General features: G+C 52.4%; 73 protein-coding genes, 3 pseudogenes and 1 other annotated feature (2 of these 77 running past the window's edge). Of the genes and pseudogenes, 32 read left to right on the top strand and 44 right to left on the bottom strand.

Annotated elements, in window-relative coordinates; translation table 11 throughout:
- The 8 genes from VP504_RS17515 to cls form a co-directional block, all read right to left on the bottom strand.
- Positions 1-33,692: the 5' portion of a hypothetical protein gene (locus VP504_RS17515; RefSeq protein WP_325892292.1), read on the bottom strand. It extends 17,026 nt beyond the left edge of the window; 33,692 of the gene's 50,718 nt are visible here — the first part of the coding sequence; its start codon is at positions 33,690-33,692; the stop codon falls past the left edge of the window.
- 1,605 nt (positions 33,693-35,297) lie between these two features.
- Positions 35,298-36,218, bottom strand: coding sequence for a manganese-dependent inorganic pyrophosphatase (locus VP504_RS17520; RefSeq protein ID WP_325892293.1), 921 nt, complete (start codon positions 36,216-36,218; stop codon positions 35,298-35,300).
- 152 nt (positions 36,219-36,370) lie between these two features.
- Positions 36,371-36,859, bottom strand: a complete 489-nt coding sequence (locus tag VP504_RS17525) for a hypothetical protein (protein WP_325892294.1) — start codon at positions 36,857-36,859, stop codon at positions 36,371-36,373.
- 27 nt (positions 36,860-36,886) lie between these two features.
- On the bottom strand, positions 36,887-37,441 hold the full coding sequence (locus tag VP504_RS17530; RefSeq protein ID WP_325892295.1) for a porin family protein: 555 nt from the start codon (positions 37,439-37,441) through the stop codon (positions 36,887-36,889).
- Positions 37,442-37,568: 127 nt separating this feature from the next.
- The gene (locus VP504_RS17535; RefSeq protein WP_325892296.1) at positions 37,569-38,495 is read right to left on the bottom strand and encodes a LysR family transcriptional regulator; all 927 of its coding nucleotides are present in this window, start codon (positions 38,493-38,495) and stop codon (positions 37,569-37,571) included.
- Between the two features lie 170 nt (positions 38,496-38,665).
- Positions 38,666-38,968, bottom strand: coding sequence for a hypothetical protein (locus tag VP504_RS17540; protein ID WP_062715308.1), 303 nt, complete (start codon positions 38,966-38,968; stop codon positions 38,666-38,668).
- Between the two features lie 222 nt (positions 38,969-39,190).
- Positions 39,191-39,529, bottom strand: a complete 339-nt coding sequence (locus VP504_RS17545; RefSeq protein ID WP_325892297.1) for a MarR family transcriptional regulator — start codon at positions 39,527-39,529, stop codon at positions 39,191-39,193.
- Positions 39,530-40,052: 523 nt separating this feature from the next.
- Positions 40,053-41,513, bottom strand: a complete 1,461-nt coding sequence (gene cls, locus VP504_RS17550) for a cardiolipin synthase (RefSeq protein WP_325892298.1) — start codon at positions 41,511-41,513, stop codon at positions 40,053-40,055.
- 434 nt (positions 41,514-41,947) lie between these two features.
- Between cls and VP504_RS17555 the strand changes: the two genes are divergently transcribed.
- The 5 genes from VP504_RS17555 to VP504_RS17575 all read left to right on the top strand — a co-directional run bounded on the left by VP504_RS17555 (position 41,948) and on the right by VP504_RS17575 (position 45,560).
- Positions 41,948-43,294, top strand: a complete 1,347-nt coding sequence (locus tag VP504_RS17555; RefSeq protein WP_325892299.1) for a sodium-dependent transporter — start codon at positions 41,948-41,950, stop codon at positions 43,292-43,294.
- A gap of 128 nt (positions 43,295-43,422) precedes the next feature.
- Complete coding sequence (locus VP504_RS17560; protein WP_325892300.1) at positions 43,423-44,094, top strand: TIGR01621 family pseudouridine synthase; 672 nt, start codon at positions 43,423-43,425, stop codon at positions 44,092-44,094.
- A 41-nt stretch (positions 44,095-44,135) separates the two neighbouring features.
- Positions 44,136-44,345, top strand: coding sequence for a hypothetical protein (locus tag VP504_RS17565; RefSeq protein ID WP_325892301.1), 210 nt, complete (start codon positions 44,136-44,138; stop codon positions 44,343-44,345).
- Entirely contained in the window at positions 44,345-45,289 is a 945-nt protein-coding gene (locus VP504_RS17570) for a class I SAM-dependent methyltransferase (RefSeq protein ID WP_325894086.1), read from the top strand. The genes VP504_RS17565 and VP504_RS17570 overlap by 1 nt, the downstream gene beginning before the upstream one ends.
- A gap of 16 nt (positions 45,290-45,305) precedes the next feature.
- Positions 45,306-45,560, top strand: coding sequence for a hypothetical protein (locus VP504_RS17575; RefSeq protein WP_325892302.1), 255 nt, complete (start codon positions 45,306-45,308; stop codon positions 45,558-45,560).
- A 26-nt stretch (positions 45,561-45,586) separates the two neighbouring features.
- On the opposite strand, the gene gspS2 is transcribed toward VP504_RS17575, so the two are convergent.
- The 11 genes from gspS2 to aroF form a co-directional block, all read right to left on the bottom strand.
- Complete coding sequence (gspS2, locus tag VP504_RS17580) at positions 45,587-45,988, bottom strand: type II secretion system pilot lipoprotein GspS-beta (RefSeq protein ID WP_251878579.1); 402 nt, start codon at positions 45,986-45,988, stop codon at positions 45,587-45,589.
- Between the two features lie 34 nt (positions 45,989-46,022).
- Entirely contained in the window at positions 46,023-46,325 is a 303-nt protein-coding gene (locus VP504_RS17585) for a YciI family protein (protein WP_325892303.1), read from the bottom strand.
- Between the two features lie 86 nt (positions 46,326-46,411).
- The gene (gene yciA / locus VP504_RS17590) at positions 46,412-46,810 is read right to left on the bottom strand and encodes an acyl-CoA thioester hydrolase YciA (RefSeq protein ID WP_046306492.1); all 399 of its coding nucleotides are present in this window, start codon (positions 46,808-46,810) and stop codon (positions 46,412-46,414) included.
- Positions 46,811-46,868: 58 nt separating this feature from the next.
- The gene (locus tag VP504_RS17595; RefSeq protein WP_062714562.1) at positions 46,869-47,414 is read right to left on the bottom strand and encodes a septation protein A; all 546 of its coding nucleotides are present in this window, start codon (positions 47,412-47,414) and stop codon (positions 46,869-46,871) included.
- Between the two features lie 154 nt (positions 47,415-47,568).
- On the bottom strand, positions 47,569-48,390 hold the full coding sequence (trpA, locus tag VP504_RS17600) for a tryptophan synthase subunit alpha (RefSeq protein WP_325892304.1): 822 nt from the start codon (positions 48,388-48,390) through the stop codon (positions 47,569-47,571).
- Complete coding sequence (gene trpB, locus VP504_RS17605; RefSeq protein WP_325892305.1) at positions 48,390-49,580, bottom strand: tryptophan synthase subunit beta; 1,191 nt, start codon at positions 49,578-49,580, stop codon at positions 48,390-48,392. The genes trpA and trpB overlap by 1 nt, the downstream gene beginning before the upstream one ends.
- 8 nt (positions 49,581-49,588) lie before the next feature.
- On the bottom strand, positions 49,589-50,956 hold the full coding sequence (gene trpCF / locus VP504_RS17610; RefSeq protein ID WP_325892306.1) for a bifunctional indole-3-glycerol-phosphate synthase TrpC/phosphoribosylanthranilate isomerase TrpF: 1,368 nt from the start codon (positions 50,954-50,956) through the stop codon (positions 49,589-49,591).
- Positions 50,956-51,957 carry an anthranilate phosphoribosyltransferase gene (gene trpD, locus VP504_RS17615; protein ID WP_325892307.1) on the bottom strand — a complete coding sequence of 334 codons (1,002 nt, stop codon included), beginning with the start codon at positions 51,955-51,957 and terminating at the stop codon, positions 50,956-50,958. The genes trpCF and trpD overlap by 1 nt, the downstream gene beginning before the upstream one ends.
- 17 nt (positions 51,958-51,974) lie before the next feature.
- Entirely contained in the window at positions 51,975-52,574 is a 600-nt protein-coding gene (locus VP504_RS17620; RefSeq protein WP_062714572.1) for an aminodeoxychorismate/anthranilate synthase component II, read from the bottom strand.
- 2 nt (positions 52,575-52,576) lie between these two features.
- Positions 52,577-54,154, bottom strand: coding sequence for an anthranilate synthase component 1 (locus tag VP504_RS17625; RefSeq protein ID WP_325892308.1), 1,578 nt, complete (start codon positions 54,152-54,154; stop codon positions 52,577-52,579).
- Positions 54,151-55,164: a 3-deoxy-7-phosphoheptulonate synthase gene (aroF, locus tag VP504_RS17630; RefSeq protein WP_046306511.1), complete on the bottom strand. Its 1,014-nt coding sequence runs from the start codon at positions 55,162-55,164 to the stop codon at positions 54,151-54,153. Before aroF ends, VP504_RS17625 begins: the two co-directional genes overlap by 4 nt.
- A 53-nt stretch (positions 55,165-55,217) precedes the next feature.
- Positions 55,218-55,312 (bottom strand) — a sequence feature (Trp leader region).
- Between the two features lie 122 nt (positions 55,313-55,434).
- Between aroF and rnm the strand changes: the two genes are divergently transcribed.
- The 3 genes from rnm to rluB all read left to right on the top strand — a co-directional run bounded on the left by rnm (position 55,435) and on the right by rluB (position 58,147).
- On the top strand, positions 55,435-56,310 hold the full coding sequence (gene rnm, locus VP504_RS17635; protein ID WP_325892309.1) for an RNase RNM: 876 nt from the start codon (positions 55,435-55,437) through the stop codon (positions 56,308-56,310).
- Positions 56,307-56,927, top strand: a complete 621-nt coding sequence (locus VP504_RS17640; RefSeq protein ID WP_002540191.1) for an L-threonylcarbamoyladenylate synthase — start codon at positions 56,307-56,309, stop codon at positions 56,925-56,927. The genes rnm and VP504_RS17640 overlap by 4 nt, the downstream gene beginning before the upstream one ends.
- Before the next feature lie 224 nt (positions 56,928-57,151).
- Positions 57,152-58,147, top strand: a complete 996-nt coding sequence (gene rluB / locus VP504_RS17645) for a 23S rRNA pseudouridine(2605) synthase RluB (protein WP_062662319.1) — start codon at positions 57,152-57,154, stop codon at positions 58,145-58,147.
- A 73-nt stretch (positions 58,148-58,220) separates the two neighbouring features.
- On the opposite strand, the gene VP504_RS17650 is transcribed toward rluB, so the two are convergent.
- Positions 58,221-58,961, bottom strand: a complete 741-nt coding sequence (locus tag VP504_RS17650; RefSeq protein ID WP_046306515.1) for a YciK family oxidoreductase — start codon at positions 58,959-58,961, stop codon at positions 58,221-58,223.
- A 245-nt stretch (positions 58,962-59,206) separates the two neighbouring features.
- Here VP504_RS17650 and sohB point away from each other — a divergent pair, with 245 nt between their 5' ends.
- Together sohB and VP504_RS17660 are read left to right on the top strand one after the other, a co-directional pair.
- Positions 59,207-60,265: a protease SohB gene (gene sohB / locus VP504_RS17655; protein WP_165012078.1), complete on the top strand. Its 1,059-nt coding sequence runs from the start codon at positions 59,207-59,209 to the stop codon at positions 60,263-60,265.
- An 8-nt stretch (positions 60,266-60,273) separates the two neighbouring features.
- Positions 60,274-60,690 (top strand): DUF805 domain-containing protein, encoded by a 417-nt coding sequence (locus tag VP504_RS17660; protein ID WP_325892310.1) that lies wholly within the window; start codon positions 60,274-60,276, stop codon positions 60,688-60,690.
- A 74-nt stretch (positions 60,691-60,764) separates the two neighbouring features.
- Here the strand turns inward: VP504_RS17660 and VP504_RS17665 are convergent, their stop codons facing one another.
- Positions 60,765-61,010, bottom strand: a complete 246-nt coding sequence (locus tag VP504_RS17665; protein ID WP_325892311.1) for a YciN family protein — start codon at positions 61,008-61,010, stop codon at positions 60,765-60,767.
- 516 nt (positions 61,011-61,526) lie between these two features.
- Here VP504_RS17665 and topA point away from each other — a divergent pair.
- Complete coding sequence (gene topA / locus VP504_RS17670) at positions 61,527-64,148, top strand: type I DNA topoisomerase (RefSeq protein ID WP_325894087.1); 2,622 nt, start codon at positions 61,527-61,529, stop codon at positions 64,146-64,148.
- A 125-nt stretch (positions 64,149-64,273) separates the two neighbouring features.
- Positions 64,274-64,708, top strand: a pseudogene (locus VP504_RS17675) (VOC family protein).
- 6 nt (positions 64,709-64,714) lie between these two features.
- Here the strand turns inward: VP504_RS17675 and VP504_RS17680 are convergent.
- The gene (locus tag VP504_RS17680) at positions 64,715-67,426 is read right to left on the bottom strand and encodes a nitrate reductase (RefSeq protein ID WP_325892312.1); all 2,712 of its coding nucleotides are present in this window, start codon (positions 67,424-67,426) and stop codon (positions 64,715-64,717) included.
- Between the two features lie 401 nt (positions 67,427-67,827).
- Between VP504_RS17680 and cobA the strand changes: the two genes are divergently transcribed.
- The 5 genes from cobA (at position 67,828) to VP504_RS17705 (ending at position 75,169) form a co-directional block, all read left to right on the top strand.
- A complete protein-coding gene (gene cobA / locus VP504_RS17685) occupies positions 67,828-68,625 on the top strand; it encodes a uroporphyrinogen-III C-methyltransferase (RefSeq protein WP_325892314.1) in 798 nt (265 codons plus the stop codon).
- Between the two features lie 9 nt (positions 68,626-68,634).
- On the top strand, positions 68,635-71,175 hold the full coding sequence (gene nirB, locus VP504_RS17690; protein WP_325892315.1) for a nitrite reductase large subunit NirB: 2,541 nt from the start codon (positions 68,635-68,637) through the stop codon (positions 71,173-71,175).
- A 10-nt stretch (positions 71,176-71,185) separates the two neighbouring features.
- Positions 71,186-71,515, top strand: coding sequence for a nitrite reductase small subunit NirD (gene nirD / locus VP504_RS17695; protein WP_325892316.1), 330 nt, complete (start codon positions 71,186-71,188; stop codon positions 71,513-71,515).
- 376 nt (positions 71,516-71,891) lie between these two features.
- A complete protein-coding gene (locus tag VP504_RS17700; RefSeq protein ID WP_325892317.1) occupies positions 71,892-73,367 on the top strand; it encodes a NarK family nitrate/nitrite MFS transporter in 1,476 nt (491 codons plus the stop codon).
- A 2-nt stretch (positions 73,368-73,369) separates the two neighbouring features.
- The gene (locus VP504_RS17705) at positions 73,370-75,169 is read left to right on the top strand and encodes a bifunctional protein-serine/threonine kinase/phosphatase (protein ID WP_325892318.1); all 1,800 of its coding nucleotides are present in this window, start codon (positions 73,370-73,372) and stop codon (positions 75,167-75,169) included.
- Here VP504_RS17705 and VP504_RS17710 read toward each other — a convergent pair.
- The 8 genes from VP504_RS17710 to iolD form a co-directional block, all read right to left on the bottom strand.
- Positions 75,166-75,507 carry a thioredoxin family protein gene (locus VP504_RS17710; RefSeq protein ID WP_325892319.1) on the bottom strand — a complete coding sequence of 114 codons (342 nt, stop codon included), beginning with the start codon at positions 75,505-75,507 and terminating at the stop codon, positions 75,166-75,168. The genes VP504_RS17705 and VP504_RS17710 overlap by 4 nt on opposite strands.
- 52 nt (positions 75,508-75,559) lie before the next feature.
- On the bottom strand, positions 75,560-75,931 hold the full coding sequence (locus VP504_RS17715) for a hypothetical protein (protein ID WP_325892320.1): 372 nt from the start codon (positions 75,929-75,931) through the stop codon (positions 75,560-75,562).
- Positions 75,932-76,070: 139 nt separating this feature from the next.
- Complete coding sequence (locus VP504_RS17720) at positions 76,071-77,240, bottom strand: Gfo/Idh/MocA family protein (RefSeq protein WP_325892321.1); 1,170 nt, start codon at positions 77,238-77,240, stop codon at positions 76,071-76,073.
- Between the two features lie 2 nt (positions 77,241-77,242).
- On the bottom strand, positions 77,243-78,082 hold the full coding sequence (locus VP504_RS17725) for a class II fructose-bisphosphate aldolase (RefSeq protein ID WP_062709202.1): 840 nt from the start codon (positions 78,080-78,082) through the stop codon (positions 77,243-77,245).
- Positions 78,083-78,122: 40 nt separating this feature from the next.
- Positions 78,123-78,980, bottom strand: coding sequence for a 5-deoxy-glucuronate isomerase (locus VP504_RS17730; RefSeq protein WP_325892322.1), 858 nt, complete (start codon positions 78,978-78,980; stop codon positions 78,123-78,125).
- 32 nt (positions 78,981-79,012) lie between these two features.
- Entirely contained in the window at positions 79,013-80,041 is a 1,029-nt protein-coding gene (gene iolC, locus VP504_RS17735) for a 5-dehydro-2-deoxygluconokinase (RefSeq protein WP_325892323.1), read from the bottom strand.
- On the bottom strand, positions 80,034-81,209 hold the full coding sequence (locus tag VP504_RS17740; RefSeq protein ID WP_325892324.1) for a Gfo/Idh/MocA family protein: 1,176 nt from the start codon (positions 81,207-81,209) through the stop codon (positions 80,034-80,036). Before VP504_RS17740 ends, iolC begins: the two co-directional genes overlap by 8 nt.
- A gap of 20 nt (positions 81,210-81,229) precedes the next feature.
- Complete coding sequence (iolD, locus tag VP504_RS17745; RefSeq protein ID WP_325892325.1) at positions 81,230-83,083, bottom strand: 3D-(3,5/4)-trihydroxycyclohexane-1,2-dione acylhydrolase (decyclizing); 1,854 nt, start codon at positions 83,081-83,083, stop codon at positions 81,230-81,232.
- A 306-nt stretch (positions 83,084-83,389) separates the two neighbouring features.
- Between iolD and VP504_RS17750 the strand changes: the two genes are divergently transcribed.
- The 8 genes and pseudogenes from VP504_RS17750 to VP504_RS17785 form a co-directional block, all read left to right on the top strand.
- Positions 83,390-84,289 (top strand): TIM barrel protein, encoded by a 900-nt coding sequence (locus VP504_RS17750; protein ID WP_062709260.1) that lies wholly within the window; start codon positions 83,390-83,392, stop codon positions 84,287-84,289.
- A gap of 80 nt (positions 84,290-84,369) precedes the next feature.
- Complete coding sequence (locus tag VP504_RS17755; protein WP_062709257.1) at positions 84,370-85,503, top strand: ABC transporter permease; 1,134 nt, start codon at positions 84,370-84,372, stop codon at positions 85,501-85,503.
- A 35-nt stretch (positions 85,504-85,538) separates the two neighbouring features.
- Positions 85,539-86,351, top strand: coding sequence for an ATP-binding cassette domain-containing protein (locus tag VP504_RS17760; RefSeq protein ID WP_062709190.1), 813 nt, complete (start codon positions 85,539-85,541; stop codon positions 86,349-86,351).
- A 114-nt stretch (positions 86,352-86,465) separates the two neighbouring features.
- Positions 86,466-87,434: a sugar ABC transporter substrate-binding protein gene (locus VP504_RS17765; protein ID WP_325892326.1), complete on the top strand. Its 969-nt coding sequence runs from the start codon at positions 86,466-86,468 to the stop codon at positions 87,432-87,434.
- Between the two features lie 197 nt (positions 87,435-87,631).
- Positions 87,632-88,684, top strand: coding sequence for a LacI family DNA-binding transcriptional regulator (locus VP504_RS17770; protein WP_325892327.1), 1,053 nt, complete (start codon positions 87,632-87,634; stop codon positions 88,682-88,684).
- 50 nt (positions 88,685-88,734) lie between these two features.
- The gene (locus VP504_RS17775; protein ID WP_325892328.1) at positions 88,735-89,238 is read left to right on the top strand and encodes a M48 metallopeptidase family protein; all 504 of its coding nucleotides are present in this window, start codon (positions 88,735-88,737) and stop codon (positions 89,236-89,238) included.
- Positions 89,239-89,535: 297 nt separating this feature from the next.
- Positions 89,536-90,011, top strand: a pseudogene (locus tag VP504_RS17780) (MATE family efflux transporter); the annotation flags it as partial.
- 335 nt (positions 90,012-90,346) lie between these two features.
- Positions 90,347-91,054 (top strand): annotated as a pseudogene (locus VP504_RS17785) (calcium-binding protein); the annotation flags it as partial.
- Between the two features lie 51 nt (positions 91,055-91,105).
- On the opposite strand, the gene VP504_RS17790 reads toward VP504_RS17785, so the two are convergent.
- Positions 91,106-92,281 carry a phytanoyl-CoA dioxygenase family protein gene (locus tag VP504_RS17790; RefSeq protein WP_325892329.1) on the bottom strand — a complete coding sequence of 392 codons (1,176 nt, stop codon included), beginning with the start codon at positions 92,279-92,281 and terminating at the stop codon, positions 91,106-91,108.
- Between the two features lie 162 nt (positions 92,282-92,443).
- On the opposite strand from VP504_RS17790, the gene iolB reads away from it, so the two are divergent.
- The 3 genes from iolB (at position 92,444) to VP504_RS17805 (ending at position 94,980) form a co-directional block, all read left to right on the top strand.
- The gene (gene iolB / locus VP504_RS17795; protein WP_062709170.1) at positions 92,444-93,280 is read left to right on the top strand and encodes a 5-deoxy-glucuronate isomerase; all 837 of its coding nucleotides are present in this window, start codon (positions 92,444-92,446) and stop codon (positions 93,278-93,280) included.
- A 20-nt stretch (positions 93,281-93,300) separates the two neighbouring features.
- The gene (gene iolG, locus VP504_RS17800) at positions 93,301-94,290 is read left to right on the top strand and encodes an inositol 2-dehydrogenase (protein WP_062709167.1); all 990 of its coding nucleotides are present in this window, start codon (positions 93,301-93,303) and stop codon (positions 94,288-94,290) included.
- A 123-nt stretch (positions 94,291-94,413) separates the two neighbouring features.
- Positions 94,414-94,980 carry a DNA-3-methyladenine glycosylase I gene (locus VP504_RS17805; protein WP_325892330.1) on the top strand — a complete coding sequence of 189 codons (567 nt, stop codon included), beginning with the start codon at positions 94,414-94,416 and terminating at the stop codon, positions 94,978-94,980.
- A 50-nt stretch (positions 94,981-95,030) separates the two neighbouring features.
- On the opposite strand, the gene VP504_RS17810 is transcribed toward VP504_RS17805, so the two are convergent.
- Entirely contained in the window at positions 95,031-95,942 is a 912-nt protein-coding gene (locus tag VP504_RS17810) for a DMT family transporter (protein ID WP_325892331.1), read from the bottom strand.
- 511 nt (positions 95,943-96,453) lie between these two features.
- On the opposite strand from VP504_RS17810, the gene VP504_RS17815 reads away from it, so the two are divergent.
- Positions 96,454-99,198, top strand: a complete 2,745-nt coding sequence (locus VP504_RS17815) for a hypothetical protein (RefSeq protein ID WP_325892332.1) — start codon at positions 96,454-96,456, stop codon at positions 99,196-99,198.
- 107 nt (positions 99,199-99,305) lie between these two features.
- Here the strand turns inward: VP504_RS17815 and VP504_RS17820 are convergent, their stop codons facing one another.
- The 3 genes from VP504_RS17820 to VP504_RS17830 form a co-directional block, all read right to left on the bottom strand.
- Positions 99,306-100,205, bottom strand: coding sequence for a patatin-like phospholipase family protein (locus VP504_RS17820; protein ID WP_325892333.1), 900 nt, complete (start codon positions 100,203-100,205; stop codon positions 99,306-99,308).
- 189 nt (positions 100,206-100,394) lie between these two features.
- Positions 100,395-100,865 (bottom strand): DM13 domain-containing protein, encoded by a 471-nt coding sequence (locus tag VP504_RS17825; RefSeq protein ID WP_062709253.1) that lies wholly within the window; start codon positions 100,863-100,865, stop codon positions 100,395-100,397.
- A gap of 162 nt (positions 100,866-101,027) precedes the next feature.
- Positions 101,028-101,210, bottom strand: a complete 183-nt coding sequence (locus VP504_RS17830; protein WP_325892334.1) for a hypothetical protein — start codon at positions 101,208-101,210, stop codon at positions 101,028-101,030.
- A 260-nt stretch (positions 101,211-101,470) separates the two neighbouring features.
- Here VP504_RS17830 and VP504_RS17835 point away from each other — a divergent pair, with 260 nt between their 5' ends.
- The 3 genes from VP504_RS17835 to VP504_RS17845 are packed head-to-tail and all read left to right on the top strand — an operon-like array spanning position 101,471 to position 105,849.
- Positions 101,471-103,414, top strand: a complete 1,944-nt coding sequence (locus tag VP504_RS17835; protein WP_325892335.1) for a bifunctional 5-dehydro-2-deoxygluconokinase/5-dehydro-2-deoxyphosphogluconate aldolase — start codon at positions 101,471-101,473, stop codon at positions 103,412-103,414.
- Between the two features lie 10 nt (positions 103,415-103,424).
- Positions 103,425-104,315 carry a myo-inosose-2 dehydratase gene (gene iolE / locus VP504_RS17840; protein ID WP_325892336.1) on the top strand — a complete coding sequence of 297 codons (891 nt, stop codon included), beginning with the start codon at positions 103,425-103,427 and terminating at the stop codon, positions 104,313-104,315.
- Positions 104,316-104,337: 22 nt separating this feature from the next.
- Positions 104,338-105,849 carry a CoA-acylating methylmalonate-semialdehyde dehydrogenase gene (locus VP504_RS17845; protein WP_325892337.1) on the top strand — a complete coding sequence of 504 codons (1,512 nt, stop codon included), beginning with the start codon at positions 104,338-104,340 and terminating at the stop codon, positions 105,847-105,849.
- Positions 105,850-105,915: 66 nt separating this feature from the next.
- On the opposite strand, the gene VP504_RS17850 is transcribed toward VP504_RS17845, so the two are convergent.
- From VP504_RS17850 to miaE, 9 genes are all read right to left on the bottom strand, one after another.
- Positions 105,916-107,595, bottom strand: a complete 1,680-nt coding sequence (locus tag VP504_RS17850) for an acyl-CoA synthetase (protein ID WP_442788886.1) — start codon at positions 107,593-107,595, stop codon at positions 105,916-105,918.
- On the bottom strand, positions 107,552-108,346 hold the full coding sequence (locus tag VP504_RS17855) for an enoyl-CoA hydratase (protein WP_325892338.1): 795 nt from the start codon (positions 108,344-108,346) through the stop codon (positions 107,552-107,554). Before VP504_RS17855 ends, VP504_RS17850 begins: the two co-directional genes overlap by 44 nt.
- Before the next feature lie 186 nt (positions 108,347-108,532).
- Positions 108,533-109,171 (bottom strand): response regulator transcription factor, encoded by a 639-nt coding sequence (locus VP504_RS17860; protein ID WP_325892339.1) that lies wholly within the window; start codon positions 109,169-109,171, stop codon positions 108,533-108,535.
- The gene (locus VP504_RS17865; protein WP_325892340.1) at positions 109,164-110,540 is read right to left on the bottom strand and encodes a cache domain-containing protein; all 1,377 of its coding nucleotides are present in this window, start codon (positions 110,538-110,540) and stop codon (positions 109,164-109,166) included. Before VP504_RS17865 ends, VP504_RS17860 begins: the two co-directional genes overlap by 8 nt.
- Before the next feature lie 61 nt (positions 110,541-110,601).
- Positions 110,602-111,894, bottom strand: coding sequence for a TRAP transporter large permease (locus VP504_RS17870; protein WP_325892341.1), 1,293 nt, complete (start codon positions 111,892-111,894; stop codon positions 110,602-110,604).
- Positions 111,895-111,898: 4 nt separating this feature from the next.
- Positions 111,899-112,420: a TRAP transporter small permease subunit gene (locus tag VP504_RS17875; RefSeq protein WP_325892342.1), complete on the bottom strand. Its 522-nt coding sequence runs from the start codon at positions 112,418-112,420 to the stop codon at positions 111,899-111,901.
- Between the two features lie 63 nt (positions 112,421-112,483).
- The gene (locus VP504_RS17880; RefSeq protein WP_325892343.1) at positions 112,484-113,566 is read right to left on the bottom strand and encodes a TRAP transporter substrate-binding protein; all 1,083 of its coding nucleotides are present in this window, start codon (positions 113,564-113,566) and stop codon (positions 112,484-112,486) included.
- A 343-nt stretch (positions 113,567-113,909) separates the two neighbouring features.
- Positions 113,910-114,650, bottom strand: coding sequence for a sporulation protein (locus VP504_RS17885; RefSeq protein WP_325892344.1), 741 nt, complete (start codon positions 114,648-114,650; stop codon positions 113,910-113,912).
- A 112-nt stretch (positions 114,651-114,762) separates the two neighbouring features.
- On the bottom strand, positions 114,763-115,343 hold the 3' portion of the coding sequence (miaE, locus tag VP504_RS17890) for a tRNA isopentenyl-2-thiomethyl-A-37 hydroxylase MiaE (RefSeq protein ID WP_325892345.1). It continues 199 nt past the right edge of the window; only the last 581 of its 780 coding nucleotides appear in the window; its start codon lies off the right edge, out of view — the gene reads right to left on this strand; the stop codon is at positions 114,763-114,765.

The raw sequence follows: 115,343 nt of genomic DNA on the forward strand, positions 1-115,343 counted from the left end.
TCGCCATCCAGCTCGTCGTCATTGATGTAGCCGTCGTTGTTGGCATCTTCATCAATGGTCAGGGTCGGTGCCCCCAGATTTGGGTTGCCGCCACTGGTATCCAGTATCGCACTGTCACTGCCACTCGCGGTGTTGCCCGCCGCATCGGTGACAGTAGCGGTGACCACCAGGTTGGTGCCACTGGCCGGTGCATCAATCGCCAAATCAAGGCCATTGTCCAGCATGTCCTGGGTCACCGGACCGGAGAAGATGACGGTGCCATCCTGGTCGGTCACCACAAGCGTGTCACCCACCGCCGTGCCGCCGGTCAGGGCCACGGTGATGTTCACCTGGCCCACCAGCTCAGCATCATTGATGGTGCCGTCGTTGTTGGCATCTTCGGTAATGGTCACGGTTGGCGTACCCGGGGCGGTGCTGCCGTAATCCAGTATCGCGCTGTCTGAGCCATTGGCGGTGTTGCCCGCCGGGTCGGTCACGTTAGCATTCACCGTGAGGGTCGTGCCCGCTGCCGGTGCATCCAGCGTCAGGCTCAGGCCATTGTCCAGCATGTCCTGAGTCACCGGACCGGAGAACAGCACAGTGCCATCCTGGTCGGTGACCACAAGGGTATCGCCCACGGCGGTCCCCGCGCCCAGGGTGACGCTAATGTCTATCTGGCCATTGAGCTCGCCATCATTGATGTAGCCATCGTTATTGGCATCTTCGGTAATCTCCACGGTGGGCGAGGCCGGTGCGCCCGTGCCCACGCCGTAATCCATGACCGCCTGGTCGCTGCCTTCGGCGCTGTTGCCGGCAGGGTCGGTCACGGTGGCCGTAATCGCCAGTGTCTCGCCGGTCGCCGGCGCATCCACGGCCAACTGCAGGCCGTTATCCAGCATGTCCTGGGTCACGGTGCCGGAGAAGATGACGTTGCCATCCTGGTCGGTCACTTCAATGGTGTCGCCCACGGCAGTGCCTGCCCCCAGGGTCACGGTGATGTCCACCTGACCACTGAGCTCGGCATCATTGATGTAGCCGTCGTTGTCGGTATCTTCGGTAATGGTCACGGTCGGGGAGGCCGGTGCCGTGCTGCCGTAATCCAGTACTGCGCTGTCGCTGCCCTGGGCGCTGTTGCCCGCCGGATCAGTCACGGTGGCGGTAACCGCCAGCGTCTCGCCGGTCGCCGGCGCATCCACGGCCAGTGACAGGCCGTTATCCAGCATGGCCTGGGTGACCGGGCCGCTGAACAGGGTGTTGCCATCCTGGTCGGTCACCACAAGGGTGTCGCCCACGGCGGTACCCGCGCCCAGGGTGACGGTAATGTCTATCTGCCCATTGAGCTCGGCATCATTAATGTAGCCATCGTTGTTGGCATCTTCGGTAATCACCACTGTCGGCGCACTTGGTGCGCCGCTGCCTGAGCCGTAATCCAGCGTGGCATTGTCTGAGCCCTCGGCAGTGTTGCCCGATGGCGTGGTGACGGTGGCCGTGACCACCAGATTGGTGCCGGTGGCAGGCGGATCGATGCTCAGATCCAGACCATTATCCAGCATGGCCTGCGTCACGGTGCCGGAGAAGATGACGTTGCCATCCTGATCGGTCACTTCAAGGGTGTCGCCCACGTCGGTGCCGCTGCCCAGGGTCACGGTAATGTCGATTTGACCGGACAGCTCGCCATCATTGATGTAGCCATCATTGTTGGCATCTTCGGTGATCACCACGGTTGGCGCTGATGGCGACGGTGGGTTACCGCTGTAATCCAGCAGGGCCGAGTCGCTGCCCTGGGCACTGTTGCCGGCCGGGTCGGTGACGGTGGCCGTCACGTCCAGCGTGGTGCCGGACGCCGGCGCATCAATGGCCAGGTCCAGACCGTTATCCAGCATGTCCTGGGTGACCGGGCCGGAGAACAGGGGGTTGCCATCCTGGTCGGTGACCACAAGGGTGTCGCCCACAGCCGTACCTGCGCCCAGTGCCACCGTGATGTTCACCTGACCATTGAGCTCAGCATCATTGATGGTGCCGTCGTTATCGGTGTCTTCGGTGATGGTGACGGTCGGTGCCGCAGGGGCACCGGTGCCGACGCCGTAATCCAGTACGGCGCTGTCACTGCCATTGGCGCTGTTACCGGCCGGGTCAGTGACCGTGGCGGTGACGCTGATGGCGGTACCGGTGGCTGGCGCGGTCATGGTGACCGGCACGCCGTTATCCAGCATGGCCTGGGTCACGGTGCCGTTAAAGAGTTCATTGCCATCCTGGTCAGTGACAATCAGGGTATCGCCCACGGCGGTACCCGCACCCAGGGTGACGGTGATATTGATGTCGCCGCTGAGCTCAGTGTTGTTGATGTAGCCGTCGTTGTTGGCATCTTCATCAATCACCACAGTCGGCGCCGCCGGGGCGCCGGTGCCTGAGCCATAATCCAGGGTGGCGGAGTCAGTGCCTTCAGCGCTGTTGCCGGCGCTGTCGGTGACCGTGGCGGTGATGTCCAGCGCAGTGCCGGTGGCAGGCGGATCGATGCTCAGGTCAAGGCCGTTATCCAGCATGTCCTGGGTGACCGGGCCGGAGAACAGGGTGTTGCCCGCGTTATCGGTGACCACGATGGTGTCACCCACTTCCGTGCCGTTGCCCAGGGTCACGGTGATGTTCACCTGACCGTTGAGTTCGGCGTCATTGATGTAGCCATCGTTGTTGGCATCTTCGGTAATGGTGACCGTTGGCGCGGCTGGACCGCTATCGAGCACGGCACTGTCAGCGCCGCTGGCAGTGTTGCCCGCCGGATCGGTGACCGTGGCCGTCAGGGTGATGGCGGTGCCATCCGCCGGTGCCGGGATAGACAGGCTCAGCCCATTGTCCAGCATGTCCTGGGTGATGGTGGCGGTGTACACCTCATTGCCATCCTGGTCGGTGACCGTGAGGGTGTCACCCACCGCGGTGCCTGCGCCCAGGGCGATGGTGTAGTTGATGTCGCCATCGAGCTCATCATCATTGATGTAGCCGTCATTATCGGCATCCTCAATGATGGTCAGTACCGGCGCTTCAGGGGCGCCGATGCCCACCCCGTAATCCAGGGTAGCGGAGTCATTGCCATTGGCGCTGTTGCCCGCCGGGTCAGTCACCGTGGCGGTCACTGTGATAGTGGTGCCGGTGGCCGGGGCGGGCATAGAGACTGACAGGCCATTATCCAGCATGTCCTGCGTGACCGTGCCGGAGAAGATGACGTTACCGTCCTGGTCGGTCACTTCGATGGTGTCACCCACTTCGGTGCCGCTGCCCAGGGTGACGCTAATGTCTATATCGTTATTGAGCTCTGCTTCGTTGATGTAGCCGTCGTTGTCGGCATCTTCGGTAATGACCACGGTCGGTGCGGTAGGCGCACTGCTGCCATAATCCAGAGTGGCACTGTCACTGCTAGTGGCAGTGTTGCCCGCCGGGTCAGTCACGGTGGCGGTGACTGTGATGGTGGTGCCGGTGGCCGGGGCGGTCATGGTGACCGGCACGCCATTGTCCAGCATGGCCTGAGTCACGGTGCCGTTAAACAGCTCATTGCCATCCTGGTCGGTGACAATCAGGGTATCGCCGACAGCAGTCCCTGCGCCCAGCGTGACGGTGATGTTGATGTCGCCATCAAGCTCCGCATCATTAATCAGGCCATCATTGTTGGCATCTTCATCAATGACCACAGTCGGTGCACTCGGTGCGCCGCTGCCCACGCCGTAATCCAGGGTGGCGGAGTCGCTGCCTTGTGCGCTGTTGCCCGCCGGGTCGGTAATGGTGGCGGTCACTTCCAGCGTGGTGCCGGTGGCCGGTGGGTCAATGCTCAAATCAAGGCCGTTATCCAGCATGGCCTGGGTCACAGGGCCTTCAAACAGGGTGTTGCCATCCTGGTCGGTGACCACAATGGTGTCGCCCACCGCGGTACCAGCGCCCAGGGTGATGGTGATGTCCACCTGACCGTCCAGCTCGCCATCGTTGATGTAACCATCATCGTTGGCATCTTCGGTAATCTCGACCGTCGGCGCCGCCGGGGCGCCGGTGCCGGTGCCGTAATCCAGGGTGGCCGCATCACTGCCGTTGGCGGTGTTGCCCGCCGGGTCGGTCACGGTGGCCGTCACGGTCAGGGTGGTGCCGGTCGCCGGTGGGGTGACCGTCAGGCCCAGGCCGTTATCCAGCATGCTTTGAGTCACGGTGCCGTTAAACAGCTCATTGCCATCCTGGTCGGTGACAATCAGGGTATCACCGACAGCGGTGCCGGCGCCCAGGGTGACGGTGATGTTGATGTCACCATCCAGCTCAGTGTCGTTGATGTAGCCGTCGTTGTTGGCATCTTCGCTAATCACCACGGTCGGGGCGGCCGGTGCGCCGGTGCCTGTGCCGTAATCCAGGGTGGCCGAGTCAGAGCCTTCAGCGGTGTTACCCGCAGGGTCGGTAATGGTGGCGGTAATTTCCAGGGTGGTGCCGGTCGCCGGGGCGGCCACAGACAGGTCAAGGCCATTGTCCAGCATGTCCTGGGTCACAGGGCCGTCATACAGGGTGTTGCCCGCGTTATCGGTGACCACGATAGTGTCACCCACGGCGGTGCCAGCGCCCAGCGTGACGGTGATATTCACCTCGCCGCTGAGCTCGCCATCGTTGATGTAACCATCATTGTTGGCATCTTCGGTAATCTCGACCGTCGGTGCAGCCGGTGCGCCGGTGCCTGTGCCGTAATCCAGGGTAGCGGAGTCACTGCCGGTCGCAGTGTTGCCACTGGTGTCGGTCACGGTGGCCGTCAGGGTCAGGCCGGTGCCGGTGGCTGGCGGCGTCAGCGTCAGCGACAGGCCATTGTCCAGCATGTCCTGGGTCACGGTGCCGTTAAACACCTCGTTACCCGCCTGGTCAGTGATGACCAGGGAGTCACCCACCTCTGTGCCGGCGCCCAGCGTCACGCTGTAGTTGATGTCGCCATCCAGCTCATCATCATTGATGTAGCCGTCGTTGTTGGCATCTTCATCAATGGTCAGGGTCGGGGCACCCAGATTCGGGTTGCCACCACTGGTATCCAGTATCGCACTGTCACTGCCACTCGCGGTGTTGCCCGCCGCATCGGTGACGGTGGCGGTGACCACCAGATTGGTACCACTGGCCGGTGCATCAATCGCCAAATCAAGGCCATTGTCCAGCATGTCCTGGGTCACCGGACCGGAGAAGATGACCGTGCCATCCTGGTCGGTCACCACAAGCGTGTCACCCACCGCCGTGCCGCCGGTCAGGGCCACGGTGATGTTCACCTGGCCCACCAGCTCGGCATCATTGATGGTGCCGTCGTTGTTGGCATCTTCGGTAATGGTCACGGTTGGCGTGCCCGGGGCGGTGCTGCCGTAATCCAGTATCGCGCTGTCACTGCCATTGGCAGTGTTGCCCGCCGGGTCGGTCACGTTAGCGGTGACGGTCAGCGTCGTGCCCGCTGCCGGTGCATCCAGGGTCAGGCTCAGGCCATTGTCCAGCATGTCCTGAGTCACCGGACCGGAGAACAGCACAGTGCCATCCTGGTCGGTCACCGTGAGGGTATCGCCCACGGCGGTCCCTGCGCCCAGGGTGACGCTAATGTCTATCTGGCCATTGAGCTCGCCATCATTGATGTAGCCATCGTTATTGGCATCTTCGGTAATCTCCACGGTGGGCGAGGCCGGTGCGCCCGTGCCCACGCCGTAATCCATGACCGCCTGGTCGCTGCCTTCGGCGCTGTTGCCGGCAGGGTCGGTCACGGTGGCCGTAATCGCCAGTGTCTCGCCGGTCGCCGGCGCATCCACAGCCAACTGCAGGCCGTTATCCAGCATGTCCTGCGTCACGGTGCCGGAGAAGATGACGTTGCCATCCTGGTCGGTCACTTCAATGGTGTCGCCCACGGCGGTGCCGGCGCCCAGGGTCACGGTGATGTCCACCTGACCACTGAGCTCGGCATCATTGATGTAGCCGTCGTTGTTGGCATCTTCGGTAATGGTCACGGTCGGGGAGGCCGGTGCGCCGCTGCCCACGCCGTAATCCAGCGTGGCGTTGTCTGAGCCGGAAGCCGTGTTGCCTGCCGGGTCGGTGACGGTGGCGGTGACCACTAAATCAGTGCCGGTGGCCGGTGGGTCCATCGTCAGATCAAGTCCGTTATCCAGCATGTCCTGCGTGACCGGGCCGGAGAAGATGACGGTGCCATCCTGGTCGGTCACCACAAGCGTGTCGCCCACGGCGGTGCCCGCGCCCAGGGTCACGGTAATGTCTATCTGCCCATTGAGCTCAGCATCATTGATGTAGCCATCATTGTTGGCATCTTCGGTGATCACCACCGTCGGTGCCGCCGGGGCACCGCTGCCCACGCCGTAATCCAGCGTGGCATTGTCTGAGCCCTCGGCAGTGTTGCCCGATGGCGTGGTGACGGTGGCCGTGACCACCAGATTGGTGCCGGTGGCAGGCGGATCTATGCTCAGATCCAGACCATTATCCAGCATGGCCTGCGTCACGGTGCCGGAGAAGATGACGTTGCCATCCTGATCGGTCACTTCAAGGGTGTCACCCACGTCGGTGCCGCTGCCCAGGGTCACGGTAATGTCGATTTGACCGGACAGCTCGCCATCATTGATGTAGCCATCATTGTTGGCATCTTCGGTGATCACCACGGTTGGCGCTGATGGCGACGGTGGGTTACCGCTGTAATCCAGCAGGGCCGAGTCGCTGCCCTGGGCACTGTTGCCGGCAGGGTCGGTGACGGTGGCCGTCACGTTCAGCGTGGTGCCGGACGCCGGCGCATCAATGGCCAGATCCAGACCGTTATCCAGCATGTCCTGAGTAACCGGGCCGCTGAACAGGGTGTTGCCATCCTGATCGGTGACTACGATGGTGTCGCCCAGCGCGGTACCCGCGCCCAGCGCCACCGTGATGTTCACCTGACCGTCCAGCTCGGCATCATTGATGGTGCCGTCGTTATTGGTGTCTTCGGTGATGGTGACAGTCGGCGCTGCAGGCGCGCCGGTGCCGACGCCGTAATCCAGTACGGCGCTGTCACTGCCATTGGCGCTGTTACCCGCCGGGTCAGTGACCGTGGCGGTGACGCTGATGGCGGTACCGGTGGCTGGCGCGGTCATGGTGACCGGCACGCCGTTATCCAGCATGGCCTGGGTCACGGTGCCGTTAAACAGCTCATTGCCATCCTGGTCGGTGACAATCAGGGTATCGCCCACAGCGGTACCCGCGCCCAGGGTGACGGTGATATTGATGTCGCCGCTGAGCTCAGTGTTGTTGATGTAGCCGTCGTTGTCGGCATCTTCGGTGATCTCGACGGTCGGCGCCGCCGGGGCGCCGCTGCCCACCCCGTAATCCAGGGTAGCGGAGTCAGTGCCTTCGGCGGTGTTGCCCGCGGCGTCAGTCACGGTGGCGGTGATGTCCAGCGCAGTGCCGGTGGCAGGCGGATCGATGCTCAGGTCAAGGCCATTGTCCAGCATGTCCTGGGTGACCGGGCCGGAGAACAGGGTGTTGCCCGCGTTATCGGTGACCACGATGGTGTCACCCACTTCCGTGCCGTTGCCCAGGGTCACGGTGATGTTCACCTGGCCGTTGAGTTCGGCGTCATTGATGTAGCCATCGTCGTCGGCATCTTCGGTGATGTCCACCGTTGGCGCCGCCGGACCGCTATTGAGCAGTGCATTGTCACTGCCGCTGGCGGTGTTGCCTGCCGGATCGGTGACCGTGGCCGTCAGGGTGATGGCGGTGCCATCCGCCGGGGCCGGGATAGACAGGCTCAGCCCATTGTCCAGCATGTCCTGGGTGATGGTGGCGGTGTACACCTCATTGCCATCCTGGTCGGTGACCGTGAGGGTGTCACCCACCGCGGTGCCTGCGCCCAGGGCGATGGTGTAGTTGATGTCGCCATCGAGCTCATCATCATTGATGTAGCCGTCGTTATCGGCATCTTCAGTGATGGTCAGGACTGGGGCCGCAGGGGCGCCGCCGCCCACCCCGTAATCCAGGGTGGCGGAGTCATTGCCATTGGCGGTGTTGCCGGCCGGGTCGGTAACGGTGGCTGTGACAGTCACTGTCGTACCGGTGGCAGGGGCTGGCATAGAGACTGACAGACCATTATCCAGCATGTCCTGAGTGACCGTGCCGGAGAAGATGACGTTACCGTCCTGGTCGGTCACTTCGATGGTGTCACCCACTTCGGTGCCGCTGCCCAGGGTGACGCTAATATCTATCTGGCCATTAAGCTCGGCATCATTGATGTAGCCGTCATTGTTGGCATCTTCGGTAATCACCACAGTCGGCGCGGTTGGGGCGCTGTCGCCGTAATCCAGGGTCGCACTGTCACTGCCATTGGCGGTGTTGCCCGCCGGGTCGGTCACGGTGGCGGTCACTGTGATGGTGGTGCCGGTGGCCGGGGCGGTCATGGTGACCGGCACGCCATTGTCCAGCATGGCCTGAGTCACGGTGCCGTTAAACAGCTCATTGCCATCCTGGTCGGTGACAATCAGGGTATCGCCGACAGCGGTCCCTGCGCCCAGCGTGACGGTGATGTTGATGTCGCCATCAAGCTCCGCGTCATTAATCAGGCCATCATTGTTGGCATCTTCATCAATGACCACAGTCGGTGCACTCGGTGCGCCGCTGCCCACGCCGTAATCCAGGGTGGCGGAGTCGCTGCCTTGTGCGCTGTTGCCCGCCGGGTCAGTAATGGTGGCGGTCACTTCCAGCGTGGTGCCGGTGGCCGGTGGGTCAATGCTCAAATCAAGGCCGTTATCCAGCATGGCCTGGGTCACAGGGCCTTCAAACAGGGTGTTGCCATCCTGGTCGGTGACCACAATGGTGTCGCCCACCGCGGTACCAGCGCCCAGGGTGATGGTGATGTCCACCTGACCGTCCAGCTCGCCATCGTTGATGTAATCATCATCGTTGGCATCTTCGGTAATCTCGACCGTCGGCGCCGCCGGGGCGCCGGTGCCGGTGCCGTAATCCAGGGTGGCCGCATCACTGCCGTTGGCGGTGTTGCCCGCCGGGTCGGTCACGGTGGCCGTCACGGTCAGGGTGGTGCCGGTCGCCGGTGGGGTGACCGTCAGGCCCAGGCCGTTATCCAGCATGCTTTGAGTCACGGTGCCGTTAAACAGCTCATTGCCATCCTGGTCGGTGACAATCAGGGTATCACCGACAGCGGTGCCGGCGCCCAGGGTGACGGTGATGTTGATGTCACCATCCAGCTCAGTGTCGTTGATGTAGCCGTCGTTGTTGGCATCTTCGCTAATCACCACGGTCGGGGCGGCCGGTGCGCCGGTGCCTGTGCCGTAATCCAGGGTGGCCGAGTCAGAGCCTTCAGCGGTGTTACCCGCAGGGTCGGTAATGGTGGCGGTAATTTCCAGGGTGGTGCCGGTCGCCGGGGCGGCCACAGACAGGTCAAGGCCATTGTCCAGCATGTCCTGGGTCACAGGGCCGTCATACAGGGTGTTGCCCGCGTTATCGGTGACCACGATAGTGTCACCCACGGCGGTGCCAGCGCCCAGCGTGACGGTGATATCCACCTCGCCGCTGAGCTCGCCATCGTTGATGTAACCATCATTGTTGGCATCTTCGGTAATCTCGACCGTCGGTGCAGCCGGTGCGCCGGTGCCTGTGCCGTAATCCAGGGTAGCCGAGTCACTGCCGGTCGCAGTGTTGCCACTGGTGTCGGTCACGGTGGCCGTCAGGGTCAGGCCGGTACCGGTCGCTGGCGGCGTCAGCGTCAGCGACAGGCCATTGTCCAGCATGTCCTGGGTCACGGTGCCGTTAAACACCTCGTTACCCGCCTGGTCAGTGATGACCAGGGAGTCACCCACCTCTGTGCCGGCGCCCAGCGTCACGCTGTAGTTGATGTCGCCATCCAGCTCGTCGTCATTGATGTAGCCATCATTGTTGGCATCTTCATCAATGGTCAGGGTCGGTGCCCCCAGATTTGGGTTGCCGCCACTGGTATCCAGTATCGCACTGTCACTGCCACTCGCGGTGTTGCCCGCCGCATCGGTGACAGTAGCGGTGACCACCAGGTTGGTGCCACTGGCCGGTGCATCAATCGCCAAATCAAGGCCATTGTCCAGCATGTCCTGGGTCACCGGACCGGAGAAGATGACCGTGCCATCCTGGTCGGTCACCACAAGCGTGTCACCCACCGCCGTGCCGCCGGTCAGGGCCACGGTGATGTTCACCTGGCCCACCAGCTCGGCATCATTGATGGTGCCGTCGTTGTTGGCATCTTCGGTAATGGTCACGGTTGGCGTGCCCGGGGCGGTGCTGCCGTAATCCAGTATCGCGCTGTCACTGCCATTGGCAGTGTTGCCCGCCGGGTCGGTCACGTTAGCATTCACCGTGAGGGTCGTGCCCGCTGCCGGTGCATCCAGCGTCAGGCTCAGGCCATTGTCCAGCATGTCCTGTGTCACCGGACCGGAGAACAGCACAGTGCCATTCTGGTCGGTGACCACAAGGGTATCGCCCACGGCGGTCCCCGCGCCCAGCGTGACGCTAATGTCTATCTGGCCATTGAGCTCGCCATCATTGATGTAGCCATCGTTATTGGCATCTTCGGTAATCTCCACGGTGGGCGAGGCCGGTGCGCCCGTGCCCACGCCGTAATCCATGACCGCCTGGTCGCTGCCTTCGGCGCTGTTGCCGGCAGGGTCGGTCACGGTGGCCGTAATCGCCAGTGTCTCGCCGGTCGCCGGCGCATCCACAGCCAACTGCAGGCCGTTATCCAGCATGTCCTGGGTCACGGTGCCGGAGAAGATGACGTTGCCATCCTGGTCGGTCACTTCAATGGTGTCGCCCACGGCAGTGCCGGCCCCCAGGGTCACGGTGATGTCCACCTGACCACTGAGCTCGGCATCATTGATGTAGCCGTCGTTGTTGGCATCTTCGGTAATGGTGACCGTCGGGGAGGCCGGTGCGCCGCTGCCCACGCCGTAATCCAGCGTGGCGTTGTCTGAGCCGGAAGCCGTGTTGCCTGCCGGGTCGGTGACGGTGGCGGTGACCACTAAATCAGTGCCGGTGGCCGGTGGGTCCATCGTCAGGTCAAGACCATTGTCCAGCATGGCCTGGGTGACCGGGCCGCTGAACAGGGTGTTGCCATCCTGGTCGGTCACCACAAGCGTGTCGCCCACAGCGGTGCCCGCGCCCAGGGTCACGGTAATGTCTATCTGCCCATTGAGCTCGGCATCATTGATGTAGCCATCATTGTTGGCATCTTCGGTGATCACCACCGTCGGTGCCGCCGGGGCACCGCTGCCGACGCCGTAATCCAGCGTGGCATTGTCTGAGCCCTCGGCAGTGTTGCCCGATGGCGTGGTGACGGTGGCCGTGACCACCAGATTGGTGCCGGTGGCAGGCGGATCTATGCTGAGATCCAGGCCATTATCCAGCATGGCCTGCGTCACGGTGCCGGCGAAGATGACGTTGCCATCCTGGTCGGTCACTTCAAGGGTGTCACCCACGTCAGTGCCGCTGCCCAGAGTCACGGTAATGTCGATTTGACCGGACAGCTCGCCATCATTGATGTAGCCATCATTGTTGGCATCTTCGGTGATCACCACGGTTGGCGCCGATGGCGACGGTGGGTTACCGCTGTAATCCAGCAGGGCAGAGTCGCTGCCCTGGGCACTGTTGCCGGCCGGGTCGGTGACGGTGGCCGTCACGTTCAGTGTGGTGCCGGATGCCGGCGCATCAATGGCCAGATCCAGACCGTTATCCAGCATGTCCTGAGTAACCGGGCCGCTGAACAGGGTGTTGCCATCCTGATCGGTGACTACGATGGTGTCGCCCAGCGCGGTACCCGCGCCCAGCGCCACCGTGATGTTCACCTGACCGTCCAGCTCGGCATCATTGATGGTGCCGTCGTTATTGGTGTCTTCGGTGATGGTGACAGTCGGCGCTGCAGGGGCGCCGGTGCCGACGCCGTAATCCAGTACGGCGCTGTCGGCGCCATTGGCGCTGTTGCCGGCCGGGTCAGTGACCGTGGCGGTGACGCTGATGGCGGTGCCGGTGGCCGGCGCGGTCATGGTGACCGGCACGCCGTTATCCAGCATGGCCTGGGTCACGGTGCCGTTAAACAGCTCATTGCCATCCTGGTCGGTGACAATCAGGATATCGCCGACAGCGGTACCCGCGCCCAGGGTGACGGTGATATTGATGTCGCCGCTGAGCTCAGTGTTGTTGATATAGCCGTCGTTGTTGGCATCTTCATCAATCACCACAGTCGGTGCCGCCGGGGCGCCGCTGCCCACCCCGTAATCCAGGGTGGCGGAGTCAGTGCCTTCGGCGCTGTTGCCGGCGCTGTCGGTGACCGTGGCGGTAATGTCCAGTGTGGTGCCGGTGGCAGGCGGATCGATGCTCAGGTCGAGGCCATTATCCAGCATGTCCTGAGTGACCGGGCCGGAGAAGATGACGTTGCCATCCTGGTCGGTCACTTCAATGGTGTCACCCACTTCCGTGCCGGTGGCCAGGGTGACGGTGATGTTCACCTGACCATTCAGCTCAGCGTCATTGATGTAGCCATCGTTGTTGGCATCTTCGGTAATGGTGACCGTTGGCGCGGCCGGGCCGCTGCTCAGTACCGCACTGTCTGTACCGCTGGCGGTGTTGCCTGCCGGATCGGTGACTGTGGCGGTCAGGGTGATGGCGGTGCCATCCGCCGGGGCCGGGATAGACAGGCTCAGCCCATTGTCCAGCATGTCCTGGGTGATGGTGGCGCTGTACACCTCATTGCCATCCTGATCGGTGACCGTGAGGGTGTCACCCACCGCGGTGCCGTCGCCCAGAGCGATGGTGTAGTTGATGTCGCCATCGAGCTCATCATCATTGATGTAGCCGTCGTTATCGGCATCTTCAGTGATGGTCAGGACTGGGGCCGCAGGGGCGCCGCCGCCCGCACCGTAATCCAGGGTGGCGGAGTCTGAGCCTTCGGCGCTGTTGCCAGCAGGGTCAGTAATGGTCGCCGTCACTTCCAGCGTGGTGCCCGTAGCCGGTGCATCCACGGCCAGCTGCAGACCATTATCCAGCATGTCCTGAGTGACCGTGCCGGAGAAGATGACGTTACCGTCCTGGTCGGTCACTTCGATGGTGTCACCCACTTCGGTGCCGCTGCCCAGGGTGACGCTAATGTCTATCTGGCCATTAAGCTCGGCATCATTGATGTAGCCGTCATTGTTGGCATCTTCGGTAATCACCACAGTCGGCGCGGTTGGGGCGCTGTCGCCGTAATCCAGGGTCGCACTGTCACTGCCATTGGCGGTGTTGCCCGCCGGGTCGGTCACGGTGGCGGTCACTGTGATGGTGGTGCCGGTGGCCGGGGCGGTCATGGTGACCGGCACGCCATTGTCCAGCATGGCCTGAGTCACGGTGCCGTTAAACAGCTCATTACCATCCTGGTCGGTGACAATCAGGGTATCGCCGACAGCGGTCCCTGCGCCCAGCGTGACGGTGATGTTGATGTCGCCATCAAGCTCCGCGTCATTAATCAGGCCATCATTGTTGGCATCTTCATCAATGACCACAGTCGGTGCACTCGGTGCGCCGCTGCCCACGCCGTAATCCAGGGTGGCGGAGTCGCTGCCTTGTGCGCTGTTGCCCGCCGGGTCAGTAATGGTGGCGGTCACTTCCAGCGTGGTGCCGGTGGCCGGTGGGTCAATGCTCAAATCAAGGCCGTTATCCAGCATGGCCTGGGTCACAGGGCCTTCAAACAGGGTGTTGCCATCCTGGTCGGTGACCACAATGGTGTCGCCCACCGCGGTACCAGCGCCCAGGGTGATGGTGATGTCCACCTGACCGTCCAGCTCGCCATCGTTGATGTAACCATCATCGTTGGCATCTTCGGTAATCTCGACCGTCGGCGCCGACGGGGCGCCGGTGCCGGTGCCGTAATCCAGGGTGGCCGCATCACTGCCGTTGGCGGTGTTGCCCGCCGGGTCGGTCACGGTGGCCGTCACGGTCAGGGTGGTGCCGGTCGCCGGTGGGGTGACCGTCAGGCCCAGGCCGTTATCCAGCATGCTTTGAGTCACGGTGCCGTTAAACAGCTCATTGCCATCCTGGTCGGTGACAATCAGGGTATCACCGACAGCGGTGCCGGCGCCCAGGGTGACGGTGATGTTGATGTCACCATCCAGCTCAGTGTCGTTGATGTAGCCGTCGTTGTTGGCATCTTCGCTAATCACCACGGTCGGGGCGGCCGGTGCGCCGGTGCCTGTGCCGTAATCCAGGGTGGCCGAGTCAGAGCCTTCAGCGGTGTTACCCGCAGGGTCGGTAATGGTGGCGGTAATTTCCAGGGTGGTGCCGGTCGCCGGGGCGGCCACAGACAGGTCAAGGCCATTGTCCAGCATGTCCTGGGTCACAGGGCCGTCATACAGGGTGTTGCCCGCGTTATCGGTGACCACGATAGTGTCACCCACGGCGGTGCCAGCGCCCAGCGTGACGGTGATATCCACCTCGCCGCTGAGCTCGCCATCGTTGATGTAACCATCATTGTTGGCATCTTCGGTAATCTCGACCGTCGGTGCAGCCGGTGCGCCGGTGCCTGTGCCGTAATCCAGGGTAGCGGAGTCACTGCCGGTCGCAGTGTTGCCACTGGTGTCGGTCACGGTGGCCGTCAGGGTCAGGCCGGTACCGGTCGCTGGCGGCGTCAGCGTCAGCGACAGGCCATTGTCCAGCATGTCCTGGGTCACGGTGCCGTTAAACACCTCGTTACCCGCCTGGTCAGTGATGACCAGGGAGTCACCCACCTCTGTGCCGGCGCCCAGCGTCACGCTGTAGTTGATGTCGCCATCCAGCTCGTCGTCATTGATGTAGCCATCATTGTTGGCATCTTCATCAATGGTCAGGGTCGGTGCCCCCAGATTTGGGTTGCCGCCACTGGTATCCAGTATCGCACTGTCACTGCCACTCGCGGTGTTGCCCGCCGCATCGGTGACAGTAGCGGTGACCACCAGGTTGGTGCCACTGGCCGGTGCATCAATCGCCAAATCAAGGCCATTGTCCAGCATGTCCTGGGTCACCGGACCGGAGAAGATGACGGTGCCATCCTGGTCGGTCACCACAAGCGTGTCACCCACCGCCGTGCCGCCGGTCAGGGCCACGGTGATGTTCACCTGGCCCACCAGCTCGGCATCATTGATGGTGCCGTCGTTGTTGGCATCTTCGGTAATGGTCACGGTTGGCGTACCCGGGGCGGTGCTGCCGTAATCCAGTATCGCGCTGTCTGAGCCATTGGCGGTGTTGCCCGCCGGGTCGGTCACGTTAGCATTCACCGTGAGGGTCGTGCCCGCTGCCGGTGCATCCAGCGTCAGGCTCAGGCCATTGTCCAGCATGTCCTGAGTCACCGGACCGGAGAACAGCACAGTGCCATCCTGGTCGGTGACCACAAGGGTATCGCCCACGGCGGTCCCCGCGCCCAGGGTGACGCTAATGTCTATCTGGCCATTGAGCTCGCCATCATTGATGTAGCCATCGTTATTGGCATCTTCGGTAATCTCCACGGTGGGCGAGGCCGGTGCGCCCGTGCCCACGCCGTAATCCATGACCGCCTGGTCGCTGCCTTCGGCGCTGTTGCCGGCAGGGTCGGTCACGGTGGCCGTAATCGCCAGTGTCTCGCCGGTCGCCGGCGCATCCACAGCCAACTGCAGGCCGTTATCCAGCATGTCCTGCGTCACGGTGCCGGAGAAGATGACGTTGCCATCCTGGTCGGTCACTTCAATGGTGTCGCCCACGGCGGTGCCGGCGCCCAGGGTCACGGTGATGTCCACCTGACCACTGAGCTCGGCATCATTGATGTAGCCGTCGTTGTTGGCATCTTCGGTAATGCTCACGGTCGGGGAGGCCGGTGCGCCGCTGCCCACGCCGTAATCCAGCGTGGCGTTGTCTGAGCCGGAAGCCGTGTTGCCTGCCGGGTCGGTGACGGTGGCGGTGACCACTAAATCAGTGCCGGTGGCCGGTGGGTCAATCGTCAGATCAAGTCCGTTATCCAGCATGTCCTGCGTGACCGGGCCGGAGAAGATGACGGTGCCATCCTGGTCGGTCACCACAAGCGTGTCGCCCACGGCGGTGCCCGCGCCCAGGGTCACGGTAATGTCTATCTGCCCATTGAGCTCAGCATCATTGATGTAGCCATCATTGTTGGCATCTTCGGTGATCACCACCGTCGGTGCCGCCGGGGCACCGCTGCCCACGCCGTAATCCAGCGTGGCATTGTCTGAGCCCTCGGCAGTGTTGCCCGATGGCGTGGTGACGGTGGCCGTGACCACCAGATTGGTGCCGGTGGCAGGCGGATCTATGCTCAGATCCAGACCATTATCCAGCATGGCCTGCGTCACGGTGCCGGCGAAGATGACGTTGCCATCCTGATCGGTCACTTCAAGGGTGTCACCCACGTCGGTGCCGCTGCCCAGGGTCACGGTAATGTCGATTTGACCGGACAGCTCGCCATCATTGATGTAGCCATCATTGTTGGCATCTTCGGTGATCACCACGGTTGGCGCTGATGGCGACGGTGGGTTACCGCTGTAATCCAGCAGGGCCGAGTCGCTGCCCTGGGCACTGTTGCCGGCAGGGTCGGTGACGGTGGCCGTCACGTTCAGCGTGGTGCCGGACGCCGGCGCATCAATGGCCAGATCCAGACCGTTATCCAGCATGTCCTGAGTAACCGGGCCGCTGAACAGGGTGTTGCCATCCTGATCGGTGACTACGATGGTGTCGCCCAGCGCGGTACCCGCGCCCAGCGCCACCGTGATGTTCACCTGACCGTCCAGCTCGGCATCATTGATGGTGCCGTCGTTATTGGTGTCTTCGGTGATGGTGACAGTCGGCGCTGCAGGCGCGCCGGTGCCGACGCCGTAATCCAGTACGGCGCTGTCACTGCCATTGGCGCTGTTACCCGCCGGGTCAGTGACCGTGGCGGTGACGCTGATGGCGGTACCGGTGGCTGGCGCGGTCATGGTGACCGGCACGCCGTTATCCAGCATGGCCTGGGTCACGGTGCCGTTAAACAGCTCATTGCCATCCTGGTCGGTGACAATCAGGGTATCGCCCACAGCGGTACCCGCGCCCAGGGTGACGGTGATATTGATGTCGCCGCTGAGCTCAGTGTTGTTGATGTAGCCGTCGTTGTCGGCATCTTCGGTGATCTCGACGGTCGGCGCCGCCGGGGCGCCGCTGCCCACCCCGTAATCCAGGGTAGCGGAGTCAGTGCCTTCCGCGGTGTTGCCCGCGGCGTCAGTCACGGTGGCGGTGATGTCCAGCGCAGTGCCGGTGGCAGGCGGATCGATGCTCAGGTCGAGGCCATTATCCAGCATGTCCTGGGTGACCGGGCCGGAGAACAGGGTGTTGCCCGCGTTATCGGTGACCACGATGGTGTCACCCACTTCCGTGCCGTTGCCCAGGGTCACGGTGATGTTCACCTGGCCGTTGAGTTCGGCGTCATTGATGTAGCCATCGTCGTCGGCATCTTCGGTGATGTCCACCGTTGGCGCCGCCGGACCGCTATTGAGCAGTGCATTGTCACTGCCGCTGGCGGTGTTGCCTGCCGGATCGGTGACCGTGGCCGTCAGGGTGATGGCGGTGCCATCCGCCGGGGCCGGGATAGACAGGCTCAGCCCATTGTCCAGCATGTCCTGGGTGATGGTGGCGGTGTACACCTCATTGCCATCCTGGTCGGTGACCGTGAGGGTGTCACCCACCGCGGTGCCTGCGCCCAGGGCGATGGTGTAGTTGATGTCGCCATCGAGCTCATCATCATTGATGTAGCCGTCGTTATCGGCATCTTCAGTGATGGTCAGGACTGGGGCCGCAGGGGCGCCGCCGCCCGCACCGTAATCCAGGGTGGCGGAGTCATTGCCATTGGCGGTGTTGCCGGCCGGGTCGGTAACGGTGGCTGTGACAGTCACTGTCGTACCGGTGGCAGGGGCTGGCATAGAGACTGACAGACCATTATCCAGCATGTCCTGAGTGACCGTGCCGGAGAAGATGACGTTACCGTCCTGGTCGGTCACTTCGATGGTGTCACCCACTTCGGTGCCGCTGCCCAGGGTGACGCTAATGTCTATCTGGCCATTAAGCTCGGCATCATTGATGTAGCCGTCATTGTTGGCATCTTCGGTAATCACCACAGTCGGCGCGGTTGGGGCGCTGTCGCCGTAATCCAGGGTCGCACTGTCACTGCCATTGGCGGTGTTGCCCGCCGGGTCGGTCACGGTGGCGGTCACTGTGATGGTGGTGCCGGTGGCCGGGGCGGTCATGGTGACCGGCACGCCATTGTCCAGCATGGCCTGAGTCACGGTGCCGTTAAACAGCTCATTGCCATCCTGGTCGGTGACAATCAGGGTATCGCCGACAGCAGTCCCTGCGCCCAGCGTGACGGTGATGTTGATGTCGCCATCAAGCTCCGCATCATTAATCAGGCCATCATTGTTGGCATCTTCATCAATGACCACAGTCGGTGCACTCGGTGCGCCGCTGCCCACGCCGTAATCCAGGGTGGCGGAGTCGCTGCCTTGTGCGCTGTTGCCCGCCGGGTCAGTAATGGTGGCGGTCACTTCCAGCGTGGTGCCGGTGGCCGGTGGGTCAATGCTCAAATCAAGGCCGTTATCCAGCATCTCCTGGGTCACAGGGCCTTCAAACAGGGTGTTGCCATCCTGGTCGGTGACCACAATGGTGTCGCCCACCGCGGTACCAGCGCCCAGGGTGATGGTGATGTCCACCTGACCGTCCAGCTCGCCATCGTTGATGTAACCATCATCGTTGGCATCTTCGGTAATCTCGACCGTCGGCGCCGCCGGGGCGCCGGTGCCGGTGCCGTAATCCAGGGTGGCCGCATCACTGCCGTTGGCGGTGTTGCCCGCCGGGTCGGTCACGGTGGCCGTCACGGTCAGGGTGGTGCCGGTCGCCGGTGGGGTGACCGTCAGGCCCAGGCCGTTATCCAGCATGCTTTGAGTCACGGTGCCGTTAAACAGCTCATTGCCATCCTGGTCGGTGACAATCAGGGTATCACCGACAGCGGTGCCGGCGCCCAGGGTGACGGTGATGTTGATGTCACCATCCAGCTCAGTGTCGTTGATGTAGCCGTCGTTGTTGGCATCTTCGCTAATCACCACGGTCGGGGCGGCCGGTGCGCCGGTGCCTGTGCCGTAATCCAGGGTGGCCGAGTCAGAGCCTTCAGCGGTGTTACCCGCCGGGTCGGTAATGGTGGCGGTAATTTCCAGGGTGGTGCCGGTCGCCGGGGCGGCCACAGACAGGTCAAGGCCATTGTCCAGCATGTCCTGGGTCACAGGGCCGTCATACAGGGTGTTGCCCGCGTTATCGGTGACCACGATAGTGTCACCCACGGCGGTGCCAGCGCCCAGCGTGACGGTGATATTCACCTCGCCGCTGAGCTCGCCATCGTTGATGTAACCATCATTGTTGGCATCTTCGGTAATCTCGACCGTCGGTGCAGCCGGTGCGCCGGTGCCTGTGCCGTAATCCAGGGTAGCGGAGTCACTGCCGGTCGCAGTGTTGCCACTGGTGTCGGTCACGGTGGCCGTCAGGGTCAGGCCGGTGCCGGTGGCTGGCGGCGTCAGCGTCAGCGACAGGCCATTGTCCAGCATGTCCTGGGTCACGGTGCCGTTAAACACCTCGTTACCCGCCTGGTCAGTGATGACCAGGGAGTCACCCACCTCTGTGCCGGCGCCCAGCGTCACGCTGTAGTTGATGTCGCCATCCAGCTCATCATCATTGATGTAGCCGTCGTTGTTGGCATCTTCATCAATGGTCAGGGTCGGGGCACCCAGATTCGGGTTGCCACCACTGGTATCCAGTATCGCACTGTCACTGCCACTCGCGGTGTTGCCCGCCGCATCGGTGACGGTGGCGGTGACCACCAGATTGGTGCCACTGGCCGGTGCATCAATCGCCAAATCAAGGCCATTGTCCAGCATGTCCTGGGTCACCGGACCGGAGAAGATGACCGTGCCATCCTGGTCGGTCACCACAAGCGTGTCACCCACCGCCGTGCCGCCGGTCAGGGCCACGGTGATGTTCACCTGACCCACCAGCTCGGCATCATTGATGGTGCCGTCGTTGTTGGCATCTTCGGTAATGGTCACGGTTGGCGTGCCCGGGGCCGTGCTGCCGTAATCCAGTATCGCGCTGTCACTGCCATTGGCAGTGTTGCCCGCCGGGTCGGTCACGTTAGCGGTGACGGTCAGCGTCGTGCCCGCTGCCGGTGCATCCAGGGTCAGGCTCAGGCCATTGTCCAGCATGTCCTGAGTCACCGGACCGGAGAACAGCACAGTGCCATCCTGGTCGGTCACCGTGAGGGTATCGCCCACGGCGGTCCCTGCGCCCAGGGTGACGCTAATGTCTATCTGGCCATTGAGCTCGCCATCATTGATGTAGCCATCGTTATTGGCATCTTCGGTAATCTCCACGGTGGGCGAGGCCGGTGCGCCCGTGCCCACGCCGTAATCCATGACCGCCTGGTCGCTGCCTTCGGCGCTGTTGCCGGCAGGGTCGGTCACGGTGGCCGTAATCGCCAGTGTCTCGCCGGTCGCCGGCGCATCCACAGCCAACTGCAGGCCGTTATCCAGCATGTCCTGCGTCACGGTGCCGGAGAAGATGACGTTGCCATCCTGGTCGGTCACGGTGACGGTATCGCCCACGGCGGTGCCGGCCCCCAGGGTCACGGTGATGTCCACCTGACCACTGAGCTCGGCATCATTGATGTAGCCGTCGTTGTTGGCATCTTCGGTAATGGTGACCGTCGGGGAGGCCGGTGCGCCGCTGCCCACGCCGTAATCCAGCGTGGCGTTGTCTGAGCCGGAAGCCGTGTTGCCTGCCGGGTCGGTGACGGTGGCGGTGACCACTAAATCAGTGCCGGTGGCCGGTGGGTCCATCGTCAGGTCAAGACCATTGTCCAGCATGGCCTGCGTGACCGGACCGGAGAAGATGACAGTGCCATCCTGGTCGGTCACTTCAATGGTGTCGCCCACGGCGGTGCCCGCGCCCAGGGTCACGGTAATGTCTATCTGCCCATTGAGCTCAGCATCATTGATGTAGCCATCATTGTTGGCATCTTCGGTGATCACCACCGTCGGTGCCGCCGGGGCACCGCTGCCGACGCCGTAATCCAGCGTGGCATTGTCTGAGCCCTCGGCAGTGTTGCCCGATGGCGTGGTGACGGTGGCCGTGACCACCAGATTGGTGCCGGTGGCAGGCGGATCGATGCTCAGATCCAGACCATTATCCAGCATGGCCTGCGTCACGGTGCCGGAGAAGATGACGTTGCCATCCTGATCGGTCACTTCAAGGGTGTCGCCCACGTCGGTGCCGCTGCCCAGGGTCACGGTAATGTCGATTTGACCGGACAGCTCGCCATCATTGATGTAGCCATCATTGTTGGCATCTTCGGTAATCACCACGGTTGGCGCCGATGGCGACGGTGGGTTACCGCTGTAATCCAGCAGGGCCGAGTCGCTGCCCTGGGCACTGTTGCCGGCCGGGTCGGTGACGGTGGCCGTCACGTCCAGCGTGGTGCCGGACGCCGGCGCATCAATGGCCAGATCCAGACCGTTATCCAGCATGTCCTGGGTGACCGGGCCGGAGAACAGGGTGTTGCCATCCTGGTCGGTGACCACAAGGGTGTCGCCCACAGCCGTACCTGCGCCCAGTGCCACCGTGATGTTCACCTGACCGTCCAGCTCGGCATCATTGATGGTGCCGTCGTTATTGGTGTCTTCGGTGATGGTGACAGTCGGCGCTGCAGGGGCGCCGGTGCCGACGCCGTAATCCAGTACGGCGCTGTCGGCGCCATTGGCGCTGTTACCGGCCGGGTCAGTGACCGTGGCGGTGACGCTGATGGCGGTACCGGTGGCTGGCGCGGTCATGGTGACCGGTACGCCGTTATCCAGCATGGCCTGGGTCACGGTGCCGTTAAACAGCTCATTGCCATCCTGGTCGGTGACAATCAGGGTATCGCCGACAGCGGTACCCGCGCCCAGGGTGACGGTGATATTGATGTCGCCGCTGAGCTCAGTGTTGTTGATATAGCCGTCGTTGTTGGCATCTTCATCAATCACCACAGTCGGTGCCGCCGGGGCGCCGGTGCCGACGCCGTAATCCAGGGTGGCGGAGTCAGTGCCTTCGGCGCTGTTGCCCGCGCTGTCGGTGACCGTGGCGGTGATGTCCAGCGCAGTGCCGGTGGCAGGCGGATCGATGCTCAGGTCAAGGCCGTTATCCAGCATGTCCTGGGTGACCGGGCCGGAGAACAGGGTGTTGCCCGCGTTATCGGTGACCACGATGGTGTCACCCACTTCCGTGCCGTTGCCCAGGGTGACGGTGATGTTCACCTGACCGCTCAGCTCAGCATCATTGATGTAGCCATCGTCGTCGGCATCTTCGGTGATGTCCACCGTTGGCGCCGCCGGACCGCTATTGAGCAGTGCATTGTCACTGCCGCTGGCGGTGTTGCCTGCCGGATCGGTGACCGTGGCCGTCAGGGTGATGGCGGTGCCATCCGCCGGGGCCGGGATAGACAGGCTCAGCCCATTGTCCAGCATGTCCTGGGTGATGGTGGCGCTGTACACCTCATTGCCATCCTGGTCGGTGACCGTGAGGGTGTCACCCACCGCGGTGCCTGCGCCCAGGGCGATGGTGTAGTTGATGTCGCCATCGAGCTCATCATCATTGATGTAGCCGTCGTTATCGGCATCTTCAGTGATGGTCAGGACTGGGGCCGCAGGGGCGCCGCCGCCCACCCCGTAATCCAGGGTGGCGGAGTCATTGCCATTGGCGCTGTTGCCCGCCGGGTCAGTCACCGTGGCGGTCACTGTGATAGTGGTGCCGGTGGCCGGGGCTGGCATAGAGACTGACAGACCATTATCCAGCATGGCCTGAGTGACCGTGCCGGAGAAGATGACGTTACCGTCCTGGTCGGTCACTTCGATGGTGTCACCCACTTCGGTGCCGCTGCCCAGGGTGACGCTAATGTCTATCTGGCCATTAAGCTCGGCATCATTGATGTAGCCGTCATTGTTGGCATCTTCGGTAATCACCACAGTCGGCGCGGTTGGGGCGCTGTCGCCGTAATCCAGGGTCGCACTGTCACTGCCATTGGCGGTGTTGCCCGCCGGGTCGGTCACGGTGGCGGTCACTGTGATGGTGGTGCCGGTGGCCGGGGCGGTCATGGTGACCGGCACGCCATTGTCCAGCATGTCCTGAGTCACGGTGCCGTTAAACAGCTCATTGCCATCCTGATCGGTGACAATCAGGGTATCGCCGACAGCGGTCCCTGCGCCCAGCGTGACGGTGATGTTGATGTCGCCATCAAGCTCCGCGTCATTAATCAGGCCATCATTGTTGGCATCTTCATCAATGACCACAGTCGGTGCACTCGGTGCGCCGCTGCCCACGCCGTAATCCAGGGTGGCGGAGTCGCTGCCTTGTGCGCTGTTGCCCGCCGGGTCGGTAATGGTGGCGGTCACTTCCAGCGTGGTGCCGGTGGCCGGTGGGTCAATGCTCAAATCAAGGCCGTTATCCAGCATGGCCTGGGTCACAGGGCCTTCAAACAGGGTGTTGCCATCCTGGTCGGTGACCACAATGGTGTCGCCCACCGCGGTACCAGCGCCCAGGGTGATGGTGATGTCCACCTGACCGTCCAGCTCGCCATCGTTGATGTAACCATCATCGTTGGCATCTTCGGTAATCTCGACCGTCGGCGCCGCCGGGGCGCCGGTGCCGGTGCCGTAATCCAGGGTGGCCGCATCACTGCCGTTGGCGGTGTTGCCCGCCGGGTCGGTCACGGTGGCCGTCACGGTCAGGGTGGTGCCGGTCGCCGGTGGGGTGACCGTCAGGCCCAGGCCGTTATCCAGCATGCTTTGAGTCACGGTGCCGTTAAACAGCTCATTGCCATCCTGGTCGGTGACAATCAGGGTATCACCGACAGCGGTGCCGGCGCCCAGGGTGACGGTGATGTTGATGTCACCATCCAGCTCAGTGTCGTTGATGTAGCCGTCGTTGTTGGCATCTTCGCTAATCACCACGGTCGGGGCGGCCGGTGCGCCGGTGCCTGTGCCGTAATCCAGGGTGGCCGAGTCAGAGCCTTCAGCGGTGTTACCCGCAGGGTCGGTAATGGTGGCGGTAATTTCCAGGGTGGTGCCGGTCGCCGGGGCGGCCACAGACAGGTCAAGGCCATTGTCCAGCATGTCCTGGGTCACAGGGCCGTCATACAGGGTGTTGCCCGCGTTATCGGTGACCACGATAGTGTCACCCACGGCGGTGCCAGCGCCCAGCGTGACGGTGATATCCACCTCGCCGCTGAGCTCGCCATCGTTGATGTAACCATCATTGTTGGCATCTTCGGTAATCTCGACCGTCGGTGCAGCCGGTGCGCCGGTGCCTGTGCCGTAATCCAGGGTAGCCGAGTCACTGCCGGTCGCAGTGTTGCCACTGGTGTCGGTCACGGTGGCCGTCAGGGTCAGGCCGGTACCGGTCGCTGGCGGCGTCAGCGTCAGCGACAGGCCATTGTCCAGCATGTCCTGGGTCACGGTGCCGTTAAACACCTCGTTACCCGCCTGGTCAGTGATGACCAGGGAGTCACCCACCTCTGTGCCGGCGCCCAGCGTCACGCTGTAGTTGATGTCGCCATCCAGCTCGTCGTCATTGATGTAGCCATCATTGTTGGCATCTTCATCAATGGTCAGGGTCGGTGCCCCCAGATTTGGGTTGCCGCCACTGGTATCCAGTATCGCACTGTCACTGCCACTCGCGGTGTTGCCCGCCGCATCGGTGACAGTAGCGGTGACCACCAGGTTGGTGCCACTGGCCGGTGCATCAATCGCCAAATCAAGGCCATTGTCCAGCATGTCCTGGGTCACCGGACCGGAGAAGATGACCGTGCCATCCTGGTCGGTCACCACAAGCGTGTCACCCACCGCCGTGCCGCCGGTCAGGGCCACGGTGATGTTCACCTGGCCCACCAGCTCGGCATCATTGATGGTGCCGTCGTTGTTGGCATCTTCGGTAATGGTCACGGTTGGCGTACCCGGGGCCGTGCTGCCGTAATCCAGTATCGCGCTGTCTGAGCCATTGGCGGTGTTGCCCGCCGGGTCGGTCACGTTAGCATTCACCGTGAGGGTCGTGCCCGCTGCCGGTGCATCCAGCGTCAGGCTCAGGCCATTGTCCAGCATGTCCTGAGTCACCGGACCGGAGAACAGCACAGTGCCATCCTGGTCGGTGACCACAAGGGTATCGCCCACGGCGGTCCCCGCGCCCAGCGTGACGCTAATGTCTATCTGGCCATTGAGCTCGCCATCATTGATGTAGCCATCGTTATTGGCATCTTCGGTAATCTCCACGGTGGGTGAGGCCGGTGCGCCCGTGCCCACGCCGTAATCCATGACCGCCTGGTCGCTGCCTTCGGCGCTGTTGCCGGCAGGGTCGGTCACGGTGGCCGTAATCGCCAGTGTCTCGCCGGTCGCCGGCGCATCCACGGCCAACTGCAGGCCGTTATCCAGCATGTCCTGGGTCACGGTGCCGGAGAAGATGACGTTGCCATCCTGGTCGGTCACTTCAATGGTGTCGCCCACGGCAGTGCCTGCCCCCAGGGTCACGGTGATGTCCACCTGACCACTGAGCTCGGCATCATTGATGTAGCCGTCGTTGTTGGCATCTTCGGTAATGGTCACGGTCGGGGAGGCCGGTGCGCCGCTGCCCACGCCGTAATCCAGCGTGGCGTTGTCTGAGCCGGAAGCCGTGTTGCCTGCCGGGTCGGTGACGGTGGCGGTGACCACTAAATCAGTGCCGGTGGCCGGTGGGTCCATCGTCAGATCAAGTCCGTTATCCAGCATGTCCTGCGTGACCGGGCCGGAGAAGATGACGGTGCCATCCTGGTCGGTCACCACAAGCGTGTCGCCCACGGCGGTACCCGCGCCCAGGGTCACGGTAATGTCTATCTGCCCATTGAGCTCGGCATCATTAATGTAGCCATCATTGTTGGCATCTTCGGTGATCACCACCGTCGGTGCCGCCGGGGCACCGCTGCCCACGCCGTAATCCAGCGTGGCATTGTCTGAGCCCTCGGCAGTGTTGCCCGATGGCGTGGTGACGGTGGCCGTGACCACCAGATTGGTGCCGGTGGCAGGCGGATCTATGCTGAGATCCAGGCCATTATCCAGCATGGCCTGCGTCACGGTGCCGGCGAAGATGACGTTGCCATCCTGGTCGGTCACTTCAAGGGTGTCACCCACGTCAGTGCCGCTGCCCAGAGTCACGGTAATGTCGATTTGACCGGACAGCTCGCCATCATTGATGTAGCCATCATTGTTGGCATCTTCGGTGATCACCACGGTTGGCGCCGATGGCGACGGTGGGTTACCGCTGTAATCCAGCAGGGCAGAGTCGCTGCCCTGGGCACTGTTGCCGGCCGGGTCGGTGACGGTGGCCGTCACGTTCAGTGTGGTGCCGGATGCCGGCGCATCAATGGCCAGATCCAGACCGTTATCCAGCATGTCCTGAGTAACCGGGCCGCTGAACAGGGTGTTGCCATCCTGATCGGTGACTACGATGGTGTCGCCCAGCGCGGTACCCGCGCCCAGCGCCACCGTGATGTTCACCTGACCGTCCAGCTCGGCATCATTGATGGTGCCGTCGTTATTGGTGTCTTCGGTGATGGTGACAGTCGGCGCTGCAGGGGCGCCGGTGCCGACGCCGTAATCCAGTACGGCGCTGTCGGCGCCATTGGCGCTGTTGCCGGCCGGGTCAGTGACCGTGGCGGTGACGCTGATGGCGGTGCCGGTGGCCGGCGCGGTCATGGTGACCGGCACGCCGTTATCCAGCATGGCCTGGGTCACGGTGCCGTTAAACAGCTCATTGCCATCCTGGTCGGTGACAATCAGGATATCGCCGACAGCGGTACCCGCGCCCAGGGTGACGGTGATATTGATGTCGCCGCTGAGCTCAGTGTTGTTGATATAGCCGTCGTTGTTGGCATCTTCATCAATCACCACAGTCGGTGCCGCCGGGGCGCCGCTGCCCACCCCGTAATCCAGGGTGGCGGAGTCAGTGCCTTCGGCGCTGTTGCCGGCGCTGTCGGTGACCGTGGCGGTAATGTCCAGTGTGGTGCCGGTGGCAGGCGGATCGATGCTCAGGTCGAGGCCATTATCCAGCATGTCCTGAGTGACCGGGCCGGAGAAGATGACGTTGCCATCCTGGTCGGTCACTTCAATGGTGTCACCCACTTCCGTGCCGGTGGCCAGGGTGACGGTGATGTTCACCTGACCATTCAGCTCAGCGTCATTGATGTAGCCATCGTTGTTGGCATCTTCGGTAATGGTGACCGTTGGCGCGGCCGGGCCGCTGCTCAGTACCGCACTGTCTGTACCGCTGGCGGTGTTGCCTGCCGGATCGGTGACTGTGGCGGTCAGGGTGATGGCGGTGCCATCCGCCGGGGCCGGGATAGACAGGCTCAGCCCATTGTCCAGCATGTCCTGGGTGATGGTGGCGCTGTACACCTCATTGCCATCCTGATCGGTGACCGTGAGGGTGTCACCCACCGCGGTGCCGTCGCCCAGAGCGATGGTGTAGTTGATGTCGCCATCGAGCTCATCATCATTGATGTAGCCGTCGTTATCGGCATCTTCAGTGATGGTCAGGACTGGGGCCGCAGGGGCGCCGCCGCCCGCACCGTAATCCAGGGTGGCGGAGTCTGAGCCTTCGGCGCTGTTGCCAGCAGGGTCAGTAATGGTCGCCGTCACTTCCAGCGTGGTGCCCGTAGCCGGTGCATCCACGGCCAGCTGCAGACCATTATCCAGCATGTCCTGAGTGACCGTGCCGGAGAAGATGACGTTACCGTCCTGGTCGGTCACTTCGATGGTGTCACCCACTTCGGTGCCGCTGCCCAGGGTGACGCTAATGTCTATCTGGCCATTAAGCTCGGCATCATTGATGTAGCCGTCATTGTTGGCATCTTCGGTAATCACCACAGTCGGCGCGGTTGGGGCGCTGTCGCCGTAATCCAGGGTCGCACTGTCACTGCCATTGGCGGTGTTGCCCGCCGGGTCGGTCACGGTGGCGGTCACTGTGATGGTGGTGCCGGTGGCCGGGGCGGTCATGGTGACCGGCACGCCATTGTCCAGCATGGCCTGAGTCACGGTGCCGTTAAACAGCTCATTACCATCCTGGTCGGTGACAATCAGGGTATCGCCGACAGCGGTCCCTGCGCCCAGCGTGACGGTGATGTTGATGTCGCCATCAAGCTCCGCGTCATTAATCAGGCCATCATTGTTGGCATCTTCATCAATGACCACAGTCGGTGCACTCGGTGCGCCGCTGCCCACGCCGTAATCCAGGGTGGCGGAGTCGCTGCCTTGTGCGCTGTTGCCCGCCGGGTCAGTAATGGTGGCGGTCACTTCCAGCGTGGTGCCGGTGGCCGGTGGGTCAATGCTCAAATCAAGGCCGTTATCCAGCATGGCCTGGGTCACAGGGCCTTCAAACAGGGTGTTGCCATCCTGGTCGGTGACCACAATGGTGTCGCCCACCGCGGTACCAGCGCCCAGGGTGATGGTGATGTCCACCTGACCGTCCAGCTCGCCATCGTTGATGTAACCATCATCGTTGGCATCTTCGGTAATCTCGACCGTCGGCGCCGACGGGGCGCCGGTGCCGGTGCCGTAATCCAGGGTGGCCGCATCACTGCCGTTGGCGGTGTTGCCCGCCGGGTCGGTCACGGTGGCCGTCACGGTCAGGGTGGTGCCGGTCGCCGGTGGGGTGACCGTCAGGCCCAGGCCGTTATCCAGCATGCTTTGAGTCACGGTGCCGTTAAACAGCTCATTGCCATCCTGGTCGGTGACAATCAGGGTATCACCGACAGCGGTGCCGGCGCCCAGGGTGACGGTGATGTTGATGTCACCATCCAGCTCAGTGTCGTTGATGTAGCCGTCGTTGTTGGCATCTTCGCTAATCACCACGGTCGGGGCGGCCGGTGCGCCGGTGCCTGTGCCGTAATCCAGGGTGGCCGAGTCAGAGCCTTCAGCGGTGTTACCCGCAGGGTCGGTAATGGTGGCGGTAATTTCCAGGGTGGTGCCGGTCGCCGGGGCGGCCACAGACAGGTCAAGGCCATTGTCCAGCATGTCCTGGGTCACAGGGCCGTCATACAGGGTGTTGCCCGCGTTATCGGTGACCACGATAGTGTCACCCACGGCGGTGCCAGCGCCCAGCGTGACGGTGATATCCACCTCGCCGCTGAGCTCGCCATCGTTGATGTAACCATCATTGTTGGCATCTTCGGTAATCTCGACCGTCGGTGCAGCCGGTGCGCCGGTGCCTGTGCCGTAATCCAGGGTAGCGGAGTCACTGCCGGTCGCAGTGTTGCCACTGGTGTCGGTCACGGTGGCCGTCAGGGTCAGGCCGGTACCGGTCGCTGGCGGCGTCAGCGTCAGCGACAGGCCATTGTCCAGCATGTCCTGGGTCACGGTGCCGTTAAACACCTCGTTACCCGCCTGGTCAGTGATGACCAGGGAGTCACCCACCTCTGTGCCGGCGCCCAGCGTCACGCTGTAGTTGATGTCGCCATCCAGCTCGTCGTCATTGATGTAGCCATCATTGTTGGCATCTTCATCAATGGTCAGGGTCGGTGCCCCCAGATTTGGGTTGCCGCCACTGGTATCCAGTATCGCACTGTCACTGCCACTCGCGGTGTTGCCCGCCGCATCGGTGACAGTAGCGGTGACCACCAGGTTGGTGCCACTGGCCGGTGCATCAATCGCCAAATCAAGGCCATTGTCCAGCATGTCCTGGGTCACCGGACCGGAGAAGATGACGGTGCCATCCTGGTCGGTCACCACAAGCGTGTCACCCACCGCCGTGCCGCCGGTCAGGGCCACGGTGATGTTCACCTGGCCCACCAGCTCGGCATCATTGATGGTGCCGTCGTTGTTGGCATCTTCGGTAATGGTCACGGTTGGCGTACCCGGGGCGGTGCTGCCGTAATCCAGTATCGCGCTGTCTGAGCCATTGGCGGTGTTGCCCGCCGGGTCGGTCACGTTAGCATTCACCGTGAGGGTCGTGCCCGCTGCCGGTGCATCCAGCGTCAGGCTCAGGCCATTGTCCAGCATGTCCTGAGTCACCGGACCGGAGAACAGCACAGTGCCATCCTGGTCGGTGACCACAAGGGTATCGCCCACGGCGGTCCCCGCGCCCAGGGTGACGCTAATGTCTATCTGGCCATTGAGCTCGCCATCATTGATGTAGCCATCGTTATTGGCATCTTCGGTAATCTCCACGGTGGGCGAGGCCGGTGCGCCCGTGCCCACGCCGTAATCCATGACCGCCTGGTCGCTGCCTTCGGCGCTGTTGCCGGCAGGGTCGGTCACGGTGGCCGTAATCGCCAGTGTCTCGCCGGTCGCCGGCGCATCCACAGCCAACTGCAGGCCGTTATCCAGCATGTCCTGCGTCACGGTGCCGGAGAAGATGACGTTGCCATCCTGGTCGGTCACTTCAATGGTGTCGCCCACGGCGGTGCCGGCGCCCAGGGTCACGGTGATGTCCACCTGACCACTGAGCTCGGCATCATTGATGTAGCCGTCGTTGTTGGCATCTTCGGTAATGCTCACGGTCGGGGAGGCCGGTGCCGTGCTGCCGTAATCCAGTACTGCGCTGTCGCTGCCCTGGGCGCTGTTGCCCGCCGGATCAGTCACGGTGGCGGTAACCGCCAGCGTCTCGCCGGTCGCCGGCGCATCCACGGCCAGTGACAGGCCGTTATCCAGCATGGCCTGGGTGACCGGGCCGCTGAACAGGGTGTTGCCATCCTGGTCGGTCACCACAAGGGTGTCGCCCACGGCGGTACCCGCGCCCAGGGTGACGGTAATGTCTATCTGCCCATTGAGCTCGGCATCATTAATGTAGCCATCGTTGTTGGCATCTTCGGTAATCACCACTGTCGGCGCACTTGGTGCGCCGCTGCCTGAGCCGTAATCCAGCGTGGCATTGTCTGAGCCCTCGGCAGTGTTGCCCGATGGCGTGGTGACGGTGGCCGTGACCACCAGATTGGTGCCGGTGGCAGGCGGATCGATGCTCAGATCCAGACCATTATCCAGCATGGCCTGCGTCACGGTGCCGGAGAAGATGACGTTGCCATCCTGATCGGTCACTTCAAGGGTGTCGCCCACGTCGGTGCCGCTGCCCAGGGTCACGGTAATGTCGATTTGACCGGACAGCTCGCCATCATTGATGTAGCCATCATTGTTGGCATCTTCGGTGATCACCACGGTTGGCGCTGATGGCGACGGTGGGTTACCGCTGTAATCCAGCAGGGCCGAGTCGCTGCCCTGGGCACTGTTGCCGGCCGGGTCGGTGACGGTGGCCGTCACTTCCAGCGTGGTGCCGGACGCCGGCGCATCAATGGCCAGGTCCAGACCGTTATCCAGCATGTCCTGGGTGACCGGGCCGGAGAACAGGGGGTTGCCATCCTGGTCGGTGACCACAAGGGTGTCGCCCACAGCCGTACCTGCGCCCAGTGCCACCGTGATGTTCACCTGACCATTGAGCTCAGCATCATTGATGGTGCCGTCGTTATCGGTGTCTTCGGTGATGGTGACGGTCGGTGCCGCAGGGGCACCGGTGCCGACGCCGTAATCCAGTACGGCGCTGTCAGCGCCACTGGCGCTGTTGCCGGCCGGGTCAGTGACCGTGGCGGTGACGCTGATGGCGGTACCGGTGGCTGGCGCGGTCATGGTGACCGGCACGCCGTTATCCAGCATGGCCTGGGTCACGGTGCCGTTAAAGAGTTCATTGCCATCCTGGTCAGTGACAATCAGGGTATCGCCCACGGCGGTACCCGCACCCAGGGTGACGGTGATATTGATGTCGCCGCTGAGCTCAGTGTTGTTGATGTAGCCGTCGTTGTTGGCATCTTCATCAATCACCACAGTCGGCGCCGCCGGGGCGCCGGTGCCTGAGCCATAATCCAGGGTGGCGGAGTCAGTGCCTTCAGCGCTGTTGCCGGCGCTGTCGGTGACCGTGGCGGTGATGTCCAGCGCAGTGCCGGTGGCAGGCGGATCGATGCTCAGGTCAAGGCCGTTATCCAGCATGTCCTGGGTGACCGGGCCGGAGAACAGGGTGTTGCCCGCGTTATCGGTGACCACGATGGTGTCACCCACTTCCGTGCCGTTGCCCAGGGTCACGGTGATGTTCACCTGACCGTTGAGTTCGGCGTCATTGATGTAGCCATCGTTGTTGGCATCTTCGGTAATGGTGACCGTTGGCGCGGCTGGACCGCTATCGAGCACGGCACTGTCAGCGCCGCTGGCAGTGTTGCCCGCCGGATCGGTGACCGTGGCCGTCAGGGTGATGGCGGTGCCATCCGCCGGGGCCGGGATAGACAGGCTCAGCCCATTGTCCAGCATGTCCTGGGTGATGGTGGCGGTGTACACCTCATTGCCATCCTGGTCGGTGACCGTGAGGGTGTCACCCACCGCGGTGCCTGCGCCCAGGGCGATGGTGTAGTTGATGTCGCCATCGAGCTCATCATCATTGATGTAGCCGTCATTATCGGCATCCTCAATGATGGTCAGTACCGGCGCTTCAGGGGCGCCGATGCCCACCCCGTAATCCAGGGTAGCGGAGTCATTGCCATTGGCGCTGTTGCCCGCCGGGTCAGTCACCGTGGCGGTCACTGTGATAGTGGTGCCGGTGGCCGGGGCGGGCATAGAGACTGACAGGCCATTATCCAGCATGTCCTGAGTGACCGTGCCGGAGAAGATGACGTTACCGTCCTGGTCGGTCACTTCAAGGGTGTCACCCACTTCGGTGCCGCTGCCCAGGGTGACGCTAATGTCTATATCGTTATTGAGCTCTGCTTCGTTGATGTAGCCGTCGTTGTCGGCATCTTCGGTAATGACCACGGTCGGTGCGGTAGGCGCACTGCTGCCATAATCCAGAGTGGCACTGTCGCTGCTAGTGGCAGTGTTGCCCGCCGGGTCAGTCACGGTGGCGGTGACTGTGATGGTGGTGCCGGTGGCCGGGGCGGTCATGGTGACCGGCACGCCGTTGTCCAGCATGGCCTGGGTCACGGTGCCGTTAAACAGCGTATTGCCATCCTGATCGGTGACCACCAGGGTATCACCCACCTCAGTGCCTACACCTAATAAAACGATGATACCTATATTACCGACCAATTCAGTGTTGTTTATATAACCATCGTTATTAATATCTTCAGATATAACTACTGTCGGAGAGCTTGGGATAGCGGTATCAATTTGTTGAAAGATTATTTCTCTATCCTGAGTATCTCTATTCGCTTGCGTGAGTGCTGATGTATTAAACCCTGCACTTGAAATGGTCTCGTTGCCTGTACGAGAAAGCGAGATAAAGCTGTGGCCACCTAAACTATTGGCAGATGTACCAGCAGCTGTAGCATTGTCTTCGTTGAGGGTTGGATCCTGTCCCGATTGAATCGCTTCTATAATTTGACCAATATCTTGGTCGCTTTGTTCTTGAGCGTCCTGGCTTGTAGAGTCGCTAGAAATTTCTGACGGCGCTTCCAACTCACCATCTACGTAGAGGAAACGACTGCCGCTTTCACCCGAAAACTCTATTCGCGCGTCATCATTGAGGACAATAACGACGCCTTCGGTGAGAAAATCACCTACTTGAATTGTGCGTGAACCTTGTTCTAATTTTTCTATTGCTGACCCTTCAATTGAAGTGACTGTGGCGTCAGCAGGCATTCGTATCTCTTTCATAATAGTAAGTTCTCACCATCTCCGTCTTGAGTCGCTTGTCTCAATCGTTTGTGCGAATAAATAAAAATCACTAAACAGGTACTACTAATGTGTCTAATTAACTTTATACTATGATCAGTATTCTGTATTGCTATGTACTTTGGGTCTTTGGAATCCCTAAACCTTATTAGGCTGTATTTTAAATACCTGTAATCAAAGGCGGTTTTCATGACTTTTCGCATGGGAAATGAGCAGTAGAGTCGTTGAAAGACCCTTTTAAAGATCTTTAAGTCTTTCATAAAAATATGAACATAATATTAGAATATCAGTAAGTTATTTTGTTCAACTTGTTGCTTATTCCATGCATGCCTAATAAGGTAGTCCTCAAACTAGAATAGCTTTTTATCTCCAATCGTTACACCTATTTAACTTCTTTATCTGTTTGTTAATTCTTGTTTTCTCCAGTCAACTTGATTTCGATTTTGATTTTAAGTATTTGTATTTAAAGTTAATTATTAATTTTTTTTTTGCATGAAGACAAATTTCTTTCAGGTAAAAATCATACTATCTTGTAACTTTTAAATGATAGTTTTTGATACTGAGACTAATTCTTTGGACTAAGTATTTTGACTGGGCGATTGCCAAAAGCATGAGTAGTAGAGACTTCAGTGGAGTTGCCTGCTGGGAAAGTCTATTTAACAGGTCCTAGTATTGTGCGAGTCGCTGCTACTGAGTATCTGAAGTTGTAAATGACACCGAATGCTGCCTCGCCGGTGTAACGTAATGTCGTAAACTGTACTATTGATTTAGGGCGATTTAAGGAAGGGTCTTTCAATAAACATGAGGTATGAAAGTAAACTTCGATTGATGTTGAGCTAGTAATGGTTTGCGGCTGTCTCAGTAAGAAAAGGCATTGGTATTGCTTTAGTGTTTTCCGCGGCTTCTTGTGAAGGGTTCATTAACGGAGGAAGGTGTTGTCTAGGTTTGAAGTAATCGTTGGTATTAAAGTTGAGCTTGTTTCCCAAAGCTACATGGAGTGATATCCATGTTAATAGTCAAAAAAAGAGCCTTGGTTGAAAAGTTCTATATATTACTTAATATTCAACCTGGTTTATAAAACTAGTGTAATAACATCTCTTCTTGTAATGTCGCAATTTAATATATATCTAGCTTTTATTTTGACCAAAAAAATAAGAGGCTCGGTAAGTTATGAGCCTCATTGCATTTTACTGAAGGAAGGCATTCCATTCGCAATTCACTACGACTAAAGTATTCCGCCCCAGTACATTGCATTTGCAAGAGTGAAGGCGATCGTCGCGCCCATTAGAACAAAAAGCGGAATGTAATTAGAAATTTTTGAAGAGATATTTTTTGACACAATATTAACCCAATGAAGAATAGTTACATAGATTATGCAAATAAATGTGACATATATCAATATCTGAGGGGTGGTGTTTTATTTGTTATTTTTAATGACAGGTAGTGATTTTGACTGGTAGTTGAAAAGACTTGTAACTGATTTGTCGGATTTTTAATATATTGTGGAAGTTCGTCAACAATGACTGAAAGGGTTAATAAAAAGGGCAGATTTCTGCCCTTTTTAATTAAAATTCAAGAAAATACGTCTTGAAGTGGTGGTACTACCTGCTTCTTGCGACTTAGGACGCCATCTAGCCAAACTCGACCATTTACGGTTTCTTTTCCATATGCTTGCTCAACTACAGAAACGTCATCGGAAATAACCAGAAGTTCGGAGCCTTCTTTCATAATGTCAGTCAGCAGAAGCATCACGGTGTGGCGATTACCTTCATCTTTTAGTAAAGCAATGTCTGCTTCCAGTTCTGCTTTGATCTCATCAAAAACTGATAGGTCAACAACTTCTAGCTGGCCGATACCTACTAGGTTGCCGTTCATGTTGAAATCTTTGTAGTCACGCATAACCAGATCACGGATTGGCGTTCCAGCTACCGCAGATTTCACATTAAACATTTCCAAGCCCAGTGCTTCGTAATCTTCAATGCCCGCAATCTTCGCCAGATCTTCCACACAGCGAATGTCTGCTGTGGTACAAGTTGGAGATTTGAAGATAACGGTGTCGCTCAGAATCGCGCACATCATGATCCCTGCGATCTCTTTTGGAATTTCTACGCCGTGGAAGTCGTACATCATTTTGATAACGGTGTTTGAACAGCCAACAGGACGGATCCAACATTCCAGTGGGGTAGAAGTGGTTAGGTCGCCCAGTTTGTGGTGGTCAACGATACCGACGATCGTTGCTTCTGCGATGTCGTCAGGTGCTTGAGTCAGTTCAGAGTGGTCAACGATGTAAACTTCTTCGCCTGCATAGCTCAGTTTCAGCTCAGGAGCTTCGAAACCAAAGCGTTCCAGGATGAAAGCAGTCTCTGGAGAAGGCTCGCCAAGACGCGCTGCTACTGCTGGCTCACCGATTTGGTTTTTCAGGTATGCAAGTGCAATTGCACCACAGATAGAATCAGAATCAGGGATCTTATGACCCACAACATACATTGGCATATTTGGCTCTCGTCATGCTCACATTTGAATTTTGGCGCATTTTACCAGAGTGGCCTTAAATGTACATTCATCCATAGTATGAGGATGTAACAAACGCCCAGTATGCGTTGAGCGTAAAAGTTACGGCGAAAAATGCTGAAAAACGGCAGCCATCAAAGTGGGAGGATCACACCGACATTGAGTTGAGGCGCTAAGCCGCTCGGTAGAAAGGTGTCCTGATGTCGAAAGTATCCCATTTCAAGACCATATCTGACTTTGATAGGTAGATTGTAATCAAACACCAATGCTGCGCCGACACTTGGTCCATAGGCCTTCAGATCTTCTCTATCACGGCCAAAGTAGTTTCTTGTGCCTTTGTACTCAGCAATACCAGCTTCGAGCTGAACCGAATACGCTTGGTGTTTACTTTCTAAATATTGAACACCTAAACGGTAGTGTTTAACTGACTCTTTGTCTGAGAACCAGTAGGAATCGGCAATTCCGAAACTACCATACACGGCTTCAAACCCCATGACATCGTTAACACCGAGTTGAGCTCCCAAGCCCCACTGCATACCGATTTTCAGGTCAGGAGAAAAATGGATATCTGCGGTTGCCATTGAGCTGAATGCAAGTGCTAAAGAAAATACTAATTTTTTCATCGTTACTTCTTCCTGTTAGCGAATGGCTCAGAACTTATAGCCGATGGAGAGCGAAAAGTGGTCAGTGAAGGCATCGTCTGTCAGACGGTCAATGCGCAGATCGGTATAGAGGGTGTCATTGAAAGTTGCTCTTAAACCCGCACCGACGTAAATCGCGGTGTCTGAGTATGAGCTGGAAGCACTTACCGCATCACCAGCATGAAATTCGTACTTGTCTTTGTAGCTTGCAAGGCCAATGACACCGTAAGGTTTTACATGGAATTGATTGAGATCGAAGGTATAGCCGATATCCGCATCTAACTTGTATGTATTGGTTTTCAAGTTCGTACCGTATCGTTTCCCATCGGTGATGAGTTCGACTCTATCGCTTGTGTTGCTATATGACACGTTGACACCAACAATTCGTTTAATGTTATAGCCATATTCGAGTTTGAAACCATTACCCCAATCAACGCGGTCACCATAAACATTCTCAATATCAGCACTATTAAAGCCAACGCCTGCTCGGTGGCCTGAGAAATCGGCGGCCAATGCGCTTAGAGGAAGGAGGAAGATGGAACCTGCTAACACTGCTTTTTTCATGATTGCTCTCTTTATAAGGGAGCATCCTTGCTAATTACGTGAGCCAGTCCTTAAGTGGCGAGACCAGAATAGGGGATTAATGTGATAACCCCCAATTAGCAGCAGTTATGTCGGTGATTAGGTCTGGTTATTGGATAGCGAGTTCCAGTTCTTCTTTTACAAGGCTGTTGAGCCATAGAGTTAGAGGGTCGTTACCGTTTCTTTGGTGGAAGAAACTATTGAGTGAGTAGGTTAATTCGAAATCTTCGGTATCAATATCTATACGGCGCAGAGAAGGGTATGAACTGAAGGGAAAGAGATTACTGGTAGCGAAAAACATGTCTGATTTATGTAAAACATCGACTATCGCCATCGGGTAGGCAGAGCGAAAGCCAACTTTGTAAGGAAGGGATAGTTCTTTCATCTTCTTGGCAGCAACGGGAAGGTCTTCACTCCAACCAGGGATGAAAAGAGAGGCAAGCTCGTACTTAGAAAATTCGTTCGGTGTCGCGAATTTTGATTGAATTGGGTGGTCTTTTCTTACCGCGCAACAACCCGTGAGGTCGACTAACTTCTGCTCCCGGATATGTTTAGGCTTAACATCAATGCCATATGAAATACCCATTAGAAGTTGGCCACTTTCAATGTCTGTAATAGTAGAGGAAGTCCAATTAACAACTTCAACCTCGAGGAAGGGAGCTTTTTCCCTGAGCTCAAGAATAAAAGTGCCAGACAGACGTATCATGGCTTGAGGGGCAAATGCAATCCTGATTTTTTTCTTCAGGGTGAGAGGTTCAAACGCTTCCAGTTCATTTAAAGAAGATTGGAGGTCGTTTAAAGCCGGAATAATTTTTGCGGCTAATTCTTCCGCTTTGGATGTTGGTTGCAGCCCCTCTGGGACTTTTATAAAAAGCTCATCATTGAAAAAGTGACGGAGCTTTTTAAGGTTTTGGCTAACGGCAGGTTGTGTTACATACAAACGCTCCGCGGCTTTCCTCGTGTTTTTTTCTTGGAACAAGACAAGAAAAAACCTGAGAAGATTAAGGTCGATGGTATTAAAAATATCTTTAGACATGTGAGGTTAAGCCGTTGTGAAACAGAAGGTTATTATACCCAAATGATCTGAAGATTCTCGTAGAACCCTGCGCCATTAGGGCGAATCGGGTTTATGCCGAATTAACACTTTGTAAAAAGAAAAAACGCTGACTGAGCAGCGTTAAAAAGGCTTTTCGCACTATGAGTTTGTTATAAATCTCTCATCAGAATCTCAAGCTCTTCCGTGGCTTCTTCAATGAGATTTTCCAGTTCCTTGGCGTCATCATTTGCAAGAGGTAATTGCCAATGGACCGGTTTGCCGTTTGACGTATGTTTGCATACCAGCTTCGTTACTCTGCCGCTCCGCTCGAAACGTAGGTTTTCGAACTCTGCGGCATGACATTGTCTTTTCTCTATTATCTCAATTTCGATCAGGCCGGTAGGATTTACCTGAACATGAGCATGTAGTTGCTTGGTGTCTTTTAACAAATAATTTCTGTGTCGAGCCAACATATACCACCCCTCAGCTGCGTCCCATTCCGCACTTCAAGTGTAGTCAACTAGATGTATATAGATCGGTAAAAAGCGTATAAAAAAGCGTAAACATTGATCAAGGTACTGATGCGTAAAAAGATCTTTTTTTCGCGTACTTAATACGGTAATTTTGAAGGATTTTATCTGGTGGTCTGAGTGGTATAAAAGAAAAACCCGAGCGGGGCTCGGGTTTTAGGGAATTTACATCGCGCGGGCGATTTTTTCCAGTGCCTTATGCAATGAAGACATATCCTCATTGGACAGTAATGAAGATAGGAGTAGCTTATTGTTAGATTCTGCCTGAGACATCATGTCAGCGATCATTTGACCTTTTTCTGATAGTGTCAGAATTTTGGAACGGCGGTCATGAATGTCATCACGACGATCAATGTACTCTTCCATCACTAAGCCTTGCACAATCCGGCTAACTTTCGATTTCTCGCTGGCTAGATAAGGTAAACCCATTAAGTCACCCTGACGCAATTCGCCTTGATCTGCTACCGCTGCAATAGTTATTGCCTGTTCAGAACTTAATGTCACTCCTTGTTGTTCTAACCAATCATGATGGCGTTTGGCTGATTTGAGAGCAACGAGTCGGCATAAAAAACTCAGTTCCGATTGAATATACACGATTATCACTAGTTTATTAGCTTTATAAGTGAGAGGCATATTACAACTAGAGTAGAAATAAAGTCTAACTTCTTAGGTGGTTGTGTTATAAGAATATACTAATATGATTTTGTTTTATTAATCAAGAATAACGTCATGAAAAATAAAAGATTATACATTTTTTTGAGAGTTAGATTGAAAAGCTGTGGCTATAATCACGCGATAGTTTGATGTTATTTTATTCGAATAGGTCAAAAAGTGGCCACAAATAAAGGGGAAATAGTTACGCATAGCATTAATTTACTTTGTAAAACTTTATGAATTAATATGAGTCGTAACCTTTTTAATTCTTTTAGAACAAATTTATAACAAGCCTTTAGGCCCAATTCTACAAAAGTGAATTTAATGGCACTCTTCCATTTAGATGCATTCGTTTGTCAAAATGAAAGTAAATTTAGAGTAATGGACTGAACATGTAAAAGAACTGTTCGATTGGTCTGTTGAATACAGAGCGTTGTGACCAGTCTTTTTTGTCTACCAAGGATGAGTTTGCCATGTAGGCATTTTGAAGAGAAACCAAGTCAGCACAAAACTCAGGGTCGTCAATACAGAGTGTTAGTTCAAAATTAAGCCATAGGCTACGCATATCAAGATTTACAGTGCCTATCAGGCAGAAATTTTCGTCCACCATGACAGATTTTGTATGCAGCAATCCACCGTTGAAACGGTAGATGTTGATTCCTGCTCTCAATAGTTCATTAAAGAATGAACGACTGGCCCATTCCACCATCAGGCTGTCATTTTTTGCCGGAATAATAATATTCACTGTGACGCCACGTTGTGCTGTGGTTTGCAGCGCACTGAGTAAACTTTCACTGGGTACTAGGTAAGGGGTTGTGATCGTCAGGCTCTTCTTAGCTTGATGAATTGCCAGCATTAATACTTGTTGGATGATCCCATCTGGCATACCTGGACCGGATGGCGCAACCTGTACAGAATGCTTAGCATGGAGGTGCTCTTCAATCAGACTGCATTCTGGCAAATCAGGTAGGTAACGTAGGCCGGTCTCGACTTCCCAATCCCAGGCAAAAATACTATTGAGGATCGGTACGGATGGACCTTCGGTTTTCACCATAATATCGACCCATTGCCCGACGCCCGCATTTTGTTTGAAGAAGCGAGGATCGACGAGATTCATCGAGCCAGTGTAGCCAATCTTGTTATCGACAATAACGATCTTGCGGTGCTGGCGTATATCCAATCTTCGAAGGAACATACGTGCTGGGCTCACTGCTAAAGCTTCAATTAACTCCACGCCGGCTTTACGCATCGCATCTGGCCAATGGCTTCCGAAGAAGGTTTTGCTTCCAGCAGAATCAAGGAGAATACGCACGGTCACCCCGCGCCGTGCAGCGTCGCACACCGCTTTGGCAACGTCATCTGCATGGCCGCCAGGATGCCAGATATAGAACACCATATTGATGGAGTGCTCCGCTTCCCTAATGTCCTGTGCGATGTTACGGAGAATGTCTGCGGTTTCGTTAAAGAGAGATAGCTGGTTACCCGCCAAAGCAGGGATCCCTGCTCGTTGCAAACACAAATCATGAACAGGGCGGGCAAGGAAGCTTAAATGTTGAGGGCGGTGGGCTTCACATTCGTTGATGGTTTCCAGCCATTTGCCATATGGCGCAAACATCGCTCTCGCACGATCTGCTCGTTTTCTTCCTAGGTTAAGTTCACCAAACAGTAGATAGAGAATCACGCCAACAATCGGAATGATATAGATGATCATCAGCCAAGCGATAGAAACACCGAGAGCGCGACGTTTAAGTACTACACGAATAGTCACACCAGCGATAAGAAGCCAGTAAAAGAAGACACTTGCCCAGACCAAAAACTGATAAATCTTTTCCATTTCAATCCACTTAGCTCAAATCAAACCTCAATATAGAGTGATCAAGAAAAGTATGCACTGTATTTAGCATTGCATATTCCCAATCACGAGGCAGAAGAGAAGTATTTCGTCGCCTGATTAGACAATTGTTAAAAATTGTTTGTCACTAAGTGTTTATAAAGTAATAAGATGGGAGTTAAATTTAGGGAAATATGTTAGTTGATCGAAAAATATAGCGCGATCGCTTCAAATTTTATTATCAAACTGGTTTACTTGCCATGCCTGTGCATAAAGCCGAAGTTTCGAGTTCTGTAATTATAGGTTTACAGGTTGGCGATCGTCTCCAAGGAAGGTCGAACATTACCAGGAAAAGAACCACCCAGTTAACTCTCGCTGAATACGGCTGTCAGGGACGAATTGGGTATAACAACATCAAAAATTATTAGAGAGTAATTATGGCAAGCGGTAATAGAGCCCAATTTTCTTCCCGTTTAGGTTTTATTCTTGCCGCCGCAGGTTCTGCGGTAGGTCTTGGCAATATTTGGGGTTTCCCTACACAAGCGGCGAGCAATGGTGGTGCCGTCTTTTTACTGACCTACCTCGCGATGGTATTTATTCTGGCTTATCCACTTCTGGTGGCTGAACTGACAATTGGCCGTTACGGTGCATCTAACCCTATTCGCTCCCTGATTTCTGTTGCACCAAAACAAAAAGCACTTGGCTGTGTGGTGGGTATAGCCGGTATGTTGGGCGTGAGTGGTATTCTCAGCTTCTATGCCATTGTTGCTGGATGGTTCTTCGGCTTTCTCGTGGGTCCGTTGCTAAGTGCAGTGGGAATAGATGCGGCAGCGGCTTGGTTGGAAGGCTTCAGCAATGAGCGTAATCTCGTTCTGATGGCAATGTTCATGCTGCTGACAATTCTTGTTGTCCGCAATGGCGTGGCTGATGGCATTGAGAAATGGTCTAGCCGGTTGATGCCGGTGCTGTTTGTGCTGTTTATACTGATGGTTGCTTACACCTTATTTCAACCCGGCGCTGCCGATGGGTTGAAAATGTACCTCATGCCTGATACGTCTCATTTCTCTTCAGAGTTAATAATAAGCGCAATGGGCCAAGCGTTTTTCTCTCTGTCTATTGGTGTGTGTGTCATGATGGTTTACGGTTCCTATCTTCGAAAAGATGCGGATTTGCCTAAAACGGCCGCGCAAGTTGCCTTGTTGGATACCGGTGTTGCTTTTGTTGCAGGCCTTTTGATCCTCCCTGCGATGTTTGTCGCACAGAACAATGGTGTACAGATATACAACGATGCGGGTGGTCTGCTCGACGGTGACACGCTGGTATTCAGTGTGCTACCTGCAATGTTTGACACCATGGGTGGTGCAGGATTGGTTGTAGGTGTCGCATTCTTTGCCCTGATGGTTATCGCTGCACTGACTTCTTCTATTTCTATGCTAGAAGTGCCAGTGTCCTGTGCTTCCGAAGAATTGAACAAAAACCGTCAGACGGTAGCGTGGTGGATTGGTGGTGCAATTACATTATTATCCACCGTTATCATCTTTAATTTTGGTTCACTATTTGGTTTGGTGATCAGTATTACTACCGAATACATGCAACCTATCATTGGTCTTGTTGTAGCTTTGGTTGCGGGCTGGATTTGGAAACGTAACCAAGTGTTGGAAGAACTGAGTCAAGGTAACCCGGAATTGGCAGATAGCCTCTTTTGGAAAGTGTGGCCAACCTATGTGCGCGTGATTTGTCCAATCCTGATGGCGCTGGTTTTCTTATGGCCTTTGATTAAGTAATCCTCACCAAGCGCAAACTCAACCTCGTATCCCCGGTAAATACCGGGGATTTTCTTTTCTGATTAGAGAAATTTGGGGCGATAGGGTTTACACTCTGCGCTTGTTTTTCTGCAGCGACAGGTTTACCCATGTTCAGTCTGGTTTTTCAAAATGATGACTTTCTGGTCATCAATAAACATCCCGGCATTAGTGTCCACAAAGACGACAATGAACAGCCACTTCTCGCCGCTGTCGCAAAGCAAACGGGCGACGAAAAGCTCTACCTGATCCATCGACTGGACAAAATGACATCTGGCCTACTTTTGCTTGGACGTTATCAGCAAGCCGCCTCTGAACTTTCATCCATGTTTGCCAACAAAACGGTACAGAAGTTTTATCTGGCATTATCTGCAAAGAAGCCGGGTAAAAAGCAGGGCACCATTATTGGTGATATGACCAAAAGCCGCCGCTCAATGTGGAAGCTTCTATCTACCAAAACCAATCCTGCCATTACCCAGTTCTTTTCCACTTCAGGTGGTGAAGGGAAGCGCTTATTTATTTGCAAGCCTTACACGGGAAAAACCCACCAGATCCGTGTGGCACTGAAAAGTGTAGGGTCGTCAATTCTTGGTGATGTAACTTACAGCGGGGCAGAGGCTGACAGGGGATACCTTCATGCGTTTGGGCTTAGATTCAATCACGGTGGCGAGGTATTTTCATTCCAACAAATGCCGAGCATTGGAAACGAATGGCCGGAGTTGCCAGAAGAATGGCAAACACCGGAAGCGTTAAACTGGCCGAAGCTGCCGCACCAAAAATAGCAATTCAGTACTCCAAGGATGGAAGTAGTATGGAGTCGAGCATGGCACTGAAACAAAAGAAAACGAGTACGTTGAGAAAATCAGGTTCTTCCAGTCGTTACTGGAATCTGGCTAATTTTCGCCGTCAATTGAGAAAGAAACAGTCGCGCGGATGTAACCGCCGTAATTGTGAGTTCTATAACCTGCAACTGAGCGGCCAAATAGTGGAACAAAATGTATTCGCTGACGCTGTAAAGGAAACAAATCAATGATGACAGCGGCTGCACTGCCTACATTTTTTGAAGTGCTTAGCACTCGCCTTGCTGAGTGTAACCAAGAGGTACGCCGCGTTTTTCACGGACGTGGGCGTTGCTACGAGGGTTTAGAGCAACTAACCGCAGATTGGCTGGGTAAAGGCGTGCTTCAGATTGCTATATTCAAAGAATCAGATAGTGAATTCTATGCAGCGTTGCAAGAAGGTATAAACGCTTTGGTAGCAAGTGATGTGTGGACGAAATGCCAAGGTACGACGGTCATTCTTCAGCATCGCGACCGTGAAGGCTCAGAAACCGAAACCTTGGTGGGCGAAATGCCAAACCAGATTGAAGTGGTTGAGAATGGCCTTAACTACAAGTTGGATTTGGGTAAGCGCCAGAATAACGGTCTGTTTCTGGATATGCGTCTTGGTCGTCAATGGGTGCAAGAAAATGCAGCCGGCAAACGCGTATTGAACTTGTTTGCGTACACCTGTGGTTTCTCTGTGGCTGCGATTGAAGGTGGCGCAGAAAAAGTCGTTAATCTGGACATGGCGAAATCTTCGCTCTCTAGAGGCCGAGAAAACCATCACCTGAATCAGCACGATTTGAGCAAGGTAAGTTTCCTAGGCCACGAGCTTTTTAAATCATGGGGCAAGGTGAAGAAGTTTGGTCCTTACGATCTGGTGATAATCGACCCGCCCTCATTCCAGAAAGGCAGCTTTGTACTGACCAAAGACTACGCGAAAATTCTGCGCCGTTTGCCCGAATTGGTTTCGGAAGGTGGTGATGTGCTGGCTTGTGTTAACGCGCCAGACGTGAAACCTGAATTCCTGACAGAACAAATGACAGAGTTGGCTCCTGAGTTTGCTTTTGTCTCACGTCTTATCAATCCACCGGAATTTGAAGATATTGATACTGACAGTGCGCTGAAAGTGATGCACTTTAAACATATGGTTTAAATAACGTTTAAAGCCTATGGATGCTTTCCAACGGATAGAAACACTAGACTCAGGCCATCATGACGTTCGGTATAAAGGTGAGCGTTGGGGACTTTCAGTGAAGCGCTACAGCAACGGACATGCGGTAAAAGTTTACGCAGAGTCACTGGCGGGGTCTGAATTTATCAGTGGGAACTTGTATCTTGTTGATGATATCTGGTCGTTGAAACCCTGCGAAATGCCGAGAGAGAAAGTGATGTCATTTATCCTCGGCTTTGAGATACAAAAATAACAAAGCCCGCGTTTGCGGGCTTTGTTTTATAGGTGTTTTTCGCAATCTTCACTGCGAATGGTTCGATCCAGAACTGGGCGTCCGCGTGCATCGCGGAAAAGCAGTTTGTAGTGCACACCTTTTTCCATCAGCGAATAGATTTCGTTATCCGTACAATAGGTTTTCTCCAAACCTTCAGCCAGCGCAGCGGGTGCAACATCACCGCTACCTGAATACAGCAACGTCAGTTCAATTTCAGTGCTGTTAGATTTTGCGCGTATCAAATTGTATCCGTTCATTTGAATCGGTACGAGTTTGCTCAGCATGTCTGCACGCTGTGAAGCGAAGGATTCCGCTATCTCGAGATCTGAAGTGCTTGAACAGGCCGAAAGCACCAGTGCTGCGGCACTCATCAGCGCGATACGTCCTGTTTTGAGAGTCTTTCGCATTGAACATTCCTGTGCGTTTAATCTGCCGCTGAAATTACGCGGGCAAAACTATTTTAAATGGCTTCACGATAACGTCTTTGTAGACGCCCGCCTCGATATAAGGGTCTGCATCTGCCCATGCTTTGGCATCTTCCAAGCTATCAAACTTAGCAATCACGGTTGAGCCAGTGAAACCCGCTTCGCCTGGGTCTTCACTGTCGACAGCTGGATTTGGGCCTGCCACCAGAAGACGGTCTTGAGCCTCCAAATCGCGTAAACGGGCGAGGTGTTGTTCCCTCACTTGCATTCTTAACGGCAAACTGTTTTCAACATCTTGTGAAAAAATGACGTACCACATCCGTGCTTTCTCCGAGTTTTTCTCGCCTAGTGTCTTCGGCCTATTGTATGCAAGGCTACACGATTGCGCAGGCAAGTTTTTCTGATTTATGACTTATTTATCGGTCTTGGGCGCCCGTCACCATCAATAGCTACATAATTGAACGTTGCTTCACAGACTTTGCGGCGGGTACCAATGCCGTCTGTTGCCACGGGCTTCACCCAGACTTCCAGGCTGACACTCATAGAAGTGCGGCCAATGCGGGTGCATTCACCGTAACAACAAACCACATCGCCCACTGAGACAGGGGTTTTGAACACAATTTCCTGAACAGAGACGGTAACCACTCGACCGTGGGAGATCTCTTTCGCCAAAATGGCACCAGCTAAATCAAGCTGGGACATAATCCAACCGCCAAAAATATCACCATTAGCATTGGTGTCAGCGGGCATAGCAAGCGTTCGCAGTAAGAGTTGACCGCGAGGGCAATTATTCGTTTCCGACATGATACGACTTCCGGGAAATGAAATTGAAAAAGGGTGAACCTAATCTTTTAAGTGCGATTTATTGTTCTTCTGAATCGGTTTCTTTTGGCATGTGCTTGTAGATGTAAACTCCGCTCACCATGGTAAATGCCAACGTCAATGCTAACAAACCAAACACTTTGAAATTCACCCAAACATCCAGTGGCATCTGATAGGCGACATAAACGTTGAGCACCGCCAACGCTGCAAAAAAACCAACCCAAGCTGAGTTGATGTTTCGCCACACATTGTCTGGCAGGGTGATCTCTTTGCCAAGCATACCTTTGATAAGTGGTTTCCCCAGAACCTGAGAAACCATCAACCCAATGGCAAACAGGGCGTAAACGATCGTTACTTTCCATTTGATGAAATTGTCATCTTGGAAAAACAGCGTCATGCCGCCGAAAACAGCCACCAATACCGCCGTTACAATCTGCATCTTCTCGACTTTTTTGTAGAGCACCCAGGTAACGGCGACTTGAATGATTGTGGCGACAATCAGCGCTCCCGTTGCCGTGTAAATGTCGTACATCTTGTAAAGCGCGAAGAAAATAATGAGCGGGATAAAGTCGAGAAGCTGTTTCATTCAGATGATGATCCTTGTGGCAGAGCTTTAGGCTTGCTCAATAAGACCCAAAGTTTACCGAAAACTTCCGGCAGTTAAAACGCAAAGGAGCCAGAGAAAAGAAAAGGCCATCGGATGATGGCCTTTAATATCGGAGATTTGGGACGGCTTCGTCTTACTTGGTTGTTGCGGCTTTCATGTTTGCAACGAACTCGCCAAGCTCTTTCAGCATGTTTGCTTCATCAGCAACATTGCGCTCGATGATTTTCACCACCGCTGAACCTGAAATCGCCCCCGCGGCGCCTGCAGAAATTGCTTCTTTCACCTGTGCAGGCTCTGAAATACCAAAGCCCAGTAAAGGACGAGGTGCATCGAATGCCGACAGTTGAGCGAGTAGGTGTTCAATTGGCTTACCGGCTTTGGTTTCTGCACCAGTAACACCAGCACGGGAAAGCAGGTAAGTGTAGCCACCGCCAAGTTCAGAAATGGTTTTGAGGGTTTCTTCGTTCGCGTTCGGTGGTGCGATAAAGATAGCGTGGACACCATGTTTCGCAGCGGACTCGCGGAACTCGGCAGATTCGCCTGCTGGCACATCAGCAATCAGTACCGAGTCCACACCGGCTTCTGCACACTTGGCATAGAAGTTATCGACACCATTGGCGAAAACCAGGTTTGCATACATCAGAAGGCCAACTGGAATATCAGGATGACGCTCACGCACTTCCTTCAGAATGCCGAAACAATTGTCTGGTGTAGTGCCAGATTCCAATGCACGAATAGTGGCGCCCTGAATGGTTGGACCGTCGGCGAGTGGATCTGAGAACGGAATGCCCAGCTCCAGCGCGTCAGCACCATTTTCAATCAGCGTTTCAATGATACGCAGTGATTGTTCTGGATTTGGATCGCCAATGGTGACAAAAGGAACAAATGCGCCTTCACCTTTAGCATCCAGCTTTTCGAACATCGCTTCATAGCGGTGAGACAAGGTAGCAGCCATTACATCACTCCTTTTTCTTTCAAAATGTCGTGGACAGTAAAGATGTCCTTGTCACCGCGGCCTGACAGGTTCACTACAAGCAGCTGCTCTTTTTCTGGGTTTCCTTTTGCCATCTTCAGCGCATACGCCAAAGCATGAGCAGATTCCAATGCTGGAATAATGCCTTCGTGACGAGCCAATTCCTGGAAGGAGTCCAGCGCTTCGTCATCGGTAATTGCCACGTATTCGGCGCGGCCGATAGAATTCAGGTGCGCGTGCTGAGGGCCAACCGATGGGAAGTCGAGGCCGGCAGACACAGAGTAAGACTCTTCTACCTGACCATTTGGATCCTGCATCAGTGGCGCTTTCATACCAAAGAAGATGCCGAGTTTTCCGTGTTTCAGCGGCGCTCCATGTTGGTCTGTGTCCAGACCCAGACCTGCAGGCTCAACGCCAATCAGACCTACATCGGTTTCTTCGATGAAATCAGCGAACATACCAATAGCGTTGGAACCACCGCCCACACAGGCGATAACGTTGTCTGGCAGGCGGCCTTCGATTTCCAGAATTTGCTGCTTGGTCTCTTCACCAATCATCTTCTGGAACTCGCGAACAATCGTCGGGAATGGGTGAGGACCCGCCGCGGTACCCAGCAAATAGTGAGCTTCTTCGTAACTTGCAGACCAGTCACGCAGCGCTTCGTTACAGGCATCTTTCAGCGTGGAGGAACCAGAGTAAACAGGGATGACCTCTGCACCCATCAGTTTCATACGGAATACGTTCGGGCTTTGACGCTCAACGTCTTTAGCGCCCATGTATACGCGGCATTTCAGATCCAGCAGGGCACAAGCCAGTGCTGTAGCAACACCATGTTGACCAGCGCCAGTTTCGGCGATGATTTCTTTTTTGCCCATACGCTTAGCCAGTAGCGCCTGACCCAACACCTGATTGGTTTTGTGCGCACCGCCGTGAAGCAGGTCTTCACGTTTCAGGTAAAGTTTGGTTTTGGTCCCTTTGGTCAGGTTGCGACAAAGGGTGAGGGCAGTAGGGCGACCTGCATACTCTTTCAGAAGAGAAATAAACTCTTCCTGAAAAGCTGGATCGTTCTGTGCGTCAATAAACGCTTGCTCCAGTTGGTCTAACGCTGGAACCAGAATTTGAGGAACATACTGTCCGCCAAACTCTCCAAAATAGGCGTTCAACTTAGTCATAACAGTCCTTAGTAATCTCTCAGCGCCGTAAATGCAGCGTCCAATTTGTCTTTATCTTTGATACCCGGTTCGCTTTCCACGCCCGAGTTAAAATCGAGTCCCGCACAGCCGATTTGCGCAGCTTCTTTTGCGTTCTCTGATGACAGACCACCGGCCAGCATCAGGCTTTCTTTTTGTTCATCCGGTACCAATGACCAGTCGAACTGTGTTCCTGTTCCGCCGCTTTGATTGCCGACACGGCTGTCCAGAAGATTACGGTCAGCGTGAGGCTCAATGCGAGGGGCCGTGTCGCTTACGCCATGCGCTTTCCAAATCTGGGTGCCTTTCGGTAACTCGGCACGAAGCTGTTTCACATATTCGCTGTCTTCAGCGCCGTGAAGTTGAACCGCTGCCAGATCCAGCGCTTTTGCGGTGTCAGCGACATGGTTCAGATCGTGGTTCTGGAACACGCCAACGTATTGCAGCGGCGCGCCTTCCATCACTTTTCTCGCGGCTTCTAAATCGACATAACGAGGCGATTTTTCAACGAAAATCAGGCCGCCGTAGTTGGCATAAGAATCGTAAGCCGCTTTGGCGTCTTCCGAGCGGGTTAGGCCACATACCTTATTGTCACCGTAAAGCACACGGCGAACCGCCTGCTCAACATCGGTTTCTGCCATCAGCGAGCTACCAATCAGGAAGCCATTCGCAAACGGTGCTAATTCGCGGATTTGCTGGTGGGTATAAATACCCGACTCTGAAATTACAATACGGTCATCAGGCAGGCGAGGTGCCAGTTCTTTGGTACGGTTCAGGTCGATGCTCAGGTCACGCAGATTGCGGTTATTAATGCCAACGACTTTGGCATTGAGAGCAATCGCACGCTCCAGTTCTTCTTCGTTGCTGACTTCCGTCAACACACCGAGGTTCAGCTCATGCGCGACCGCTGCAAGTGTTTGGTATTCTTCATCGTTAAGCACAGATAGCATCAGCAGAATGGCATCAGCTTGATGATGGCGCGCAAGGTATACCTGATAGGTGTCGACCATAAAATCTTTGCAAAGCACAGGACAAGGCACTTGCGAACGAACAACCGGCAGAAAATCAAAATTGCCCTGGAAGTACTTTTCATCCGTCAACACTGAAATCGCAGCGGCATGTTTGCCGTAAACACCCGCGATGTAGTTCAGATCAAAGTCATCACGAATTAGCCCTTTGGACGGTGACGCCTTTTTGCACTCGAGAATGAACTTTGCCGGGTTGCCAGAGAGCGCGTCGTAGAAGCTACGATCGCTGGGTACGACGTCGTTAATAAAACTCTCTAGTGGTTGCGACTCTTTACGCGCCGCTACCCACTGTTTTTTGTCTTCAACAATTTTTGCCAGTACCGTTTCCATTAGTTGCTCCGAGATGCCAGTTGCTGAACCAGTTCGAATGGCTTACCACTATTCATTACGTCCAGCGCTTTTTGCGTGTTAGCATTGAGATCTTCTTGTCCAAACAGGCGCAGCAGTAATGCCACGTTAACAGCGACAGCAGATTGCTGCGCGTCGGTGCCTTTGCCTTGTAGAATTTGCGAAATGATTTCGCGGTTTTCTTCTGGGGTACCGCCTTTGATGGATTCAAGCGGGTAGGTTTGAACGCCAAAGTCTTCCGGTGTCAGTGTGTATTCAGTAATCACGCCGTCTTTGATTTCCGCGACCGTTGTTTCACCGTGAATCGCTACCTCATCCAAACCACTGCCGTGAACAACGGCTGCGCGTTTCATGTTGAGGTTCAGCATGGTTTCGGCGATTGGGCGAACCAGTGCCTTATCGTACACACCCATCAATTCCAGCGTTGGCTTCGCAGGGTTAATCAGTGGGCCCAGCAAATTGAAGATGGTGCGGGTTTTCATCGTTTGGCGAACCGGCATCGCATGGCGAACACCGCTGTGATACTGAGGTGCAAACAGGAAGCACACGCCCAAGTCATCCAGTGCGCCGCGTGCGGTGTCTGGGCTCATTGCCAGGTCGATACCAAATGCCGCTAGCAGATCAGAAGAACCCGACTTGCTTGATACACCGCGGTTACCGTGCTTGGCGACTTTCACGCCACATGCTGCGGCAACGAATGCTGCGGTGGTTGAAATGTTGATGGTGTTTGCGCCATCACCGCCAGTGCCGACGATGTCAGCGAAATCATAATCTGGTGTTGGGAATGGGTTGGCGTTTTCTGTGAGTGCAGACGCTGCACCCGCGATTTCTTCTGGCGTTTCGCCTTTGATTTTCAATGCGGTCAGCGCAGCTGACAACAGAATTGGGTCAAGCTCGCCTTTGATGATGGTATCAAACAGCTGATGGCTTTCTTCCTGCGACAAAGATGTCTGGTCATAAAGTTTGTTAATAATCGCTTCCATAATGCTCTCCTTGTCGATCAGCGCGCTTGTGTAGCCCAGTTAATGGTATTGGTTAAAAGGTCTGCGCCTTTTGTTGTAAGAATGGATTCCGGGTGGAATTGGTAACCCACGACTTTGTCGGCGTCGTTAACGACAGCCATCACCAGTCCATCCACATCCGCAATCACATCCAGTGAGTCTGGTACCTTGGTCGCAACCAAAGAGTGGTATCGGGCAATCGTCAGCGGACTTTCGATGCTTCCAAATACATCGTGGCCGTTGTGTGTCATGAGTGACGCTTTGCCATGAACGATTTCACCTGCACCAGCAACAGTACCGCCGTAGGCTTCGGTAATCGCTTGTTGACCCAGGCAAATACCAATCATGGGCACTTTGCCTTTCAGTTTTAGAATCAGCTCTGGCATACAGCCTGCTTCTGAAGGTGCACCAGGGCCGGGCGACAACACAACCACTGGGTTGTTGAGTTCAGACAGCGCCTGTTCGATTTGGTCTGCACTCAGGCTGTTTCGGTAAATTGTGACCGGATAACCGAGTGAGCGGAATTGATCGACCAGGTTGTAAGTGAATGAGTCGAAGTTATCGACGAGCACAATATGTGCATTGACTTGATTGCTCATGCTTATGCTCCTGTATGTGCTGCGCGAATGGCGGTAAGAACGGCAGCTGCTTTGCCACGGGTTTCGTCTGCTTCTGCCTGAGGCACAGAATCAAACACCACACCGGCGCCGGCTTGTACTTGCGCTACGCCATCTTCTACATAAGCGGAGCGGATAACGATACAGGTATCCATATCGCCATGACCGGTAATGTAACCGACTGCGCCACCATAGCTGCCGCGACGGCTTTGCTCGAACTCGCGAATCAATTGCATGGCACGGATTTTCGGGGCACCCGTCAAGGTACCCATGTTCATACAAGCTTGGTAAGCATGCAGAGCGTCCAAATCATGACGAAGCTGTCCGACAACACGCGACACCAAATGCATTACGTGACTGTAACGGTCTACCTGAAGAAGATCAGCGACATAGCGGGTGCCAGGTTCACTGATGCGAGCCACATCATTTCGTGCCAAGTCAACCAGCATCATGTGCTCGGCTTTTTCTTTGATGTCGTTGCGAAGCTCTAGCTCTATACGACCATCCAGATCAAGGTTGATGGAACCATCACTGTTTTTGCCGCGATGGCGTGTACCTGCGATCGGGTAGATTTCCACTTGATTGGTGTCTTTGCTGTATTTCAGCGCACTTTCCGGAGATGCGCCAAACAGGGTGAACTCCTCATCCTGCATGTAGAACATGTAAGGGCTCGGGTTGCCTTGTTTGAGTTTTAGGTACGCGTTTAGCGGGGAGGGACATGGCAACGTAAAGCGACGGCTTGGAACAACTTGGAAAACATCGCCTTTTACCACGTAGCCTTTGAGCTCGTCGACCGCATTGCAGAAATCTTCATCGCTAACGGACACGGCCACATCAACATTGTCCAGTTGCTTCGCAGAAGGCATTTCGGTTGGATTGAGGCAGCTTTCCCGAATCGCCTGTAAGCGGCGGCTCAAATCAAAGTAGGTTTCGGTGTTTTCGTTACCACCAAACTGGGTTGCCTGAAGCTTGGCTTTGCGACGCTGGTGGTCGATAACCAAAAGGGTTTCCGCGACATAAAACAGGTAGTCAGGACAACGGTTACCGGATTCAACCTCTGGCAGCGGTTCAAATTGCGCGACTAAGTCGTACGCGAACAAACCACCGACAAACAATGCTTCATCTGGCAGACCATCCAGTTTGAAAGCATGCTGAACCAAACGCAGCGCATCAAAAGGAGATGGCTGTCGCAGACGGGCGTCTTCATCCAGTGTGCGGTTTTCTTCAGCAAAGTGTAAGGTCAGCAGCTCTGGCTGACGCTCACTTTCGATAGCAAGTTGTTGTCTGACGAGCTCGGCTTCAACGGCATCAAGCACGTTGTGGCCGTTTTGGCTCTTAGCTTCGAGTTCAACCGTGCGGCCACGACAAACGATACGCACTGCTGCGTCGACCAACATCAGGCTTTTCAGGTCCTGCTTGGAATCAATCTCGGCAGATTCTAGTAACAGGCTATGTGGGCGATCCTGACAGATCGCCGCATACAATTCAGTGGGTGCAGCGACGTATGGCACATCCAGGCTCAATACGTCGAGTTCGCCTTTATTTAAAGCGTGGTTTTTCACAGCGTTCTCCCTGCTGCTTCTACAAATGGTTTCAATTCTTGCATTAACTGCGCGAACATTTCCCCTGTCAGTGCTTGATGCCCATCTGACAGCGCTTCTGCTGGATTGAGGTGGCTTTCAACGATGATACCGTCGGCGCCTACCGCTGCTGCCGCACGAGACAATGGAATGACAAGCTCACGCACGCCGGTGCCATGACTTGGGTCGACGACCACTGGTAAGTGGCTGCGCTGCTTGATGTAAGCGACTGCATTTAAATCCAAAGTATTACGCGTTGCTGTTTCAAATGTACGAATGCCGCGCTCACAGAGAATAATATTCGGGTTGCCAGCATCATAGATATATTCTGCCGCCAGCAACAGTTCCTCGATAGTGGCGGAAAGTCCGCGTTTTAACAAGACCGGTTTACCAGTTTCGCCCACGGCTTTTAACAATCCGTAGTTCTGCATATTACGCGCGCCAATTTGCAAGCAGTCGATGTATTCGCACAGTGAATCAACCTGACCGACTTCCATGACTTCAGAAACGGTTGGCATACCAGTGGCTTCACTTGCTTGTTTAAGCAGTTTCAAGCCTTCAACCCCCATGCCCTGGAAATCGTAAGGACTGGTGCGGGGTTTGTAAGCGCCGCCGCGAAGGGCAACCGCGCCATGACCTTTTACGACATCTGCAACAGACATCAATTGTTGTTCTGATTCTACCGAGCAAGGACCTGCAATAACCGCGAATTTGTCGCCGCCAACTGGCACATTACCGATGCGGACCACGCTGTTGTGTGCCTGTACTTCGCGGGACACCATTTTGTATTTGGTCAGGATTGGTTTGACTTCTTCAACCAGCGGGTCACTGTCCAGGTGAAGCTTCTGTAATACACGTTCATCACCCAGTGCGCCCAAAACAATGCGCTCTACACCCGGCATGTAAAGTGGCTTTAAGCCAGCGTTCTCAATCTTGTTCAGGATGTGTTTTGCTTCTTGTTCTGTTGCCTGAGGCTTTAGCACAATGATCATAATCTGAGTCCTTAGCTTGTCATTCCCAATCCAGTTCCCGGGAAAAAATAGGTACAAAAAAACCCGCATTATGCGGGCTTGGTGTCGTCTTTCCTTGAGATATCACTCATCACACCGCCCGCTATTGGGAGTGCCACCACCAGTTAATCAGTGCTGTTTGTTGGATGAGGTTATGCTGTACCATGAAGACGAAATCCATTTGAATAAGTAATCGTGTACTAGTTAACTAGTATATGTTGGCGAAGTCAAGCAACAAATAGAAGAAAATGAATGCTATTTGATCTACATAGCCACACAACAGCGTCGGATGGGCGCTTCACACCGGAAGACTTGGTCAAGCGCGCGGTTGATTTTCGCGTCAATGTGCTTGCGATTACCGATCACGATACGGTTGCAGGGCTGGAAGAAGCCAAAGCAGTCGTCGCCCGTGACAATCTGCCATTACACATCGTCAATGGCATTGAAATATCGACGGTTTGGGAAAACAAAGACATCCATGTCGTCGGTCTCAATATCGATCCAGAGTCTCCTGAGTTACTGAAACTGATCGCTGAACAGTTAGCGCGCCGTGATGAGCGTGCAATACAAATTGCAGAACGCTTGGAAAAGCAGCGTATGCCCGGTGCGCTCGAAGGTACAAAAGCGCTGGCAGGCGATGTTGCGCTTACACGCGCCCACTTTGCCCGTTGGATGGTGGAGCAGGGGCATGTGAAAAACATGCAGGCCGTATTCAAAAAATATCTGACCCGCGGCAACCCAGGTTATATACCACCAAACTGGTGTACGATTCGGGAAGCCGTTGATGTTATTCACAAAGCGGGTGGTCAAGCCGTGCTGGCTCACCCTGGTCGGTATAAACTTACCGCTAAATGGTTGAAACGCCTGCTTCAGGTTTTTGTTGATGCAGGTGGTGATGCAATGGAAGTTGCACAGCCACAACAATCGCCTAATGAACGTCGTCTGCTGGGCGACTATGCTATTCAGTTCGGGTTAGCCGGTTCCCAAGGCTCTGATTTTCATTACCCTTCACCGTGGCTGGAGTTGGGTCGTAACTTATACTTACCGAAAGGTTGTAAGGAAGTCTGGGAAAACTGGTCTTTGCCCGAGATTGCCGAGGCAGAAATGCCTCATGAGGAGGAAGTGTGAGCCAATTCTTTTACGTGCATCCTGAAAATCCGCAAGCGCGTCTTATCAATCAAGCTGTTGCGATTGTTCGTAACGGTGGCGTGATTATCTATCCAACGGATTCTGGTTATGCGCTGGGTTGCCAATTGGAAAACAAACAAGCACTTGAGCGAATCTGTCGCATTCGTCGACTGGATGACAGACATAACTTCACGCTGATGTGTCGAGATTTGTCTGAACTTTCAGTTTACGCCCGCGTCGACAACAGTGCTTACCGACTGATTCGTAACAACACGCCGGGTTGTTACACTTTCATCTTGAAAGCGACCAAAGAAGTACCTCGCCGATTGATGAACCCTAAGCGTAAAACCATCGGTATCCGTGTGCCGGACAACCAAATTGCGCTGGATTTACTTGAGGCGTTGGGTGAGCCGATGATGTCCACATCGCTAATCTTACCGGGGAATGAGCACACGGAGTCTGATCCGGAAGCGATCCGCGACCAGTTAGAACATGCCGTCGACTGTATTCTTAACGGTGGTTATCTGGGCGAGCAGCCAACTACAGTCATCGATCTCAGCGAAGATGAGCCTGAAATTCTCCGTCGTGGTACAGGCGATACCTCTCCTTTTGAATAGGCTAGAAGAGGGGCAATTGGGCGAAAACTCTCAGTTAAATAAAATCGCTGAGTGCAAACGAAAATTGCCAGATTCAGCCATTATCGATTCCGTGAAATTATGTGGTGTCATTGTGTGCATTTTGGCATAATACGCCGTTGCCTTAGATCCGCGCTCAGTCGCGCCTCCAAAGGTTTTCTTTCCGACATCGACGCCTGTGAAGGCGACAGTAAGGTAGTTAGTCAATGAGCGAAAAATTACAGAAGGTGCTGGCCCGTGCAGGTCTTGGTTCACGTCGTGAAATCGAGGGCATGATTCAGTCTGGCCGAGTGAGTGTTAACGGTGTAGTAGCAAAACTGGGTGACCGTTTGGAAGACCTGAATGCTAACGTACGTGTTGATGGTCACCATGTGCAAATTTCTGCGTCTTCTGAACAAGTTTGTCGTGTTCTGGCATACAACAAGCCGGAAGGCGAATTGTGTACCCGCAGCGATCCAGAAGGTCGCCGCACTGTGTTTGACCGCCTGCCACGCCTGAATGGCGCGCGTTGGGTTGCAGTAGGCCGTCTGGACGCAAATACTTCGGGTCTTCTGCTTTTCACCACAGATGGTGAATTGGCAAACCGTTTGATGCACCCAAGCCGTCAGGTGCAGCGCGAATACATGGTTCGTGTGTTCGGCGAAGTTAACGAAGAGATGGTCCGTAATCTGGTTCGCGGCGTTGAACTGGAAGACGGTGAAGCACGTTTCGAAGACGTGGTTTACGCAGGTGGTGAAGGTTCAAACCACACCTTCTACGTAGTGATCACTGAAGGTCGTAACCGCGAAGTACGTCGTCTGTGGGAAACTCAGGGCGTTACTGTGAGCCGTCTTAAGCGTGTTCGCTATGGTGATATCTACCTGAGCAAAGAATTGCCACGTGGCGGTTGGATGGAGCTTGAACTGAGCGATGTGAACTATCTTCGCGAGATGGTAGAACTGCGTGCAGAACAAGAAACCATGATCGACCCAGAAACCAAGAAACGTAAAGCGCGTGCGCAAAAGATTCGTCGTGCAGTGCGTCGTTATGAAGAGCGTGTTGAGTCTGGTGAAACCCGCAAGCCACGTAATCGTCGTGGTGGTCAAGCAGCCGGTAACCGCACCCGCACAGGTGGCGGTCGTCCAGGTAAGCCTGGCGCAAACCGTTCCGGTCAGTCTTCTACTCGCCAGAAGAAGGCAGGTGGAAACAGAAAACCACGTTAATGGTTTGGAATATATAAAGAAAAAAGCCAGCAGAAATGCTGGCTTTTGTCGTTTTATGGTATCGCTAGGTGCTTTATTTCGGCTGAGCATCAATACACTGACCATTCACGTCTTTACCCTCAGGTGCCATCAGGTAAAGGTATAGTGGCATGATATCCAGTGGTGTCTTAAGGTTGTTGGCATCTTCGGCAGGGAAAGCTGAGGCGCGCATTTTAGTGCGCGTACCCCCTGGATTGATGGCGTTGACCTTCACTGTTGTGTTGCTGAGCTCATCAGCCAGCACCTGCATCATACCTTCAGTCGCGAATTTAGATATCGCATAGGTGCCCCAGAACGCGCGTCCTGAATGCCCCACTGTCGATGAGGTGAAAACGATACGGCCATCTTCTGATTTTTGAATCAAAGGCATCAGTGCCTGAGTCATCAGGAAGGTCGCTTTCACGTTCACCTGCATGACTTCGTCGTAGGCTTTTTCTTCGATTTGATCGAATGGGCTCAGCACGCCCAGCATGCCTGCGTTGTGTAAAACACCGTCCAGCTTACCGAATTGCTGCTCGATGGTGTCGGTCATATCCAAATAATGCTGGCGGGTTGCACCCATCATATCGAGTGGAATGATCGCTGGCTGCGGGTAACCTGCTGCTTCGATTTCGTCGTAAACGCTTTCCAGTTTCTTCACTGTGCGTCCCAGCAAAATCACTGTTGCACCGTGTTGTGCGTAACTGATGGCAGCCTGGCGGCCAATACCGTCGCCTGCGCCGGTAACCAGAATCACTTTGCCATTCAATGCGTCGGCTGCTACTTGATACTCCACGTTACAATATCCTTTTCATTTTGATCTTGCGTGCCTGCTAAACTTGCCACTCGTCATCATGCGAGTGAAAGGCACTGTTGTAAGCTCGCATTTTAAGGCTGCTTGGGAAGAAGAAACAACCTGGTGATGTAAAGAAAGCGACATACGAGGTTGTTTGGGTATTCATGTCTAGTAGAATGACGGGATTCACATAAATCTGTGCTCAATAAAAGTACACAGAAACAACAATAAACGAGGAACTAAGTTTGGAATTCTTGCTTGATTACGGCCTTTTCCTGGCGAAAGTGCTGACCTTTGCAGTCGCCGTGATCGTCGTGCTTATTATTGCTAAAAGCGCTGGCGGAAAACAGTCTCAAAAAGGTGAGTTGGAAATCACTAACCTGACTGAAAAACATAAAGATTTAGTGCATTCGATGGAATCGCATCTCTACGATGAAGCGGCATTAAAAGCGCGCGACAAAGCAGATAAAAAAGCGGAGAAAGCGAAGGCTAAAGAAGCCAAGAACGAAGCGAAGAAAATGACAGATACGGCAACGCTGGAACAAAGCCGTAAACCACATGTTTTCGTCTTGGATTTTAAAGGCAGTATCGACGCACGTGAAGTAACTTCTTTGCGCGAAGAAGTGACGGCAATTCTGGCTGTTGCCAAAGAGGGTGATGAAGTGCTGGTGCGCCTTGAAAGTGGTGGCGGTATGGTTCACGCATATGGCCTTGCTTCTTCACAGCTTGATCGCATCAAGCAAGCAGGTATACCGCTGACAGCTGCGGTGGATAAAGTGGCTGCAAGTGGCGGTTATATGATGGCATGTGTGGCAGACAAGATCGTTGCAGCGCCTTTTGCCGTAGTAGGTTCCATCGGTGTGATTGCACAGTTGCCAAACTTCAACAAACTGCTTAAAAAGCATGACATTGAATTTGAGCAATTGACTGCAGGTGAATTCAAACGCACGTTAACCATGTTTGGCGAAAACACCGACAAGGCACGAGAGAAATTTGTTAGTGAGCTGGAAGAAACTCACACACTGTTCAAAGACTTTATTGCTGACCACCGTCCATCATTAGATCTTGAAAAAGTGGCTACTGGTGAGCATTGGTTTGGCAATCAGGCACTGCCACTGGGATTAATTGACAGCATTGGAACCAGTGACGATTATCTGGTGTCGGCAGTGAAAGAAAAAGATGTGCTGGGCGTGCGTTATGTTCAACGCAAGAAACTGGCAGAAAAACTGGCCGGTGCGTCGGCAGAAGCGCTAGACCGTGTGCTTCTGAAGTGGATTAGCCGCGGTCAGCGACCAATCGTTTAGGAGTAAAAATGAACAATCAAAAGTGGGCACTGCTCTCGTTTGAAGGCCGGATGCGACGCAGAGATTACTGGCTGTACAGCGTTCCGGTATTGATTATGGTGTTGCCAACTTTCTTCTATCAGGGCGGGAATGTGGTGCTTGATGCACTGGCATTGGCGATTTCACTGTTTGCCATTTATGCTTCTATCGCGCTGAATATCAAACGTCTGAAAGATAGAAACAAGAGTCCTTGGTGGATTATTGTGACTTTTCTGCCGTTGGTAGGTCCTATCTTCGCGCTGGTGGAGTTAGGTATTCTTGATGGTACACCGGGTCCAAATCAGTTTGGCCCAGATCCGAAAGGACGCGGTCAGAAGCCGGGCTCTGGTGGCGGTGATGATATCCATCAGGACGAGAAAAAAGACACAGCAGTTTTTGAAGGTTAAAGATAAAAATGCCACCGAAAGGTGGCATTTTTATCACTGAACCCAGCATTTTTAGGTCATTTAAGTTTATAAAACTACTGAATCGTATATTGCTTTGACAACTGGTGTGCCAGGTACTTAAACATATTAAATACGGCGGTGGTTTTAGGGGTTGGCAGTCCGTTTTCGTCTAAAAAGTACTCCCCTTTGAAGACCATGACACCGGCTTTTTCTTCGACAGAGTCAGTGTTCATGCCTTCGATGTAAGCATCGTGCTCACGGATCATTTCGTTTGCGATTATCAGTAAATCGTTAGCGCTGATGGGGGTTTTCTCAGCCATTTTCCTCTCGATCCGGGTAGTGAAATGAAGGGGCATTATAGCGCCGGGAAAGGAAAAAACAGTAGGTTTGAACAAAGCCTCATTGTTTTGCGGCTTCCGTTACTTATTGTGAGCCAAGCCAGAAAAATTCGAAGCGAAATGGTAAAGGTGCTTCGGTCAATGGTAATGATTAGCGCGCTTGCCTGATTGAGACTGCACATTCAGTCATGCTTTCTTAGCAATGTGGATAGAGGTAAAAGTGCGGCGCTATAGGGCTAGTGGTCTGAGGTATCCTCAACGAATAAAGTGAGACGGCAACATTTCCCTGATAGTGCAGACTTGTTGTTAACAAATGAACAACAACTGGGGAAGCAGCGACCAATCAGGGGAAATTAGATAGAAACTGGTTGATATTCGGATCGAGTCGCTCAATATTAAAAAAAGCGTCAGCATGGCACTGGAGTTGGAAAGCTAACCGATTGCCTGCGATCTGAATGAATTTTTTGAATGAGAAACGCGAGGGCGTATTGGGTCACTATGGGTAAATCTCTCGTTATCGTGGAGTCCCCGGCAAAGGCAAAAACGATCAATAAATATCTGGGCAAAGACTTCATCGTTAAATCGAGCGTAGGTCATGTTCGAGATCTGCCTACCGGTGCCGCGCAAGGCGGCAAAAAAGCAACGCCAGTTTCAACCAAAGGGTTGAGTGCGGAAGAGAAAGAGCGCATCAAAAAAGAGAAAGATAAAAACGCGCTGATTAACAAAATGGGTGTTGACCCATACCGCAACTGGAAAGCGAATTATCAAATCCTGCCGGGCAAAGAAAAAGTCGTGCAGGAACTGAAAACGTTGGCAGAGAAAGCTGACCACGTTTATCTCGCAACGGATTTGGACCGCGAGGGAGAGGCGATTGCCTGGCACTTGCGGGAAATCATTGGCGGTGACGAAAGCCGTTTCAAGCGCGTTGTGTTCAACGAAATCACTAAAAACGCAATCCAGCAGGCGTTCGAAGCACCGGGCGAGCTGAACATGGACGGCGTAAATGCTCAGCAGGCACGTCGTTTCCTCGACCGTGTTGTAGGCTTTATGGTGTCTCCGCTGCTTTGGAAAAAAGTCGCGCGTGGTTTGTCTGCAGGCCGTGTTCAGTCAGTTGCAGTGAAGCTGCTGGTTGAGCGTGAGCACGAAATCAAAGCCTTTATTCCAATGGAATATTGGGACATTCACACTGACACCACCACGGCGAGCCAAAATGCTTTACGTCTGGTTGTCGCCCAGCAAAATCGTGAAGCGTTTAAACCGCTGAACGAAGAGCAGGCAATGGCAGCAACGGCGGCGTTGCAAAAAGCGACTTACAAAGTGGTTGACCGTGAAGACCGTCCAACCTCAAGCAAGCCGTCTGCACCATTTATTACCTCGACGCTGCAACAAGCGGCGAGCACCCGCATGGGCTTCGGTGTTAAGAAGACCATGATGCTGGCTCAGCGTCTGTACGAGGCAGGTTACATCACCTACATGCGTACTGACTCGACCAACCTCAGTAAAGAAGCGGTTGAAGCTGCGCGCAGTTTCATTGGCTCTGAGTATGGTGACAACTATCTGCCATCTTCAGCGAATGTGTACGGCTCAAAAGGTAATGCACAGGAAGCGCACGAAGCGATCCGTCCTTCAAGTGTGGATGTGAAAGCTGAAGAACTTCAGGGCATGGATCCAGACGCACATCGTCTTTACGACCTGATCTGGCGTCAGTTTGTGTCTTGCCAGATGGTGCCAGCGAAGTACGATTCCAGCACCATTACTGTGGAAGCAGGCGAATTTACCCTAAAAGCAAAAGGCCGTACCTTGCGCTTTGATGGTTGGACGCGTGTTCAACGTCCAATGGGTAAAAATGAAGACACCACGTTGCCACATGTTGATGTGGGCGGGATTCTGTCATTGGAAAAAGTGGATCCGAAGCAACACTTCACCAAGCCACCTGCACGCTACACTGAAGCTGCACTGGTTAAGGAACTTGAAAAGCGTGGCATTGGCCGTCCATCGACTTATGCAGCGATCATTTCTACGATTCAGGATCGTGGTTATGTGCGTGTAGAGCAGCGTCGTTTCTACGCAGAGAAGATGGGTGAGATCGTGACAGACCGTCTGGATGACAGCTTCGCTGATCTGATGGACTACGACTTCACAGCACGTATGGAAGAGCATCTCGACCAAATCGCGATGGGTTCAGAAGATTGGAAAAATGTTCTCAACAACTTCTTCAAAGACTTCACTGGCGATCTTGAAAAAGCAGAGCTGGAAGAAGGTGAAGGTGGCATGAAGCCTAACAGCATCGTGATGACCGACATCGACTGTCCAACCTGTGGCCGTAAGATGGGTATCCGTACTGCATCGACCGGTGTATTCCTCGGTTGTTCTGGTTATGCACTGCCGCCGAAAGAGCGTTGTAAAACCACCATCAACCTGATGGATGAAGAAGGCATCGTTAACGTTCTTGAAGAAGACGTTGAAACCGCAGCGCTGCGTGCGAAGAAACGTTGTCCGAAGTGTGAAACGGCGATGGATGCTTACCTCATCGACCAAGACCGCAAGTTGCACGTTTGTGGTAACAACCCAAGTTGTGATGGCTATGTGGTTGAGAAAGGTGAGTTCAAGCTAAAAGGTTACGACGGCCCAGTGGTCGAGTGTGACAAGTGTGGTTCCGACATGGTGCTGAAAAACGGCCGTTTCGGTAAGTACATGGATTGCACCAGCGAAACCTGTAAGAACACCCGTAAGATCCTGAAGAACGGCGAAGTCGCGCCACCGAAAGAAGATCCAGTTCACTTCCCTGAACTGCCTTGTGAGAATTCAGACGCGTACTTTGTGCTTCGTGACGGTGCATCAGGTCTATTCCTGGCGGCAAGTAACTTCCCGAAATCGCGCGAAACCCGTGCACCTTTGGTTGAAGAACTGGCACGTTTCAAAGAACGCCTGCCTGAGAAGTTCAAATATCTGGCAGATGCACCATCAGAAGATCCAGATGGTCGCAAAGCAGTGGTTCGCTTTAGCCGTAAGAGCAAAGAGAACTACGTGCGTACCGAAGATGACGGCAAGCCTTCTGGCTGGACGGGTCTATTTATCGACGGTAAGTGGGAAATCACTGACAAACGCAAGAAGAAGTAATCTCTTCACGCTAAAACGAAAAAGCACCTTCGGGTGCTTTTTTTGTGCCTGTTCCGAGCCTTAAGGTAATGACAATGTTATTTTTGGCGTAGGCTGGTTAGAGGTAGTTCGACAAGGAGAAAGTCATGGCATTAACCCCATTTCATGTCGCCATTCCAGTGCGACACTTGGAATAATCCCGACGTTTCTATGCGGATGTCCTCAATTGTGGAGAGGGGCGCAGCAGCGATGAGTGGGTCGATTTCAATCTCTATGGTCACCAACTGGTGATTCATCATGATCCAAATATTGGTGAAAACAACACACTCAAGCTTCATCACAATGCTGTTGATGCCAAGTCAGTGCCTGTTCCGCACATTGGTGTTGTGCTGGAAATGGAAGACTGGCAACAACTGGCGGATAGATTGAAATCCAGAGGCGTCGAATTTGTGATTGAGCCCTACATCCGTTTTGTTGGCCAGCCCGGTGAGCAGGCCACCATGTTTTTCCTTGACCCAACCGGTAACGCGCTCGAATTCAAAGCCTTCAAAGACATCGAAGGCAAGCTGTTTGCCAAGTAAGCCCGACTACTTGCCGCATGCGCTTTCAACCTGACGCTCATACGGCGTGATTGAAATCGGCTTTGCGTTCCCAATAAACTGTTCCAGTTCCGCCACGCAGGAGCCGCAGCCGGTTCCTGCTCCCGTTGACTCACCCAGCGATTTCACAGAACAAACGCCACTGTTATCGATGGCATTCTCAATGTCTGCTTTGGTGACCTTTTTACAGGTGCAGATGGTTCGTGATTTTGCTTTCAGCGTGCCGGCAAGAAAACCATGCATGATTTCCGGTTCAGCTTCGGCTGACACTAACTGGGAAATATCCGGTTGAGATCCGGCTAGCGACGATGGATATATCGCAGCAGCCAGTTCAAATTCTCCTGCCTGAAGAGAAACCACCCGTTGCGCCTCGCCACTGGATGCAGTGACCAGAGTAGGCTGTTCATCATCCATCAATGCAGCCAACAAATCTTCCAACTCCAATGTTTTGACGGTTAGCTTGAGTGAATACAAGATACCGCTATCACATTGCTGTGATACCCAAAAAGCAGCGGGGATAGCATTGAGTTTTGTTTTATCCAACGGGGATCTAGAAACAATCTGCGCATCGAGATAGGTTTTTACCGATTTAACCTCTACAGGCGTCGCTTTGAACTCAGGCTGGCCGGAGAACGGATCCGTGTTGGAAGGAATGACAGTGCACACCTTGCCATCTGAACAGTTGGTATGTGTCCAGTGAATAGGGGCATAGCATTGCCCGACGGAAACGGTACTGGTCACTTTAGCAATGAAGATTTGTTCACCAATGCTACTGATGACTTTCGCCAAATGACCATCCTTAATTCCACGATCGGCTGCGTCAAAGGGGTGAATTTCAAGCTGAGGTACGCTGTCGTTCTCTGAAAGCGACGGAGAGAGCCCAGAGCGGGTCATGGTATGCCATTGGTCTCGAATTCGCCCAGAGTTCAATATAAGCCCATAGCGCTCGCTTAAAGAGAGTGCGGGTGGTTTGTAATCAACAGCAACAAACCTGCCTTTGCCATTCGGCGTCGCATAGTTCCCATCGCCGAATAGACGTTCCGGGCAAACACCGTCTTTTGCTGGCCATTGCCTAGGCGCAAAAGATTGATAACTTTCTGGCGTCATATCTGAAACGCTTTCCAGCGTCAGGGCACGTGCGGTTGACTTGCCGACTTCATTTCCCAATCGGGTTTGTTCTGCATACTCGTTGAAGATATCCAGTTCCGAGCGGTAGCTGAACTGCTGTTCGAATCCCATTTTCTTTGCGACTTCGCTGACTATCCACCAGTCGGGTTTGCCCATACCTGGCGTAGGCAACAAGCGACGCTGACGAGAAATCCGGCGTTCGGAGTTGGTGACAGTGCCTGACTTCTCGCTCCAACCTTGTGCAGGGAGGCGAACATGGGCGTACTTCAGAGTGTCATTACTTTCAACGCAATCAGAGACGACAACATAGGGACAACTGGCGAGGATCGCATTAATCCGGTTACTTTCCGGGAGACTGACTGCCGGGTTGGTTGCCATCACCCAGAGAGCTTTAATCTTTCCTGTCTCAATCGCTTCGAACATGTCCATGGCTTTGAGGCCAGGCTTTGACGCAAGGTTAGAGGTATCCCAAAATTCGCTGAGCAGTTCTGATTGTGCTGGATGACCAAATTCCATATGTGCGGCCAGCGTGTTGGCCAGACCGCCAACTTCACGGCCTCCCATGGCGTTGGGTTGTCCAGTGATGGAAAACGGCGTGGAACCCGGCTGACCAACCCGACCTGTTGCTATATGGCAGTTGAGAATGCTGTTTACTTTGTCTGTGCCGCTGGTGGATTGATTCACACCCTGTGAATACACAGTCACGGTTTTCGGTGTTGAGCGGAACCACTGGTAGAAGGTTTCAATATCGGCTGTCTTGAGGCCAGTAGCCAAAGACACAGACGTGATGTTTGAGAAACGCTTGGCGAGCTCTAATGCGCCATTAAAACCTTCGGTATGCTGATCGACATATCGCTGATTAATCTGATTCAGTTTGGCCATATAGGCGAGTAAGCCGTTGAACAACGCAATGTCAGAGCCCGGGAATAATGGAAGGTGAAGGTCAGCAATTTCGCAACTTGCTGTTTCCCGTGGGTCGATGACCACGATCTTAGTGCCATGACGTGCTTTTGCAGCTTTAAGGCGTTGATACAAAACCGGGTGACACCATGCGAGGTTTGAGCCCGTGAGAATCACAAGGTTAGCAAGCTCCAGATCTTCATAGTTGCCGGGCACTACATCTTCGCCGAATGCGCGTTTGTGTCCGACGACAGAAGAGGCCATACACAGCCGGGAATTGGTATCGATATTGGCGCTGCCGATAAAGCCTTTCATCAGCTTGTTGACGACATAGTAATCTTCGGTCAATAGTTGTCCTGATACATAAAAAGCGACCGAGTCTTGCCCATACTTGGCGATGGTATCGCTGAAGGTGGAGGCGACATGGGAGAGCGCGTCATCCCATGAGCAATCTTCGCCGTGAACGGAAGGGGAGAGCATGCGCCCTTGGGTAGTGACGGTTTCCCCCAGCTTTAAGCCCTTTGAACAAAGCTTTCCTAAATTTGCCGGATGTTCTTCATCACCGCGAACTTCCAGTTTTCCATTCGCTTGTACTTTGGCCTCAATGCCACAGCCTACTCCGCAATATGCACACGTCGACTTTATCCAACTGGAATCATTATTTTCAGTCATTTTATCCCTCTTGAGATTCTCTTATCTCTATTGGGTGGAATAAAGCAACTCTCACGCCAACTACTCATTGTTAAATATGATTTTGTGTATTTGAGTTTTTATTTAATGAAAACCAATGAATAAGTATGAGAAAAGTTTCAAATATTATTTTTCACTGAAGTAGTGCTAAAAAATTCTGTTAATGAATTGCGCAATAATAGTGCATTACAAAAATTCTCTTGCACTATTTCGAAGCGAATTTTTGCTTTCTCTGCTGTTTTGCATTCCTGTCCTTTTGTGTCAGTCGATAAAAATATCATTATTAAAAACAGGGTGTTATGTCAGGCTTTTAAATCTCTAGCTGCCGAGTGGCACTCAATTTGCTCTAGCGAAATAAATTAAACGCGACATGAGGGGCATGGATGTCCACCGTTAAAATTACATCTTTCAAACGAGGACACGTCTCATTGGTGGGGGCTGGACCGGGTGATCCGGACTTGCTGACCATTAAGGCACTGCGCTGCATCGAAAACAGTGATGTGGTGGTTTACGACAGACTGGTGAGTAAAGAAATCATTGGACTGATCCCAGAGGGCGTCGAGCTGGTGTATGTGGGTAAAGCAAAAGGGAAGCACAGCGTTCCTCAGAGTGAAACCAACCAGCTATTGATCGAACTCGCCAGCCGCGGCAAAACAATTTGTCGTTTAAAAGGCGGTGATTCCTTTGTGTTTGGTCGCGGTGGTGAGGAGATGTTAGAGCTGCACCATGAGGGTATATCTGTAGAGGTCGTGCCGGGTATTACCGCAGCGTCAGGATGCACCAGCTACGCAGGTATTCCTCTGACACATCGGGGCCTTTCTCAAGGGGCTACTTTCGTCACGGCTCATGCGGAAAAAGAGCTCTCTATGAACTGGCAGGCGCTGGCCTCGCTGAATCATACTCTGGTGTTTTACATGGGCTTGTCGAGGGTCGGGCAAATTGCTCAGTCACTTAGCCAGCATGGCCTTTCTACCAACACGCCGGTCGCCATTATTGAGAATGGCTGCACCCCGCAGCAGCGGGTTTTTACCGCCGATTTGCATTCAATTGAAGCCACCATTCAAGGAGAGGGCGTCAAGTCCCCTGCGCTTGTTGTGGTGGGTGAGGTCGTCACACTTGCTGACGAGCTCAACTGGTTTATCTCTCAGGCTGAAACACAGCTAGAGAAGCTTTCTGCATAGGAAATAACAATGGAAAAGAAACGCATCGTTGTCATTGGTAATGGCATGGTTGGGCACAGATTTATCGAGGAGTTGTGCGACAAAAATGCTGAAGGCACCTTTGAAATTACGACCTTCTCAGAAGAACCAAGACTGGCTTATGACAGGGTTCAGCTCAGTGGCTATTTCAGTGGGAAATCCGCTGATGATTTGATGTTAACCAGTGAAGAAGCCTACGACGAAAAAGGTGTTCTTTACTTCCTGAATGAAAAGGTCACCGCTATTCGCGCTGAAAATCACTGCGTTGTTACAGACAAAGGCAGAGAAGTTTTTTACGACAAGTTAGTGGTCGCTACTGGCTCTTACCCTTTTGTTCCACCTATTGAAGGTAACGATCAGCCACATTGTCATGTTTATCGCACCATAGAAGATTTGGAAGCGATTGAAGCCTCTGGTAAGCAAAGCGAGTCAGGCGTTGTTATCGGTGGCGGCTTGCTAGGGCTTGAAGCTGCAAATGCCCTGAAATGTATGGGCGTTGACACCCACGTGGTGGAATTTGCGCCGAGATTGATGGCCGTTCAGCTGGATGAGGGCGGTGGTGAACTACTCAAAGAGAAAATCGAATCTCTGGGCGTTAAAGTCCACACCGAAAAAGCCACCAAATGCATTACGGCAGGCAGCACTTCACGTTACAAACTAATGTTTGCGGACAGCTCCGAGCTTGAAACTGACATGATTGTTTTCTCTGCAGGTATCCGTCCGCAGGATGAGCTTGCGAGGGAGTTTGGCCTTGAGATTGGTGAGCGTGGCGGGATTGTGATTAACGATCAGTGTCAGACCAATGAAGAGGATGTTTACGCCATTGGTGAATGTGCACTGTGGCAGGGCAAGATCTTTGGTTTGGTGGCACCGGGCTATCAAATGGCCAAGGTGGCCGTCGCCAATATTTGCGGTGAAGAAGCCGCTTTTAAAGGCGCTGATATGAGCACCAAGCTCAAGTTGCTGGGTGTTGATGTGGCAAGTATTGGTGATGCGCAAGGGAACACGCCTGGCGCGCAATCATACACTTACGCCGACAGTGTGGAGCAAATCTACAAGCGCATTATCGTTTCTGAAGACGGTACTAAACTGCTGGGTGCTTTGCTGGTCGGAGATACCGAGAGCTATCCGACTCTGCTGCAAACCATGTTGAACGACATGCCACTGCCGGAATATCCCTCAGTGTTGCTTCTGTCTGACGGTGCGGCTTCCTCAGACTCTGGCGCGGCTGGTGTTGCAAACCTTCCTGATGAAGCACAAATCTGTTCTTGTTATGACGTCACCAAAGCAGACATCAAAGCAGCCGTTGTGGCGGGTTGCACCAACATGGCAGATCTTAAAGAGGTAACCAAAGCATCAAGCGGATGTGGCGGTTGTTCAGCGCTTGCCAAGCAGGTGATGGACGCGGAGCTGGCAGCACTAGGCCACGAGGTAAACAACAACCTTTGTGAGCACTTCCATTACACCCGTCAGGAACTGGCTGACATTGTTCGTATCAAGAAAATCAAAACGTTCGACGAACTGTTAGACAGCCATGGTGAGGGGCTGGGCTGTGACATCTGTAAGCCTGCCGTCGGCTCGATTCTGGCGTCTTTCTGGAATGACTATGTGTTGAAAGAAGAGCACATGGGATTGCAGGACACCAACGACATCTACCTCGGCAACATGCAAAAAGACGGGACGTATTCCGTTGTGCCGCGTGTGGCTGGCGGTGAGATCACGCCGGATAAACTGATTGTACTTGGTCAGGTGGCTAAGCAGTTCGATCTCTACACCAAAGTGACCGGTGGTCAGCGTATAGACCTTTTCGGCGCGCAACTTCATGAACTGCCTGAGATCTGGCGAATTCTGGTCGATGCGGGTTTCGAAACCGGCCATGCCTACGGGAAATCTGTCCGTACTGTGAAATCCTGTGTTGGTTCTACCTGGTGTCGTTACGGCGTGGATGACAGCGTTGGCTTCGCGATTGATATCGAGAACCGCTACAAAGGCCTGAGATCGCCGCACAAGCTGAAGTTCGCCGTATCAGGTTGCACCCGCGAGTGTGCCGAAGCGCAATCAAAAGACATCGGTATTATCGCGACAGAAAACGGCTGGAATCTTTATGTTTGCGGCAATGGCGGTATGCGTCCGCGCCACGCTGACCTGTTCGCATCAGACCTGGATAGTGAAACCCTGATTAAATACATCGACCGCGTGTTGATGTTCTACATCCGAACCGCAGACCGCTTGCAACGCACATCAGTATGGCTAGAAAACCTCGAAGGAGGATTGGACTACCTGCGTCAAGTGGTGATCGAAGACAAGCTCAACATTGGTGAAGAGCTGGAAGCAGAAATGGCATCAAGCCTGGGTAATTATCAATGCGAGTGGAAAACCACGATTGAATCGCCGGAGAAACTCAAGCGTTTCAAACATTTCATTAATAGCGAAGCGCAGGATGAGAGTTTGAAATACCAAACCGTTCGTGGTCAGCGTATTCCTGCTGAAATTGCATCGCAAAATATCGATATCGTCATGCTGGAAAGTTAAGGAGAGAGCAATGAGCAAGTGGAAAACCATTTGTGAAAAGTCTGATTTGGTCAAAAACACCGGCGTGTGCGCGTTGTTGGAAGACAAGCAGGTGGCGGTATTTCTTTGTGGTCGAACAGACTTGCTATATGCCGTTGATAATTATGATCCAATCGGAAAAGCCAATGTGCTTTCTCGCGGAATGATTGGCTCGATAGGCGACAAAAAAGTGATCGCTTCACCGCTCTATAAACAGCATTTTTGCTTGGATAGCGGCATTTGTCTGGAAGACGAAAACGTATCGATCACCACCTACCCGATACGTTGTCATGAAGGTGCTGTGCAACTGAGTCTGGTTTAAATATTTATACCCAAACCACCTGAAGATGCAGGATTCAGCGAGTTTGACTGGTGTTGTGATCGCGGCGTTCCTTTGCAGGTGTAGTCACCTCCATCAAAAAGGGACAACAAAGAGCACGACGCCTGTCAACTCGCCCGAAGGGAGGCCATCAATGCGCCCACTTCTTCGTTAAATTCCGCGGAAATAGAATGACTATTCCTCGCGAAATCTGCCTCGAATTGAACGCATTGATGACCTCTGAATTCGAGCATCTTCAGGTGGTTTGGGTATATTCCCCTGATTACCCAATCAGGGGAAGTTAAAAATTTTCAAATTAAGTTTGCTGTGATTCAAACATCACGGCACAGGGATTGTTTGTTTGAAGAGGAAGTCAATAATGTCATCTAGTGACAAGTTCAATATATTTTCCTTTACCGGAAAAATGAAAATTCTCCATTTAAGTTGGTTCGCATTCTTTATTACCTTTGTGGTGTGGTTTAACTTTGCGCCATTGCTGCAATCAGTAAAAGAATCGCTCGGATTAACGACCGCAGAGATTAAAACTCTGCTTATTCTCAACGTTGCTTTTACCATTCCAGCGCGTGTTTTAATCGGCATGCTCACGGATAAATATGGCCCGCGGCTAATCTACTCCTTACTACTCGCTATCTGTTCTATCCCTTGTTTTGTTTTCGCCCTCTCAGATAGCTTCGTTCAGGCTGCCATTGCCCGTTTTGCCCTGGGTCTCATCGGTGCAGGGTTTGTTATCGGTATCCGTCTGGTGTCTGAGTGGTTCCCACACAATGAACTGGGCACTGCAGAAGGTATCTATGGTGGTTGGGGTAACTTCGGCTCAGCAGCTGCTGCATTCACTTTGCCAACCGTGGCTGTGATGTTCGGTGGTGAAGATGGCTGGCGTTACGCTATGGGTATCACTGGCTTGATGAGCCTGGCTTTTTCTTTCGTGTTTTATCGCAACGTGACGGACACGCCAAAAGGTGCAACCTACTACAAACCAAAGAACGGCGGTGCTATGGAAGTTACCTCAAAAGGCGACTTTTACTTGCTGCTGTTCATGAAAACCCCAATGTACGGCGCACTGGCACTGCTGGCTTGGAAACTTTCACCAAGCGGTATCGGCATGTTCTCTGACACAGCCGTGTACGGTATCTATGCGGTACTTGCGGGCATCTACCTGTTTGATGCTTCCCAAGTATGGAAAGTGAATAAGCACGTTTTTAAAGAAGAGGTGCCAGAAATTCACCGATACCAATTTAAGCAGGTTGCTGTGCTGAATGTGCTGTACTTTGCGACCTTTGGTTCTGAGCTTGCTGTGGTTTCAATGCTGCCACTGTTCTTCTCTGAAACCTTTGAGCTGACGCCAGTTGTGGCGGGTATGGTGGCATCCGCTTATGCCTTCATGAACCTGATGTCACGTCCTGGTGGCGGCTGGTTGTCGGACAAATATGGCCGTAAGCCAACCCTGTTGATCCTCACTGCGGGTCTGGCATTGGGTTACTTCGTGATGGGTCAAGTCGACAGCGCGTGGCCAGTTTGGCTGGCGGTTGTAGCGGCAATGGGTTGTTCGTTCTTCGTACAATCCGGTGAAGGTGCAGTATTTGCGGCTGTGCCACTGATCAAGCGTCGCATGACAGGCCAAATCGCTGGTATGACAGGTGCTTATGGTAACGTGGGTGCAGTAACTTATCTGACGATATTGTCCCTAGTTGATTACAGCACTTTCTTCTACATCATTGCAGGCACCGCAGTTGTGGGCTTTGTGACGCTACTCTTTATGGAAGAGCCGTCTGGCCAGATTGCTGAAGTGAATGATGATGGTTCAATCACCATGATTGATGTGGCGAAAGCATAAATATGAAACCAGAGTTTCATGAACAGGCAGCGTCGTATGGCGCTGCCGGCACCGAAAACGGGGAGACGCAGGAAGCAGCTTCCCGTTTGATCGTTCGTGCAGGTGGCAGCTCGGTTGCCGGGCGTAAGCCGCCCAATCAGGATGCTTTTGCTTTTTACTCGCCAAAAAAGGCAAGCGAGCTGAAACACAAAGGTGTGGTAGCGGCGATTGCGGATGGTGTCAGCACCAGCGAAGTCAGTCAGAAAGCCAGTGAAATGGGGGTGACTGAATTCGTCAACAACTACCTTGATACGCCGATTACCTGGCCAGTGAAAGATGCCGCTGGCAAGGTGATGAAATCTCTCAATTATTGGCTTTACCATCATGGACAACAAGCAGGCACGCAAGCCAGTGCCATGGTGGCTGCTTTTTGCTCAGTGATTGTGAAATCGAATACTGCCCATGTTTTTCATGTCGGCGATTGTCGCGTCTACCTTTGGCGTCAGCACAGGCTGACCCAGATTACGCAGGATCATCGACACTACCAAAGTAAAACCCAACATCACTTAACCCGCGCGCTGGGTATTGATAGCCACTTGAATGTGGATTATCAGCCCGTAGCACTTGAGCGTGGTGATCTGTTGTTTCTCGCGACAGATGGCATTCATGACACTATGACAGAGCGGGAAATCGCCCAACGTCTCTACGCTTCCGATACCACGTCTGATCTCGAGCACTTAGCAGCATCGGTTGTTGATGACGCCTATAAGCTGGGTAGCGATGACAACATCACTTGTCTGTTGTTAGCTGTCGATTCGCTTCCCGCTGCGACCTATGGCGAAGCGCTTCGCGATTTATCAGAAAGAAAAATTCCGCCTGTTTTGAAAGAAGGACAGAAGATTGACCACTACACCGTGGCGAGGGTGCTTTACAGCGGAAGCCGGAGCCATATCTACCTGACGCGCAGTGACTTGGATGGCCGTCAGTATGTGTTGAAAATGCCATCGCTCAACTTTGCGGATGATGCGGTTTATCTTGCGGGCTTTGTCCGGGAAGGATGGGTTGGCGAACAGGTGAAATCACCTGGCGTGATGAAGATTCACCCGCCATCGAGTTATTCGCCATACCTCTATCATGTCTGCGATTACATTGAAGGTGTCACACTCAGGCAATGGATGATAGACAATCCAACACCGACGCTCACTCAGGTTCGTACACTGGCAAAAGGGGCTATTCGAGCGGTTCGGGTGCTTCAACGTCTTTCCGTGGTTCATCGCGACATCAAACCGGACAACCTCATGGTCGACAAAGACATGAATGTGACTTTGATTGACTACGGCACTGCGCAATCAGCGGGCTTGGAAGAGCTAATGGGGAGTGAGGAAGAAGGGTATCCAGTCGGTGACTTAAACTACGCGGCACCGGAATACCTCAAAGGCAACAAAGCCAATTTTTCTACTGATTTATTTTCGCTGGGTATGACGGTCTACGAACTTTTGACCGGGCATCTGCCTTACAAAGGAGTAAATGCCTCCAACCCCAGAGCGGCACACCGTCAAAACTACGTGCCAGCAACGGTCTTTTGCCCTACTGCGCCGGATTGGTTTGATGAGGCGCTCAAAAAAGCCTGTCATCCGATCCCGGAAGCCCGCTATAAGGCGCTTTCTGAATTTGAACAGGATTTGATGAAGCCTAACCCCACGTTCAAATCTTCCAATGAAAACAGGCCGCTTTTAGAAAGCGACCCGTTGCGTTTCTGGAAAGGGTTAAGCCTTATCCTGTTCCTGATTGTTCTGGTGCAGTTTATTTTTCTTCTCGGTTAGCGCGCCTGTGAAATCAAATCTTCCACTTCGTCTTCATGAATCGGGCGAACAATGCGGTCAACTTCCAACCCATCCTGAAGCAGGATCAGTGTTGGCCAGAGCTTCACCTTAAAGGCTCGACCTAAAGGCTTGCCCTTACCGTCGTACACTTTGGTGTGAGGGAAAGACTTTGCTTCCAGCACGGCTTTTACCGCGGGTTCAGCCGCTTGGCAGTGCCCACACCATGGTGCACCAAACTCCAAAATAGACACACCCTTCTGGTCGGTGACATCTTCAAAAGAGGGGGCGTCTTCACTGTATTCGGGATTGAAGCCTGTTTTTGTAGCGCGTATCGACATACTGTCCTCCGTGACAAGATGAAAAAGGGTCTAGCTAGCAGACCCTAGGATATTATGTCCAGCGTTTAATCGCATCTGCCGTATCGCTTGGGTTGGTGTTGAAGCAAATTGTTGCTTGTGGCGCCGCTTTATGTACTGCATTTACCAGTTTTTCAAACACCAGAAAATGGTCTTCATCGCGACGGACGCCTGCGCCAATCAGCACGCAGTCATAATGGTTGCCAGTTAGTGCTTCAGTCGCCGCATCAAAAGCGGTTTCACCATCACGGATGTAGTGCAGGTCGACAGCATATCCGAGGGTAAGGAGTCTATCGCGATCGCCTTCCAGTGCCGCGCGGAGCTTTTCCGCTGTCATACCTAGCCATTTATCGTAGTTCACCACATCCGGGTGCCAGCCAAACAGTGCCACTTTCTTGTTATCCATTGTATCTCTCCGTGTATTGTCCTTCGCTAATGTATCGTGGGAGAGGTCTATGCAGTGTTCTAAAAACGATAAAAAAAGCGAGCAGACCGACGACTGGCTACCTGCTCGCAAGGTTAAACAGTTTGTGTTTGATATTGAACTAAGTGAGGTCTCTAAGTGGTTTCCATTCACCGTCGTTGTCGCGTGATCGCACCGCTGCGTAAACAAACGCCATGCCATACGCACCGTCTTGAACGGTTGGGTTCCACAGGCTCAGTGGTTCTGGGGTTTTGCCTGTCAGATCATCAACGATATTGGAGGCAAAGTCGTAGTAGAGGTTGGCAAATGCCTCTCGATAGCCTTCTGGGTGACCGATAGCGACATGGGAAACACGCTCTCCCGCACCTGAAAGACCTTTACCACCTTTTGTCAGCACATAAGCCGGCTTATCGACAGGGCGGACTGTCAGTTCATTGGGTTGTTCTTGATGCCATTCCAAGCCGCCTTTGGTACCGTAAATGGTAAAGCTCAAACCATGAACACCGCCAGCTGCGGCTTGTGTGACCCAGAAGATGCCGCGTGCGTTATTGGGGTAGCGAAGCAATATGCCGCAGTAATCATCTGCTGTGCGTCCATCGACCAATGCCGTCACGTCTGCGCTCAATGAACTGGCTTCCATACCAGCGACATAGCTGGTCAGGTGATAGCTATGTGTCGCGATATCACCAAGGATCAATGAAGGGCCAGCAAGTTCAGGCTTCATATGCCAGTTAGAGCCAGCAATCTCAGATTCAGTCAACTCTGCTAAATGCCCTTGAACGTAATTGCTTTGCACCATGGTGATGTCACCAATCAAACCCTGCGCGACCATTTCACGCGCTTGACGCACCATGGCATAACCGCTGTAGCCGTAGGCGACGCAGTAACGCTTACCGGATATTTTGACCCGCTTTACCAAGTCGGCAGATTCATCTTCAGTCATGGTGAGAGGTTTTTCGCAGAACACGTTGAATCCAGCGTCTAATGCGCGGCATGACAACTCATAGTGACTGTTGTTGGGCGTCATGATGGCGAGCGCATCTATGGGCTCATCCGCCGCAGCTTCTCCGGCAAACAAGGCATCTGGGTCGCCATAAGGACGCGCGATACCCATGGATTTACCAGCAGCAATTGAGCGCTCCGGGTTTGAGGAAAACACACCCGCGACAACATCAAACTCTTCATGCATGGTGGCAGATGAGCGGTGAATGGAACCGATAAAGGAATCTGGCCCTCCGCCTATCACGCCGAGTCTTAAACGCCGTCCGAGCATTTTATACGCCTTGCTCATCGTCACTCCTTGTCTGCTGCCAGGAGCGTGAGCACTCGCATGGCTTCTTGCTTCAGCGCAGGCATGGCTTTGCCCGCGAAATATTGTTTATCAAATTTATTCGGTTCTTCTGCCATGGCTCCGCGAATTGCGTTGCCAAAGGCCATTCTAAGCGTCGTCCCCACGTTGAATTTACCGATTCGACGTGTTTTGAGTTCGCGAAGATCAGCTTCAGTGATACCTGTGGTGCCGTGAATCACCAGAGGCAAGCTGGTGGCCGCTTCGATCTCATCAAGCAAGGGAAAATTAATTGGGCTACCGGCCTTTGTCATGCGATGGACATTGCCGACCGAAATCGCAAGCACATCAATACCGCTTTGTTCGGCGTAAATATGTGCTTCTTCCGGATCGGTAAATTCAGATTTGATATGGTCACGGCCTTCCTGATAAGGCACTGAGCCAAGTTCACCTTCGACCGAAACACCAACAGCATGGGCAGCATCAGCCACCGCTCTTGTCCGACGGATATTTTCTTTGAGAGGTAATTGTGAACCATCAAACATCACCGAACTAAATCCGGCATGAATGGCGCGGTACACGATGGCTTCTTCGTAGCAATGATCGAGGTGAACCACCACAGGTACAGAGCTGGCCCGTGCCATGGGGAGCAGCATGCCTGCCATGGATTCCACACCAGCGAGATCCACCATGTCTTTGTTCACAGCGAGGATCGCGGGTAGGCTCAGTTCCTCAGCGGCTGCGATAATCGCCTGCGCTTCTTCAATACCAAACACGTTACAACAAGGTACTGCGCCTTGGGACGACGCGGCTTCTGGCATAAGGTCATTCAGGGTAACTAGCATTCTTGTCTCCGTTATTACTAGGGGCAATGAACCCTAAGCGTTACTTGAACTTGGCGACCATGTCCTTGATACCTGGAATCGTGTGTACCTGATACTCATGGTGAGGGTCGAAGTACTGAACCAGAGATTTGCTTTTTTCTCCGACAATGATGGTGAAGTAATACATTTCGTAACCCGGTGCGGCGACAGAAGGGTGATAACCTTTGTCGATGGCAATCACGCTGCCCGTGCGAACGTGATACACCGGGCCATAGTCATCCTCGTGCTCGTAAAGGAATTGGGCGCCGAAGCCAAAGTCGGGATTGAAACGGAATTGGTAAACCTCTTCGTAGCGTGTTTCTCTCGGTGGGTTTTCTTCGTCGTGCTTATGCGGCGGGAAGCCAGACCAACCACCAGCACCGACAGTAAATAACTCGCTGACAAGCAGCCTTCCGCGTTTATCCGCGTTTTTCTGTCCAAGGATGTGTTTAATTTTGCGGTGAGTCTTGGTGTCATCGCTGCCGTATTGTACCTTATCAGTTTCTTCCGGCTGAATAGCAAATGGCGCGAAGGTTTGCCCTTCTTCCGGCTCATAGCGTCCACCTGCGATCAATACGTCTGCGACTTCTGAAATACATGACACTGTCACGTTTGAACCGACAGGAACATACACAGCAGAAGGGTCACCTTCCCAGACGGAAGCGCGTTTACCGATGCTTTCAAAGGTTTCTCCATCAACCGTGATGTTGCAGGTACCGCCTGCCAGCACGACGGCAGATTCATAACCTTCAAGCGTGTACCTGTAGGTCTCACCATTTTTGAGTTTCACTGGGTTGAAGTAACACAGTGGCGTCGTATCGTCATTGACGTTGATAACGGGTTCGTTGTGATTATCGAACGGTGGAATGTGTTTTCCCATCTTGTACTCCTTGATCATTCCCTGACTGATGCTTAGTCTGTGGTAAATGTATAGCCACGGTTGCGCATAAATTCCTGGAGTGGCGCAAGTGATGACATAGCATCTGCGCAGGTATCACCAGTGACATTGATGGCGGCGTTTGCTGCCCCTAAAGCCACGGCGTCTTGTAAACAATATTGATTTAGCAAACCAAAAAGCAGGCCGGCGGCGAAAGCATCTCCTGCACCATAAGGTTTGCGTGCTTCTACTTTGAATATAGGTTGTGAGTGGCTGGAAAGGTTGTCGTTGCTATCCAAACCAAAGACCTCACAGCCTTCAGCGCCACCTTTGACAATAACCAGCTCAGTGCTGCCACTTAGAAGCTCTGAGGCGGCGCTGACATGGCTGTCTTCGATATCATGGGGAATGCCCATCACTTCGAATTCTTCGCGGTTACCAATCACCACATCACTGAAGGATGCGGCGAGACGGTAGAAGTGTGGGGGATCTTTCGGCGACGCCCAAGAGTAGGGACGATAGTCGAGATCGAGCACCACCAGAGTGCCGGCCAGCTGCGCCATTTGCATGGCACAGAAGGTCGCTTCCCGTGAAGGGCTGGTGGACAGCGCTGTGCCGGAAACAAACAGACACCGGGCGTTGCTGAGGTAGCTGCTGTCTATGTGTTCAACACAGAGCGCAAGGTCAGCCGCGTTATTGCGGTAAATCACCACCTCTGGTTCCGGGCGCAGCTCTGCCACAGCAAGGCTGGTGCGGTATTCGCCGGTCAGCGTCGTGACGCCGTCAAGGTTCACGCCTTTGTTTTCCATGTAGTGACGGACATAACGCCCCTGGGCATCATCCGTCAGACAGGAAATAAAGCCTGCTTTGGCGCCAAGTTCCGCAAGACCAATCGCTACATTCGCAGGCGATCCGCCGACGCATTTTTTGAAGCTGGATTCAGCGTTGAAGTCTGCACCGTCCGTATTGCCGTAGAAGTCGACTCCAGCGCGGCCCAGACAAACCACGTCTATCGTACGGTCCCTGTTGGCCTGCCAATCTGAAAGGTGGATGGAATCAGTCATAGTCCACCCAAACAGCACCGTTATCGGCCGATTTCACACAGGCATTCACCATCTTCACACCATCGATACCGCCGTCGATATCTGGGTACCAATGGCTTTCAAGGAAGGCTTTGTCATTGCGGTTGTAGGCATCAATCGCGAGTGCGTAGCGGTGATAAAGGTTTGCCCAAGACTCGAAGAAACCTTCAGCATGACCACCGCCTTGACGATTAGCTGAAACGCCAGGATCGTCGTTGTGCAGGTAGCCCATACCACGCTCAAGAATACGGACGGGTTCCCCCTGAACTTCATATCGAAGCTGGTTTGGATATTCATCCCACCATTCGAGGCTGGCTTTCTCACCGACAATGCGAACTTTCTGCTGATGCATTGAGCCGCTGTTGATGGCGCTCGCCCACAGTGTGCCGACTGCTCCACCTTCAAATTGGAACAACACATGAGCGTTGTCTTCCAACGGCGCGCGGGATTCGATAAAGCTCTGGCGTGAACACATCAGGGACTTCACTTTTAGCCCTGTGATCATGCCGGCCATGTAAAACGGATGCGTACCGCAATCGCCAATAATGAAACTTGGTCCGGACACCTCTGGGTTCATGCGCCATTTTGCACCCGGGCTGTTTTTCTCAATCTCGGTGTTGTGGAAACCGTGGGCGAAAGACATTTGAATAACGCGCACGGCGCCGATGTCACCGCGACGCACCATTTCGCGCGCCTGATGCACCATCTGGAATCCGGTGTAGCCATACATCACTGCCAGCATCTTATTTTGCTTTTCTGCCAAGGCTTTCAGTTCAAGTGCATCTTCAACATGAATGGTGGCGGGCTTTTCACAAATGACGTGCAAACCCGCTTCCAGCGCCGCTTTGGCAATTTCATAGTGGGTAGAGTTCGGCGTGGCGATAGACACAGCCTGAATCCCATCTTCGCGCTTGGCTTCTTCTGTAAACAGAGTTTTGTAGTCGGGATAGCAGCGCTCGGGAGCAAGACCCAGCTTGGTCCCGAAGTCGCGTCCACGTTCTGCATCCAAATCCAGTGCCGCTGCAACAAAAGTAAACAGACGGTCACGCTGGGCAGCAGCGCGGTGCGAGTAACCAATCTCGCTACCGCGGCCGCCGCCAACCATTCCCCAACGGATCGGTGCATCTAGCTGGAATTCTTCGTTAAACATGCGTGTTCTCCTTGTTGTTATTACACGCCACGACGCTGATTAACGCGTCCCTGTTCCCAGTTATCCCGGGCTTCGATGATATTTGGATCGTCAGAGACTTCTGACAGACCGACTTCCCACCAGGCATCACAAGACGACCATTTGGTATCGTCGATGTCGACGACCAATACATAGGTGCGATCTGCCGCTTTCGCACGTTCGAATGCGGCGTCAAAGTCGCCCAAGCTGGAGACTTTCTCTGCATGTGCGCCTAAGCCTTTTGCATGACTGACAAAATCTACGCGCGGCAGGTCGTAATCACGCTCTGTGGTACAGTCTTCTAACTGGTTGTTGAAAGCGGTGTTACCTGTGTTGGTTTGCAGCTTGCGGATCACTGCAAAACCGCCGTTATCACACACCACCACAATCATCTTGTGTCCGGTCAGTACAGAGCTGTAGATGTCGGAATTCATCATCAGATACGAACCATCACCGACCATCACAATAGATTCATGGTCTGGTCTGGCAATCTTGTTGCCCCAGCCGGCAGCGACTTCGTAGCCCATGCAGGAGAAACCGAATTCCACATCCAGCGAATACGGATAGGTCGCCTGCCAGTTCATGTTGATTTCGGCAGGTAAGCCGCCGGCGGCTGTAATAACGCGGTCGCCCTCATTGATGAGGCCGTTCACCTTACCAACGACCTGCGCGTATGAAGGTAAGGTTGTCTCCGCAAATGCCGTGCGGCCGTTAACGATATTTGTCCACGCCGCTTTTTCAGCCTTACCTTTTTCAACCCATGCAGCATCCGTCGTCCAATCGCCGAGCTTGGCATCAAGCGGCTCAATGGTGTCTTTTGCGTCAGCGATGATGGATTGCGCCATGTGCTTGTTGGCATCAAAACGGGCAGCGTTGATGCTGATAAGTTTCATGCCGGGATCGCGAAACAGTGTCCATGAACCTGTGGTGAAGTCTTGCAAACGGGTGCCAATGGCGAGCACTAAATCCGCGTCATTACACATGTGGTTGGCGCTGTCCGACCCTGTTGCGCCAATCGGGCCGCAATTCAGTGGATGATCGTCTGGCAGCAAAGTGCGGCCTGCGATGGTTTCCACTACCGGGATTTGGTGTTTCTCGGCAAAGCTAATCAAGGCGTCACGTGCGCCGGAATAGAACACTCCGCCGCCAGCAATTATCAGAGGCTTTTTGGCAGTTTTCAGCGCTTCAACGGCTGCGTCCAAATCCACTTCTTCTGGTTGTGGGCGGCGGATACGGTGAACTTTGGGTTCGAAGAAGCTCTCAGGGAAATCCCATGCTTGACCTTGCACATCTTGCGGAAGGGCAATCATTGCAGGTCCACAATCGGCAGGGTCTAACATGGTCGCAATCGCTTGTGGCAATGCGACAGTTAGTTGCGACGGCGCATTGATGCGATCCCAGAAGCGAGTGACAGATTTGAAGGCATCATTCACGGTCAGCGATGGGTTAGCGAAGTGTTCCGTTTGCTGAAGCACCGGGTCAGGCAAGCGGGACTGGAATGTATCGCCGCAAAGCAAAAGCAAGGGCAGGCGGTTAGTGTGTGCAACGCCTGCCGCTGTCACCATGTTTGCTGCGCCAGGGCCCACAGACGAAGTGGCAATACCGATGCGACGGCGCTTGTGAGCACGTGCATAGGCCACTGCAGCCAGCGCCATAGATTGCTCATTCTGTCCACGCCAAGTAGGGAAAACAGACTGGTTCTCATACAGCTGTTGCCCCAAACAGGTCACGTTACCGTGGCCAAATATCGCAAAAGCGCAGCCAAATAATGACTCCACCTCTCCATCAATCTCGATTTGCTGTGCGGCGAGGTAGCGGACCAACGCCTGAGCCGTAGTTAGCCTTAAGGTTCCCATCCTTGCTGTCTCCAATAATTTTCCTTGTTTGATGAAATAGTAGTCATGTAATGAAAATGTTTTCAAATGGAAAAAGCCAAAAAATCAGATTTAGCGCTCATTTTTCATTCTATATCGCCATTCACCCGTGAAAAGCCCACTTTTGAGACGCGTTTTGGTTTGACAAAGTGAAATCGTTACCATAAATGTTTAAAAAGTGTTAACGGAAAGTTTATTTATCGAAAGCTTGAATGGTTTGACGTTTGAAACGGGTGTGGCCGTAAAGCGTTAAACAGGAATGGAACATTGAATCAAGGAGACATTGGCTTGGAACTGAAAATAGCCAACGCACCGTGCTCATGGGGAATCGAGTTTGCAGATAACCCGGCAAACCCAACATGGCAGACCGTATTGGATGAGATTGCAGGCGCGGGATATGGCGCAACTGAGCTGGGACCGTTGGGTTACCTGCCGACCGATAAAGCTGCACTCACTGAGGCATTGTCAGTACGTTCATTGGGCTTGATTGCAGGCACATTGTTCGTTCATTTGCACAAGCCGGAAGAACGCGAAGCGATTTTGGAGAAAACCCGCGTGACTTGCCAAATCCTGAAAGAGCAGGGCGCGGATTTTCTGGTGGTAATTGACCACGTTTCATCGCCACGCACCGATCAGGCTGGCCAGGTAGAGACGGCAACGCGTCTGGATGACGAGCAATGGTTAGAGATGATGGAAACGCTGCGCGGTGTTGGTATTGTGTGCGCGGAGTATGGCATTACCCCAACGCTTCATGCCCATGCAGGCACTTACATTGAATACCGCGACGAGTTGGATAAAGCCATGCGCGACTTACCGCCAGAGCTGATGTCGTTGTGTGTGGATACCGGTCACTGCGTTTATGCAGGCATGGATCCGAGTGAAGTACTCCGTACCTATAAAGACCGCGTTAAGTACCTGCATTTCAAAGATATTAACGCCGACGTGCATGCGGTATCCGTCAAGGCTGGCACGGATTTCTATACTGCAATAGGGAATAACATTTTTTGTCCGTTAGGGCAGGGTTGTGTCGATTTCGACGAGGTAAGACAAACACTTATCGATATTGACTTTAACGGCTGGGTCACGGTTGAGCAGGACACAGACCCAGCAGCAAAAAGCGATGCAAAAACCGATGCTGAAAAAAGCAGGGCGTTCATTGAGAAAGCGGTGATCGCAAAAGTTGCTTAAGTGCAAGTGAGAGAAAGCTGTCAACCGGCAGCAAGGAGTTGGGTGAAAGCCTGAATGAAGCAAGGATTTTGGAGGCAAGTATGTCGGTAAAAGAAGTCGAATCAGGGACAGATTCAAAGCCGCTCACACCAGGCGATGAGCGGGTTCGTAAAGTTTCAGTGCTCAATCGTATGTTATCCCGCCCGGAGTTGGGCTCTGTGTCCGGTGCCATTCTGGTATTCGCGTTTTTCGCACTCGTCGCCTGGGATTCAGGCATGTTCAATGCTGATGGTGTCGTTAACTGGACGGTGGTGTCAGCGCAGCTCGGAATTATCGCGGTCGGTGCATGTTTGCTGATGATCGCTGGCGAATTCGACCTTTCCATTGGCTCAATGATTGGCTTTGCCGGGATGATGATCGCTATCCCTGCCGTATACTGGGGCTGGCCTGTCTGGGCGGCGATTATCTTTGCGTTTATCGGGGCAATGGCGGTTGGTTTTATCAATGGCTACATCGTGGTTCGCACCGGGCTACCTTCCTTCATTGTTTCCCTCGCTTTCCTCTTCATTCTGCGTGGTTTGACAATCGCTCTGTCGATTGCGCTGACCAACAAAACCATCATTTCTGGCGTAGGTAATCTGGCAGAAGGCGACTGGCTGGCAGCCATGTTTGGCGGCGAGATAGGGACTGGGCTCTTTAACTGGCTTGGTAGCGCGGGGTGGATTGAAACCTATTCTGACGGTACTCCAATAGTCACTGGCATCCCAATGGTGGTGGTGTGGTGGTTCTTGCTGACGGCTGTGTGTTCCTTTGTGCTGCTGCGTACCCGTTTTGGTAACTGGATTTTTGCTTCAGGTGGCGATGCCAACGCGGCGAAAAATGTAGGTGTACCGACTGACCGTGTGAAAATTCTTTTATTTATGTTCACCGCATTCTGCGCAACCGTATTCGCGGCCTGTCAGGTACTGGAATTTGGCTCAGCAGCGGCGGATCGAGGTCTTCTGAAAGAATTTGAAGCCATTATTGCGGCAGTTATCGGTGGTGCACTGCTGACTGGCGGTTATGGCTCGGTCATTGGGGCTTTCTTCGGTGCTCTGATATTCGGTGTGGTGCAGATGGGCATTTTCTTTACAGGCGTGGATTCTGACTGGTTCCGCGTATTCCTCGGCGTGATGCTTCTAATCGCAGTGCTGTTTAACAACTTCATCCGCAAGAAAGTCACGAGCGCCCGCTGAGCGAAGCTTAGGAAACGGAATTCAGGAGAAAAACAATGGCAGAGAAAGACAATTTTATCCTCGAACTGAAAAAGGTAAGCCGCTACTTCGGTTCGGTGATTGCCCTGAAAGATATCGATATGCAGGTGAAAATGGGGGAGGTGCACTGTCTGTTGGGTGACAACGGTGCAGGTAAATCTACCCTGATTAAGACCCTGGCAGGTGTGCATAAACCGTCAGAAGGTGAATTCCTGATGAATGGTAAACCTACCACCTTCGAATCACCACGTGACGCGCTGGATGCCGGTATTGCAACTGTTTATCAAGACCTTGCACTGGTTCCTTTAATGAGTGTTACCCGCAACTTCTTCATGGGTCGCGAGCTCACCAAGAAAATCGGCCCCTTTGAAGTGTTCGATACCAAAAATGCCAACGAAATTGCCAAGGCAGGCATGAAGGACATGGGGATCGACGTGCGTGATCCTGAACACCCGATTGGCACCATGTCGGGCGGTGAGCGTCAGTGTCTGGCGATTGCGCGTGCAATTCACTTTGGTGCGAAAGTACTGATCCTTGATGAGCCAACCGCAGCACTGGGTGTAAAGCAGTCTGCCAATGTGCTGAAAGTCGTTGCAAGGGCGCGTGGCAAAGGTCTTGCCGTCATCCTGATTACGCACAACGTTCACCATGCTTATCCCATTGCTGACCGTTTCACACTGCTGAACCGCGGTAAGAGTCTGGGTACTTGGTTGAAGAAAGATGTTACCCGTGAAGAAATTCTCGAGATGATGGCTGGTGGACAAGAGCTGGAATCACTCGAAGCAGAATTGGCTGAATTCCAGCGGGCAGATGCTGCCACTGCGAATTAGGCTTTTAGTAAACGTGACGGGGCGGTTCGCTGCCCAAACCTTAGCCGTAACCGGGTGGGCAGCTGTACAGCTCGCCCCATGGATACAATAAATAATATAACTTGGAGACACCGGATGAATACCCTACTTAAATCTGTAGCAAAGAGAGCGTCCGTCCTTGTGTTAGCAATGGCAGCCAGTTTGGCCGCAATGCTGCCAGGCACTGCACTCGCTGATGGTGAGCGCTTTGTCCTGATTAGCCACGCACCGGACTCAGATTCTTGGTGGAACACCATTAAGAATGCGATTGGTACAGCGGGCGAACAGCTCAATGTAGAAGTGGAATACCGTAACCCTACCACAGGGGATTTGGCGGATATGGCTCGCATCATCGAGCAGGCCGTTGCGTCTAATCCTGACGGTATTATCACCACCATCGCGGACTATGAAGTACTCAAAGGTCCTTTGGAAAAAGCCAAGAAGAAAGGCATTCCAGTTGTAACCATCAACTCGGGTACTCACCAGCAAAGTGAGGACGTGGGTGCTATTCTCCACGTTGGACAACCTGAATATGATGCGGGTTACGGCGCTGGTAAACGCGCGAAGAAAGATGGTGTGGAAAGCTTTGTCTGTGTCAACCACTATATCACCAACCCAGCTTCTGTAGAGCGTTGTCAGGGTTTTGCTGATGCTCTGGGTGTAGAGCTTGGTAGCCAAATGATTGATGTGGGCCAGGATCCAACTGGCATTGAGAAAAAAGTGTCTGCTTACCTGCGTGCAAATCCTGATACGGATGCCGTTCTGACACTGGGCCCAACCTCTGCTCACCCAACCATTCGTGCATTGGATAAGAGCCGTCAACTGGGCAAGATCTACTTCGGTACATTTGACTTGAGTGGCGAGATTGCTCAAGGCATCAAAGACGGAAATATCCAGTGGGGTATCGATCAGCAGCCATTCCTGCAAGGTTATGTGCCAGTGATGGTTCTGACTCTTTACAACCGCTATGGTATTTCTCCATCTAACAACATCAACTCTGGTCCGGGCTTTGTGACTAAAGAGAACGTTGAATTGGTGGAAAAACTGGCTGGCGAATATCGCTAAGTCCAAAAAGCGCCCGGCCCCCCTCAGTCGGGCGCTCTTTTTCAGGCCTCTTCGAGTTGAGGTTCGTCTGAACCTGCACTTCTAGTCATTTTTTAGTAAAGTGGCTTTTAACTAGCTTGTACAGCTGAAAACATTTTCATTATTATGGTGTTGCGCCTAGGGTGGGCGAAGGAACGGCATTGTAAGCAGGAAAGCGTATGACGAAAGAAACCACCGGCACTGATACAGCGGCACCGATTCAGAAAAAGCGCAAAGTCACTGTCGTTGAAGTTGCTGAAGCAGCAGGCGTTTCTGTCTCTGCGGTCTCCCGAGCGTTTAATCCTGACGCGAGTATTTCCAGACCGCTGCGCGAAAAAGTCTTCAAAGCGGCTGCATCGCTAAACTACAAACCCAACCGTTTGGCGAGGGGGATTAAATCCCGCTCCAGTCTTGTCGGCATTTTGATGACCGACTTCAACAACCCGTTTTATCTGCCCATTCTTTCCCGCTTCACCACTGAAATCCAAAAGCGTAACTGCCATAGCCTTCTTATCCACGTCGACGGTGACATGGATATTCAGGAAGCGGTCGAGTTGGTGATGGAATACAACGTTGATGGCCTAATCATTACGTCGGCATCACTGCCGCAAGAGCTTGTTGATGCCTGTCATTCCCAGAATACGCCGGCAGTGATATTTGGTCGTGATTCCAGTGAAAACAGTGTCACTGTGGTGAGTTGTGACAATGTGCTGGCAGGCAATATGGCGGCAGATATGCTGCTAGATGCTGGCTATACCAAACCGGCTTTTGTGGCGGGACCGATTGGTACATCAGCCACTATTGACCGACAACGCGGATTTATCAGCCGTGTGATGGAGCGTGGCTGCAACCAATGGCAAGTCGTGGAAGGCGGCGAGTTCAGTTATGACGCAGGCTACGATGCCACCTTGCGTATTTTCCAGCACACTGAAAAACCAGATGCACTGTTTTATGCCGATGACATTATGGCCTGTGGTGGGATGGATGCATTACGCTATGAACTCGGCTTGACCGTGCCGGAAGATATTGGTGTTGTTGGCGTCGATGATATTCGTCTTGCGAAAAGCCGCTCCTACAACCTTTCTACGATTCGTCAACCGAACGAGCAGATGATTCAAAGCACCATTGATGCCTTGTTCGAACATATTGCTGATCCACATTTACCGCCACAATCTATTACCTTGCCATGTGAGGCGGTGGTACGTGGTTCAACGCAAAAGACGCGCACTTGATATCGGTGTAAACTCTGCCCAGTACCTAAAGTCAATAGACCTTAAAAAGCATGAACCCTGCACTTCGTTATTTGGGTGGTTACCCAGAAAACCTTATTGAACAAGTTTCCCGCCTGATTGAAACCGGCAAACTCGGCGCTTGGCTGGAACAGCGCTACCCAAACAAACACAACATCAAGTCTGAAAAAGCGCTTTATGATTACGTACAGGAGATAAAAAACCAATATCTCAAGAAGTCGTCGCCGATCAGCAAAGTGGCGTATGATGGTAAAATCCATGTGGTGAACAATGCACTTGGGCTTCACAGCTTTGTGTCACGGGCGCATGGCGGCAAGTTGAAAGCCAAGAATGAAATCCGCATAGCATCGATGTTCAAGGACGCGCCGGAGCCTTTCCTTCGTATGCTGGTGGTTCATGAGCTGGCTCACTTGAAAGAGAAAGACCACAATAAAGCCTTCTATCAGCTTTGTTGTCATATGGAACCGAACTATCACCAGTTGGAGTTTGATGCGCGCTTGTATCTCATTCATATCGAAAGCCAGAAAAACGAATGAGTGGCTAAATATACTCACAACCTTGAAAAGAAAAGCACGCTGAGATAGCACGTTTCACCATCCCAATCTTCTTAACACTTCCCTGCATAATAGTAAGATAAAAGTTGACTGGCTATCCCGACTTGTGGAACCAGGGTTAAATGACCCTAGCCGAGAAAATTAGCATAAATTACATGGTATTACATACGGTTTCTCGGCGCTTCTTCCTATATGGTAAGTGAAAAACTTTATTAATATAACAAGATGTAACCCGAGCTAAGGGATGCTCAGGTTCAGTCAGGTGGCAAAGGAGATGCGATGTCAGAAAATAACTTCACCTACTTCCTCAAACGGACTTTTCTTCTTGGCCTTCCACTTGCGCTACAAAGTTTGTTGTTCAGCAGCGGCGGTTTTATCGACAACCTAACGGTCAGCCAATTGGGCACAGAGGAGGTGGCAGCCTCTGGTATCGGTGCCCGTGTTTTTTGGTTTACGGGAATTTTCATTGGGGCACCGGAACAGGGATGAGAGTATTGTTAGCCCAATATTGGGGGGCTAACGATCCCAAAGGTTTAAGGCGTAATTTTGCTCTTGGTGCGTTGGTGGCTTCTCTAGCTTCGTTTCTTATCTTTCTTTTCTGTTGGACAGTACCGGAAATCGTTCCGGCGATGTTTAAGGTTGGGGGTGAAACGGCAGCCCTAACGACTGAGTATCTGAAAATTATCAGTATTGCACTGCTAGTAGCTGGGCCTTCGATTGCGATGGATGCAGCTTTACGCGCTTTGGGAAAAACTAAAACCACCTTCTATATGTCCTTTATTGAAATTGGTTTAAACATCCTAATTAGTTTCATCCTTATTTTTGGTCACTTTGGCTTGCCAGTGATGGGTCTTGAAGGGGCAGGCTGGGGTACCGTGATTGCCCGTCTTTTCCGCGTTTTCATGTCGCTATTTGTCATTGGTATTTTTGATAAAGTGCTGATTCTGGGTCCGTCAGATTTTCGCTTCAGAAAATCGACTTTTCAAAAATACGCCAATGTTACTGCACCTGTGATTGCTGGCAGCCTGATTTGGAGTGGCGGCATTTTCACTTATCAGTTGATTATGGGGCGCATGGGAGAAAATGAATTGGCAGCAATGGCAATTTCCACGTGGGCGATGACGATGACATGGTTTACGGCGATGAAGGTAATGACACCATCTCGTGCGGTCAAGGTAATGATTCCCTGGAAGCTGGTTACGATGATGATTACATCATGGATGGTGGCGCGGGTCTTGACCTATACGTCGGTAGCGAAGATAACGACACCATGTACTTCGACCAGGAAGACTTCTCCGACCTTAATTTCCTGAAAGAGAACGGCAATATCTACATTGGTGATCGTGGCTTCGACCAGCTGATTGCAGACGGTGATGTAAACGTTGACCTTACCGGAAAATCTTATGGTCTTACTTCAGATCCTAAGCCAATTGCACAGGTAGAAGCGGTCATTGGTGATGAAGGCAATCAGATCGTGACAGCGAACGCTTACGCAATCAATGCGCAGTCCGACCCAATCCAGAATGAGTCATTGACAAATCCAGGTGATTGGGATGGCTTTGTGGCCTATCTGGGCGCAGGTGATGACACTTTTAATCTGGATGCGGTTGGTTGGACTTATGATGCGGATGCAGCGCCTACAGCTGAACTGTCAGCAGACTTGATTGCCTTTATGGGTTTGACTAATAACCAAGTTGGCGAATTGGATGCGTACGTGTTTGAGCACGGTTCTGGTGAAACCATCACTGTTTGGACTGACGCTGAACACTTTTACCAGGATGGCGTCAGCATCATCTAATCAGCGAGCAATCGTAATAAATAGATTTAGCCCGGCAAAAGCCGGGCTTTTTTAGGTTCGCTGTTTTTCCTTCAACTGCGCGAGTGCTATCTCGAAGGTATCTGCATCCATGTTTTCATCCAAGGCTCGGCAAAGCAGGGCTTCCATTGTTTCCGGTGCCAGACCGCTAATAGGTGGATCGGTGTCCAGATTGGTTGGGAAGGCATAGCCATCTGCAGCGGCTGTGGCGATGGCGGCTTTTTCAGCCGAAGACAGTGAGCCTTCTTGCCAACGTGAATGAAGCACGGGATAGAGCTTGCGACAAATTGCAGCAGAGTCGACGGTTTCCATCGGTTTAGCGAAAGCCGACGATATTTGCAGTAGGTTAGCGCTGCGATGGAAATCATCCGTCACGTTTGCGCCAGCTGCGTGAAACAGCGCAGGGTTGAAAAACACCGCATCGCCTTTTTCCAAAGGTATTTGAATGTAGTGGGATTCAAAAAAGTCCTGAAAGGCTTTCTGGTGATAAGCGATATAGCCAAGCGGATACTGTTGTGAGAAAGGCAACAGCTTGGTGGGACCACTCTCTATTGGCATATCGGTGTGGGCCACCGCGCCTTGTAAGGTCAGCATGGCCGACATTTGTTGTGCGTGTAACGGGTAGCGAACCGTTTCTTCCGGCACCTGAAAGCCAAGATGGTAATCACGATGAGAAACTTGTGCTTCACCACCAGGCCGCACAATATTGACCTGCGCAGTTACCTGATAGTGCGGTCCCAACCAAGCCTCACACACACACGTAAGCAACGGGTTTTTGTAGTAGTCAACGAAAGTTTCCGGGTCGACTGCTGCACTTTTCTGGAACACGTTCCAGATACGGCTATTGGCTTGTGGGCCTGTTTTTCCAAAGTGGTCGCCCGCGCTAAATCCTTTTTCGGCTTCAAGGATTTTTTCGAACACCTCGCTCATTTCATCAATCACGGCGGTGTTGTCATAGAAACGTTTAATGGCAATTACACCCGGTCCATGTTGCAGTGCATGGGCGATTTCGTCCTGAATGGCTCCGACATTTGATCCAGCAGAGCGCATGGTACCACCATCAAATATCACCACGTTGTCAATGATGTCATCAGCCAAGGGATAGTCGGCTTTGTTGATGATTTGCGACGTGCAGATTTTGTCAAAAACCTCAATGTCGCAGCTTGATTTACCGTAAAACGAAAGGCGTGGAGGGGAGTGCAAATCCATAGCGATACCTCTTTGGCTAAATCGTCGAATAACTATCTTTGTTTCACTATAGCGTCAAATATGAAATATAAATTTCACTTTGTTGAGAATTGAAAAATATGTTCTATTATTGGCAGATTGGATCATCAATCAGTTCATGATCAGTCACGACAAGGAGCCGTTATGTCTGACCTGCTTTCCAAGCGAAACCTGCCCGATGAAAAAGGACGCTACCAGAACATTACCCCCGCCTCTGCAGGCTGGAAATATGTAGGCTTTCAGGCTTACCAACTCACGCCCAATCAAACCATCACTTTCAAAGCCGGCAGCGAAGAAGAAATCTGTCTTGTGCTGGTGGGCGGTAAGGCGAGTGCTACTTTGGCAGGTAAATTACTGGGTGAAATTGGCGGCCGATCAGGGCCGTTTGAAAAGAAAAAACCGTACTCGCTGTATATCACTGCGGGTGACTCTGCTGAACTGACTACAACAACGAATGTGGAGCTTGCAGTTTGTCGCGCGCCGGGCAAAGGCACCTTTCCTTCTCGCCTTATCGGTCCTGAACAAGTTGGCGCAGAAGCGAGAGGAAACGGCAATAACAAACGCTATGTACACAACATTCTCCCAGACAACGAGAACGCAGACAGCCTGCTGGTGGTGGAAGTCTATACTGACGAAGGCTGCACCAGCTCATACCCCAGCCACAAACATGACAGGGACGCACCACCGGAAGAAACACACCTCGAGGAAACTTATTACCATAGACTGAATCCGTCTCAGGGTTTCTGCATTCAGCGGGTTTATACCGATGAGCGTGATCTGGATGAGTGCATGGCCGTTTACGACGGTGATGTGGTTATGGTTCCCCGTGGTTATCACCCTGTTGCGACCATGGCGGGTTACGACAGCTATTACCTAAATGTGATGGCGGGGCCAGTTAGAAAGTGGCTGTTTACATGGGAAGAAGACCATGCGTGGGTGAACAGTGCGGAATATGCCAACAAACACAACAATCAAAAATAGCAGTATCAAGAGGAGAGGCCATGTTTAATATTGCGTTATTCGGCTGTGGACGGATAGGAAAAGTCCACGCAGTGAATATAGATGCCCACTCACAAACCCAAATCAAAGCGGTGATTGACCCTTATCATGAAGGCGCTGCCAAGCTCGCAGATGAGTTTGATGCCGAGGTGATGACCACAGAAGAAGCGATGGCAGACCCTGATATTCATGCGGTCGTCATTTGCTCAGCAACAGATACCCATGCGGATTTGATTGAACAAGCCGCGCGAGCAGGCAAAGCAATTTTCTGTGAAAAGCCGATTGACCTAAGCCTGGAGCGTGTCAGGGGATGTTTGAACGTAGTGAACGAACATAACGCCAAGCTGCTTGTTGGCTTTAACCGTCGCTATGACCCTCAATTCCGAACCATGAAAGATCTGTTTGAGTCCGGCGCAATTGGTAAAGCCGAAACCTTGGTGATTACGTCCCGCGACCCATCGCCACCACCTGTTGAATACGTGAAAGTATCCGGCGGTATTTTCCGAGACATGTCGATTCATGACTTGGACATGGCGCGTTTCATTATGGGTGAAGAACCAGTTTCAGTTTCAGCGCACGGCTCATGCTTGGTAGATCCAGCGATTGGTGAAGCTGGCGATATCGACAGTGCCGTCGTGGTGATGCATTTCGAATCCGGTGCGATGGCGACCATCATCAATAGCCGCCGTTCTGGTTATGGCTACGATCAACGTATCGAACTGCATGGTAGCAAAGGTATGCTGAAAGCTGGCAATGTCCGCGAGCATCAGGTTGAACATTGGGGCGATGAAAGCTGCGCTGCTGCTAAGCCTCAGTACTTTTTTCTAGAACGGTACAAAGATGCTTACATCGCCGAGTGGCAACACTTTGTTGAAGTTTTGGAAGGTAAAGCTGAGCCACAATGCACAGGTGTTGACGGAGAACTGGCGCTTTCTCTGGCAGAGTTTGCTTTGGAGTCGCTGGAGAGGCATGAGACTGTTAAGGTGAACTAACTTCCTTAGCAAACAGGTTTAGATTAGAGGGGGCAATCTCAAGAATGCGTCCTCTTTTTTGCGCCAACTACAATTGTCATGTATAAATATACAGTATTTATTTACTCAAATGATAGGAAAAACATGGAACGTTGCAGCTGGGCGAATGTAAGCGAACTGGATCAGAAATATCATGATGAGGAGTGGGGTGTGCCTGTTCACGACGATCAGCAATTGTTTGAAATGCTGATTCTGGAGGGCGCGCAAGCAGGATTAAGCTGGACCACCATTCTCAAAAAGCGTGAAGGTTACAGAGAAGCCTTTGATAAATTCCACATCGAAACCGTAGCAGCTTACGACGAAAAGAAAATCGCCGATCTGTTGGAAAACCCGGCCATCGTCCGTAACAAACTCAAAGTGAATGGCACTGTGATTAACGCCAAGTTGGTGTTGGAAATCCAGAAAGAGTTTGGCAGCTTCAACGAATACATCTGGCAGTTTGTGGGTGGAAAACCCATCATCAATTATTGGGAAACCTTAGGGGATGTCCCAACTTCCACACCCGAATCTGATGCCATGAGTAAAGCGCTGAAAAAGAAAGGCTTTAAGTTTGTCGGAACTACTATTTGCTACGCGTATATGCAAGCGACGGGCATGGTGAACGATCACCTGACCGGCTGCTTCCGCTATGGGGTTGATGTCGGCGAATAAGACCCGATAAAAACAAGTGAAAAGCTGGCATCTCCGCCAGCTTTTCTGTTTTAGCTCTTCTTGTTGATTCTCACCACGGCATAAACCACCAGAATCATCCCTAGGCCGTGCCAGATGGTGAAGGCTTCATCAAGCAGGGTAATAGCAAAAAGTGCGGTCACTGCTGGACCAATATTGCTGGTTAGACTCAGCACAGATGGGGTTAACCTTGCCATAGCCGCAGCGACAAAGTACGAAGGCAATACCGTACAGAAAAAACCCAGCACGACGCCCAGTGCAATAAGCTCATTCGACATATCACTAAATTGCGCGCCTTTTACTTGATACTGAGCCATGATCACCAATCCTGCACTGCCCATACCAATACTGGTGAAAAGTTGGGAACCCATCTGGCCAATCACTTTCTTACTCAACACCAAATAAACGGCAAAGGTCAAAGCCGCACCAATGGCCATCACACTACCAAGCCAAACCTGTGAACCAAATGAGCTGAAATCATGCAGCACAATCATGGCAACGCCGACATAACCAATAGCGATAGAAAGAAACGTCCCTTTGCGCGGTGCCTCTTTCATAAAGACCCAACTGATGATCACCACAAACGATGGAAACAGGAAGATCAACAAGCGTTCCAGTTGAGCTGAAATAAACTCCAGCGCCATGATGTCCAGCAGTGCTGCGAAGTAGTAGCCAAGGACACCGACGAGTGCTGCTTGCCAGCCAAACTGCCGCACTTTGCTGCGTTCACTGGCATTACGACATAGCCAGAGTAGGATGAGGAAGTAAATTGGAAGGGAAGACGCAGCGCGAAGACTCATGATTGCAGTGGCATCACCACCCATTGTGTACGCGAGCTTAATAAGCACAGGCTTGATAGAGAAAAGCACCGTACCGATTAAGGCGTAAATGATACCGGTTTGGTAGTCGGAGGAGTCTTGCGTACTGACAGACGCGTCATTCATTGTTCACTTCCTTGATATGGGTTCGTTGTTTTAGTCAAGGCTGTGAGAAGAAGACATCCGGCTGTTCTACTCACAGCCGGAAACGAGTCACTCTACCGACTGAAGGGCATAAGAAGAAGTAGCCAGAGTGGTAGAGACTGGAAAATCATAAGTGACTCTTTTTTGGTGGTGAATATTTAAACTACAGAAATAGAGACGGGTGGGCAAGGGAATTTTGGGGGCATAAAGCTGGTAGGGGTACTTAGTTGTGTTTATTCCCAGTTTTCATTCTACGTCGTTCGCTACATAACAACGGTTCTCTGTTTGCCAGCATTCATTCCTTTTGTTGGTTGGTTTCGGTTTGACGATTGAATAGGAGGTACAAAACAGACTGAGTTTCCTTCTTACTTTTGAAACCTGTACTTCTCACGTTACTGTGTACTATCGCGATGGCATATCTTTCAAATTTTTTGTGAGGCTGAAATCCAACCATGTACAGGGAAGAAAGGGCAAGTAGCAAGGAGATGAAGTTGTGAAAGGCCTCTTTGGGAGATTGTTGCAGGCTCTGGCTAAAACTAGAGCCGGTTCTTACGTCAAAGAAATTGAAATAGCTCCTGAAAAAAAGATGGCTAGTATGGGCGAATTTACAGACAGCGAACGCGCTGAATTGGCCGCTCAAGGCGTGGTTTTCTATCGAAATAAAGCTATATTCAGAGCGCGTGAACCTATCACCGTAGCAGAAATAGACGCTGTTGAGTCTGCATGCGGCCAGCCAATTCCTCGAAGTGTTTTAAAACTCTGGCAACAATGCTTTGGTGGAGAACATGAATATAATCTCCTCGCTGATTTTTCCGGTTTTGTAGAGACTTTAGGGCTCAATAATATCTGCGCGCCCAAAGACAATGGATATAAAGATCTTTACGGTTGGATTGAAAATGAGTGGCAAAACAGTGATGGAGACTCTATTCCCTCACTGCCCGTAATGGCAGGACAAGACTATATTGAAAGACTTTTTGTTGACTTTAAAAACAATGAAACGGCTTCAGCTTTTCATTGCGGAATCACTGGATGGGAATATCGGGTTCCTAACGCCGACTTCTTCGATTTTAAAGATGGGTTGAGCTCAGTCTTCGATCATCTCTTTTTATACCCTAGCTATTCTCCGGACGAGTCAAATAGATTGGTGTACGAAATACCTAGCACCTTGATTGAATACCGACGCAAAAATGGATGGACAGACAGTGATCCACCTGATGGTCTTGACGACGCAGTATTAAAAACTGAAAACCCTGAGATTATCGCGAAGTTTAAAATGCTACAAATCGCCAATATGCTTGATTGGAGAGGAGCTCTCGAGCAAGGCACGATAATAAAAGATTGGCGGTTGCCAATTCTTTCTATTGAGGCAGCAATACTTGCAGAAGATATTCACCTTTTGAATCAGCTTGAAGCAGCCGGATGTGATTTATCTCGCCCATTACAGAGAAATATCCTGCCAGTTGAATTTGCGCTTTTGAACGATAAAGGCACGGTGTTCCAAGTGCTAAGGCAGAGATCATTCAGTTCTCCAAGATTGGCACGTATTGCCCTTGCGAAGAAATCTGACGCAATCATCATCGAAGATATAATAAAAACTTCTCCAAGTTTTGACTACAAAACGTTACTTGAATTTTTGAGCATGCCAGTGACAGATATTACTCTGCTCAACCTCCTATTTGACAACCTCAACAAAGATTGGGCTGATAGTTCTGACTTGAGCATTCAGCAAATCGAACACCTTATTCAGGTGGCAGAGAGAAAGATAAAGTTGTATCAGTCGGATTACGACTCTGTCATGTCTTATAAGTCAGTGGGAGGACCAGGTAACCCGCAGCTAGAAAGGTTTATGGCAGGTCTCAAGGAGGTTATAACTTCCGCAAAGCCGAACTGGCAGGCCGATTTGAAAAACAAGCGTATTCGAGCTCGCCCTACGAGCGGATACTTCGCGCTGCTTGAAGCGTTGGTTACGGACAATGTCGAAATCATCGAAGCACTCACTGCCCAAAGCGTTGACTGTCATAAGTACCGGTTCGTCTCAAGCTGGGCGCATAACACAACCCCTCTTCTTTATTGCGCGTTGAACGACAAGCCTAACGCCTTTAAAGCACTGCTCATAGGCTCACATGATCTTTTCGATGTGCTAAGTTCAATGATTTCATGCGGTTGCAATAAATACTACATCGAAACTTTAGTTAATCATTTTTGCTCAGTCGGGAAAGAGATCCCCATAGATTCGGTTGTGCATGCGGCTAGCACAGGTAATCTCTATATCGTACAGTACCTTTTGACAGTATTCGGACAGTCGCGAGTTAATGATGAGTTGCTAGACCTCGCGGCGATATTCAATTTACACAGATATGCGTTGGCAAATGAAGAACAAAACCCAGAACTTTCCACCAGAATTACGGACTGGGTTACCAATTGGAAGGGGCGCCTCACCTACAACTCTTGCTTTGGCACTTCCGCACCAGCGTGGACAATGCTCTCTGGGGCAATTTGCTATGACGACAATATTGAATCACCTAGAGAAATTTGGCCACTTTGCTGGGCTAACCTATACTCTGGCCCATTACTTCTGGGTCTGTACGGTGAACTCGGTTTTGAGTACATCACTCGGACTCAAGGGTTCCGGTCTCAATTCAGCTTTGAAAACCCTCCAGAAGAAGCGGTGAAGTTTAGAGGTTTATTATCAGGGTTTCTTGTCCAAGAGCTTGATTTCCCAGATACCTCTTCATTTCTGAATTCGTTTCTTGAGGTGGTTATAAATTGCTATTGGGCGCATCAGAAATTGGCGCTGGCTAGACTCGATGATGCAGATAGAATTGCTATCGATTTGCAATTTTCACCAGAATTTCGCCGTACTCTTAATTCTCTTGCATCGACAAATTTCGATTATGCTCTGGAGCGTGAGCAACTGGCTGATCATACACTCACAGACTCTATGATTGACCTAGCGCATGCGCGCATGGCGTATCTGGCAAATCGACTAACACACAGAGAATACTTGCTGCTTTGCGCGCTCTGGCAACCTCTGGTCTATATACACTTCAATACATGGATAGATATCTATGAAAGCCTCAAGAAAAGCGATCTTGATACTAATTATGTGGATTCGATTTTAAAGGTCATCGAAACGCACTGTTTATCCAATCCGCCTCTTAATCGAACAGAAGATGGTGAGGAAGCAGGTCTCTGGAGAGATATAGAATTCAAATTGCCGACGCGTATGCCAAAGTAACTTTTTATCCATGCGCCAGAAAGCCTTCTCGAAACGAACGCCTAAGGTGATAATTGCGAATTCGCTTTTGTCTAAACCGATACAGGTTAGTTGCTAATGAATGTTGCTCAAACCACCAAATCCCGAACCTTTCTGGTCGACCCTTCTTCCAGCACTTGCTGCTTTAACACGTCTTTGTACATATTGAACATGTATGCCTGACCCGCTTGAATACCCATGCCATAGCCTTCATCTAATTTGGATTTTTTCATGGTAAAGCGACCAACAGGGAAGGTGTCTGGTGGCGCAATCACATTCACCACGCAATCCTTTGGCGGATTCTTAATAAACGCCAGCGAGGCGTTATAACGCTCCGCACGTTTACGCATCGCATCTGCAACGTGAGGGTATTTCTTCAGCAGTTGATCCATCAGCTTTGGCATTTTCATTGGAGACATTTCATAGTCGCCAGGCTGTGACAGGATAACTGTGATTTCTCGCGCACCGCGTCGATAGGCTTCTGCAACCGGAATGGAATCTGCCACGCCGCCATCCGTGTAGCAACCGCCAGAGAAACACGGCGTCGGGCGATAAGCGATCGGCAGGGCAGTGGTCGCTTCAATCACTTTGGACATATTGTCTGGCTTAACCCAGTAATAGTCTGCATCACCAGTATCCACATTGGTCACTGCTGCCAGCAAAGGGATATTGTTGAAAAGGGTATTTATGTCGAGGGGGAAGCGGCGCAGAGATTCCTGTTCCAACCACTGAACATCAACCAGATTACCGCCACGAACAAAACGTGCAGGATTAAAGAAAGCATCATCGGTCGCTAAACCAGTGATCACCTGATAGCTGCGGTTTGGCTGCTGAGCAAGATAACCCAACAGGTTAGAGGCACCAGCAGACACGCCAATGGCGAAATCAAAAGGATTATAATTAACCTCCAAAAAAGCATCCAACACACCGGCCGCGAAAATACCGCGCATTGCTCCACCTTCAACGACCAGTGCTTTCTTACCTGACATCTTTCTAATCTCTTGTGCTCCGTTGGTATTGGTGTCAGGTTAAGGTTTTTGAACTGCTATCTGAAATCGTTAATAACTATTTTATCGATAGCGGCTGCTTATTATCAGAGGTATAGCAAAAAGGAAAGGCTTTGGGATTATCAGAAGGGAATACAGGCGAAGCATTTTGCCTCGCCTAATACCGGTCAGTTATTCATAGCGTGCTGCAGTAATGAACTCGCCGAAAGATTCACACCAAACAATCACGGTATTGAACTGTGAAGGGTCAATGTCACCGGGGACTTCTACCAAGAAGTTGTCGAAGGTTTTTACATCACCAACTTGCTGCATCTGCGGTTTCAGGCGGTTAAAATCGGCTTCTGTTTCGACAAATTCAGGGGAAAGATAGAGCTTGTAATCAGGGCCGGGTGCTAGTTCACCCATCAGTGAAATGGCTTCTGGACTAATAGAGACTTTTCCTTCACCCCAGTGGAAAGTATCGCTGTCTTTCAGGTCTTTACGGAACTCTCCGGTATAACTCGCATTAGATGCAGTGGATTCGATCACTTCGACAGAAGGGCCTTCCGGTGCAACAAGAATGGGTAGTGCGTAAAGACCAGCAGCAAAACCGATAGCGATGGCAAAGCCATGAGTGAAAAGTAAAACGATCCCGTTTTTCATTGCATCCCCTGCGTGAGATTGATTCTTAACTACATTGTAACCTAACACGTTGCTTTCGCTGGTGAAGTGATAAAAAGCCCGTGTAGAGATCATCATGGGGGCTTTTTCAGGTTCTTCTCAATTGTGGAGCGAAGAATTAGTCATCTGTTTTCTCGGCAATTTTTACCACGAACTTTTGGAGTTCTTGCCCTCCAACTGACCTATAAAGGCGTCCGGCAAAGCAACCAAGCCGTCAGCAATTTGTTCTTTGTACTGTATTTTGCCTTCCATCAGCCACTTGCTCATTTCATCCGCGCAGTCTTCGCAATGGTGACAGTAATCACCAAAGATGATGAAGCCATGCATCCAGGTGCGTCTGCTCAGTAGGGTCGCCATCACCAGAGAAATAAGGTCTGGCCCCTCTGATAGTGCAGTCGTCTAGAGGGTGATCTTAAGGATGATCCAACCAGTGAAAAAACGCATGAAATGTTTGTTTCATTAGTTGCGATCTGGTCGTTTCGATCTTAGTATAAAATGAAACGTACATTTCATTATGTGGTTTAATGAAGTGTATTTTTCAGGTTCAGCCACACTGAACAGGATGGGAAATCTGACAGGAGTCGGGAATGACGACGGTAGAAAAAACATTGGACGTGATTTGCCTTGGGCGTGTCGCCGTTGATTTGTATGGAGAGCAGGTCGGTTCGCGTCTTGAAGATATGCGAACCTTTGCCAAGTATCTGGGTGGCTCATCGGGCAATGTTGCTCACGGTACTGCAAGGCAGGGTCTTAAATCCGGTATGTTGGCTCGTGTGGGCGACGAGCACATGGGACGCTTTGTGACCGAAGAACTAGAGCGGGTCGGCGTCGATACCAGCAACATCATCATCGACAAAGAAAGGCTGACAGCACTTGTGTTGCTAGGCATCAAAGATGAAGAAACCTTCCCGCTGATTTTCTACCGAGACAACTGTGCTGACAAAGCCATTACGCCCGAAGACATCAACGAAGATTACATTGCTTCGGCTAAGTGTTTGGCGATTACCGGCACACACCTTTCCAACCCTAGCTCCCGTGACGCCGTGATCACCGCGCTGAACTATGCCCGTAAGCATGGCGTTCGTACCGCATTGGATGTGGACTACCGACCTGTGCTTTGGGGACTGACTTCGCTGGGAGATGGCGAAACCCGCTACATCGAATCGGACGAAGTGACACGCCAGCTTCAGGAAGTACTTGGCCTGTTTGACCTTATTGTTGGTACCGAAGAAGAGTTCCATATTGCTGGGGGAGCCGAAGACTCCGTCGAAGCACTCAAGTCTGTACGAGCTTTCACTGGTGCGACCTTGGTGTGTAAACGAGGACCACTAGGCTGCAGCGTATTCACTGACGAAATTGGCAGTGTGCTTGATGATGGCATAACGGTGAAGGGCGTGCGTGTAGAAGTACTAAATGTACTTGGGGCGGGTGATGCCTTTATGTCTGGGCTGCTTCGCGGCTATCTGAATGATGAATCCTGGGAGCAGTGCTGCCGCTATGCTAACGCCTGTGGGGCATTAGTGGTTTCACGCCATGGATGCTCTCCTGCGATGCCTACCAAAGAAGAGCTGGACTACTACCTTCAACACGAGCATGAAATTCCGCGTCCGGATAGAGATGGCATGCTTAATCACCTCCATCGCGTGACTACCCGGGAGCTGGCTTGGAGTGATTTGTGTGTGCTGGCCTTCGACCATCGCTCCCAGTTTGTCGAAATGGCTCAGGAAGCAGGGATAGATGTCGCACATATCCCTTATCTCAAAACTCTAATTTGGCAGGCCGCGCAGGAAGTCGCGCAGGAATCTGGCTTGAAAGGGAAAGCGGGTATCCTTTGCGATTCCACTTTCGGCATGGAAGTACTGAATGCCGCAACAGGGTTTGGTGACCATGTCGGTGAACGTTGGTGGGTCGGTCGACCTATCGAACTGCCGGGCTCGCGCCCTCTGCGCCTCGAACACGGGAACATCGGAACCCAACTCGCGAGTTGGCCAAAAGAACAAGTCGTTAAATGCCTTGTTTTCTACCACCCTGATGACACCAGAGGGTTGCAATTGGAGCAGGAAAACATGCTCCATGAAGTCTATAAAGCCTGTTGCGCTGCGGGTAATGAGCTGTTGGTGGAAGTGATTCTGCCAAGGGATTTCGAAGTGAGTTCTGCGACAGAAGCTGATTTTCTTTACTTGCGCGCGATGACCCGTTTCTACAACTTGGACATTAAACCGGATTGGTGGAAATTGCCCCCCCTGACTAAGCAAGGCTGGCGAGCAGTTGATGAATTGATTGAACAGCGTGACGCGCATTGTCGTGGTGTTGTGCTGTTGGGCTTGGATGCACCAGCCGAAGAGTTAAAGGAAGGATTTGCTGCCTCTTCAGTATCGAAAACCGTAAGGGGATTTGCAGTCGGCCGCACCATCTTTGGAGAGCCAAGCCGTCAGTGGATGCGCGGCGAGTTGGATAACCAAGGGTTAGTTGCTGCCGTGAAGGCGAATTATCTCGGGTTGATTGAAACCTGGCGCCAACGCGGAGAGTAAGGAGACGATCATGGCTGTTGAATTAGGGATCAATCCACTGACGTGGACGAATGATGATTTACCTTCACTGGGTGCTGAAACGCCTTTAGAGATATGCCTTTCTGAGGGCAGACAGGCCGGCTTTACAGGGTTTGAGTTGGGAAACAAATTTCCACGTACCCCCGACGTGTTAGGGCCGATTCTGGCAAAACACGACCTGAAGCTGGTTTCCGGCTGGTATTCTGGTGAGCTGCTGAGCCGCAGTGTCGAGCAGGAAATTGAAACGATGAAACCGCACCTGAATCTACTGAAAACACTTGGTGCGAAAGTCATGGTGTTTGCAGAAGTGACGGGTTGTGTCCACGGGAAACAAAACATGCCCGTCGTAATGCGCCCGGCTTTCCCCGAGAAACGCTGGCAGGAATACGGACAAAAGCTCACGGAATTGGCGAAGTTCACTCTATCCCAAGGTGTACAGATTGCCTATCACCACCATATGGGCACGGTTATAGAGAGCGAGGCGGATGTGGATCGTCTGATGGCGGAAACAGGACCAGAAGTAGGTTTGTTGCTTGATACGGGTCATCTACATTTTGCAGGCGGCGATCCTCTTGCGGTAGCGAAACGTCACGCCGGAAGAATCAATCATGTGCACTGCAAAGATATTCGCCAATCAGTGTTGGACGATGCCAAAAACTGTCGCCTGAGCTTTTTAGACGCTGTGTTGAATGGCGTGTTTACTGTGCCCGGTGATGGTTGCATTGATTTTGCGGCAGTGATGGACGTGCTGAAACAGGCAGAATACTCGGGTTGGCTGGTGGTGGAAGCAGAGCAGGACCCTTCGATTGCGCATCCTCTGACTTACGCAACACTTGGATATAACAATTTGGCGGCCTTTGCGCGAAACGCCGGATTGATTTGATTGAGACATGGAGACCCAAGACATGGAAACAGTTCAAAACTTTATCAATGGACAAATTGCTGAGAGCAGTACTGAACGATTTGGTGCAGTATTCAATCCGGCAACCGGCGAGCAGACCCGTCAAGTGGTATTGAGCAAAGCAGAAGAAGCAGAAGCGGCAGTGGCCGCCGCGCACATGGCTTTTCCAGCTTGGAAGAAAACGCCACCATTGCGCCGCGCCCGCGTGATGTTCAAATTCAAAGCGCTGCTCGAAGCGAATCAGGACAAACTGGCTCGCCTTATCAGCAACGAACACGGCAAAGTCTACTCTGATGCTGTGGGTGAATTAACCCGTGGATTGGAAGTTGTCGAGTTTGCCTGCGGTATTCCTCATCTACAAAAAGGCGAGAGCTCAGCGAATGTGGGCTCTGGCGTTGATAGCCATTCCATCATGCAGCCCCTTGGTGTGTGTGCAGGGATAACCCCGTTTAACTTTCCTGCGATGGTACCAATGTGGATGTTCCCAATTGCCCTTGCTACCGGTAATACCTTTGTTCTGAAGCCTTCCGAGAAGGATCCATCACTGGGTTTGATGCTGGCGGAATTACTTAAAGAAGCCGGATTGCCAGACGGTGTCTTCAACGTGGTCAATGGCGACAAAGAAGCGGTAGATGTATTGCTGACAGACCCTCGCGTTCAAGCGGTGAGCTTTGTCGGTTCAACACCTATTGCGGAATACATCTACTCCACGGCATCCGCGCATGGAAAACGCTGTCAGGCGCTCGGCGGTGCGAAAAATCATTGTATTTTGATGCCTGATGCTGACCTTGAAATGGCAAGCGGTGCCATCATGGGGGCAGGCTTCGGTGCCGCGGGTGAGCGCTGCATGGCGCTGTCTGTTGTCGTCGCTGTGGGCGATGAAACCGCAGATAAGTTGTTAGCCTCACTGTCAGAAAGCATCAATAAAATGCGCGTTGGCCCGGGTATTGTTGACGGCCCGGAAAACGACATGGGACCAGTTATTTCCGCACAACATCGCGACAAAATTGTCGGCTACATTGACGCGGGTGTCGAGCAGGGTGCGAAATTGGTGGTTGATGGCCGTGGTTGTCAGGTGGAAGGGCATGACAATGGCTATTTTGTGGGTCCGACATTGTTTGATGACGTGACACCTGATATGACTATCTATCAGGATGAAATCTTTGGGCCAGTGCTGTCTGTGGTGCGTGTGCCGGATTATCAAACGGCATTAGAACTGATTAACCACCATGAGTATGGCAACGGCTCTGCTATCTTCACCCGAGATGGTGAGACTGCCCGCCAGTTTAGTGAAGATGTGTTGGCAGGCATGGTAGGTGTCAATGTACCCATTCCTGTCCCAATGGCGTTCCACAGCTTTGGCGGCTGGAAACGTTCTATCTTCGGGCCACTGAATGTGCATGGTAACGATGGCGTTCGCTTCTACACCCGAATGAAAACGGTCACTACCCGCTGGCCAGCCAGTGTGCGACTGGAAACCCACGATAGTCACTTCACCATGCCAACCATGGGGTAAACAATGTAAACGGAAAAGGTCGCAATTTGCGGCTTTTTTATTGCTCACAGGTATAACCAGTGCACGCTATTTCTGCGCCTTCACCTGCTTTCGCAATTGGAACTTCTGGATTTTTCCCGTGGGTGTTCTCGGAATCGTGGTGAAGGCAAAATGCTTGGGAACTTTGAACGCAGCCATATGGTTATTGCACCAGGCTTTTAGTTCTAGCTCCGAAGCTTCCTGGCCTTCTCTACACTCAATGAATGCATAGGGGACTTCTCCCCATTTTTCATGCGGGCATGCAACGACGGCTGCCACTGAAACGGCAGGGTGTTTGTAGAGAATATCCTCAATCTCAATGGATGAGATGTTTTCTCCGCCAGAGATAATGATGTCTTTGGAGCGATCTTTAAGTTGAATGTAGCCGTCCGGATATTTCACGGCCAAGTCACCAGAGTGGAACCAACCGCAAGCAAATGCAGATTCCGTGGCTGTGAGGTTTTTGAAGTATCCCTTCATTACCACATTTCCTCGAAACATCACCTCGCCAATGGTTTTCCCATCCGCAGGTATCGGCTCCATGGTTTCTGGGTTCATCACGTCTAACCCTTCTAGTGGCAAGTATCTAACACCTTGTCTTGCTTTGAGTTTGGCTTGCTCCTGAATCGGAAGGTCATCCCACTCTTCATGCCATTCATTGACCACAGCCGGGCCATAGACTTCTGCCAAACCATAGAGATGAGTGACTTCAAATCCGGCCTGCTGCATTCTCGCGAGTGTACTCTCCGGCGGAGGTGCAGCCGCAGTGAAAAACGCCACTTTGTCAGAGAGCAGCTTATCTTTCTGAGATAAAATAATATCCATCACGATTGGGGCGCCACAAAGATGAGTGACCTTATGCTCGGTTAATGCACACCAGATTGGCTCTGCGCGAACCTGTCTTAGACAAACGTGTGTGCCGCAGATAGCAGATATCGTCCAAGGAAAGCACCATCCATTGCAGTGAAACATCGGAAGTGTCCAGAGGTAGGTCGAATACCTGGGCATATCTGCGGTGAACACATTCCCAAGAGCCAGAAGGTAAGCCCCACGATGATGACAAACTACACCTTTGGGATTGCCAGTGGTGCCGGAAGTATAATTGATGGAAATGGCATCCCATTCATCTTCTGGCATTAACCAACTAAAGGACTTGTTACCCTGACTAATAAAGGCTTCGTAGTCTTGATAAGTTGTGTTGGGTGTTTCGCCAGTGGCTTCAGTCCATACCGAGTCACAGTAAACAATGACTTTTGGCGAACACTCTGCCAGTTCGATAGCCTCCTCAGCGACCGATAAAAACTCCTGATCAACAATCAGTACTTTGGCTTCCGCATGGTCAAGCTGATAGGCAATGGTTCCTGCTTCCAAGCGTGTATTGATGGAATGTAGCACTGAGCCAGCCATAGGCACGCCATAATGGCATTCCAACATGACAGGGGTATTGGCCAACATAGCAGAGACCGTGTCACCACGGCCGAGACCAAGGTTTGCCAATTGAGAGGCTAACTGGCGGCTGCGGTCATAAAATATCTGGTAACTGATTTCCAGGTCGCCGTGAATAATGGCGACCCTGTTAGGATAGTTTGATGCGGTGCGTTCAAGAAAACCAAGTGGCGTGAGCGGCTGGAAGTTTGCTGAGTTACGATCCAGTCCTATGTTGTAAAGATTAGCCATCTGCGCCTCACTGGTTTCGCCAGACGGGAGGTCGTTTTTCAACAAACGCATTAATGCCCTCCTCACCGTCTTTAGTCAGCATGTTATTGACCATCACTTCACTGGCGTACTTATAGGCTTCAGCCAAAGTCATTTCCTGTTGTTGGTAGAAGGCCTCTTTACCAATCGCCAGTGTTAACGAGGACTTTTCAGCAATCTTTTCGGCGACTTCCTGCGTCATGGTTTTTAGGGATTCACTGTTTGTCGCGCGGTTTATGAGCCCAATTCGCTCTGCTTCGGATGCGGAAATCATGTCACCGGTTAGCAGCATTTCCATTGCGTGCTTGCTGGATACGTTTCTGGAAAGAGCGACCATAGGGGTTGAGCAGAAAAGGCCGATATTGACGCCAGGTGTAGCGAAGCTTGAAGTGTCAGAGGCGTAGGCGAGATCGCAACTGGCGACCAACTGGCAACCGGCTGCTGTCGCTATGCCATCAACTTCTGCTATCACTGTCTTTGGGCAATGAACTATCGCCGTCATCATTGAGGCGCACTCAGCCATTAGCAAGGTAAAGAAAGCGCGGCCATTATCTTCAGACTCTCTTGCTGCTGTGATTTCTTTTAGGTCATGTCCTGCACTGAATGCGGGGCCATTGCCAGAGAGAATGATCACTTTTACTTCTGGAGAGACTGCGGCGTTATTGATTACCCCGTGCAGCTCATTAATCATGGTTTCGGATAACGCGTTCCTGCGCTGTGGGTTGTTGAGTGTCAGTCGTAATATGCCGTTTTTACTGAGATATTTTTCGATTTGAACGGTCATGGCAACTCCTTTCCTTGGTTGGGCACCCCGCTGCGATTGAGCAAACATGCCAACATCTGATCCGTTTTAAATATCAGTACAGGACAGAAAAGAGAGTGATATAGCGTTAGAAATAAGACTTGTCGGAAACTCAATATTAGAAGACGTATTAAGTGGAAAGCGTTGGCAGCAAAGAGAACTTGATGGTTATGTCAGCTTGTTTCTCAGCGCATAGTCGACCATTTCAGCGGTAGAAGAGACGTTTAGCTTATGCTTGATATTCTGGCGATGGGTTTCGACGGTGCGAACACTGATATCTAATTGCTGAGCGATTTTCTTGCTGCTTAATCCCTTGGAGACAAGAGCAAGTATGGTGGTTTCGCGTTGGCTAAGTATGTTCTTTTTGTTCTCGGATTTTCGCGATTCTTTGACCGTGTCGAACAACGCTTTACTAGAGCTTTGGCAAAAGTAACTGGCGCCGTCATTAACGGTTTTAATCGCATTGATCATTTCTTCCAGCGAGACATCTTTGAGGATGTAGCCAGAAGCGCCGGACTCCATCACTTTCTGAATGTACTCACGGTTATCATGCATTGTCAAAATGAGTATTTTGGTCTCGGGGTGGTTTTGACTGAACAGTTTGGTGGTTTCGATACCGTTGAGCACTGGCATACTGATGTCCATCAATACCACGTCAGGTTTCAAAACTTTGGCTTTCTCAAGCGCCTCTACACCGTTTACCGCTGTACCTGCGACAGCAACACCAGGTTCATTTTCGATGCGGGCAACAAACCCTTCCAGAACGGCACGGTGATCATCGACCAGCAATACACGAATGTCATCCATGATTTCTCTCCATAATTATGGTTCTGAGTTCCAGTAAAATACTCACTTCCGTCCCCCGTTCCTTTTCTGCGCTAATTTCAAAGTCACCACCAATAAATTCGATGCGCTCCCGCATATTTCTTAGCCCGATTCCCCGACCCTTGAGCGCTTCGGGAACGTTAAAGCCTTTGCCATCATCGCGAATGAGTAACTGCAACCTTTCCCCCAGTTTCGACAAGATTATATCGACGTTTCTGCATTGGCTGTGCTTTTCAATATTCACCAAGGACTCCTGCACCACCCGGTACAAGGTGGTGGTGACTTCCGGAAGCAGTTTGTCATCAAAATCATCCAAATGGGTGTCGATTTGAATGTTCTGTGAAGTAGCAAAGTCTGATGCAAGCAATTCAAGCGCTGCATTAAGGCCAATATCGTCTAACGCGGAAGGACGAAGGTTACGCGAAATGTTTCGTACCTCTTTAATCGCTTTTACCAGAGAGGTTTCGCCTTTCTGGAGGTGCTCGCTGGCAGTGAAGTTTCTGTTCTGGCGTAGCTCTTTTGACAGTAACTCTATATGGCATTTTGCAGATACCAGTAACTGGTTCACACAGTCATGTAATTCACGGGAAATGTACTTTTTCTCGTCTTCTTGCAGCATCACGTTTCGAAACGCCAATTCACGTAGCCTTTCATCAGCGATCCGGTGCTCGTGTAAATTAACTGCCAGTGCAATCACCACCATGATGAGCACACTGGAAACCAGAATAACCAATATGGCGATGTAAGTATGATTAATACTGGTTTGAACATCCTGTTTGACCCCTTCGATCTGCTCACCAATATCTTCAATGTAAAGCCCAGTTCCTACCATCCACTTCCACTTGGGTAGCCATATGGCATAGCTCAGTTTGGGGACGACTTCATTGGTAGAGGGTTTGTGCCATAAATATTGATGAAAGCCACCGCCCGCCTTGGCTGAAGTAAGCAGATTCTGGATAAGGAAATTGCCATTAGTATCTTTTAGATTGATAAGATTCTGGCCTTCCAGCTCTGGCATGATGGGATGAGCGAGGTTAAAGCCCGCTTCATCATAAACAAAGAAATAGCCATCGTTGCCGTACCGAAGCTGACGCAGAACTTCCAGCGCTTGGTTTTTAAGCTCTGACTCGTTTCTTGATGTGTCATCGTACAGGTAATCGATGCTCTGGATAGCGAGGTGAACGTAGTCTTCCAGTGCTTGCTCTTTAGTCGTGAGCATACTCTCCCGGAAGGTAGAGATTTCCTTAACACCTAGGGATTGGGACTGGTTAATGGTTATCCAGCCGATGACGTAGCTGATAACCACGAGAGGGATCACTGTCATCAAAATGATTTTCAATTTAAGTGACATGTCCCTCTCTCCTTTAAAATGCAAAGGTCTTTGTAATATTAATCGCTTAACGCATTTTTGCTTAGTTTCCGCCAAGGCCATAGAAAGCGGGGAAGATCAGAATACTGAGCAGTACCGCAACTTGAATGGCGATAAATGGCAAAACACCCCGGTAAATGTCTCCAGTGGTTATAGAAGGTGGGGCGACGCCTTTGAGATAAAAGAGACTGAAACCAAACGGCGGCGTTAAGAAAGAGGACTGCAAATTCATCGCAATCAGGATGGCGAACCAAACCATATCAATACCAATCAGTTGAGCAACTGGCGCTAATATCGGTACGATGATGAAGCAGATCTCCACAAAGTCGATGAAAAAGCCCAGCAGCAGCACAACGAGCATAGTCAGGATCAGAAAGCCCCATTTATCGCCCGGCAATGCTGTCAGCCACTCTTCAACCAGATAATCGCCACCTGTATAGGTAAATGCCATTGAGAAGGCGGTTGCGCCAATCAAAATACCAAATACCATCGCGGTGACTTTGACGGTTTCTACCGCACTTTCAAACATCAGGCGGACTGAAAACTGTCCGTAAACCAATGCCAACACGATAGCGCCAACACCACCTAAAACGGCAGATTCTGTGGGGGTTGCTATACCCGCGAAAATGGAACCTAACACCACAATGATGAGCGCGAGGGGCGGGATGACGGCTTTCAGTGCATCAATGATTTCTGCGGTTCTGTCCTGATCGGGCAGGCGTGTCATTGCCCTGGCGGTTTGTGGATTAAGAAAGGCATAAATCAGGATGTAAGCGATATAGGCACCAACCAATATCAGCCCTGGTAAAACAGCAGCTTGAAACAGATCGCCTACGGGAATGCCGAGTACATCACCGAGTAAAATCAGGATAATGGAAGGAGGAATGATTTGTCCCAGCGTACCTGACGCGCAAATGGTGCCACAGGCCAATGACTTTGCATATTGATATTTCAGCATCACTGGAAGGGAAATTAGTCCCATTGCCACGACAGAGGCACCTACAACACCGGTAGAGGCCGCCAGCAGACAGCCAACCAATACAGTTGAAATAGCCAATCCGCCTCTGACACCGCCAAACAGGCGAGCCATCGCTTCCAATAACTGCTCTGCCAATCGGGTCTTTTGTAACACTAGCCCCATGAATACAAATAGGGGCACTGCCATCAACACAGTGTTTTCCATCACACTCATAATGCGAAACGGCATGAAGGCAAACATCTCGACGCCTTCGGCCCAAATACCGAATATCAGCGCGATACCACCAAACGTGAAGGCGACAGGAAAGCCAAGTAGCAGCGCAAAGAGAGCAACCACGAACATTACAATACCAATCATGGTGTTACTCCTTTATTCGGTCATTAGACATCAAGCGTTGAATGGCATTCAAAGACTTCGATATGCCAATCAAAAACAGAAAAAGGAAAGAGACAGGGATCATCCCCTTGATGACCCAACGATGCGGTAAGCCACCGGGGTCGCCACTGCCTTCTCCCAATTGGTAGGCTTCCTGGGTAAAGCCGAGACCGAAATAAAAAATCAGAAAGCTGAAAGGTAACAGCAAGATAAGGCAGCCAAGCAAGTCGATGACCGCCTGAATTTTCTGGGGCCAACGCTCGTAAAATACATCAATACGGACATGTCCTCCCGTTTTCAGGGCATAGGGGATACCCAGTAAGAACACAGCGGAAAACAGATGCCATTCAAGCTCTTGGGAACCAATAGATACTTGATTGAAGACGTACCGCATCACCACGTTGTAAAACACGTTGATAACGAGCAGCAGGAAAAGGGTACTGGCTATCCAGCCCAGCACATCAGCGATTCTATTAATGGATCGCTCAAGTAATAACAGCGTATACATGCTCACTCCATGAACAAAAAAGCGCCGGGTGGGATATCCCGGCGAAAAACAACTTCATGCCTTCTATTGGCCTTGAAGATAAGCTTCCTCAGAAATGGAGGTCCAACGGCGTATTTTGTCCAGGTAGGCATGTTGGGAGTCGAGGATCTTTTTCGCTTGCGCATCTTTGTCGGCGTAGTTCGCCAGTAATTTGGTGTTGGCAGAGCGTAAGGCATTAATCACATCATCAGGGAACTGTTTAACCTGAATGTCGGGATATTCGGCGGTCATTTCTTCCCACGCTTCTGCGCTGGCATGCGCGTTTTGGATATACATGTCGTAAGCCGCAGTGCGCATGGCTACGCGAAGGATTTCCTGCAGATCTTCAGGCAGGCGTTCCCAGGTACGCTTGTTGACGAGAAATTGCAGTTCAGTCGCGGGCTCATGCCAGCCTGTGTAGTAGTAAGGAGCAATTTTGTGAAAGCCCATACGTAAATCCAGCCCTGGGCCTACCCATTCCAACGCATCAATGGTGCGTCTTTCCAGAGCGGTATAAAGCTCACCGGGGGCGATGTTTGTCGGGCTCGCACCTAGCTCAGCCAATACTTCACCAGCAAAGCCAGGAATACGCATCTTGAGGCCTTCCAAGTCATCCACTGAGTTGATTTCTTTTTGGAACCAGCCACCCATTTGAACGCCGGTATTACCGCCGGGGAAGGAAAGAAGATTGTGTGGGGCATAGACGTCTTCCATTAATGCCATGCCGTCTCCATGATAGAACCAACCATATTGTTCAGAAGCGACCATACCAAATGGCATGGTGGTGAAGAACAGCGTATTTGGTACTTTTCCTTTCCAGTAATACGAGGCTGAGTGTCCCATGTCATATTGGCCTGACTTCACCATGTCGAAGACACCGAATGGAGATTTGTGCTTATTAGATGAGTCGATGCGGATCTTTAAACGTCCATTGGACATTTTCTCCGCCATGGCAGCCATATTCTTAGTTGCATCACCGAAAATGGGGAAATTAGGTCCCCAGGTTTCGGCTAATGTCAGTCGGTAGGTTTTCTCCGCGGCAAAGGCAGAAAAACTGAGGACGGCAGAGAGGCAAATACATGCGAATGCTGCCAGTGCTTTTTCAGTCTTTGAATGTAGAGGTTTCATGTCGCATTTCCTTATTGCTATAGAAATTCCAACGACACAATGAGTAACAGCTCGATAACAAAAAATTCGTATTACCGCGCAAGTACTCGTAAAAAACGACAAGATCACTACCTAGTTACTTACTAAGTACTTGTTCTTATAAGGTGCTCGTTAACTTATTGAATAAAAGGGAGTGAAAGTTGAATGTTGTTCAAAGGGGGAGCAACAGATTTTACGTATTTCTGACCACGGGGTGATGCTGGAGATTTTGTTGCTAATTTGTGATCATGGTAAGATTTGGTGGCAGGAAGAGGTAAAAGAGAACCTGTTAGTCAGGTTCTCTTGGTTTGTTCAAAGTGACGTTTTAAACATTTAAAATGGATGCCAACGCTTGTGATACTTCACCTTCTGACGCATCACGGGAAATGGTGAATGAGCGGTAGGTATCACCACGGCCGAACGAACGGTCAATCTCGGCAAGGCAGTGGATAACCGCACCATCCAAGATGAAAGAAAGCTCGATTTCCTTCTTGTTGAACATGCTGCTGTTTTTGAATTCAAGCTCTTGATAACAGCCTGAAGCAGAGGCAAAGCCATTGCCACGCAAATGTCCTTTCTCTACATCTGCCTTCACCAAGGTAAAGCCTTCGCGTTCAATGGCTGAAAGTACACGTTGAACCGCAGGCAGTGGGCGAACTTCCAGATAATCTCGGTCAGTAGGGTCGAGGGCGAAATCGATGTCCAGAACAGTCTCTACCCAGACATGGCTCTGCTTGAGTTTTGCGTTGACCGCCGTAATTGGCGTTTCAGCATGCAGTTTTAGTTCGAACGGCACGTCTTTTTCCTCACCCGGTTGAATGGTGAAAGGATCATTTGCCTGAATATGACCAAGGACTAAGACCTGATAACCTACACCAGAGTCAGATTCAACTTTGACTTCAGTGCAGAGCTTAATTGTGATGGAGTCAATCTCCTGCTCTACATCACCGCCTTTGATATGAACGGTGCCGCGCAGGGTTTCACCTTGGTAAACAGATTCATTGTTTAGAATGGTATCGACTTTGGTAGCGCCTATACCTAAAGAAGCCTTGAGTTTCTTGAGCATAGTAATCCTTGATTGTTCAGTGTCATTCCCTGTTTACCGAACATTGGCTGTCGGTGCAAGTCACAGACATGATAAAGAAAAAGTCAGGGGAGAAGGCCCTGACTTTGTCGAGTTATGCGGCGAGTGACGGCACGCCACTGTGGAAGCGGAACATATCATCTGGTGTTTGGATGAGTGCTGCTTCTTTCTCGCCAATGGATCTGACACGGTCGGAGATATCTCCGCCGGCAATAGCTGCCGCCAGTTTCAGATAATCCTGATAGTGGCGTGCTTCTGAGCGAAGTAGAGAAATATAAAACTTACGCAGTTCTTCATCCAAGTACGGTGCGACTTTGGCAAAGCGCTCACATGAGCGAGCTTCGATGTAAGCGCCAATAATCAGCTTGTCGATAAGCATCGCTGGCTCATGCGTACGGACAATCGACATCAATCCTCGTGCGTAGCGGCCGGCATTGAGCGGGCTGTATGGCATATCGCGTTTTTCCATGATTTCGATGACCTGCTCGAAATGATGGAATTCTTCTTTAATCAGCCGAACCATTTTGTCGATTAAATCTGGGCCGTGTTCGAAACCTTCCTTGGGTTTGAGTGGAGCGCTCAGCCCATTCTTTTTAGCGTGGAAAATCCCATCGCGCATGCCACGGTAAACGAAATCTTCATAGGGTTTTGCCCACTCCAGCAAGATGTCGCCAC

Source organism: Grimontia sp. NTOU-MAR1 (assembly GCF_035758505.1).
Lineage (GTDB): Bacteria > Pseudomonadota > Gammaproteobacteria > Enterobacterales > Vibrionaceae > Enterovibrio > Enterovibrio marinus.

Coding starts and splice junctions, on each gene's coding strand:
- VP504_RS17520 (WP_325892293.1), bottom strand. CDS start 36,218: ATGCCAATGTATGTTGTGGGTCATAAGATCCCTGATTCTGATTCTATC.
- VP504_RS17525 (WP_325892294.1), bottom strand. CDS start 36,859: ATGAAAAAATTAGTATTTTCTTTAGCACTTGCATTCAGCTCAATGGCA.
- VP504_RS17530 (WP_325892295.1), bottom strand. CDS start 37,441: ATGAAAAAAGCAGTGTTAGCAGGTTCCATCTTCCTCCTTCCTCTAAGC.
- VP504_RS17535 (WP_325892296.1), bottom strand. CDS start 38,495: ATGTCTAAAGATATTTTTAATACCATCGACCTTAATCTTCTCAGGTTT.
- VP504_RS17540 (WP_062715308.1), bottom strand. CDS start 38,968: ATGTTGGCTCGACACAGAAATTATTTGTTAAAAGACACCAAGCAACTA.
- cls (WP_325892298.1), bottom strand. CDS start 41,513: ATGGAAAAGATTTATCAGTTTTTGGTCTGGGCAAGTGTCTTCTTTTAC.
- VP504_RS17555 (WP_325892299.1), top strand. CDS start 41,948: ATGGCAAGCGGTAATAGAGCCCAATTTTCTTCCCGTTTAGGTTTTATT.
- VP504_RS17560 (WP_325892300.1), top strand. CDS start 43,423: ATGTTCAGTCTGGTTTTTCAAAATGATGACTTTCTGGTCATCAATAAA.
- VP504_RS17565 (WP_325892301.1), top strand. CDS start 44,136: ATGGCACTGAAACAAAAGAAAACGAGTACGTTGAGAAAATCAGGTTCT.
- VP504_RS17570 (WP_325894086.1), top strand. CDS start 44,345: ATGACAGCGGCTGCACTGCCTACATTTTTTGAAGTGCTTAGCACTCGC.
- VP504_RS17575 (WP_325892302.1), top strand. CDS start 45,306: ATGGATGCTTTCCAACGGATAGAAACACTAGACTCAGGCCATCATGAC.
- gspS2 (WP_251878579.1), bottom strand. CDS start 45,988: ATGCGAAAGACTCTCAAAACAGGACGTATCGCGCTGATGAGTGCCGCA.
- VP504_RS17585 (WP_325892303.1), bottom strand. CDS start 46,325: ATGTGGTACGTCATTTTTTCACAAGATGTTGAAAACAGTTTGCCGTTA.
- yciA (WP_046306492.1), bottom strand. CDS start 46,810: ATGTCGGAAACGAATAATTGCCCTCGCGGTCAACTCTTACTGCGAACG.
- VP504_RS17595 (WP_062714562.1), bottom strand. CDS start 47,414: ATGAAACAGCTTCTCGACTTTATCCCGCTCATTATTTTCTTCGCGCTT.
- trpA (WP_325892304.1), bottom strand. CDS start 48,390: ATGGCTGCTACCTTGTCTCACCGCTATGAAGCGATGTTCGAAAAGCTG.
- trpB (WP_325892305.1), bottom strand. CDS start 49,580: ATGACTAAGTTGAACGCCTATTTTGGAGAGTTTGGCGGACAGTATGTT.
- trpCF (WP_325892306.1), bottom strand. CDS start 50,956: ATGGAAACGGTACTGGCAAAAATTGTTGAAGACAAAAAACAGTGGGTA.
- trpD (WP_325892307.1), bottom strand. CDS start 51,957: ATGGAAGCGATTATTAACAAACTTTATGACCAGACATCTTTGTCGCAG.
- VP504_RS17620 (WP_062714572.1), bottom strand. CDS start 52,574: ATGAGCAATCAAGTCAATGCACATATTGTGCTCGTCGATAACTTCGAC.
- aroF (WP_046306511.1), bottom strand. CDS start 55,164: ATGATCATTGTGCTAAAGCCTCAGGCAACAGAACAAGAAGCAAAACAC.
- rnm (WP_325892309.1), top strand. CDS start 55,435: ATGCTATTTGATCTACATAGCCACACAACAGCGTCGGATGGGCGCTTC.
- rluB (WP_062662319.1), top strand. CDS start 57,152: ATGAGCGAAAAATTACAGAAGGTGCTGGCCCGTGCAGGTCTTGGTTCA.
- VP504_RS17660 (WP_325892310.1), top strand. CDS start 60,274: ATGAACAATCAAAAGTGGGCACTGCTCTCGTTTGAAGGCCGGATGCGA.
- VP504_RS17665 (WP_325892311.1), bottom strand. CDS start 61,010: ATGGCTGAGAAAACCCCCATCAGCGCTAACGATTTACTGATAATCGCA.
- topA (WP_325894087.1), top strand. CDS start 61,527: ATGGGTAAATCTCTCGTTATCGTGGAGTCCCCGGCAAAGGCAAAAACG.
- VP504_RS17680 (WP_325892312.1), bottom strand. CDS start 67,426: ATGACTGAAAATAATGATTCCAGTTGGATAAAGTCGACGTGTGCATAT.
- cobA (WP_325892314.1), top strand. CDS start 67,828: ATGTCCACCGTTAAAATTACATCTTTCAAACGAGGACACGTCTCATTG.
- nirB (WP_325892315.1), top strand. CDS start 68,635: ATGGAAAAGAAACGCATCGTTGTCATTGGTAATGGCATGGTTGGGCAC.
- nirD (WP_325892316.1), top strand. CDS start 71,186: ATGAGCAAGTGGAAAACCATTTGTGAAAAGTCTGATTTGGTCAAAAAC.
- VP504_RS17700 (WP_325892317.1), top strand. CDS start 71,892: ATGTCATCTAGTGACAAGTTCAATATATTTTCCTTTACCGGAAAAATG.
- VP504_RS17705 (WP_325892318.1), top strand. CDS start 73,370: ATGAAACCAGAGTTTCATGAACAGGCAGCGTCGTATGGCGCTGCCGGC.
- VP504_RS17710 (WP_325892319.1), bottom strand. CDS start 75,507: ATGTCGATACGCGCTACAAAAACAGGCTTCAATCCCGAATACAGTGAA.
- VP504_RS17715 (WP_325892320.1), bottom strand. CDS start 75,931: ATGGATAACAAGAAAGTGGCACTGTTTGGCTGGCACCCGGATGTGGTG.
- VP504_RS17720 (WP_325892321.1), bottom strand. CDS start 77,240: ATGAGCAAGGCGTATAAAATGCTCGGACGGCGTTTAAGACTCGGCGTG.
- VP504_RS17725 (WP_062709202.1), bottom strand. CDS start 78,082: ATGCTAGTTACCCTGAATGACCTTATGCCAGAAGCCGCGTCGTCCCAA.
- VP504_RS17730 (WP_325892322.1), bottom strand. CDS start 78,980: ATGGGAAAACACATTCCACCGTTCGATAATCACAACGAACCCGTTATC.
- iolC (WP_325892323.1), bottom strand. CDS start 80,041: ATGACTGATTCCATCCACCTTTCAGATTGGCAGGCCAACAGGGACCGT.
- VP504_RS17740 (WP_325892324.1), bottom strand. CDS start 81,209: ATGTTTAACGAAGAATTCCAGCTAGATGCACCGATCCGTTGGGGAATG.
- iolD (WP_325892325.1), bottom strand. CDS start 83,083: ATGGGAACCTTAAGGCTAACTACGGCTCAGGCGTTGGTCCGCTACCTC.
- VP504_RS17755 (WP_062709257.1), top strand. CDS start 84,370: ATGTCGGTAAAAGAAGTCGAATCAGGGACAGATTCAAAGCCGCTCACA.
- VP504_RS17760 (WP_062709190.1), top strand. CDS start 85,539: ATGGCAGAGAAAGACAATTTTATCCTCGAACTGAAAAAGGTAAGCCGC.
- VP504_RS17765 (WP_325892326.1), top strand. CDS start 86,466: ATGAATACCCTACTTAAATCTGTAGCAAAGAGAGCGTCCGTCCTTGTG.
- VP504_RS17770 (WP_325892327.1), top strand. CDS start 87,632: ATGACGAAAGAAACCACCGGCACTGATACAGCGGCACCGATTCAGAAA.
- VP504_RS17775 (WP_325892328.1), top strand. CDS start 88,735: ATGAACCCTGCACTTCGTTATTTGGGTGGTTACCCAGAAAACCTTATT.
- VP504_RS17790 (WP_325892329.1), bottom strand. CDS start 92,281: ATGGATTTGCACTCCCCTCCACGCCTTTCGTTTTACGGTAAATCAAGC.
- iolB (WP_062709170.1), top strand. CDS start 92,444: ATGTCTGACCTGCTTTCCAAGCGAAACCTGCCCGATGAAAAAGGACGC.
- iolG (WP_062709167.1), top strand. CDS start 93,301: ATGTTTAATATTGCGTTATTCGGCTGTGGACGGATAGGAAAAGTCCAC.
- VP504_RS17805 (WP_325892330.1), top strand. CDS start 94,414: ATGGAACGTTGCAGCTGGGCGAATGTAAGCGAACTGGATCAGAAATAT.
- VP504_RS17810 (WP_325892331.1), bottom strand. CDS start 95,942: ATGAATGACGCGTCTGTCAGTACGCAAGACTCCTCCGACTACCAAACC.
- VP504_RS17820 (WP_325892333.1), bottom strand. CDS start 100,205: ATGTCAGGTAAGAAAGCACTGGTCGTTGAAGGTGGAGCAATGCGCGGT.
- VP504_RS17825 (WP_062709253.1), bottom strand. CDS start 100,865: ATGAAAAACGGGATCGTTTTACTTTTCACTCATGGCTTTGCCATCGCT.
- VP504_RS17830 (WP_325892334.1), bottom strand. CDS start 101,210: ATGCATGGCTTCATCATCTTTGGTGATTACTGTCACCATTGCGAAGAC.
- VP504_RS17835 (WP_325892335.1), top strand. CDS start 101,471: ATGACGACGGTAGAAAAAACATTGGACGTGATTTGCCTTGGGCGTGTC.
- iolE (WP_325892336.1), top strand. CDS start 103,425: ATGGCTGTTGAATTAGGGATCAATCCACTGACGTGGACGAATGATGAT.
- VP504_RS17845 (WP_325892337.1), top strand. CDS start 104,338: ATGGAAACAGTTCAAAACTTTATCAATGGACAAATTGCTGAGAGCAGT.
- VP504_RS17850 (WP_442788886.1), bottom strand. CDS start 107,595: ATGCGTTTGTTGAAAAACGACCTCCCGTCTGGCGAAACCAGTGAGGCG.
- VP504_RS17855 (WP_325892338.1), bottom strand. CDS start 108,346: ATGACCGTTCAAATCGAAAAATATCTCAGTAAAAACGGCATATTACGA.
- VP504_RS17860 (WP_325892339.1), bottom strand. CDS start 109,171: ATGGATGACATTCGTGTATTGCTGGTCGATGATCACCGTGCCGTTCTG.
- VP504_RS17865 (WP_325892340.1), bottom strand. CDS start 110,540: ATGTCACTTAAATTGAAAATCATTTTGATGACAGTGATCCCTCTCGTG.
- VP504_RS17870 (WP_325892341.1), bottom strand. CDS start 111,894: ATGATTGGTATTGTAATGTTCGTGGTTGCTCTCTTTGCGCTGCTACTT.
- VP504_RS17875 (WP_325892342.1), bottom strand. CDS start 112,420: ATGTATACGCTGTTATTACTTGAGCGATCCATTAATAGAATCGCTGAT.
- VP504_RS17880 (WP_325892343.1), bottom strand. CDS start 113,566: ATGAAACCTCTACATTCAAAGACTGAAAAAGCACTGGCAGCATTCGCA.
- VP504_RS17885 (WP_325892344.1), bottom strand. CDS start 114,650: ATGCTCAAGAAACTCAAGGCTTCTTTAGGTATAGGCGCTACCAAAGTC.